The organism is Terriglobus aquaticus, from assembly GCF_025685415.1.
GTDB classification, from domain to species: Bacteria; Acidobacteriota; Terriglobia; order Terriglobales; family Acidobacteriaceae; genus Terriglobus; species Terriglobus aquaticus.
On record NZ_JAGSYB010000001.1, the window covers coordinates 1784822 to 1900164 of the forward strand.

The 115343-nt window shown below is 62.4% G+C and carries 99 protein-coding genes, 2 tRNA genes, 2 pseudogenes and 1 riboswitch (2 of these 104 running past the window's edge); of the genes and pseudogenes, 58 read left to right on the top strand and 45 right to left on the bottom strand.

The features are described 5' to 3' along the window. Nucleotides 1–1556, bottom strand: partial view of a sigma-54-dependent transcriptional regulator gene (locus OHL12_RS07360; RefSeq protein WP_263413176.1) — the 5' portion only. 127 nt of this gene lie to the left of the window's left edge; the window shows 1556 of its 1683 coding nt (coding positions 1–1556); the start codon lies at nucleotides 1554–1556; the stop codon falls past the left edge of the window. Between the two features lie 245 nt (nucleotides 1557–1801). Here OHL12_RS07360 and rph point away from each other — a divergent pair, with 245 nt between their 5' ends. From rph to OHL12_RS07385, 6 genes and pseudogenes are all read left to right on the top strand, one after another. Beyond that, nucleotides 1802–2545 carry a ribonuclease PH gene (gene rph / locus OHL12_RS07365; RefSeq protein WP_263413177.1) on the top strand — a complete coding sequence of 248 codons (744 nt, stop codon included), beginning with the start codon at nucleotides 1802–1804 and terminating at the stop codon, nucleotides 2543–2545. A gap of 109 nt (nucleotides 2546–2654) precedes the next feature. After that, complete coding sequence (locus OHL12_RS07370) at nucleotides 2655–2870, top strand: hypothetical protein (RefSeq protein WP_263413178.1); 216 nt, start codon at nucleotides 2655–2657, stop codon at nucleotides 2868–2870. Nucleotides 2871–2980: 110 nt separating this feature from the next. Beyond that, nucleotides 2981–3994, top strand: coding sequence for a tagatose 1,6-diphosphate aldolase (locus OHL12_RS07375; RefSeq protein ID WP_263413179.1), 1014 nt, complete (start codon nucleotides 2981–2983; stop codon nucleotides 3992–3994). A 132-nt stretch (nucleotides 3995–4126) separates the two neighbouring features. Next, nucleotides 4127–4375: pseudogene (locus OHL12_RS17390) on the top strand (FtsQ-type POTRA domain-containing protein); the annotation flags it as partial. Between the two features lie 578 nt (nucleotides 4376–4953). Continuing rightward, a pseudogene (locus OHL12_RS17395) lies at nucleotides 4954–5085 on the top strand (hypothetical protein); the annotation flags it as partial. Next, nucleotides 5086–5403 carry a hypothetical protein gene (locus tag OHL12_RS07385; RefSeq protein WP_263413181.1) on the top strand — a complete coding sequence of 106 codons (318 nt, stop codon included), beginning with the start codon at nucleotides 5086–5088 and terminating at the stop codon, nucleotides 5401–5403. A 4-nt stretch (nucleotides 5404–5407) separates the two neighbouring features. Here OHL12_RS07385 and OHL12_RS07390 read toward each other — a convergent pair whose 3' ends face one another. From OHL12_RS07390 to leuS, 5 genes are all read right to left on the bottom strand, one after another. Then, nucleotides 5408–7138 carry a coagulation factor 5/8 type domain-containing protein gene (locus tag OHL12_RS07390; protein WP_263413182.1) on the bottom strand — a complete coding sequence of 577 codons (1731 nt, stop codon included), beginning with the start codon at nucleotides 7136–7138 and terminating at the stop codon, nucleotides 5408–5410. A gap of 2 nt (nucleotides 7139–7140) precedes the next feature. Beyond that, nucleotides 7141–8727 (bottom strand): glutamine-hydrolyzing GMP synthase, encoded by a 1587-nt coding sequence (gene guaA, locus OHL12_RS07395; protein ID WP_263413183.1) that lies wholly within the window; start codon nucleotides 8725–8727, stop codon nucleotides 7141–7143. 104 nt (nucleotides 8728–8831) lie between these two features. Beyond that, nucleotides 8832–9002, bottom strand: coding sequence for a hypothetical protein (locus OHL12_RS07400; protein ID WP_263413184.1), 171 nt, complete (start codon nucleotides 9000–9002; stop codon nucleotides 8832–8834). Nucleotides 9003–9057: 55 nt separating this feature from the next. Next, nucleotides 9058–10008: a hypothetical protein gene (locus tag OHL12_RS07405; protein ID WP_263413185.1), complete on the bottom strand. Its 951-nt coding sequence runs from the start codon at nucleotides 10006–10008 to the stop codon at nucleotides 9058–9060. Between the two features lie 3 nt (nucleotides 10009–10011). Beyond that, nucleotides 10012–12531 carry a leucine--tRNA ligase gene (gene leuS, locus OHL12_RS07410; protein ID WP_263413186.1) on the bottom strand — a complete coding sequence of 840 codons (2520 nt, stop codon included), beginning with the start codon at nucleotides 12529–12531 and terminating at the stop codon, nucleotides 10012–10014. 69 nt (nucleotides 12532–12600) lie between these two features. After that, a riboswitch (Fluoride riboswitch) is annotated at nucleotides 12601–12663 on the top strand. 23 nt (nucleotides 12664–12686) lie between these two features. On the opposite strand from leuS, the gene OHL12_RS07415 reads away from it, so the two are divergent. Continuing rightward, complete coding sequence (locus OHL12_RS07415; protein ID WP_263413187.1) at nucleotides 12687–14006, top strand: chloride channel protein; 1320 nt, start codon at nucleotides 12687–12689, stop codon at nucleotides 14004–14006. Nucleotides 14007–14072: 66 nt separating this feature from the next. Here OHL12_RS07415 and cyaY read toward each other — a convergent pair whose 3' ends face one another. The 3 genes from cyaY to OHL12_RS07430 all read right to left on the bottom strand — a co-directional run bounded on the left by cyaY (nucleotide 14073) and on the right by OHL12_RS07430 (nucleotide 18047). After that, nucleotides 14073–14399 (bottom strand): iron donor protein CyaY, encoded by a 327-nt coding sequence (gene cyaY / locus OHL12_RS07420; RefSeq protein WP_263413188.1) that lies wholly within the window; start codon nucleotides 14397–14399, stop codon nucleotides 14073–14075. A gap of 42 nt (nucleotides 14400–14441) precedes the next feature. Continuing rightward, complete coding sequence (locus OHL12_RS07425) at nucleotides 14442–17270, bottom strand: TonB-dependent receptor (protein WP_263413189.1); 2829 nt, start codon at nucleotides 17268–17270, stop codon at nucleotides 14442–14444. A 234-nt stretch (nucleotides 17271–17504) separates the two neighbouring features. Further along, nucleotides 17505–18047, bottom strand: a complete 543-nt coding sequence (locus OHL12_RS07430) for a single-stranded DNA-binding protein (RefSeq protein ID WP_263413190.1) — start codon at nucleotides 18045–18047, stop codon at nucleotides 17505–17507. An 81-nt stretch (nucleotides 18048–18128) separates the two neighbouring features. Between OHL12_RS07430 and aroE the strand changes: the two genes are divergently transcribed. Together aroE and OHL12_RS07440 are read left to right on the top strand one after the other, a co-directional pair. After that, on the top strand, nucleotides 18129–19649 hold the full coding sequence (aroE, locus tag OHL12_RS07435; RefSeq protein WP_263413191.1) for a shikimate dehydrogenase: 1521 nt from the start codon (nucleotides 18129–18131) through the stop codon (nucleotides 19647–19649). A 127-nt stretch (nucleotides 19650–19776) separates the two neighbouring features. Beyond that, nucleotides 19777–20046, top strand: coding sequence for a hypothetical protein (locus OHL12_RS07440; protein ID WP_263413192.1), 270 nt, complete (start codon nucleotides 19777–19779; stop codon nucleotides 20044–20046). A gap of 54 nt (nucleotides 20047–20100) precedes the next feature. Here OHL12_RS07440 and glmM read toward each other — a convergent pair whose 3' ends face one another. The 3 genes from glmM to OHL12_RS07455 are packed head-to-tail and all read right to left on the bottom strand — an operon-like array spanning nucleotide 20101 to nucleotide 23843. After that, nucleotides 20101–21438 (bottom strand): phosphoglucosamine mutase, encoded by a 1338-nt coding sequence (glmM, locus tag OHL12_RS07445; RefSeq protein WP_263413193.1) that lies wholly within the window; start codon nucleotides 21436–21438, stop codon nucleotides 20101–20103. Further along, on the bottom strand, nucleotides 21435–23093 hold the full coding sequence (xseA, locus tag OHL12_RS07450; protein WP_263413194.1) for an exodeoxyribonuclease VII large subunit: 1659 nt from the start codon (nucleotides 23091–23093) through the stop codon (nucleotides 21435–21437). The genes glmM and xseA overlap by 4 nt, the downstream gene beginning before the upstream one ends. Before the next feature lie 42 nt (nucleotides 23094–23135). Continuing rightward, nucleotides 23136–23843, bottom strand: a complete 708-nt coding sequence (locus tag OHL12_RS07455) for a tetratricopeptide repeat protein (protein ID WP_263413195.1) — start codon at nucleotides 23841–23843, stop codon at nucleotides 23136–23138. Nucleotides 23844–23974: 131 nt separating this feature from the next. On the opposite strand from OHL12_RS07455, the gene OHL12_RS07460 reads away from it, so the two are divergent. The 3 genes from OHL12_RS07460 to OHL12_RS07470 all read left to right on the top strand — a co-directional run bounded on the left by OHL12_RS07460 (nucleotide 23975) and on the right by OHL12_RS07470 (nucleotide 27149). Then, the gene (locus OHL12_RS07460; RefSeq protein WP_263413196.1) at nucleotides 23975–24430 is read left to right on the top strand and encodes a hypothetical protein; all 456 of its coding nucleotides are present in this window, start codon (nucleotides 23975–23977) and stop codon (nucleotides 24428–24430) included. Nucleotides 24431–24565: 135 nt separating this feature from the next. Continuing rightward, complete coding sequence (locus OHL12_RS07465; protein ID WP_263413197.1) at nucleotides 24566–25735, top strand: lactonase family protein; 1170 nt, start codon at nucleotides 24566–24568, stop codon at nucleotides 25733–25735. Between the two features lie 61 nt (nucleotides 25736–25796). Further along, nucleotides 25797–27149, top strand: a complete 1353-nt coding sequence (locus OHL12_RS07470) for a twin-arginine translocation signal domain-containing protein (protein WP_263413198.1) — start codon at nucleotides 25797–25799, stop codon at nucleotides 27147–27149. A gap of 42 nt (nucleotides 27150–27191) precedes the next feature. Here OHL12_RS07470 and OHL12_RS07475 read toward each other — a convergent pair whose 3' ends face one another. Next, nucleotides 27192–28418, bottom strand: a complete 1227-nt coding sequence (locus OHL12_RS07475) for a dipeptidase (protein WP_263413199.1) — start codon at nucleotides 28416–28418, stop codon at nucleotides 27192–27194. Between the two features lie 218 nt (nucleotides 28419–28636). On the opposite strand from OHL12_RS07475, the gene OHL12_RS07480 reads away from it, so the two are divergent. Next, complete coding sequence (locus OHL12_RS07480; RefSeq protein WP_263413200.1) at nucleotides 28637–29413, top strand: hypothetical protein; 777 nt, start codon at nucleotides 28637–28639, stop codon at nucleotides 29411–29413. A 53-nt stretch (nucleotides 29414–29466) separates the two neighbouring features. On the opposite strand, the gene OHL12_RS07485 is transcribed toward OHL12_RS07480, so the two are convergent. Then, a complete protein-coding gene (locus OHL12_RS07485) occupies nucleotides 29467–30909 on the bottom strand; it encodes a VWA domain-containing protein (protein ID WP_263413201.1) in 1443 nt (480 codons plus the stop codon). A 231-nt stretch (nucleotides 30910–31140) separates the two neighbouring features. Between OHL12_RS07485 and OHL12_RS07490 the strand changes: the two genes are divergently transcribed. Continuing rightward, nucleotides 31141–31431 (top strand): hypothetical protein, encoded by a 291-nt coding sequence (locus OHL12_RS07490; protein ID WP_263413202.1) that lies wholly within the window; start codon nucleotides 31141–31143, stop codon nucleotides 31429–31431. A 186-nt stretch (nucleotides 31432–31617) separates the two neighbouring features. Here OHL12_RS07490 and OHL12_RS07495 read toward each other — a convergent pair whose 3' ends face one another. The 6 genes from OHL12_RS07495 to OHL12_RS07520 all read right to left on the bottom strand — a co-directional run bounded on the left by OHL12_RS07495 (nucleotide 31618) and on the right by OHL12_RS07520 (nucleotide 35682). Continuing rightward, the gene (locus OHL12_RS07495; protein WP_263413203.1) at nucleotides 31618–32157 is read right to left on the bottom strand and encodes an adenine phosphoribosyltransferase; all 540 of its coding nucleotides are present in this window, start codon (nucleotides 32155–32157) and stop codon (nucleotides 31618–31620) included. A 116-nt stretch (nucleotides 32158–32273) separates the two neighbouring features. After that, nucleotides 32274–32555 carry an acylphosphatase gene (locus OHL12_RS07500; RefSeq protein WP_263413204.1) on the bottom strand — a complete coding sequence of 94 codons (282 nt, stop codon included), beginning with the start codon at nucleotides 32553–32555 and terminating at the stop codon, nucleotides 32274–32276. Further along, the gene (locus OHL12_RS07505) at nucleotides 32552–33454 is read right to left on the bottom strand and encodes an alpha/beta fold hydrolase (protein WP_263413205.1); all 903 of its coding nucleotides are present in this window, start codon (nucleotides 33452–33454) and stop codon (nucleotides 32552–32554) included. The genes OHL12_RS07500 and OHL12_RS07505 overlap by 4 nt, the downstream gene beginning before the upstream one ends. A gap of 74 nt (nucleotides 33455–33528) precedes the next feature. Further along, the gene (gene efp, locus OHL12_RS07510) at nucleotides 33529–34089 is read right to left on the bottom strand and encodes an elongation factor P (RefSeq protein WP_263413206.1); all 561 of its coding nucleotides are present in this window, start codon (nucleotides 34087–34089) and stop codon (nucleotides 33529–33531) included. Between the two features lie 90 nt (nucleotides 34090–34179). Beyond that, nucleotides 34180–35082, bottom strand: coding sequence for a nuclease (locus OHL12_RS07515; RefSeq protein ID WP_263413207.1), 903 nt, complete (start codon nucleotides 35080–35082; stop codon nucleotides 34180–34182). Between the two features lie 6 nt (nucleotides 35083–35088). After that, nucleotides 35089–35682, bottom strand: coding sequence for an anthranilate synthase component II (locus tag OHL12_RS07520; protein ID WP_263413208.1), 594 nt, complete (start codon nucleotides 35680–35682; stop codon nucleotides 35089–35091). Nucleotides 35683–35806: 124 nt separating this feature from the next. On the opposite strand from OHL12_RS07520, the gene OHL12_RS07525 reads away from it, so the two are divergent. Further along, complete coding sequence (locus OHL12_RS07525) at nucleotides 35807–36337, top strand: hypothetical protein (RefSeq protein ID WP_263413209.1); 531 nt, start codon at nucleotides 35807–35809, stop codon at nucleotides 36335–36337. A 32-nt stretch (nucleotides 36338–36369) separates the two neighbouring features. On the opposite strand, the gene OHL12_RS07530 is transcribed toward OHL12_RS07525, so the two are convergent. From OHL12_RS07530 to OHL12_RS07545, 4 genes are read right to left on the bottom strand one after another with little or no spacing between them, the layout of a single operon-like run. Then, nucleotides 36370–37023 carry a flavin reductase family protein gene (locus OHL12_RS07530; RefSeq protein WP_263413210.1) on the bottom strand — a complete coding sequence of 218 codons (654 nt, stop codon included), beginning with the start codon at nucleotides 37021–37023 and terminating at the stop codon, nucleotides 36370–36372. Nucleotides 37024–37056: 33 nt separating this feature from the next. Further along, nucleotides 37057–38607: an anthranilate synthase component I gene (trpE, locus tag OHL12_RS07535; RefSeq protein WP_263413211.1), complete on the bottom strand. Its 1551-nt coding sequence runs from the start codon at nucleotides 38605–38607 to the stop codon at nucleotides 37057–37059. After that, nucleotides 38604–39851, bottom strand: a complete 1248-nt coding sequence (locus OHL12_RS07540; protein ID WP_263413212.1) for an ABC transporter permease — start codon at nucleotides 39849–39851, stop codon at nucleotides 38604–38606. The genes trpE and OHL12_RS07540 overlap by 4 nt, the downstream gene beginning before the upstream one ends. Before the next feature lie 41 nt (nucleotides 39852–39892). Then, nucleotides 39893–40801, bottom strand: coding sequence for an ABC transporter ATP-binding protein (locus OHL12_RS07545; protein WP_263413213.1), 909 nt, complete (start codon nucleotides 40799–40801; stop codon nucleotides 39893–39895). A gap of 124 nt (nucleotides 40802–40925) precedes the next feature. Here OHL12_RS07545 and recG point away from each other — a divergent pair, with 124 nt between their 5' ends. After that, nucleotides 40926–43220 carry an ATP-dependent DNA helicase RecG gene (recG, locus tag OHL12_RS07550; RefSeq protein WP_263413214.1) on the top strand — a complete coding sequence of 765 codons (2295 nt, stop codon included), beginning with the start codon at nucleotides 40926–40928 and terminating at the stop codon, nucleotides 43218–43220. A gap of 72 nt (nucleotides 43221–43292) precedes the next feature. Here recG and OHL12_RS07555 read toward each other — a convergent pair whose 3' ends face one another. Together OHL12_RS07555 and OHL12_RS07560 are read right to left on the bottom strand one after the other, a co-directional pair. Continuing rightward, on the bottom strand, nucleotides 43293–43745 hold the full coding sequence (locus OHL12_RS07555; RefSeq protein ID WP_263413215.1) for a response regulator: 453 nt from the start codon (nucleotides 43743–43745) through the stop codon (nucleotides 43293–43295). 353 nt (nucleotides 43746–44098) lie between these two features. Beyond that, nucleotides 44099–45031 carry a PhzF family phenazine biosynthesis protein gene (locus OHL12_RS07560; protein ID WP_263413216.1) on the bottom strand — a complete coding sequence of 311 codons (933 nt, stop codon included), beginning with the start codon at nucleotides 45029–45031 and terminating at the stop codon, nucleotides 44099–44101. A 244-nt stretch (nucleotides 45032–45275) separates the two neighbouring features. Here OHL12_RS07560 and OHL12_RS07565 point away from each other — a divergent pair, with 244 nt between their 5' ends. The 3 genes from OHL12_RS07565 to OHL12_RS07575 all read left to right on the top strand — a co-directional run bounded on the left by OHL12_RS07565 (nucleotide 45276) and on the right by OHL12_RS07575 (nucleotide 47640). Next, the gene (locus OHL12_RS07565; protein WP_263413217.1) at nucleotides 45276–45935 is read left to right on the top strand and encodes a peroxiredoxin; all 660 of its coding nucleotides are present in this window, start codon (nucleotides 45276–45278) and stop codon (nucleotides 45933–45935) included. Nucleotides 45936–45964: 29 nt separating this feature from the next. Continuing rightward, nucleotides 45965–46040: transfer RNA gene (locus OHL12_RS07570), tRNA-Cys, on the top strand. 127 nt (nucleotides 46041–46167) lie between these two features. Continuing rightward, nucleotides 46168–47640 carry a glycoside hydrolase family 55 protein gene (locus OHL12_RS07575; RefSeq protein WP_263413218.1) on the top strand — a complete coding sequence of 491 codons (1473 nt, stop codon included), beginning with the start codon at nucleotides 46168–46170 and terminating at the stop codon, nucleotides 47638–47640. Between the two features lie 6 nt (nucleotides 47641–47646). Here OHL12_RS07575 and OHL12_RS07580 read toward each other — a convergent pair whose 3' ends face one another. The 6 genes from OHL12_RS07580 to OHL12_RS07605 all read right to left on the bottom strand — a co-directional run bounded on the left by OHL12_RS07580 (nucleotide 47647) and on the right by OHL12_RS07605 (nucleotide 53432). Continuing rightward, a complete protein-coding gene (locus tag OHL12_RS07580) occupies nucleotides 47647–48015 on the bottom strand; it encodes a sulfite exporter TauE/SafE family protein (protein WP_263413219.1) in 369 nt (122 codons plus the stop codon). Further along, nucleotides 48012–50333: a penicillin-binding transpeptidase domain-containing protein gene (locus OHL12_RS07585; protein WP_263413220.1), complete on the bottom strand. Its 2322-nt coding sequence runs from the start codon at nucleotides 50331–50333 to the stop codon at nucleotides 48012–48014. The genes OHL12_RS07580 and OHL12_RS07585 overlap by 4 nt, the downstream gene beginning before the upstream one ends. A 138-nt stretch (nucleotides 50334–50471) precedes the next feature. After that, entirely contained in the window at nucleotides 50472–50984 is a 513-nt protein-coding gene (locus OHL12_RS07590; protein WP_263413221.1) for a cell division protein FtsL, read from the bottom strand. A gap of 199 nt (nucleotides 50985–51183) precedes the next feature. Then, the gene (gene rsmH, locus OHL12_RS07595) at nucleotides 51184–52134 is read right to left on the bottom strand and encodes a 16S rRNA (cytosine(1402)-N(4))-methyltransferase RsmH (RefSeq protein WP_263413222.1); all 951 of its coding nucleotides are present in this window, start codon (nucleotides 52132–52134) and stop codon (nucleotides 51184–51186) included. Nucleotides 52135–52176: 42 nt separating this feature from the next. Next, a complete protein-coding gene (locus OHL12_RS07600; protein ID WP_263413223.1) occupies nucleotides 52177–52617 on the bottom strand; it encodes a division/cell wall cluster transcriptional repressor MraZ in 441 nt (146 codons plus the stop codon). Between the two features lie 329 nt (nucleotides 52618–52946). Then, the gene (locus OHL12_RS07605) at nucleotides 52947–53432 is read right to left on the bottom strand and encodes a DUF2127 domain-containing protein (protein ID WP_263413224.1); all 486 of its coding nucleotides are present in this window, start codon (nucleotides 53430–53432) and stop codon (nucleotides 52947–52949) included. 530 nt (nucleotides 53433–53962) lie between these two features. On the opposite strand from OHL12_RS07605, the gene OHL12_RS07610 reads away from it, so the two are divergent. The 11 genes from OHL12_RS07610 (at nucleotide 53963) to OHL12_RS07660 (ending at nucleotide 69667) form a co-directional block, all read left to right on the top strand. Beyond that, nucleotides 53963–57457, top strand: a complete 3495-nt coding sequence (locus OHL12_RS07610; protein ID WP_263413225.1) for a TonB-dependent receptor — start codon at nucleotides 53963–53965, stop codon at nucleotides 57455–57457. A gap of 101 nt (nucleotides 57458–57558) precedes the next feature. Further along, the gene (locus OHL12_RS07615) at nucleotides 57559–61149 is read left to right on the top strand and encodes a glycoside hydrolase family 38 C-terminal domain-containing protein (RefSeq protein WP_263413226.1); all 3591 of its coding nucleotides are present in this window, start codon (nucleotides 57559–57561) and stop codon (nucleotides 61147–61149) included. 242 nt (nucleotides 61150–61391) lie between these two features. Beyond that, a complete protein-coding gene (locus OHL12_RS07620; protein WP_263413227.1) occupies nucleotides 61392–61922 on the top strand; it encodes a hypothetical protein in 531 nt (176 codons plus the stop codon). After that, complete coding sequence (locus OHL12_RS07625) at nucleotides 61919–62170, top strand: monovalent cation/H+ antiporter complex subunit F (RefSeq protein WP_263413228.1); 252 nt, start codon at nucleotides 61919–61921, stop codon at nucleotides 62168–62170. The genes OHL12_RS07620 and OHL12_RS07625 overlap by 4 nt, the downstream gene beginning before the upstream one ends. Then, on the top strand, nucleotides 62167–62523 hold the full coding sequence (locus OHL12_RS07630) for a cation:proton antiporter (protein ID WP_263413229.1): 357 nt from the start codon (nucleotides 62167–62169) through the stop codon (nucleotides 62521–62523). The genes OHL12_RS07625 and OHL12_RS07630 overlap by 4 nt, the downstream gene beginning before the upstream one ends. Beyond that, the gene (locus tag OHL12_RS07635; RefSeq protein ID WP_263413230.1) at nucleotides 62520–62795 is read left to right on the top strand and encodes a Na(+)/H(+) antiporter subunit B; all 276 of its coding nucleotides are present in this window, start codon (nucleotides 62520–62522) and stop codon (nucleotides 62793–62795) included. Before OHL12_RS07630 ends, OHL12_RS07635 begins: the two co-directional genes overlap by 4 nt. Next, the gene (mbhE, locus tag OHL12_RS07640; protein ID WP_263413231.1) at nucleotides 62788–63537 is read left to right on the top strand and encodes a hydrogen gas-evolving membrane-bound hydrogenase subunit E; all 750 of its coding nucleotides are present in this window, start codon (nucleotides 62788–62790) and stop codon (nucleotides 63535–63537) included. Before OHL12_RS07635 ends, mbhE begins: the two co-directional genes overlap by 8 nt. Before the next feature lie 2 nt (nucleotides 63538–63539). Next, nucleotides 63540–63896 carry a sodium:proton antiporter gene (locus OHL12_RS07645; protein WP_263413232.1) on the top strand — a complete coding sequence of 119 codons (357 nt, stop codon included), beginning with the start codon at nucleotides 63540–63542 and terminating at the stop codon, nucleotides 63894–63896. Continuing rightward, nucleotides 63893–65704 carry a complex I subunit 5 family protein gene (locus tag OHL12_RS07650; RefSeq protein ID WP_263413233.1) on the top strand — a complete coding sequence of 604 codons (1812 nt, stop codon included), beginning with the start codon at nucleotides 63893–63895 and terminating at the stop codon, nucleotides 65702–65704. Before OHL12_RS07645 ends, OHL12_RS07650 begins: the two co-directional genes overlap by 4 nt. Before the next feature lie 196 nt (nucleotides 65705–65900). Further along, nucleotides 65901–67232 carry a glycosyltransferase family 1 protein gene (locus OHL12_RS07655; RefSeq protein ID WP_263413234.1) on the top strand — a complete coding sequence of 444 codons (1332 nt, stop codon included), beginning with the start codon at nucleotides 65901–65903 and terminating at the stop codon, nucleotides 67230–67232. A gap of 1154 nt (nucleotides 67233–68386) precedes the next feature. Continuing rightward, nucleotides 68387–69667 carry a site-specific DNA-methyltransferase gene (locus OHL12_RS07660; protein WP_263413235.1) on the top strand — a complete coding sequence of 427 codons (1281 nt, stop codon included), beginning with the start codon at nucleotides 68387–68389 and terminating at the stop codon, nucleotides 69665–69667. A gap of 6 nt (nucleotides 69668–69673) precedes the next feature. On the opposite strand, the gene OHL12_RS07665 is transcribed toward OHL12_RS07660, so the two are convergent. The 4 genes from OHL12_RS07665 to OHL12_RS07680 are packed head-to-tail and all read right to left on the bottom strand — an operon-like array spanning nucleotide 69674 to nucleotide 73931. Next, nucleotides 69674–70735 (bottom strand): hypothetical protein, encoded by a 1062-nt coding sequence (locus tag OHL12_RS07665; RefSeq protein ID WP_263413236.1) that lies wholly within the window; start codon nucleotides 70733–70735, stop codon nucleotides 69674–69676. Then, a complete protein-coding gene (locus OHL12_RS07670; RefSeq protein WP_263413237.1) occupies nucleotides 70722–71384 on the bottom strand; it encodes a hypothetical protein in 663 nt (220 codons plus the stop codon). Before OHL12_RS07670 ends, OHL12_RS07665 begins: the two co-directional genes overlap by 14 nt. Beyond that, nucleotides 71377–73374, bottom strand: coding sequence for an AAA family ATPase (locus OHL12_RS07675; protein ID WP_263413238.1), 1998 nt, complete (start codon nucleotides 73372–73374; stop codon nucleotides 71377–71379). The genes OHL12_RS07670 and OHL12_RS07675 overlap by 8 nt, the downstream gene beginning before the upstream one ends. Continuing rightward, complete coding sequence (locus OHL12_RS07680) at nucleotides 73371–73931, bottom strand: hypothetical protein (protein WP_263413239.1); 561 nt, start codon at nucleotides 73929–73931, stop codon at nucleotides 73371–73373. Before OHL12_RS07680 ends, OHL12_RS07675 begins: the two co-directional genes overlap by 4 nt. Before the next feature lie 137 nt (nucleotides 73932–74068). Here OHL12_RS07680 and OHL12_RS07685 point away from each other — a divergent pair, with 137 nt between their 5' ends. The 11 genes from OHL12_RS07685 (at nucleotide 74069) to OHL12_RS07730 (ending at nucleotide 87096) form a co-directional block, all read left to right on the top strand. Further along, nucleotides 74069–74692 carry a hypothetical protein gene (locus tag OHL12_RS07685; RefSeq protein WP_263413240.1) on the top strand — a complete coding sequence of 208 codons (624 nt, stop codon included), beginning with the start codon at nucleotides 74069–74071 and terminating at the stop codon, nucleotides 74690–74692. Between the two features lie 1888 nt (nucleotides 74693–76580). Beyond that, entirely contained in the window at nucleotides 76581–76781 is a 201-nt protein-coding gene (locus OHL12_RS17400) for a helix-turn-helix domain-containing protein (protein ID WP_399261089.1), read from the top strand. Then, nucleotides 76774–77133, top strand: coding sequence for a hypothetical protein (locus tag OHL12_RS07690; protein WP_263413241.1), 360 nt, complete (start codon nucleotides 76774–76776; stop codon nucleotides 77131–77133). Before OHL12_RS17400 ends, OHL12_RS07690 begins: the two co-directional genes overlap by 8 nt. Then, a complete protein-coding gene (locus OHL12_RS07695; protein WP_263413242.1) occupies nucleotides 77134–79575 on the top strand; it encodes a coiled-coil domain-containing protein in 2442 nt (813 codons plus the stop codon). 110 nt (nucleotides 79576–79685) lie between these two features. Then, a complete protein-coding gene (locus tag OHL12_RS07700) occupies nucleotides 79686–81671 on the top strand; it encodes a LamG domain-containing protein (protein ID WP_263413243.1) in 1986 nt (661 codons plus the stop codon). Between the two features lie 124 nt (nucleotides 81672–81795). Beyond that, nucleotides 81796–82155: an alpha-amylase family protein gene (locus OHL12_RS07705; RefSeq protein WP_263413244.1), complete on the top strand. Its 360-nt coding sequence runs from the start codon at nucleotides 81796–81798 to the stop codon at nucleotides 82153–82155. Next, nucleotides 82152–82961, top strand: coding sequence for an alpha-galactosidase (locus tag OHL12_RS07710; RefSeq protein ID WP_263413245.1), 810 nt, complete (start codon nucleotides 82152–82154; stop codon nucleotides 82959–82961). Before OHL12_RS07705 ends, OHL12_RS07710 begins: the two co-directional genes overlap by 4 nt. Before the next feature lie 268 nt (nucleotides 82962–83229). Next, nucleotides 83230–83583, top strand: a complete 354-nt coding sequence (locus tag OHL12_RS07715; protein ID WP_263413246.1) for a hypothetical protein — start codon at nucleotides 83230–83232, stop codon at nucleotides 83581–83583. After that, nucleotides 83576–85357 (top strand): bifunctional DNA primase/polymerase, encoded by a 1782-nt coding sequence (locus OHL12_RS07720; protein WP_263413247.1) that lies wholly within the window; start codon nucleotides 83576–83578, stop codon nucleotides 85355–85357. The genes OHL12_RS07715 and OHL12_RS07720 overlap by 8 nt, the downstream gene beginning before the upstream one ends. Before the next feature lie 334 nt (nucleotides 85358–85691). Continuing rightward, nucleotides 85692–85949, top strand: a complete 258-nt coding sequence (locus tag OHL12_RS07725; RefSeq protein WP_263413248.1) for a helix-turn-helix domain-containing protein — start codon at nucleotides 85692–85694, stop codon at nucleotides 85947–85949. A 25-nt stretch (nucleotides 85950–85974) separates the two neighbouring features. Further along, nucleotides 85975–87096: a tyrosine-type recombinase/integrase gene (locus tag OHL12_RS07730; RefSeq protein WP_263413249.1), complete on the top strand. Its 1122-nt coding sequence runs from the start codon at nucleotides 85975–85977 to the stop codon at nucleotides 87094–87096. Nucleotides 87097–87116: 20 nt separating this feature from the next. Here OHL12_RS07730 and OHL12_RS07735 read toward each other — a convergent pair. Beyond that, nucleotides 87117–87191 (bottom strand) — tRNA-Val (locus OHL12_RS07735). 326 nt (nucleotides 87192–87517) lie between these two features. Between OHL12_RS07735 and OHL12_RS07740 the strand changes: the two genes are divergently transcribed. The 4 genes from OHL12_RS07740 to OHL12_RS07755 all read left to right on the top strand — a co-directional run bounded on the left by OHL12_RS07740 (nucleotide 87518) and on the right by OHL12_RS07755 (nucleotide 91361). Continuing rightward, on the top strand, nucleotides 87518–88168 hold the full coding sequence (locus OHL12_RS07740; RefSeq protein ID WP_263413250.1) for an RNA polymerase sigma factor: 651 nt from the start codon (nucleotides 87518–87520) through the stop codon (nucleotides 88166–88168). A gap of 64 nt (nucleotides 88169–88232) precedes the next feature. After that, the gene (locus OHL12_RS07745; protein WP_263413251.1) at nucleotides 88233–88667 is read left to right on the top strand and encodes a hypothetical protein; all 435 of its coding nucleotides are present in this window, start codon (nucleotides 88233–88235) and stop codon (nucleotides 88665–88667) included. A 66-nt stretch (nucleotides 88668–88733) separates the two neighbouring features. Continuing rightward, on the top strand, nucleotides 88734–89828 hold the full coding sequence (locus OHL12_RS07750) for a DUF3106 domain-containing protein (protein ID WP_263413252.1): 1095 nt from the start codon (nucleotides 88734–88736) through the stop codon (nucleotides 89826–89828). A gap of 258 nt (nucleotides 89829–90086) precedes the next feature. Further along, a complete protein-coding gene (locus OHL12_RS07755; RefSeq protein WP_263413253.1) occupies nucleotides 90087–91361 on the top strand; it encodes a TlpA disulfide reductase family protein in 1275 nt (424 codons plus the stop codon). Between the two features lie 82 nt (nucleotides 91362–91443). Here the strand turns inward: OHL12_RS07755 and OHL12_RS07760 are convergent, their stop codons facing one another. Further along, the gene (locus OHL12_RS07760; RefSeq protein ID WP_263413254.1) at nucleotides 91444–92358 is read right to left on the bottom strand and encodes a proline dehydrogenase family protein; all 915 of its coding nucleotides are present in this window, start codon (nucleotides 92356–92358) and stop codon (nucleotides 91444–91446) included. Between the two features lie 87 nt (nucleotides 92359–92445). Then, a complete protein-coding gene (locus OHL12_RS07765; RefSeq protein WP_263413255.1) occupies nucleotides 92446–93294 on the bottom strand; it encodes a dolichyl-phosphate beta-glucosyltransferase in 849 nt (282 codons plus the stop codon). Nucleotides 93295–93511: 217 nt separating this feature from the next. Between OHL12_RS07765 and sppA the strand changes: the two genes are divergently transcribed. After that, nucleotides 93512–94576, top strand: coding sequence for a signal peptide peptidase SppA (gene sppA, locus OHL12_RS07770; protein WP_263413256.1), 1065 nt, complete (start codon nucleotides 93512–93514; stop codon nucleotides 94574–94576). A gap of 133 nt (nucleotides 94577–94709) precedes the next feature. Next, entirely contained in the window at nucleotides 94710–95021 is a 312-nt protein-coding gene (locus OHL12_RS07775) for an HU family DNA-binding protein (RefSeq protein WP_263413257.1), read from the top strand. A gap of 16 nt (nucleotides 95022–95037) precedes the next feature. Here OHL12_RS07775 and OHL12_RS07780 read toward each other — a convergent pair whose 3' ends face one another. Then, on the bottom strand, nucleotides 95038–95460 hold the full coding sequence (locus OHL12_RS07780; RefSeq protein WP_263413258.1) for an acyl-CoA thioesterase: 423 nt from the start codon (nucleotides 95458–95460) through the stop codon (nucleotides 95038–95040). A gap of 27 nt (nucleotides 95461–95487) precedes the next feature. Continuing rightward, nucleotides 95488–95778, bottom strand: coding sequence for a hypothetical protein (locus tag OHL12_RS07785; protein WP_263413259.1), 291 nt, complete (start codon nucleotides 95776–95778; stop codon nucleotides 95488–95490). Between the two features lie 77 nt (nucleotides 95779–95855). Between OHL12_RS07785 and OHL12_RS07790 the strand changes: the two genes are divergently transcribed. From OHL12_RS07790 to rseP, 7 genes are all read left to right on the top strand, one after another. After that, nucleotides 95856–96482 (top strand): nicotinamidase, encoded by a 627-nt coding sequence (locus OHL12_RS07790; RefSeq protein WP_263413260.1) that lies wholly within the window; start codon nucleotides 95856–95858, stop codon nucleotides 96480–96482. Nucleotides 96483–96672: 190 nt separating this feature from the next. Further along, nucleotides 96673–97212, top strand: a complete 540-nt coding sequence (locus OHL12_RS07795) for a helix-turn-helix domain-containing protein (RefSeq protein ID WP_263413261.1) — start codon at nucleotides 96673–96675, stop codon at nucleotides 97210–97212. A 402-nt stretch (nucleotides 97213–97614) separates the two neighbouring features. Then, nucleotides 97615–98727: a YeiH family protein gene (locus OHL12_RS07800; RefSeq protein WP_263413262.1), complete on the top strand. Its 1113-nt coding sequence runs from the start codon at nucleotides 97615–97617 to the stop codon at nucleotides 98725–98727. Between the two features lie 183 nt (nucleotides 98728–98910). Beyond that, nucleotides 98911–99786: a polyprenyl diphosphate synthase gene (gene uppS, locus OHL12_RS07805; protein WP_263413263.1), complete on the top strand. Its 876-nt coding sequence runs from the start codon at nucleotides 98911–98913 to the stop codon at nucleotides 99784–99786. A 36-nt stretch (nucleotides 99787–99822) separates the two neighbouring features. Continuing rightward, nucleotides 99823–100677: a phosphatidate cytidylyltransferase gene (locus OHL12_RS07810; protein WP_263413264.1), complete on the top strand. Its 855-nt coding sequence runs from the start codon at nucleotides 99823–99825 to the stop codon at nucleotides 100675–100677. 10 nt (nucleotides 100678–100687) lie between these two features. After that, on the top strand, nucleotides 100688–101860 hold the full coding sequence (locus OHL12_RS07815) for a 1-deoxy-D-xylulose-5-phosphate reductoisomerase (protein ID WP_263413265.1): 1173 nt from the start codon (nucleotides 100688–100690) through the stop codon (nucleotides 101858–101860). Between the two features lie 44 nt (nucleotides 101861–101904). Beyond that, nucleotides 101905–103416 carry an RIP metalloprotease RseP gene (gene rseP / locus OHL12_RS07820; RefSeq protein WP_263413266.1) on the top strand — a complete coding sequence of 504 codons (1512 nt, stop codon included), beginning with the start codon at nucleotides 101905–101907 and terminating at the stop codon, nucleotides 103414–103416. A gap of 94 nt (nucleotides 103417–103510) precedes the next feature. Here rseP and OHL12_RS07825 read toward each other — a convergent pair whose 3' ends face one another. Beyond that, nucleotides 103511–104560, bottom strand: coding sequence for a VWA domain-containing protein (locus tag OHL12_RS07825; protein WP_263413267.1), 1050 nt, complete (start codon nucleotides 104558–104560; stop codon nucleotides 103511–103513). 173 nt (nucleotides 104561–104733) lie between these two features. On the opposite strand from OHL12_RS07825, the gene OHL12_RS07830 reads away from it, so the two are divergent. Beyond that, complete coding sequence (locus OHL12_RS07830; protein ID WP_263413268.1) at nucleotides 104734–105663, top strand: aldo/keto reductase; 930 nt, start codon at nucleotides 104734–104736, stop codon at nucleotides 105661–105663. Between the two features lie 78 nt (nucleotides 105664–105741). On the opposite strand, the gene OHL12_RS07835 is transcribed toward OHL12_RS07830, so the two are convergent. From OHL12_RS07835 to OHL12_RS07845, 3 genes are all read right to left on the bottom strand, one after another. Then, on the bottom strand, nucleotides 105742–107370 hold the full coding sequence (locus tag OHL12_RS07835) for a hypothetical protein (protein WP_263413269.1): 1629 nt from the start codon (nucleotides 107368–107370) through the stop codon (nucleotides 105742–105744). Nucleotides 107371–107603: 233 nt separating this feature from the next. Beyond that, complete coding sequence (locus OHL12_RS07840) at nucleotides 107604–108620, bottom strand: DHH family phosphoesterase (RefSeq protein WP_263413270.1); 1017 nt, start codon at nucleotides 108618–108620, stop codon at nucleotides 107604–107606. Then, a complete protein-coding gene (locus OHL12_RS07845) occupies nucleotides 108617–110227 on the bottom strand; it encodes a Na+/H+ antiporter (RefSeq protein WP_263413271.1) in 1611 nt (536 codons plus the stop codon). Before OHL12_RS07845 ends, OHL12_RS07840 begins: the two co-directional genes overlap by 4 nt. Before the next feature lie 122 nt (nucleotides 110228–110349). Here OHL12_RS07845 and OHL12_RS07850 point away from each other — a divergent pair, with 122 nt between their 5' ends. From OHL12_RS07850 to OHL12_RS07860, 3 genes are all read left to right on the top strand, one after another. Next, on the top strand, nucleotides 110350–111381 hold the full coding sequence (locus OHL12_RS07850) for a CPBP family intramembrane glutamic endopeptidase (protein WP_263413272.1): 1032 nt from the start codon (nucleotides 110350–110352) through the stop codon (nucleotides 111379–111381). A gap of 102 nt (nucleotides 111382–111483) precedes the next feature. Continuing rightward, the gene (locus tag OHL12_RS07855; RefSeq protein WP_263413273.1) at nucleotides 111484–114195 is read left to right on the top strand and encodes a penicillin acylase family protein; all 2712 of its coding nucleotides are present in this window, start codon (nucleotides 111484–111486) and stop codon (nucleotides 114193–114195) included. A 12-nt stretch (nucleotides 114196–114207) separates the two neighbouring features. Further along, on the top strand, nucleotides 114208–115343 hold the 5' portion of the coding sequence (locus OHL12_RS07860; protein WP_263413274.1) for a glycosyltransferase family protein. It continues 616 nt past the right edge of the window; 1136 of the gene's 1752 nt are visible here — the first part of the coding sequence; its start codon is at nucleotides 114208–114210; the stop codon falls past the right edge of the window.

Below are 115343 nucleotides of genomic sequence, written 5' to 3' on the forward strand. Positions count from 1 at the left end.
CGGCGCTCCATCTCCGCAATCGGTTCAATATTGATTTCCGCGGACACCGGCGTTGCCGCTGCCGTAACCACCGCTGCCGCACCTTCTTTTCGGCTGCGGCCATCAATGCGCACCGCCTCTTCGGCCGCCGCGACATCCTGGTGCAACTGCGTCGGCAGGTCCGCCAGGTGCAGCACTGGTCCGCTGGACACCGTGCACGCACGCTCAATTACCGCCTCCAGCTCCCGCACGTTCCCCGGCCACACATACTCCATCAGCACACGCATGGCGTCCGGTCCCAGGCTGAAGCTCAGCAGCCTTTCCCGGCTGTGCTTCTCCAGAAACACGGCGGCCAGCAGCGGCAGATCCTCGCGCCGCTGCCGCAGCGGAGGAACCCGCAGGTTCACCACATTCAAACGGAAATACAAGTCCTTGCGAAACGCTCCGCGCTCGACCAGCAGCGGCAGATCGCGGCTGCTCGAAGCCACGAGGCGCACGGTAAGTGGCCGCGACATCGCCGATCCCGGCGGCCGGACCGCGCGATCCTTCATCGCCCGCAGCAACTTCGATTGCAGATCCGGCGGCAACGCGTCGATCTCGTCCAGGAACAGCGTCCCGCCGCCCTCGACCGTCAGCAGCCCCACCCGCTCTTCCCGCAGGGCCGTGCCCTCGTTGCGCACATAGCCGAACAGCTCCGTTTCCAGCGTCGCCGCACTGCCGCTGCATAGCACCTGCAGGAACGGCGGGTCTGGATTCCTGGCTCCGGACTCGCCTGCTCGCTGGCGCGCACCCACCGCTGCGGCTTCGTGCAGAACCCGGGCAATCCGCTCCTTGCCCGAACCGCTTTCGCCCAGCACCATCACGGGATGGTCCGACACAGCCACGCGCAGGACCATGCTCATCAGCTTCTGCATCGCAGGGGACGCCGCCGCCACCTGCTGCATCGCCGGGCTGGTCCGCATCTGGTGCTGCATCCGCCGCAGCTCCACGTCAAAGCTGCGCTGCTCCGCCGCCAGGTGAAGCGTGGTCGTCAGTTCCTCCAGCGAAAACGGCTTAGTCAGAAAGTCGGAAGCTCCGTTGCGCAGCGCTTCCACCGCCGTCTGCACGGAGGCAAACGCTGTCGTCACCAGGATCGGCACTCGTGGGAATTTCTGCCGCAACTGCCGCAAGACGTCCAGCCGCGCCGCTTCGGGCGACAGGTCCAGCAACACCACATCGCATTCCAGCGCGTCCAGCATGCCCGCTACTTCCGCTGGCGAGGCGCCGCGCACCGTGAATCCCATCTGCCGGCCTACTTCCATCAGCGGCTCGCGCAGATGTTCGTCCGGCTCCACAACAAAAAGATGCAGGGGAAAGGTGCCCGCCGGCAGCGCGCTCACGCCGCCCATCTGCATGGCCCGCAGCAGTACCTCCGCGGTCGTCATACCGCTTAGCGGCACCACGTCGTCTGCGCCAGCCTGCTCGCGCGCTGATGCAGGGGCCTGCGCCGCTGCGGCTGAGCTCGCAGGCGCATTTGCCTCGCTTCGCGCGTGGCCAGGTTGGGGTGCTCTGCCGGGAACGCGTTGCCCTGTACTCAATGCTGCTCTCCTCCGCGTGTCATCGCGGGGTGTTTTTCAACACAGATGGAGAGAACAACAGCAGAAAACAGGTGCTCGCCCCTTACCGGTATCCGGCTGAGGTCTAAAGCTTCGGCTACAGCCGAAGCAGCGCACGCGCGATAAGTATCTTTGCACAAATCTTCGGGCTACGCACCCTGTCGCTGGCGGTTCTGCTTCGCCCGGTGAAACTCTAGGTAACCCCGGCCAAACTCTATACTCGGGGTGTGAACGTCCACCCCATCTTCCGTGCGGAGAACCGCGCCGCCGACCAGCTCCGCCCCATCCGTCTCACCCCGGACTTCGTCGCCACCGCCGAGGGTTCCGTGCTCGTCGAGTTCGGCCACACCCGCGTCCTCTGCAACGCCACCGTCGAGCAGACCGTGCCCGGCTGGCTGCGCAACAGCGGCAAAGGCTGGGTCACCGCCGAATACTCCATGCTGCCCCGTGCCACCCTCACCCGTACCCCGCGCGAATCCGAGCGGGGCAAGATCGGCGGCCGTACCCACGAGATCCAGCGCCTCATCGGTCGCTCCCTGCGGTCCGTGGTCGACCTGCGCGCCCTCGGCGAACGCTCCATCATCCTCGACTGTGACGTCCTGCAGGCCGACGGCGGAACCCGCACTGCCGCCATCACGGGCGCAGCCGCGGCGCTGTCCCTGGCGCTCAACAAACTTGTCGCTTCCGGCACGCTGCCCGCCTCGCCCATGCGCGAACTTGTTGCCGCGGTCTCGGTCGGCATCGTCGAGGGCCAGGTTCTCCTGGACCTCGACTACCAGGAAGACTCCCAGGCCGAGACCGACAGCAACGTCGTCATGACTGCCTCGGGCGGCCTGGTCGAAACCCAGGCCACAGCCGAGCGCACGCCCTACACCCGGGACCAGCTCACCGAGATGCTCGACGTCGCCTCCCAGGGCATTCAGCAGCTCATCGCCACCCAGGCCGCGCTGCTCGCTCCGTCAGCCTCCTGACGGAGCGCCTCCCGCCACTCTCCGCAGGAACACGCCTCCGCACGCCACCATCTTGTTGCGTCGTCGCCTGCCGGTACACCGCAGCACGGCGCGCACCATCCCACGTGTCATGGAAAACAACGCGTACGAAGCGAACCGCGATCCCAAGTCGCCCAACAAAGGCGTGAACACCCCCGTATTCCTCTTCTCCATCGGTGCGTTCCTCATTGCCTGCCTGCTGGCTGCCACCTGCTGGTTCTGGTACGCCGGCCATCGGGGCCTGTCTGCCACGCCGCACGAGGGCCCGACCGGTGTTGGCGGCATGACCGCAGGTTCGAAGAAGTAGCCTCTCTCGCGGCATCGGCTCCGCGCCGGCTCCCGGTCACGGGACGTTCAAGCGTCCACCTGCGCCTATCCGTTACCATCGAACAGTCAGTTCGGGAGGAAATGTAAGTCATGGCCACCAAGCCCACTGCCGGAAAACTCGCCGGTCTTCAAGCCGTCTCCGACGCCCGCGGCGTCATCGCCGCCGCCGCCATGGACCAGCGCGGTTCCCTGCAGAAGTCCATCGCCGCCGCGCGCGGCGGCACGGCTTCCGATAAAGATCTGGAGACCTTCAAGGTCCTGGTCACAGAGGTGCTCACCCGCTACGCGTCCGCAATCCTCATGGACCCGGAGTACGGCCTGCCCGCGACCAAGGTGCGCAACGACGCCGGCCTTCTGCTGGCCTATGAAAAGACCGGCTACGACGCCAACACGGCCGGCCGTCTGCCCGACCTGCTCGACCACTGGAGCGTTCGCCGCCTGAAGGAAGCCGGTGCCGACTGCATCAAGATCCTGCTCTACTACTCGCCGCTTGAGCAGACCGCAATCAATGACGTCAAGCACGCCTGGGTCGAGCGCATTGGCGATGAGTGCCTCGCTCACGACATCCCGTTCTTCCTCGAAACGGTCGGCTACGACGTCGATGGCGCCGGCGAAAAGACCCTCGAATACGCGAAGAAGAAGCCCGTCATCGTCTCCGGCTCCATGGCCGAGTTCGGCAAGACGCGCTACAACGTCGACGTCCTCAAGGTGGAAGTGCCGGTCGAAATGAGCTTCGTTGAAGGCACCGCCGCCTACAAGGGCGAGAAGGCCTACACCCGCGCCGAAGCCCTGGAGTACTTCCGCGATGCCGAGGGCATGAGCGACAAGCCTTTCATCTATCTCTCCGCCGGCGTCTCCAACCCCGTCTTCATCGAAACGCTCGAACTCGCCGCCGAGTCCGGCACCAAGTTCAACGGCGTCCTGTGCGGCCGCGCCACCTGGAAAGACGGCATCGACATCTACGCCAAGCAGGGAGAAACACCCTTCCGCGCCTGGCTCGAAACCAAGGGCGTCGAAAACATCCAGAACGTTAACAAAGCCCTCGAAGCCGCAACCCCCTGGTACACCAAGTTCGGCGCCACCAGCTACGACGAACTCCGCTAGCACACTCCAAGAACACAGCCGAGAAAGGCGGACTTCGGTCCGCCTTTCTGCGTTAGCGCTTACGAAAATCGACCGCGCAGGCCCGGACAAAAGCATCCGAAACAGCCCCGTTTCCGCTGCTACACTTCCGCCATGCGTTTCCCTGTTTTGCTTTCTGTCGCGGCGCTTGCCGCCTGCCTTCCCGTGTCTGCGCAACAGCACTTCACACTCAAGCGCATCGTCTTCCAGGGCAAAACACCCTACACCAACGAGCAGCTTCAGGCCGCATCCGGCCTCAAACCCGGTCAGACCATCACCACCGCCGACCTGACCGCAGCCGCACAACGTCTGATGGACACCGGCGCAATGCGCGACGTGGAGCCCTCTCTCGACGGAGCCGTCACCGGCATCACGGCGATCCTTAAAGTCACGCCGGTCGACGCGAAGGAGCTACTGCCCACCGCCGTCGACAACCTCATCTGGCTCGATCCCAAGCAGCTTTCATCCGAGTTACACCGCCGAGTCCCGTTGTACTCTCCGCAGTTGCCGCAGGCAGGCACACTCGGCACGCAGGTGCGCGACGCCCTGCAGGCCATGCTCGCCGAAAAGGGTGTCACGTACAAAGTTGAGCTGGTCGACACGCCCTCGACCGACACCGCGCCGGAGACGCTCCACTTCCGCATCAACAATCCAACTCTCGTGCTGAACAGCGTTCACCTGGAAGGCCTAATCACCGAAACTGCGCCCGCACTTCGGCAGAGTCTGCGCGGCGTCGTGGGCAAGCCCTATGACGAAGGTTCTGGCGAATCGCTCGATGATCGCCTGCTAACGCCTTTCCGGGACACAGGCTACCTGGATGCCACCATCAGCGGCCTTTCTCGCTCGGCAGAGGCCGAAAAGGCGGGTGTGGTGGGAGTCGTCATCTCCGGCACCGTGACTGCTCTTACCATGTTGGCACTCTCACCTACGCGGGCGCACCGCTGTACTCACCCCAGCAGTTCGCGGCGACTCAGAAGCTGCATGCCGGTGACGTCGCTTCGCAAGCGGCGCTGCAGGCTTCCTTTCAGCCCATCCTCGACACGTACCACGACCAGGGTTACGTCGACGTTCGCGTGGACACCGCTCCGCAACTCGATCGCACGGGCCACACCGTCAATTACGCCATCACCGTGATACCCGGCCAGCAGTACACCGTCGGAGCCGTCCACGCGGACGGCCTGACCGGTCAGGCCCAGACCGACTTCGACGGGAACTGGAAGCTCAAGCCAGGCAGCGTCTATAACGCGTCGTACCCGCGAACGTTCCTTCGCAACAACTCCGCTCTTCGATCGCTGCAGCCCTACACCGCCGTGTACGACACCAAGGCCGATCCAGCGACGCACACCATCGATCTCAACATCCACTTCCTGCGCAACAACAACCGGGGCTAACGCCTCACGGAAACTCAGGCACCTTCGGCGTCACGCGGTGCGGCGCTACCTGGGTCGGGCCGCCCTTGTCGTCGATCACGTTTTCAATGGCGCCCAAGTTATCCAGCGCGACCGTGATCATGTGGTGGAAGCGCACCTCCGGCGTTTTCGGCACCTCGATGGCGCGGTCCAGCACCACGTCCGGATGCCGAAACACGCTGTACACACCCAGCCCCCACGCCTCATGCTGCTTCACCGTGTCAGCCACCTTGTAGCTGGCCCATCCGCGCGCTCCGTTCGCATCCGTCCACGCAGCCTGTGTCGGCGGATCGTACGGGATCTCCGATTGGTAGAAGTACGTCCGTCCCGCCTCGCCGCTCCACAGCACTTGGTACTTCTCGTGGTGCTCAACGAACAGGCCGTACACCGTGACACGATCGCCCCGCACTACCAGGCCGTTGTCGCTTTCGTTCACGGTCCAGCCCACGCCGGCCTTGCCGTGGTCCGCACGCCAGATCCACGTGTGGTCCACAATCGTGTCGTCACTGTCGATCACCAGGTTGGCAGACACCTTGCCGACCGCGGCACCACCGACACGGAAGAACACATCATGCAGCACAATCGGACGCGCATCATGCCGCAGGTGCACCCCTGCAGTACCCACGTGCAGCAGCGACGGCGACTTCGCCTCGCCCGCGTCGAACAGCAGGCCTGCGACGGCCACACCATCCACATCGGCGACCGTCATCGCCTCGGTTCCCTTAACCGCGTGCAGCGTCGCAAAGCCCAACCCCAGCACCGTCGCATCTTTGCGCGTCACGCGAATCGGCTGATCCAGGTCATAGATACCCGGCGTCAGCAGCAGGTCTTTACCCTGTGACAACGCCGCATTGATCGTTGCTGCCGAATCTCGGTCCGCCCGCGCCACGTAGAACCGGCTCAGAGGCACCACCCGCCCGGGCGTCTCACCACCGTGCCAGCTCACACCACTGCTGTCGCGCCGCAATCCCGGCACACGCACCGCCAGCGTGCCGTCCTTCTCCTGCTCGAGAAACGGCTTCTCGCGTACCTCCGGCGTACGCCCCACCTTGGTGAATGGAGGCTGGGGCCACTCGCCTTCCGGCATCTGCGGCGTGCCCACGAACACCATGTTCCAGTTCGCACCCGTCCACTGCTTCCACTCGCTGTTGCGCGCAATCCACTGCTGTTGCGTGCCGGAGTTCACAGTCCCGTCGACGGTCGCATCGCTCATCCATCCGCCGCTCGCCCAGCCGTGACGCTGATTCAGCACCATGTCGCCTAGCACATGCATGCGACGGAACTCCACCGCCTGCGACACCGCCCACTGCATCGTCCCGCTCTCTGGCTTTACCGACAGCCCTTCCGCTCCTCTCCAGAAGGTAGTCGTTGCATTGTCATTCTTCAGAGCCGCGTCTACGCGTACATCACCATCAATGCGCACCGCATCCGGAGTCGCGCCCAGACCAAGCACCTCGGTATAGAACCCGATCGGCACTCTCAGGTGATACGTACCCGGCGCGAACAAGATCGCATACCGCCCGCTACCGAACTCACTGTGCTGCTGCTCGGTGTAGATCGCATCGATCTTCGCCTGGTCCGCCGCCATGTCATCCGTCGGCCGGAAGACGACGACATTGCTGCCCATCTCCGGAAGCGCCACAGGAGGCTTCTGCGCAACCGCTGTCGCAGCAACCGTAATCGACAACACCACTAAGCCAAAGCGCGAAGCCAACATCGTCACTCCCACTCAATCGTTCCCGGAGGCTTGCTCGTCACGTCGTACACCACGCGATTGATCCCGCGCACCTCGTTCACGATGCGGCTGCTGATCGTCCGCAACACCTCGTACGGCAACGGCACCCAGTCCGCCGTCATGCCATCGCCCGAGTGCACCGCTCGAATCGCACACGTGTAGGCATAGGTCCGCTGGTCACCCATCACGCCCACCGACTTCACCGGCAGCAGCACCGCAAAGCTCTGCCATATCTCGCGGTACAGCCCGGCCTTCTTGATCTCGTTCACGACGATCTCGTCTGCGTTCTGCAGAATCGAAACGCGCTCCGGCGTCACCTCGCCCACAATGCGCACCGCCAGCCCTGGCCCCGGAAACGGCTGCCGCTCCAGCACCTCCTGCGGCATACCCAGGTCCGCACCGAACCGCCGCACTTCGTCCTTGAACAGGTCGCGCAGCGGCTCAATCAGCTTCAGCTTCATGTTTTCAGGCAAGCCGCCCACGTTGTGGTGGCTCTTGATCGTCTGCGACGGCCCCTTCACGCTGCTCGACTCGATCACGTCCGGGTACAGCGTGCCCTGCACCAGCCACGCGACCTCCTTGCCGCCCACATCGTGCGCCACCTCGCCGGCCTTTTCCTGCCCGCGCAGAATCTTCGCCGCCTCGTCATCGAACACCGCGATGAACTCGCGGCCGATGATCTTGCGCTTCGTCTCCGGATCGGTAATGCCACCCAGCTGCGACAGGAACCGCTTCGACGCGTCCACCGCAACCACGTTCAAGCCGAGCTTCTCGCGCATGTTGCGCTGTACCTGCTCAAACTCATTCTTGCGCAAAACACCGTTGTTCACAAAAATGCACGTGAGCCGGTCGCCAATGGCGCGAGCCACCAAGACCGCCGCCACCGCCGAGTCCACGCCACCACTCAAACCGCAGATCGCATGCCCATCCGGCCCCACCTGCTCGCGAATGCGCGCCACGGTCGACTCGATGAACGCCTCGCTGGTCCAGTCCGCCTTCGCCCCGCAGATCTCAAACACAAAGTTCCGCAGCAGCTCCGTCCCCTGCTTCGAGTGCGCAACCTCGGGGTGCCACTGCACCGCATACATCCGCCGCGTCTCGTCCGCAATACTCGCCAGCGCGCTGTGCGACGTCGCCGCCACCACAAACCCCTCCGGCAGGTCGATCACGCTGTCGCCGTGAGACATCCACACCTGCAGCTCACGCGGCAGTCCGGCAAACAGCCGGTTCTCCACCGCTACCGTCGCAACCGCATCGCCGTACTCGCGCTTGTCCGCCGGCTCCACGCGCCCGCCCAGGTGGTGCGCCATGAACTGCATGCCGTAGCAGATGCCCAGCACCGGCAGCCCCAACCCCAGTACCGCCGGATCAGCCTTCGGCGCATCCGCGTCATACACCGAGCTCGGTCCGCCCGAAAGCACCACGCCGACCGGGTTCAGCGCCCGGATCTCCTCGAGTTGCGCCGTGCACGGCAGCACCACGCTGAACACGTTGAACTCACGAACGCGCCGCGCAATCAACTGCGTGTATTGCGCGCCAAAATCCAGAATTACGACCGTCGAACTACTCACGCCCCCAGTGTACCGGCAGGCAGAGCCAGCTTCGATCTCCAGACGCAGCAAAGCAGTGAGCCTGGGCCCACTGCCTTGCTTGATCCTGGCTTACTGAGCCAGCTCTAGTTCGGATCCTTCGTCCGGGTCCGCGTCACTGCCGTCAGAATGCCGGCACCGAGCATGATCACAGCCACGGCGGCAATCCACTGCGAGTGGATGTGTGCCAGGTTCATCGCGTACACCACGCCCGCGATCACGATAATGTAGCCAATCAGATAGATACCGAAGTTCATGGGACGCAAGGCTCCTGTGCGCAACGTTCGCGCACACCCGTCTAGGGGCGCGCGTCTACTCGGATGCAGCCTTTTGCCGGAACGTAACCTCGTGTCGCCGCAGCAGTTCGCTGAACGCGTGCAGCCGCGTCACATGGAAAAAATCCGAAGCCGCAAAGTACCAAAGGCCCACGAGTCCCGACCACATCAGCACATACTCTTCCGTCACGATAGTGGTAAACGGCAGTGGAAACGCCGAAAACGCCAGCGAAAGCACGATCAGCATGATCTTGACCACGCTCAGCACCAGGTTGATCTCCACCATGCCGCCGCGCGCACCCTGCGCCCGCGCCGCCCGGCTCAGGCTGGCGAACACTCCGGTGTTCTCCCGCATCGCCACAATCGGCGCAGCGGCAAACACCCAGCTCATCGCACCCGTCAGCACAAACAGCCCAAGCGTGATCACGATCGCGCCACCGGTGTAGAGCATCATTTGCGGCTCACCACCGCGCGCAATCGGGTCCGCAATGCTCACCCGCGCCATCCACTGCACCAGCAGCCACCAAACCCAGGCCACCACCAGCGAGAGCACCAGCCGCATCGCCTGCAGCCCGCACAGCACGAACCAGCGCCCACGCATCGCCGGGTCCAGGCGCCGCAGCACCAGCGTTCGCCCAGCCGACGACAGCAGCACCCAGACCAGCGCAAACACCGGCACAGCCCACAGAGCAGTACGCTCCAGCACCGGCACGATCATCTGCACAAACGCACCGATCGCCGCCGCCGCGCCCATCGGGTCCGTCAGCAACTGGTTGGCGGAGACGCGCTGCACCCCCGTCACCTGCCACGGCACCTGATCCAGCGCCTTTTGAAACGCCGTCCAGCACATCCACAGCAGCGGCGCCCCAAACAGCCAGCGCCAGCCGATCTCCATCAGCACCACCAGCGGATGCCGCCACGCCCACGTGACATTGGCGACGAAGCCCTGCGTTGCCCTCTGCGGCGATGCTGCGGTGTGCACGGCCATGCGCTACTTCACAACCAGGTTGACCAGCTTGCCCGGCACCACAATCGTCTTCACCACGGTCTTGTCCACCAGCCGCGCCGCAATGCGCTCATCGCTCATCGCCGCCGCCTTCACCGCGTCGTTGTCCGCGCCCGCCGGCACCTTCACCACATTCGCCAGCTTGCCGTTGATCTGCACCGGGATCTCGATCTCGTCCTCGCGCGCCAACTCCGCATCCGCCGCAGGCCACGGCTGCCGGAACACCACACCCTCATGCCCCAGCTCCGTCCACAACTCCTGCGCCAGGAACGGCGCAAACGGCGCCAGCAACAGCGTCAGCGACCGGAACAACTCGCGCTGCGTCGCCTCGCTCACCTCGCCCGAGTCCATCGCAGCCTCTGCCGCGATCAGTTCATTCACCAGCACCATCACGCTCGCGATGCAGGTGTTGAAGTGCCAGCGCCCGCTGAAGTCCAGCGTGATTTTCGCAATGGTCTGGTGCAAGGTGCGCAACAGCTTCTGCCCCGCAGGCGACAACGCCTCCGTCGCGCTCGATCCCTCGTGCGCCTTCAGCCCCGGCGCAAACTTCATCGTTACGCGGTACACGCGCGACAGGAACCGCGAGATGCCCGCGACACCCTCTTCCTGCCACTCCAGGTCGCGATCCGGCGGCGCCGCAAACAGCGCGTACATGCGCGTCGCATCCGCGCCGTACTTCGCAATCATGTCGTCGGGCGACACCACATTGCCCTTCGACTTCGACATCTTCGCGCCGTTCTTGATCACCATACCCTGCGTGAACAACCGCTTCGCCGGCTCGCTGTTCTCGATCAGGCCCAGGTCGCGCATCACCTTGGTCCAGAACCGCGAATAGATCAGGTGCAGGATCGCGTGCTCCACGCCGCCAATGTACTGGTCGATCTCAAACCAGTAGTTCGCCACCGCACTGTCGAACGGCGCCGCCGAGTTCTTCGGGTCCGTGTAGCGGTAGAAGTACCAGCTCGAATCTACGAACGTATCCATCGTGTCCGTCTCGCGCTTCGCGGCACCACCACACGCCGGGCATGTCGTGTTCAGAAATTCCGGCACGCTCGCCAGCGGCGATCCCTGTACGTTCTGCACGTCGATGTTGTCCGGCAACAGCACCGGCAACTGCTCCGCCGGCACCGGCTGCATGCCGCACTGGTCGCAATACACCACCGGGATCGGCGTACCCCAGTACCGCTGCCGGCTCACGCCCCAGTCCTTCAACCGGAACGTCACCGTAGCCTTGCCGAAGCCCTGCGCCTCGGCATGCTTGGCCATCTTCTCCAAGGCCTCCAGCACCGGCTCGCCCGTCCACTCGCCGCTGTCGACCAGCACCGCCTCGGCCTTGTCCGTGAACGGCAGGCTTAACTCCTCCGTGTCCAGGTTCGGAGCCACAACGCGCTTGATCGGCAAACCGTACTTCGTCGCAAACTCAAAGTCGCGCTCATCATGCCCCGGCACACTCATCACCGCGCCCGTGCCGTAGCCGCTCAACACGTAGTTCGCCACCCACACCGGAATCGGCTCACCCGTGAACGGGTTGATCACCTTGCGCCCAGTGTCTACGCCATGCTTCGGCAACTCGCCCAGAGCGTCGGTGTCCTTCGCCGTCTTCTGCTCGGCCAGCATCGCTTCCACTTCGGGCCGCAGCTTCTCATCGAAGCCACACCAATGCGTCACGATCGGATGATCCGGCGCCACCTGCAAGCTCGTCGCGCCAAAGATCGTATCGATGCGCGTGGTGAACACTGTAATCGTCATCGAGTCCGTACAGCCCTCGACGGCAAACGTCACCTCCGCGCCCTCGCTGCGGCCGATCCAGTTGCGCTGCATCGTGCGCACCTTCTCCGGCCATCCGTCCAGCGCATCCAGACCGTTCAGCAGCTCATCCGCGTACTTCGTAATGCGATAGAACCACTGCGTCAGGTCGCGCTGCTCGACCAGCGTGTCCTCGTGCCGCCAGCAGTAACCGCCCACCACCTGCTCATTCGCCAGCACGGTGTTGCACTTGGGGCACCAGTTCACCTTGCTCTTCTTGCGATACGCCAGGTCGCGCTTCAGCATCTCCAGGAAGAACCACTGGTTCCAACGGTAGTAGTCCGGCAGGCACGTGGTCACCTCGCGCTGCCAGTCATAGCTCAGCCCCATGCGCTGCATCTGCTTGCGCATCTCGGCAATGTTGCTCAGCGTCCAGTCACGCGGCGGCGTGTTGTTCTTGATGGCAGCGTTCTCCGCCGGCAGGCCAAAACTGTCCCACCCCATCGGGTGCAGCACGTTGAAGCCGTTCATCCACTGATAGCGCGCCAGCGCGTCGCCAATGCTGTAGTTCCGCACATGCCCCATGTGCAGCTTGCCGCTGGGGTACGGCAGCATCTCAAGAACGTAGTACTTCGGCTTGCCGCCGGTGTGCGGCTCCGCGGCATACAGCGCCGGGTCGGCATCCCACTGCGCCTGCAGGCGCGGCTCAATCTCGGCGGGGTTGTAACGAATCTCAACGTTCTGGGCGGCTTCAGGCATCACTTCTCATTGTAGAAGCTGGCAGGCAACTTACACCTCTGTCCCGCTGAACTGATAGCTTTTAAGCAGGCTTTCCATGGCGATGGGGTTCGCCAAAACCGCCCGGAACGGGCTGATGACTCCTGCGACATTCCTCAGAGGAGTCTCCTCCACACATGCTTCGCAACTATCTCGCGCCTGACTTCAAACGCAGCCTGCTCGCCCTGCCGCAGTACCTCGTGCGCTGGGTTCCCATTGCTGGCATCGCCGGTATTCTGGCTGGCGCGGCGTCGGCTCTGCTCATCTGGTCGCTGAACCAGGCCACGCGCATCCGCGAATCGCACCTGTGGCTCATCGCCCTGCTGCCGCTTGCCGGCCTCGTCGAGGGCCTGCTCTACCTCTACATCGGGCGGGACGTCTCCGGCGGCAACAACCTCATCTTCGAACAGATCCAGCAACCCACGCGTCGCCTGCAGTTCCGCATGACGCCGCTGATCCTGCTCACCACCTTCATGACGCATCTGTTCGGCGGGTCCGCGGGCCGGGAAGGCACCGCGCTCCAGACCGGCGCATCCCTCGCCGATCAGCTCACCCGGCCCTTTCGCCTGGACGAGCGTGGCCGCCGCATCCTGCTCATGGCCGGCCTCAGCGCCGGCTTCGGCTCCGTCTTCGGCGCGCCTCTCGCCGGTGCCGTCTTCGGCATGGAGGTGCTCGCCATCGGTTCGGTCAGCTACGACGCCATCCTCCCCTGCTTCGTCGCTTCACTGATCGGCAACATCACCACCTCCGCGCTTACGGAGCATGAGGCCGCCTTCCGCGTCGGCTATGTTCCATATCTGAACGTGCGCACGCTCGTGCTGGCCGCCATCGCAGGCGCAATCTTCGGCGCGGTCGGCCTCGCCTTTTCCTGGATCGCTCACCAGATCGAGCTTTTCTTCAAGAACCATGTGCGCTACGTGCCCATGCGGCCCTTCTTCGGCGGCGTCCTCGTGGCGCTCGCTGCGGCTGCCATCCACAGCACACGCTACCTTGGTCTGGGTGCCCGCCCCATCGTGGAGGCGTTCGCCCTCCGCGTCAGTCCGTGGGACTGGCTCGGCAAGCTTCTCTTCACCGCGCTCACCCTGGGTGCTGGTTTCAAGGGCGGCGAAGTGACACCGCTCTTCTTCGTCGGTGCCACGCTCGGCAACGCCCTGTCCCGCTTCATCGCTTTACCGATGCCGCTGCTGGCGGCCATGGGTTTCGTGGGAGTCTTCGCCGGAGCAGCCAACACGCCCATCGCCTCCACCCTGCTCGCCATGGAGCTCTTCGGCGCGGAAGCCGGCAGCTTCGCCGCGATCGCCTGCATCTTCTCGTACCTGTTTTCCGGCCACTCCGGCATCTACCGTACGCAGCGCGTCCAGGTCAACAAGTACGGCGTGATCACAGAAGTTCCGGCCAACACGATCACGCATCCAGAGGATGCGATCCACCCGCAGCACGACAACGTCCAGATCTGATCTCCAGGACCAGCCCCGTGCCGCTGCATTCACCGCCACGGATCTCGCGGCCTGGCGAACGCTCGCCTATGCCAGCGAGATCGGGTTCCCGGTATGCTCGCCGATCAGCCGCTCCGTCAGCGGCAGCAGCGCTTCACCCGTCTTCGGCAGCGCAAACGCCTCGCCATTCCAGTCCAGCTTGAAGCTCGTCGACAGCGCCGAAATCCAGATCTGCCGCACCGGCGTATTCGGCGTAAACACAAACTTCCCCTTGGGGTCGTCGAACACCACGTTCAGCACGCCGCCGTTCTCTTCCACCTCAAAGCCGCCGTCTTCCTCGGCCTCGATCAGGCTCTGCTTCAGCGTGTGCAACGCGCGGTCTGCCTCGCGCCGAAAAGTCGTCTCGTCCATCATGCGCCCAGTCTAAATGCCGCCCCGGCAGCGACCCCTCGCACGTCAGAACCGGAGCGACAGAAACGCATTCACCACCCGGTTCGCCGCGGTGGTCTGCGACTGCTCCGCATTCAGTGACAAGCTCCGGCCGAAGTAGGGCGAACTCAACTGCCCGATCGGCATCGACCGGTTCACATGGTTCAGCAGGTTCTGCACCTGCACCCCAAAGAAGCAATGGAAGAAGCGATCCGGCGGCGCAGGTTTGGCTCCCGGTGCCGTCGGCTCTGCCGCCAGCCTCGGCCCAAAGATAAACTCCCGCCCAAACTGCCCCTGTACCGAGACCAGCCCCGGCGCAACGCCATAGTCGATGGGGATCACCCTCTGTCCGGCCACCGGAGCCGTGTCGAAATTGCCGATCGCCGTCCGCACCACCGTCGGCCGGCTCAGGTCCGTCGCAAACGCCGGCCGGTCATTGAAGATGGAATCTCCATTGTTGTCCTGCCCGGTCGTCACGTTGAACCGCGTCGCCGAGTGCATCGACAGAAACGCCGTTCCGCTGAAATTCCACGGCAGGTTGTACGAACTTCCCACAAACAGCCGGTGCCGTGTCATGTACGGTGTGCGCCCGTAGTCAGCCGAGACGTCGTAGCTGTTTGAGACAAAGCTGCCCGGCCCAAATCCCGCCGCCTCGCGGAAGCGGAAGCTGTAGTTCACCCACACAAACCCGTGGCTTCCGAACGACCTTGTATAGCTTGGCGCCAGCGTTGTCGTGTCCGACGTTCCCAGCGACGCGAACTGGTACACGTTCTGCGACCCGCCCAGCGGGCGCACACCGTTCAGCGGTGCGTTGGCATTGCGCGACAGCAACTGGTGCGTGCCGTGCTCCCGCGTAAACGAGACCGAGGCCCGCCCGCCAAACAGCACCCGTTCCGCCGTAACCCCCTCACCCAGCACATACGGCGAGTGGAACCCCGGCGCAATCTGGTACACCGTCGACGGCCTCCCCTGCGCGGCGAAAGTCACCACCCCACTGCCGCCAGGAGCGGGCGGGCCTGGAAACGTATCCGGGTTCTGCAGAAAAACCGTCTGCTGCAGCACTCCGTTCTCGCGCGCCGCCGTCAGAATGTTTCCCGCCCCAAACCGGTCGTAAAAGAACCCCACGCCACCACGCAACCGCACCAGCGGCGTTCCCTTCCTGCCGACGACCGTCAGCGCAAACCCCAGGCGCGGCGCAGGGTCGTTGTGGTCCGGAATGCCGTACTGCGACTCGTAACGCAGCCCGCTCGTCAACGAGAAGTTCTGCGACACCTTCCACTCGTCTTCGAAATACACGCCCAGGTCGCCCGTCGAGATCACCGCCGAAGGCTGACCCGCGGTCACGTTGTACTGCGACGCACCTCCGCCCGCGGCCCGTATCTGTGCCGGCGTCTGCCCCTGTGCCAGGCCGCGTACCGTCGTCTGGTACGCCTCGATCGACGCAAACGTGTACTGCCCGTTGAACGCCGCGGTCGACGTATTACTGTCCCGCGTCAGCCGATATCGCACGCCGCCGCGCAGGTAATGCCGGCCGCGATCCGAACTCACGTACTCCTGCCATTCGTAGTTGTCCAGCACATCTCGCAAGCCCTGCGTTGCGCTGCCGCCCCCGGTGAACGCGCCCTGCACCACCAGCGCCGGGTCCGTGCTGTTCGGAGTCTGCTCCGTCCAGGTCCGCCGATACTGAAACCGGCTTTCCACCACCGTTCGCGTGCTTGCTACGGTCGTATTGCCTACCTGCAACGCAAATGTCTTGCTGTCGGCCGTGTATCCGGCGGAGGGCAGCACCAGTTCCCCCGCGCCCAGCCCGCCGTTCTCCTGGTGCGTTCCGGACCACTCCGCCCGGGCGGTCAGTGTGTTGCGCTCGCCAAACTGGTGATCGATCCGCAGATTCGCCGACCGCGTCAGCAACGGATCCGCCACCGTCTGCGAAAACGGGACGACGTTGAAGTTCGCGTCCAGCACCGAGGCATTCACCGCTGCATTGTTTTGCAGGTCGTTAACCGTCGTCCCCGCAAAGAAGGACGTGCCTTTGCCCATCGGCCCGTTCACGTTCGCGTCCAGAAAGGTGGACTGGTACGACGGCGCCGTGGGCAGAAACGGATTGCGCGCATTCATCGGGTCCGCGTTCCCGCTCAGGTACACGCTGCCCTGGAGCTTCTGCCCGCCCGGCCGCGTAAACACGTCCACCACCGAGTTGCCCCGCTGATCGAACTGCGCAGAATATGCATTCTGGTTCACCCGGATCTCGCGAATCGCAGACTTGGGTGGCAGCCGCCCGTTGCTGAACCCGTCTACCCGCAGCTCCGGAGCGGATCCATCGTCCGTCTGCACCAGTGCATTGATCTGTTGCTGCAACACCGTTGGATCGTTCGACAGTGCCGCCAGTTCGTTCGCCCGCAACACAATCGCCTGGCCGTCTGAGATCGAGCCATCACCCGTCTCGCCGCTCGCGACGTTGACCGTCTCCGCCTTGGCCGCAATCCGCAGCCGCACCACCACCGGCTCACGCTCTTCCGTTCCGATCTCGACCGCCTGCCGCGCGTCCTGAAACCCGGTCGCGCCAATCCGCAAGCTGTACGCCCCTGCGGGCAGCGTCAGCAGCAGCTCGCCGGCGCGATCCGTGCGCAGCGTCTTTACAACCACGTCGTCCTGGGTGCGCGACTGGAACACCTGCACCTGGGCATTCGGCACCTTCGCTCCAGACGGGTCCACCACCACCACCCGCAACGGCGCGGATCTGGCCGCCTGTCCGGCAACCGCCGCAGGCAGGCACGCCACGGCGCACACCACCGCCGCAGTCGCCAGGCCGCGGCTGCGTATGTTGTTTCCGAACCCTGCTTGTATAACGCGCACGGGGGCGCACCAACGCATCCGCACTAGAGTGAGCTTTCTAGTTCCAATTCAGAATCGCAGGTGTGCGGTGGCGAGCGCTCAGGCGCTTCTATCGACGCACACATCCCTGTGGAACACAGGCTTGAGGGAGAGACAGCAACGGGAACAGTACTGCAACCAAACTTCTTCAGCGATAAAAAGCAAAGCCGGCGCTAACTTCCGCAACCGGTTTCGCCCGCTGCAAACCGCCGGGGACTAGAACGGGATATCGTCGTCCGTGATCCCCTCATTCGCGTAGTCGTCCTGCGGAGCCGGTGTCCTCTGGTCGAAGCTGGCAGTGTTGTTGCCACCACCGCCGCCACGGCTGTATCCGCCCTGGCCGCCGCCGTACCCACCCGAACTCTGGTTACCGCCGTAGCTCTGGCCGCCACCGTAGCTCGATCCACCTTCACGGTCGCCGCCACGGCCACCCAGCAACGACAACTCGTTCACCAGGATTTCAGTCCGGTACTTCTTCTGGCCGCTTTCCTTGTCATCCCACGACCGCGTCTGAATCTTGCCCTCGATGAAGATCTGCGTTCCCTTCTTCACGTAGTCACGCACGATCTCGGCGGTGCGGTTGAAGCAAACCAGGTTGTGCCACTCCGTCTTATCGACCCAGTTGCCGCTCTGGTCCTTCTGCCGGTCGGCAGTCGCCAGCGTCAACTGCGCAATGACCATGCCGCCCTGCGTCGCACGCATTTCCGGGTCTTTGCCCACATTGCCCAGCAGGAAAACCTTGTTCACACCCTTTGCCATGCCCACCTCAACCGAATCAACAAAAGCCTAGCAGAATCCCGCGCGGCCTCGGTGTTTGTACGATACATCCAGCACCGAACCATGCCGCCTACCCTGCCCAGCCTTCCCCGCATCTGCGTCGCCCTCAGCGGCGACGGCATGGCCAGCCTCGCCGCCGAAACCGCCCGGTCCTTCCCGTTTCTCGAATTCCGCCTCGACACCGCCCCTGAACCCTTCGAAGCCGTCTTCGAAATGGGCGCGTTCCTCCGCAAGCACCCGGCCGTCCGCGTCATCGCCACCTGCCGCCGCTCCAGCAACGGCGGCCAGTTCGCCGGCACCGCCGCCGACGAAGTCGAGATGCTCCGCCAGGCCATCGCCGTTGGTGCCCACATCGTCGATCTTTCGCTCGAAACCGCCGAAGAGCTCGCCATCAACCCGCACGCCCTCGCTCCCCTGCGCCGCGGGCCCAACGCCCTCCTGCTCTCGTGGCACGACTTCCACGGCACCCCACCCCTCGCGCCCGTGCTCGACCGCATGCACCGCGTCGGGGCCGACCTCTACAAGATCGTTCCCACCGCAACGACTCTCCGCGACAGCTTCGCCCTGCTTGACCTCCTCGAAGCCCACAGCGCCGACCGCAACCTGGTTGCCATGAGCATGGGGGCGCCCGGCACCCTCACCCGCATCCTCGGTCCACGCTTCGGATCGCTCTTCACCTTCGCCTCACCCACGTCCGGAACGCCTACCGCCCCCGGCCAGATCGATGCCGCCACCCTCCGCGACCTCTACCGCCTCGAATCCATCACGCCGCAAACCGAGGTCTACGCCGTCTTCGGTAAACCCATCTCCGGTTCGCGCTCGCCCGTCATGCTCAACACCGCCTTCCGCACCGCGGGGCGCGAAGCCGTCTATCTCCCGCTCGAGACCGACAATCCTGACGAGCTCTTCCTGGCCTGGCGCCACCTCCACCTCGCCGGCGCCAGCGTCACCATGCCGCTCAAAGAAACCATCCTGCCGCAGCTCACCGAGCTCGACCCGCAGGCCCGTACCGCGGGCGCGGCCAACACCTTGCAGAGCCTCCCGGACGACTCCATTCGCGGCAGCAACACCGACATTCTCGGCATCCTCGCTCCGCTCGACCGTCACTTTGCGGAGCGCGGGTCCACACTCTCGGGCAAATCCGCTCTCGTCCTCGGTGCCGGCGGAGTCGCGCGCGCCGCTCTCCACGCCCTCAAACAACGAGGCTGCCAGACATTCCTGACCAATCGCACCCTCGCCCGCGCCGACGCTCTCGCGGCGGAGACGGGCGCGACCGCACTGCCGCCTGACACCCTTCCTGGCCGGCACTTCGATCTCGTGCTCAACGGCACACCTTACGGCATGCCCACGTCCACCATGGCCGCTCCCATCGACTTCTCGGTCACCCCGTGCGGCCTCTTCTTCGACCTCGTCTACAACCCCATCGAGACACCGCTGATCCGCTCCGCCCGCGAACACGGCATCGTCGTCATCCCCGGAGTCGAAATGTTCCTCGCCCAGGGCGCAGCCCAGTACCAGACGTGGACCGGCGAACCAGCGCCACTCGACGCCATGCAGGCCGCGGTGTACCGCTCCATCCTCTAAATCGAATGTTGATGCATTGACGCTCTGGAAATCCCACAATCGGGGAGCGAACACATCCACAACCTTAAGCATCCATTAAGACATGAGTGGGAACGAGCTTCTGGCGCGGGTACGCCGGGCTGTGCACATGGCAGACAGTCTTCACATCGCGGATCACGCCCTGGCCGAGGAGTTCCTCCGCGCTACCGAGCGGTGCCGCGAATCCATCCGCGAACTGCAAAGAGTTACCGAACAACTCAAGACGGCCAGCCCCGCTGCAGAAGCCGCGCGGCTTGAACTGCTCCAGCAGCTTTCAGACCTCGACTGCGGCGACAAGCTTCTGCACAGCATGATCGATGCTGGCGACGGCTTCCAAGCGGAGATCCACACCGAGATCCCGCCCGGGCAGCTTCAATGAGTCCAGACTCCAACTAGGTGGTGAATCGGAAGGCTCATCCGACCGGTTCCCTGCCTAAACCCCAAGCTCCGTCCGGATCGCCCCTGCAATCGCATCCGCATGCCGCCGCATGGCGGCCTCATCCTCCGCCTCGATCATCACGCGTGCCAGCGCCTCGGTGCCCGAGTAGCGAATCACCACTCGACCCGAATCCTCCAGCTCCTCTTCCGCAGCGCGAATCGTGGTCTGCACGGCTGGGATCGTCTCCAGCGGCTTTTTCTCCCGCACCTTCACGTTCACGATCACCTGCGGAAACGTCTTCAGGTCCGCGATCAACTCGTCCAGCGACTTGCCCGACCGGTGCACGATGTCCAGCACCAGCAGCGCCGTCAGCAGCCCGTCGCCCGTGGTGCTGCGGCCCTGGAACAGGATGTGACCGCTCTGCTCGCCACCCAGCGACGCGCCGGAGTTCCGCATCTCCTCCAGCACATACTTGTCACCCACGGGAGCGCGCAGCATGCGAATTCCGTCCCGCTTCAGCGCGGCCTCCAGCCCCATGTTTGACATGGTCGTCGCCACCACCACATCGCCCTTCAACAACCCGCGCTCTTTCAGGTCGCGCGCTGCCAGCAACAGCACCGCATCCCCGTTCACCACGCGCCCATGCCGGTCCGCGAACAGGGCGCGGTCCGCGTCTCCGTCGAACGTCACACCCAGGTCCGCACCCGCCTCGACCACCATGCGCGCGACGACTTCCGGGTGCAGCGCTCCGCAACCCTCGTTGATGTTGCGCCCGTCCGGCGAAGCGTTACGCACCTGCACTTCGCCCTTCAACCCTGCGAACAACTGCGGAGCCACGGCGCTCGCCGCTCCGTTCGCGCAATCCAGCACCACGCGCTTCCCGTCCAGCGACAGGCCCGTCACCGCTGCCAGCAGCGCCTGCGCATACTCGGCGCGGTCGCTCTCTTCCACCTCGGGCACCGGCTCATGCTCGTGGTCCGCATGGTCCTGCTCCATCTGCCGAAAGATCTCGTCCTCGATGGCCAGCTCCGTCGCATCCGGCAGCTTGTACCCGTCCGGCCCGAAGACCTTGATGCCGTTGTCCTGCCACGGATTGTGCGACGCCGAAATCACCACGCCCGCGCTGAAACCATGCGACACGGTCAGGAACGCTACCGCCGGCGTCGTGATCACGCCCGCGCTCTCCACCGTGGCTCCGCCCTGGCGCAGCCCCGCGGCCAGCGTTGCCGCGATCCATTCGCTCGACTCGCGCGTGTCCATGCCCAGCACCACCCGGGGCGCGTTGCCCGCGTGCTTCGCCAGCGCCACACCCACCGCGAACACTGTGCGCCGGTCCAGCGGAGCCACGCCCGCTACGCCGCGAATGCCATCCGTGCCAAACAGCTTCCTCATGCTCCGTCCTTACCCCGCTCTTCCCTGCTGCGAATCTCTTCCACCCGCGCCACCGCGCTGCCGCTTGCAAACCGCGTCACGATGCGCTCCCCTGCCGTCAACTGCTCCGCTGAACGCACTATGGCTCCGCCTTCGGTAAACGCCAGCGCATACCCTCGATCCAGCACCGCCAGTGGCGACAACGCGCCCAGCCGCGCCGACGCGCTTTCCAGCCGGTGCTTCGACCGCACCGTCAACCCTGCACCCAGCTTCTCAAGCCGGTCCACCCGCGACCGCAGCACCGTTCGCGCATGCTGCAACTGCGCGCGCACATCCTGCCGCTGCAGCCGCGCGTCCAGCCTACGCAACCGGTCTGCCGCCTGCCTCCGTACATCGATGGAGGCTCGCTCCAGCCGCTCACTCAGCATGTCCACCCGTTGCTGCCTTCGCTCGATCCCATCCTGCGTCCGCTGCAGCACACCCGCCGTGGCCAGGCGCGTAAACCTCTGCCGCGCGCTCATCTGCTGAAAGCGCACCGCACGATACAGCCGGCTTTCCAGCGCCTGCAGCCGCTCTTCCACCCGGTGCTGCGACTCCGTAATCATCTCCGCCGCGGCGCTCGGCGTAGCCGCGCGCAGGTCTGCCACAAAGTCCGCAATCGTGAAGTCCGTTTCGTGACCCACGGCGCTCACCACTGGCAGATGCGAAGCCGCGATCGTCCGCGCCAGCGCCTCTTCGTTGAATGCCGCAAGGTCCTCCGCCGACCCACCTCCGCGCGCCAGCACGATCAGGTCCACCACCTGCGAAGGTTGGCCTCCCTCCGCAACCCGGTTGAAATACCGGATCCCCGCTGCGATCTCCACCGCCGCACCCGTACCCTGCACCGCCGCCGGGTACACCAGGAGGTTCATGCATCCATGCCGCCGACGGCACACCGTCACAATGTCCCGGATCACGGCACCCTGCACCGACGTGACAACACCCACGCGCCGGGGAAACGCCGGCAGTGCGCGCTTGCGCTCCGCGTCAAACAAGCCCTCGTCGCGCAGCTTCGCCTTCAACTGCTCAAACTGCACCTGCAGTGCGCCCGCGCCACGCGGCTCCAGCATTTCGGCAATCAATTGCAGTTGTCCGCGGCCTTCGAACACGGAAAGCCGGCCACGCAGCAATACCGCCGCGCCATCGCCCGGCTGCCAGCGCAGCATCGCCGCCTGGCGGCGAAACAGCACCGCACCCACCTGCGCCGCGCCGTCTTTCAGCGTGAAGTAAACATGTCCCGATTGCGCTGGGCGGAAGTTGCAGATCTCACCCACGACCCACACCGTGCCGTGGTTCTCCAGCCGCCCACGCAGCGTCCCGACCAGCTCGCCCACGGTCCACGGCGCATCATCGCGCGTGCGCTCCGGTAAGACGCCCGCCCGCTCAGCAACCCGCACCACCTCGGGCGCAACTTCCACGCTCGCAGTCACCGGACCCGGTACCGGTGCAACGGACCGCGTCTCCGCCGCAGCGACTTCCACAATCGGCTCAACTACCGGAGGTGCCGGTGCTTCAAACAACAGGCCGAACTGACCTAGCGCATCGGCCGTCGGCTCCGCAGACCACTTCGCCTGCCGCGCGCGATTCCGCTGCACATGCAACTGCGCCAGGCTCGGTGCCACCGGTTCGCGTTCCATCAGCCCCTCAGCTGGCGTTCGTTCCTGTCCAGAAAGCCGGTTCTACCGCGCCGGAGCTCCACCCAGGTTCTGCGTCGCAATCTCCGCGGCAGCGCTCTTGGGATCCTTGTCCTTGATCTCCGCGTAGATCTTGCGAGCCTGGTCCTTCTTGCCCTCGCTGTTGTACAGGTCAGCCAACTGCAACTGTGCCAGCCCACCCGGCACCGCCGTGGTCGGCTTCTTCGCCAGCTCCTGGTAGATCTCGATCGCCTGCGCGTCGCGGTTCGACCCGTGATACAGCCCTGCCAAGGCCAGCTTCGACAGCGCGGCGATGTCACTGTTCCACGATCCCGCCGACTTCTTCAGCAGCTCCTCCGCCGTTGCGGTCTGACCCATCTGCTGCGCCGTCACGCCCTGCAGGTACAGCGCATTGCGTCCCGCCGGCGTCATGCCATAGCTGCTTGCAACTGCTGCAAATTCGCCGTTGGCTGCGCGCGCCCGCTCCTCGCTCGTGTTGAAGGTGCGCTCGCCCGCCGGTACCGGCTGGCCCGGCTGCACCACCGGCGTCTCATACGTCCGCATGGCATCGCTCAACTTCTGCTGGGCCACCGTCGACCGGTGGTTGTACAGCAGGACCACGGCCAATAGGAGGATGGCCACGCCAACAGCGCCCACGATCACCGCAATCAGGTTGCGGTTTTCTGAAACGTAGAGCGGTCCGCTCTTCAGCGGGTTGGTGGCAAGCGCGGAGTTCGTTCGGGAGGTGGTCATGTTCAAGAAAGGCGGCTCGTTTCAGATCGGAAGTTGGGTCGCGAAAGCTGCAAAGCGGCATCGCTGCATGCCATCCCGAAGTTTATCAGTCCTGCCCATGCTGCTACCCTAACGGCAAGGAGCCCGCCGCCATGTACGAGAACTTCCACACCACCGACCGCTGGACCGGCGAGGACCTCCATTGCGTCTGGAAGGGCACCTTTGTCGCCATCGCCACCCGCCACGCCGACGCCACCGACATCCGCTTCGCCGTCAACGGCCGCCCCATGTGGATCGCCATGCCCAACATCGCCTGGGTCGAGATGAAGCGCCGCACCGGCCACGTCATCACCGACTACGCCGCCGCCCAGGCCGCCGGCCGCTATCTCAAATCCATCATTGACACCGGCTACGACAACGGCCGCGAGTTCTACACCATGACCGTCGACGAGGTCATCGAGCACGTCAACGCCGTCGTCAACGAGGCCGGCTCCACCGGCGCCCTCCCGCTGCTCCCCGTCATCAACGACGACGTCCAGCCCGAAACCTACGCCGGCCACCTCCCCTCCGACAACGTCACCGAGCCCGTCGCCGCCCCCAACCCGTAGCCGCGATCCATCGAAACCGTGCCCCGCGTCCGGCTCTCGGGCGTGGGTTTTTCGTTTCCACCAAAACTAGCCACTTGCGGCCAACCACGCTTCCGTCGCCACGAACAGCGCACCCATCGCGTACCCTTATCCCCAATGAACCGCCGCGAGCTCATCGCCGCACTCTCAGCAGGGGTACTCATGTCGAACGTCGAATCCGCCGCCGCTACCGCACAGCAGTCCAGCAAACGCGCCCCGGGAACCGTCCGCCTCCTCATCGGCACCAGCAAGCGCGACTCCAAGGGCCTCTACACCGCCTACTTTTCCAACGGCACCCTGTCTGCACCAGCGCTCGCGGAGCCCGCCCGCAACCCCAGCTTCCTCGCGCTGCCCCGCCCGGACTACCCCGTCCTCTTCGCCGTCACGCAGCCCGAAGATCTGCCTTCGCACGCAAGCTCGTTCACACACCCGCCCATGAGCGACCGTCCCGACGGCGACCAGTTCCAGAAGATCAGCGATGCCCCGTCACACGGTAAAGGCGGCTGCCACGTCGGCGTCTCGCCCGACGGCCATTCCGTCTTCATCGCCAACTACGCCGGCGCCTCCGTCGCCTCGTTCCACGCCGACGACCGCGGCGCCCTCACGCTCGCCTCCCACATCGACTTCCCGCCCGACGGCCACGGTCCCAACCCCGACCGCCAGCAGCAGAGCTACATCCACTCCGCGCTCAGCTCACCCGACGGCAACTTCGTCCTCGTCAACGATCTCGGCCTCGACCGCATCCACATCTTCCGCCTCGACCACGCCACCGCAAAACTGACTCCGCACGGCGAGTGGCATGCGGAGCCTGGCTCTGGCCCGCGTCACCTCGCCCTGCATCCCAACGGCCACTGGATCTACTGCATCCACGAGCTCAACTCCACCGTCGTCCTCCTCCACTGGAACGCCGCGGAAGGCACGCTCACCACCGCCGGCCAGCCCATCTCCACGCTGCCCCCGGGCGTCGACGCCGCCGGCAAGCGCGCCTCCGAGCTCGCCTTCTCCCACGACCTCCGCTTCCTCTACGCCAGCAACCGCGTCCACGAGTCCTTCACCGTGTACAGCATCGACCCGCAGACTGGCGCGCTCAGCACTGTCCAGCATCTCGAAAACCCCGGCAAGGAATCACGCCACATCGCCCTCAGCCCCGACGGCAAGTTCTTCCTCAGCGCCAACCAGTTCTCCGACGAGATCAGCGTCTTCCCCATCGACACCGCCACCGGCAAGCTCGGCGACCGCACCTCCACCGTCCCCATCGCCGGCCCCAGTTGCCTGCTCTTCGCATAAGCGACAGAAGTTCCGGTCGCGATAGACAATGATCCTCAAACCAACGGGGTGACCTATCGCAATGACCAGCCGTTCCGGACGCACCGGCGCATCCGCCTGCTCCAACGTTCCGCACCCGGACCTCGCCCTTTCCCGGCGCGACATGGTCAAGCTCTCCGGCATGGCCGGAGTGGCGGCCCTCACCGGCAACGCCGGCGCCGCGCAGCAAAATACCCCGCAGCACCGCCCGCGCATTGCCTGCCTGGTCAGCTACTGGGGCGCACCCAACTCCCACGCGGACTGGATCATCGACAAGCTCATGGACGGCTACTGGTGGCACGGCGCCCACACCCCGTCACGCGTCGACGTCGTCTCCGTCTACATCCATCAGCTCGACACCAGCCCATTAGGCCAAAAGGTCTGCGCCGCAAAGAACATTCCCATCTACAAGACGGTCGCCGAAGCCGTCACCCTCGGCGGCAAGGATCTCGCCGTCGACGGTGTCGTCATCGTCGCCGAACACGGCAACTACCCCACCAACCTCAAAGGCCAGTGGATGCTGCCGCGCTGGTGGATCTACCAGCAGGTGATCCGCGTCTTCGAGCAGAGCAACCGCGCCGTCCCCGTCTTCAACGACAAGCATTTCTCCTGGGACTGGGACGAAGCCAAGTGGATGTTCGACAAGTCCCGCGAGCTCGGCTTCCCGCTCACCGGCGGCTCCTCCATCCCGGCCTACTTCCGCAAACCTGAGATTGAACTCACACCTGGCACGCCCATCCGCAACTCCATCGTGGTCGGCGACGCTGCCGACGAAGGCGCCCTCTTCCACTGCGTCGACGTCCTCCAGGCCTTCGTCGATCGCCGCAAAGGCGGCGAAACCGGCGTCCGCTCCGTGCAGTCCATTCGCGGCCCCGAAAGCTGGAACTGGGTGCAACACACTGCCTGGGCCAACAACCTGTTCGAAGCCGTCCGCAAGCAGTTCAACCTAGAGCCCGACCAGATCCAGAAAGTCCGCAACCCCAACGTCACCGTCGTCGAGTACAACGACGGCACCAACGGCGCTGTCATCACCGGCGCGGGCGTCGGCTGGACCTACGCCGCCGACATCGCGGGTCAGCCCTCCCCCACCCTCATCTCCATGCTCGGCTGGCCCGGCCCCTTATCGCAGTACCACGCCTCCAACGCCCATTCCCATTGGGCGATCGAGATGATGCTGACTAAGCAGGAACCCTTCAACGCCGAGCGCCTCCTGCTCGCCACCGGCATCACCGACTTCGCCATGGACTCCTGCTGGCAGAACGGCCGCTACTCCGCCGTGGGCCGCCGCGTCCCCACGCCATTCCTCAACATGACCTACCAATCGACCCACGGCCCGCTCTTCGAAACCGCCCCGCGCCCGCCCAACACGCCCTACCTTCGCGGCTTCCAGTCCTGATCCCGGCGCTCAGGTCCGCCCTCGACACAACTCAACACGAACCTAAGCCGTAGCCTGCCCAAACACCCGCCGCAGGTTCCCGCCCAGAAACTTGCGGATCCGCGCCTCGCTATACCCGCGTCGCAGCATCGCATCCGTCACCATCGGCAGATCACGCACATCGCGCATCCCGCGCGCCAGCGTCGGCCCGCCATCAAAATCGCTTCCCAGCGCCACGGCATCCTCGCCCACCAGCCGGATCGCGCGATCCACCACATCCACCCAGTCATCCATGTGCATCGCGACCTCGTCCGGCACCTCCGCGCCCAGCATGGGAAAGGTCGGCGCCACCAGTTCATCGATCTCGTAAATGCTCTTGCCCCGCGTCCGCTCCGGAATGCTCGTCGTATCCCAGAACGTCTTCTTGCGATGCGCGGTCAGCCACGCGTACTCGCGCGGATAGGCGAACTCGCTGCCAATCTGAAACCCGATCACGCCACCCCGATCCACCAGCTTCTTCAGCAGGTCGTCCGGCATGTTCCGCGGAATGTCGTTCACCTCGCGCAGCCCATGGTGCGTGGCCACCACCGGCCGCTCACTCGCGTCGATCACCTGCGCAATCGTGGTGTCCGCCGCGTGCGACACGTTGATCACCATGCCCAGCCGGTTCATCTCGCGCACCACGTCGCGCCCGCGCGACGTCAGGCCGCCCCCCTGCGCCGTCGAACAACACGCATCCGCATAATGCTGATTCCAGTTGTGCGCCGAAACCTGCGCCGACCGCAGACCCAGCGCGTGCATCGACCGCAGCACACCAGGGTCGCCGTCCAGGTCATAGCTGCCCTCAATGTCCAGCACCGCCGCGACCTTGCCCTCGCGCTCCAGTCGCGTCAGGTCCGCACCGTTCAGCGCCAGCCCAAGCTGCGCGTTCGCATCGTGAATCTGCCGCAGCGCATGATCCATGCGCCGCAGGGCCTGCTTCGTCTCGTACCGTCCCGGGTAGTACTCTTCGGGCACAAAGACCGACAGGAAGAACGCGTCGACCCCGCCTTCCCTGGCCCGCGGCAGATCCCACTGTCCAACCTCAACCCGGTCAGTGATGTTGCCGCCGTGGTAAAACTCCCGGTCCAGGGCGTGAACGTGCGCGTCGAACACATACGCATCACGGTGCAGTGCCGCCGCCCGGGCAGACACCGCACCCAGGCTGCTGGCGGGCAGCGCAGTTGCTGCAACCGCAAAGGCAGCACCCTTCAGGAATTCCCGGCGACTCGCAGCAACGGAACGCATCATTCTGGTTTCGCAGCAGCATACCGTCTCAGCGTCGCCTCCAACTCAGACGCAAGTCCTACCCGCGGCCAAGGCCCACCGCAACACGTTGACCGCACTCGTCTCGCCGACCCCGCTGCCTGCTCTTCGCCTGAACGCCATCCCGCTTTAGCCGCCAAAGCACCACCGGCTCCCGTATACTTCCGCCGTACCGGCCTCACACGGCCGACCGCCAACAACCTATGCGCAACGTTGCCATCGCTCTCCTCAGCGTCGCCCTCAGCGTTCCCCTCGCGGCTTGTCTCCACGGCCAGGCCGACGGCGGCTACACTCCGAGCGACGGTGGCGGAGGTGGAGTTCTTCAGAGCATCTACGTTCCAAATTTTCAGAACGCACCCTTCACCCTCACACTTCACACCGAGTGGAGCCAGACCTTGCGCAACGGCGGCACCTTCACCACGGTCAACACGCGGCCCATCTTTCGCGACCGCGCCGGCCGCATCTACCAGGAGCGCTGGACCCTGGTCCCCAAGGGCAGCGACATCCGTTCCCAGATGACCTTGATCCAACTGGATGATCCAGTGGCTCAGAAGTTCTACCAGTGTTTCGTCCGCGAAAAGGTCTGCCAGATCTCGACCTCCTACATGGGTCTCGCCCACTACGATCCGAACCGACTCCAGTCGGGCCCGCTGAAAGACAACAAGGGCACGTTTCTGCACGAAGATCTTGGCGCTGCCAGCGTCGTCGGTATGCTCGTCCACAACTACCGCGACACCACAACACTCAACACCGGTGTCCTTGGCAATGACGCTCCGATGGCGACCGTCCGCGAGTTCAGCTACAGTGCCGATCTCGGCTTCGACCTCGCTTCCAGCCTCGACTCGGCCCAGGTTGGCCACCAAATTTTTACCGTCACCGACCTGAACACCAACGACCCCGATCCCAAGTACTTCCAACCGCCGGAAGGCTACAAGCTGATCGATCGCCGCAAGCCCGCACCCACCGGCCAGGTTCGCTAGCAAAAGATAGGTAAGATTCGTCGCTCATTCGGCCGCTTTCTGCCGCATCTTCCTCAAGGCTTCGGTGCCGGAACCCGCTGCGCCATGGTCGCGTTGGTAAGCGCCGCCCGGTCAACGTCGACACATCCCAACCGGCCATCCTGTTGCGAGCTGATCACCAGGCGCACACGATCCACGTTCGCCGGAAGCTCCAGCGTCAACTTGAACGACGCCGTCGTTCCGGCAAGCACCAGCGGATCCTGGGAGCGTGTCATCATCGCAACATTGCGGAAATTGGACGACAACCGCTTGCCCTCCTTCGACAGGCCCAGCCCACCCACCGTGAACTCCGAGAGGCTCGTCTCTTGCTCATCGGGGCGCCACGGCAGGTCCTTTCCTTCCGCAAACAGGGTGAACTCCGCACTCTTCCCATCGGCGGATCGGTCGATGTGCGTCACCCGAAGCGGTAGCTTCTGAAATGGCAAAGTAGCGTTCGCCGCTTCCGCCATCTGAAACACCTGCATCGCCTGCGGTGTGTTCTGCTCCTGCACCTCCGGAGCGTAGTAGCCGCTCTTCGTCACCACGCGAAGGTTGGGGTTGCGCAGCGTCACGCGGATGTGCCGGAACTTGCCATCCACTACCGTCTCGCTCGGGCGATACGTCAGCCGGTATGACCCGCGTTCCAGGTCAAGAGCTTGGCGCATCGCAGTCACCAGGTCGTTCGTCGCTGTGTAAACGGATCCGCCTGTCTCCGCCGCCAGCGTTCGCAGGTTGAAGCCGCTGCCGTATGGATCGGCGGCACTCGCCGCCTGCGAATCGGACCCCAGATGAAAGCCCGAATACAAGACGAAGTCCGGAGGAAACAGGACATGCAACGTCATCCGGCTCTCCAGAAACGTGTTCGTCAGGTAGCGGATGTACTGTTGCGTTTGCGATCGCCTGGTCAGCGGCTGAGCATAGAAGTCGATCCCGTAGCCGGGGCCAAGCCACACCACGGCAGTCTTGGCAGGGTCGCCCAAGCCCTCCAGCGCAATCTGTTCCAACGCGCTCAGGGTTCTGTTCAGGCGCTCCGACTCCAGGTTCACCATCGTCGCATCAGTCCCTGGCAGGTGCGCCACGGCAGAGAGCAGGTCGGCACGCTTCCGCGTAGCGGGTTGCACGATCTTCAACACCGTGTCCGTCAGCACCATAAACTCGGTCGGATTCGCGAGCGTTTCAGGCAGCGAACGCAGGTAGTTCTGGAACGAGATCAGGTAGTAGGCCCTGTCGGCAGGCGCGGTGTTCAATTGGTCCAGCACAAACACATGGGTCGATGCTGACGCCTGAGACGGAGCCTCAAACGAGAGGATGCGTTGCGCTTGCCCATCCTCCGTAACGGCGAAGTCGTCGCGATCCAGTCTCACGTTAGCCGGACGGCCCTTCTTGTCGATCACCGCTACATCCAGCAGCACGATCTGCGTGCTCACATGCAACGTGGTCGTCGCAGGCTCGACCGCGCTCGCGCTTTGACCTCGCAAGTGTGACGCGGAAAGTGCCACAACAAGAACTGCCCAACCCAGAAGTCTGCAAACGACTGCACGCATAGTTGTTCTCGCGAGTGACGGCATACCTACTCAGGAATCGCGACCGACTATATCAGCATGGCTTCAGTACCTTCCAGAGTTTTATGCTGGCGACCAGTCGCCTCCTGTGCCAGCAGTCCCGGTCGCGGTGACTGGGTTCGGCATTCCGCTCATCTAACCGCACGCATGTTCCTGCACACCCTTCGTATCGAGCGCATCACGCCATCAGGAGAAGTTCACGCCGTTCCCATCGCGCAGCTCGACAACTTCAGCATGCGCAACTTCACCAATGACGCCATCTTCGACGACACACTTCCTGTCGCCGATGGCACCCTCGAAGCCGGCTCGCTCGTGCCGCTCGACCGCCTGCGCGACGCCATGGTGCTCTGGTTCCGGCGTAAGCAATACCTCCAGCCCGGCGACACGCTCCGCATCACGCCAACGACTTTCCACCGCGGCGAGACCTCAAAGTCTTGACACGCCTCGTAAACTAATACTGAAGCGGAAAAGCCGGCGCATGTGCGCCGGCTTTTCATTTCGATCCGTAAGTAACACCACCGCTGGAACTTACGCCTAAGTTCCAGCGGCAGAAGAACTTACCGTGGCATCCAGAACGCAAGTGTCACGGATTGAGGAACTTACGATTTCCAGCCAGGGAGGGGGCTACTCGTTGTAGTGCAGCAGGCTGTACACATCCACGTCGGGAAACTTGTCGCGCCCCTTCAGAAAGTCCAGCTCCACCGCAAACGCCACGCCAGCAATCTCGCCGCCCAACTGGCGCACCAGTTGCACGGTCGCCTGCATGGTTCCGCCCGTCGCCAGCAGATCGTCCACGATCACGACGCGTTGCCCAGGCTGGATCGCATCCAGATGGATCTCCAGCGAATCCGATCCGTACTCGAGGTCGTAAGTGACCTTCGCAACCGGCGCCGGCAGCTTCTTCGGCTTGCGAACCGGCACAAAACCAGCATTCAAGCGGTACGCCATCGCCGGCCCAAAGATGAATCCGCGCGCCTCGATGCCCAGCACCAGGTCCACATGCTTGTCGATGTAGTACGCCGCAAAGGCGTCGATCATCTGCGCGAATCCGGCCTTGTCCTTCAGCAGCGTCGTAATGTCGTAAAAGAGAATGCCCGGCTTCGGAAAATCAGGCACGGTGCGAATGAGCTGCTTCAGCGGCTCACAGTTGATCGGTGTCGACATACAAACATTGTATGTTTCTCGCCTGTTGAGATTGCCGCTTCAGGCGCAAGCTGAACCACTCTGTTGAACTTGCCGCAGCAGGTTTGATGATCTTGCCGCAGGACATCTCAGGCGATCTACATCGCGCCGTGGATGCGAAACTCACCCAACTCGGCGCCTTCCGCATCACTCAACTCGTGCACCTGCACGCGATCGACGCGGCTACCGCGCGAGCCTTTGCGCAGCGCAGCTTCCAGTTCCGAGAGCTGCTCCGGCTCGCCCATGGCAACCGCTTCCACGTGGCCGCTGTCCGTGTTGCGCACCCAACCACGAAGCCCGATCTCGGCGGCCTCGCGCTGCACGAACCACCTGAAACCAACGCCCTGTACGCGGCCCTCGATCTGATAGTGGCGAATCACGCGGAATGTTCCTGCAGATGTTCCAGAATCGCGGCCGCGGTCTCCTTCGGCTGTTCGCGCTGCGGGAAGTGCCCAGAGTGTTCCAACAAAATGCGACGGTAGCCATTCGTGAAGTACTGACCCGCGCCGTCCGTCGTCTCCGCGAGCGTGCAGTTGTCTTCCATGCCGTGGATCAGCAAGGTCGGCGTGCTCAGGTGCGCCGTTGCCTCGAATCTTGTCTGCAGTACCGCGTAGCGCGGATCCTTTTCCGCATGGCCCCAGCGTGAGCGATAGCTGTGCAGCACCGTGCCTTCAAAGTCCTTGCCAGTCCAACTGCGCGCAGCCTCCGCCAGGTCGGCTGCCGTGTACCAGCCGTGCGGGCTCCACGCATCCCACTGCGCCTTGCCAAAGGCAACAGGATCTTCGCGGAACTTCTTCGCGCCCGGCTCCGTGCACAACAGCCACTGATACCAGAACGCGCGCGCCTGCGGAAACGATGGCGCCTCCTGCGACGCCGGCTGAAACGGCACGGAAATCGTCACCATGCTCTTCAGCCGCTGCGGGAACAACGCCGACAGCGCGTGCGCGGTCCGCGCACCCCAATCATGGCCGATGAAATGAAAGCTGCGCATTCCCAGCGCATCCGCGAGGTCGATCATGTCCTGCGCAAACGCGACCGGCTGCCCGGTCCGGCGAGGCTTCTTGCCGAAGAAGCTGTCGCGATACTCGCTTGGACCGTAGCCCCGCAGATACGGAACGACCGTGCGATAACCCGCTTCATGCAGCACGGGCAACACCTTGTCCCAGGTCCGCGGCGAATCCGGCCAGCCATGCACCAGCAGCAACCGTTCGCCCTTTTTCGGTCCGCTCTCTTCATAGGCCAGCCGCAAGACCGGCGTCTTCACTTCATGAACGCGCATGCTTCGTTTGGATGCGCGGCAAACGGAAAACGGCACCGCCGAAGCGATGCCGTTTGGGCCAAAACTGCCGCAAACTATGCCCGCGACATGTATGCGCCTTCCGCGGTGTCGATGCGAATCTTCTCGCCCTCGTTGATGAAGGGAGGCACCTGCACGACCAGACCGGTTTCGGTCTTCGCCGGCTTGGTCACGCTGCTGGCAGTGGCGGACTTGATGCCCGGCTCGGTCTCGACGATGGTCATCTCGACTACGCCAGGAAGCTCGATGCCCACCGGCTTGCCGTCATAAAAGCTCACGTGAATGTTCAGATTGGGCAGAAGATAATCGACCGCATCGCCCAGCGTCTCGCGTTTCAGCGGCGTCTGCTCAAACGTCTCAGTGTCCATGAAGTAGTAATCGTCGCCGTCGTTGTACAGGAACTCCATCGCGACTTCATCGACGATGACGCGCTCAATCGCGTCGCCGGAGCGGAAGCGGTGCTCGAACATGGCGCCGGAGCGCAGGTTGCGCAGCTTGGCCTGGATAAAGGCGCGCAGATTGCCGGGCGTGCGGTGCTCCACCGAAAAAACGGCATGCAGCACGTCGTTGTGCTTGATGATCATGCCCGGACGCATTTGAGTGGCGGGAATCGCCATAGAAACAACTCCTTCAATTACTTCTGGATCGCTCTGGTATCGCTCTTCGATTGTATCGTGCGGCCTGTCGGGCCTGCGTCGCGGCAGAGGCTACTTGCCGCCGAAGAGACGGTGAAAGAACCGCGCAATCGCACTGAACGGATTGCGCGATGTTTGCGCAGCACTCGCCTGTGACGCTGCCGTTGCCGACGGCTGTGCAGGCCCGTTGTGGGCTGCATCTGCCGCCGTGGTCACGGGCACGGTGCCGTCCGGCAGCGGCGGACCGCTCGCCGTCCCGGTGGCTCCGTTGTAGTCCATGCCTGCGGACACCTGCGTGTGCTGCTGACCGGCTGGTGCGGCGGGAACGGTCGAAGGCACCAGACCCGCGCTGACCGCCTCAGGGAAATCATCGCCTTTGCCCGGCCGGGGGCAACCGCACTGAGTGGAAGGCCGGCTGACCACGGCACGAACGCTGCCCTTCTCGAAGATGATGTGCTGGCCCGGCTTGACCAGGTACCCGGCGCCGCTAAGCTGCTCGGTCACATGCAGGATCGGCGCGTTCTTGCCCAGGTTTTCAACGCAGGTGTCGCCCGCGCTGTTTACGCGCAGGTGCAAGTCCAGCGGCGCCGGATCGGAGCTTTCGATCCGCAGGTCTGGTGTGACCACGGCATCGCTTCGCAGCAGAGGTGCCGTGATCTCCGTGGCGCCATGCTGCAAGCCGAACAGCAGCGGTCGTTGCGCGTTGGGCTGACCATTGGCTGCCTGGGAAAAGCTGACGGCACTGCCGATGCACACACGCACCGCGCCGCCGCGGGTCAGGTCCACCTCGGCGGTTTCTCGGCCCGCGGTCACCGTTGCGTTGTTTTGGATGGTCGACTTCCCAGCCGACACTGAAACCATTCCCTGCACCTGCGCGCTCGAGGTGCGGACCGTCCCAATGCTTTGTGCCGCACTTTCCTGCGCAAGCGACACGATCGCAACCAATGCGAGAAGAGCGGTACAGACCGGGCGCATGTCTGGTTACAGCTCCAGGAAGTTCTTCAGAAGCTGTTTGCCATCGCGGGTCAGAACACTCTCCGGATGGAACTGCACGCCTTCGATCGGCAGTTCGCGGTGACGCAGGCCCATGATGACCTCGCCTTCCGGATCCTGGGTGCGGGCCGTTACTTCAAGTTCGTCGGGCAGCGTCTCAGGCTTGACCACCAGCGAGTGGTAGCGGGTGCAGACCATGCGGGGAGCGATGCCGGTGAAGATCGTCTTGCCGTCGTGGTCGATTTCGCTGGTCTTGCCGTGCATCAGGCGCGCGGCGCGCACGACGTCACCGCCGAATGCCGCACCGAGTGACTGGTGGCCCAGGCACACGCCGAGCACTGGCGTGCGGCGTTGGCGCTGACGCTCCGCGTCGGCGAAATGACGGATCAGATCGATCGAGATGCCGGCCTCGTGCGGTGTGCATGGCCCGGGCGAGATGACGATGCGCTCTGGCTGCATGGCTTCCACCTCTTCGGGCGTCACCTCGTCGTTGCGGCGCACCACGACCTCGGCCCCGAGCTCGCCCATGTACTGGACGAGGTTGTAGGTGAACGAATCGTAGTTGTCCAGCACGAAGACCATGTTCTTATCCTAGCTCCCCAGCGCAGCGCGGCAGATGCCTGCCCCGAACTAACCCAGCCGGACTTCGAGATTCCCCAACGGTGTGATTGAAGAGAATGTCGTCGAATGCCGATGCTATCTAAGTATGTTCGCCCTGCTCCGAATCAGCGCTGCCGTCCTGGCGATTGTGGTAGCGCGCCCTATGGTGGCGGCTCACATCGCCGAAACTGGCGCCGCTGAGGCCGGCGCAGCGGTGCTCGCCGAACCGGCCGGCGACGCTGATGCGGTCACAACTGTGAAATCCGCCTCGCCCGCACCGCTGGTTCGGGTGCTGGCGCTCTCGGCGGCTCGCCTGACCGCTGCAGGACAGGCTGCCAAGTCAGTGGCCGATCTTTCGGTGCGACACTTACCGAGTCCTTCCCTGATTGAGCAGTTGCCAGTGGTGGTGGCGGTGCGGCGCCGCGCGGGCGAACACTGGAACACCACAGATAGCAGCCGTCCCAGCGACTTCGCCCTGTGCTATCGATTTTCTCGAGTGATGGGCCTGCAAGTGGTCCCCGGCGACCTGACACCAAGCAAGCTGCCCACGCCCAAGATGCTGAGCGTGAAAAACCAGGGCAGCGGCATGGGCGTGCTGGTCGGGATGACGTTTCGGCTTGGCAGGATGAGCAAGTAGCGCGCCCAACGCGGCTTGGTACGCTTTCCTGCTTAGCGGTTCCAGCTTGGCCGCGGGACCTCGAACAGGTCCTGCGTGCGGCAGTACCCGCCCGCGGTCCCGCCGCCCATGCGGCCAATCAGGCGAAGCTGAGCGGGATCCAGGTGCAGCCGCTCTATATCTGAGAATGCCGATCGGCGTACGTGTGCATGCTGAATGCGAGCAAGGACGATGGTGTTTGACCCCGCGGGAACCTCCGCATGCACGACACACTCAAACGCCGCAGGAGAACCGGCGATGCGTGGTGGTTTGACGGAGATGCTGTCGGCAAGTGCGAGATCGGCGTAGGCCAACTCGTCCACGCCTCGCGGCGCGTCGATGGCGGTGATGCTCATCGCCTCCGCGAGTTCTTCCGGCACCAGGTTCACGACCAGCTCTCCTGTCGCGCGCAGGTTTGCGAGGCTGTCCTTTCCGTCGCGGTCAGACGCTGCAGAGAACGACACGGCCAGCAATGGCGGGTCGGTGGAGAGGATGTTGAAGAACGAGTAAGGTGCGGCGTTGCGGATGCCGTTTGCGTCCTGTGTGACAACCCACGCGATGGGCCGGGGCACGACGAGTGCGGCGAGCAGCTTGTAGCTGTCCGAAGGCTTCATCGTGTCCATCTGGAAGTGGAGGAACGGCTCAGTGGTTTGCGGTGTCTCGCTCATGCTCGCTCCTCGGGAGTGCGATCTTGGGTCGCGTTATCGGCTGGCCTGGGCACGCGCACGTTCAATGGCACGCACCACGGCTTTGCTCTTGTTGACGCACTCTTCGAACTCGGTCGCAGGCACGGAATCTGCGACGATGCCCGCGCCGGCCTGCACGGATGCTTCGTTGCCGTGCATGAAGAGGGTGCGAATCGCAATGCAGCTATCCAGATTCCCGGAGAAATCGGCGTAAAGAATAGAGCCGCCGTAGATACCGCGGCGCGCCGGCTCCAGTTCTTCGATGATCTCCATGGCGCGGATCTTTGGCGCACCCGACAGGGTGCCGGCCGGGAAGCAGGAACGGAACGCGTCGACAGCGGTCAGATCGGCGCGCAGACGGCTGCGGAGCGAGCTGACCAGGTGCATGATGTGCGAGTAGCGCTCGACCACCATCAGGTCTTTCACCTGCACGGTGCCAAAGTCGCTGACGCGACCCAGGTCGTTGCGTCCCAGGTCAACCAGCATCACGTGCTCTGCGGTTTCTTTGGCGTCGCGGCGCAGGTCTTCTTCCAGACGGGCATCGCTGGCCTCATCGTCTCCACGCGGACGACTGCCAGCGATCGGACGGTAGTCGAGGTGATGATCCTTGACGCGGACGAGCAGTTCCGGCGACGAGCCCACGATGTGAGCGGGCTCGGGTGCGCCGTTTGCACCGCCGCGCGCCAGCGGAAACCGCAGGTAGTACATGTAGGGCGAAGGATTGACGATGCGCAGCGCGCGATAGATCTCGAACGCGTCGACCTCGGGTCTGCAGTCAAAACGCTGGGAGAGAACGCACTGGAAGACGTCGCCGGCGGCAACGTATTCCTTCACGCGATCAACCGCCTTGAGGAAGTCCCTCTTCGGCGTGCGCGGCTTCAGTTCCAGGGCGCCGAGAGCTTTGCGCTTCGGCTTGCGGAGAGGCGCTGGCAGCGGTGCGGTGACCTGCTTCTCCATGCGGTCGAGACGCTTCAGCGCGTTGCGGTAGGCCTTCTCCGGATCCGGCTCACGGAGCAGGTCCGCGGTGACGATCAGGAAGATCTGTTTCTTCACGTGGTCGAAGGCCAGTACCTCGTCGAAGAACATGAGGCAGGCATCGGGCGCGTGCAGTTCGTCGGCGGCGGTGGACGGCAGGCGTTCGATTTGACGCACGACATCGTAGCTGAAGAATCCAACCGCGCCCGACGTGAACGGAGGCAGACCTGGCAGCTTGGCCGGTGTGTGTTCACTGAGCGCCTGCTGCAGCACCTGGAAGACGTCGCCTTCAAAGGTGCGGCTCTTCCTGCCTTGCGTGTCGGTCAGGGTGCGGCCATACGCCGTCAGTTTGCGGTACGGACGCACGCCGATGAAGGTATAGCGACCAACGCGCTCACCGCCCTCCACGGACTCAAGCAGGAACGCCTCGGGCTCGGCCGAAGCGACGCGCAGGAAGGCGGAGACGGGCGTTTCCAGGTCCGCATTGATGGTGCGGAAGACCGGGATCAAAGTATGACGCTTGCGCTTGAGCAGGAGGAATTGCTTCTGGTCCGGCGTTGCCTCTGCAGGGTTGGTCGACGTTGTGCTCATCCGCTGTACTTGACCCAACGGATGATCTCCGGCAGGTTCGGCTTCTTGCCGTACATGAGGATACCGACGCGGTAGATGCGGCTGGTGACCCACAGGATGGCATAGATCGTGATCGCCATGATCACAAGGGAGGCCGCGATCTCATACCAGGGCACCGGCGAGATCGAGACGCGCATGTACATGAGCAAGGGCGTGCAGAACGGGATGAGCGACAGCACACGAGACCAGGGATTGTTGGGCGAGCTCAGGATGAGCGGCAACGCGACCATGCAGCCGGCCAGCGGAAGTACAAGAAACATGTTGAGCTGCTGCAGTTCCTGCTCAGAGTTGGTCATGGCTCCCAGCGCAGCTGCCATGGCGGAGTAAAGCAGGTAGCCCATCAGGAAGTACACGATGAAGAAGATGACCTGAGCCGCGGAAAACGAGATGCCCGAAGAGCCGCCACCGACGTAGTGCGCGATGATGGCGGTGTGCGTGAGCAGCACCGCTGCAAGCATCCAGATTCCGACCTGCGTCAGGCCGACGGAGCCCACCCCGACAACCTTGCCAGCCATCATTTCCAGCGGTCGAACCGTGGCAAGCATGACTTCAAAGACACGCGATGTCTTTTCTTCGATGATGGACCTGGCCACGTTCATGCCGTACAGCATGATGACCATGTACATGAGGAAGAAGGTGACGTAAGCCGCGGCGAAATTTGCGCTGGTATTGTCCTGCTGCCCTGCCTCGGTGGACTCCAGTTCGGCCGGCTTCATCATGTCTTCGACCTGCTGCTGCGAGAGGCCCTGCTGCATCAGGCGCTCGCGCGTAAGCACCGTATCAATCGCATGCTGCACAGAGGAGCGCGTTGCCATGTCGGCCGAGGAACCTTGGCGATACTGCAGCACGGGGCGGCCACCCGCGTAGCGCGGCGGGCTGATCCAGAGGTATCCGTCGAGCTCTTTCTGCCGAAGCAGGTCGTTGAGGTTGGCGCGGGTCCGATCGCTTGGCGGCGAGATGACGTCGATGGTCATCTCTGAGTCTTTGCCGTGTTCCAGCTCGTTCTGCAGGTCGGTGGCGAGCCTGCTATCGGACGAAACAACGGCCAGGTGCGAATTGGACTTGCTGTGCTTGGCAATCAGGATGGAGCCGCCAATGCCTGCTGCCATGAGCACTGGGATCAGGATCGTCGCGATCATGAAGCCGCGGGTACGCACGCGCTCCAGATATTCGCGACGGGCGATCAGAAAGATGTTGCTAAACATGGTCGCTCTCCGCGTGGCACTCAGAAGTGGATCCGTCGGCGTTATGCATCGACGCGACCTCCTACTGCGCTGATGAAGATTTCTTCCAGCGTCGGTTCTTTGACTTCAAACTTCTGAATGCGGACTCCACTGCGCACGGCATCGAGCAGCAGAGGTTGTGCATCCGGCTGCTCGCCACGCAGCGTGACCTCCGCACGTCCCGTGTACTCCTTGACTTCGGCGACTTCGGGGTTGCGCAGGAAGCTGTTATCGCCCTCGTACACCACCTCAACGCGGTTCCGCGGATAGCGTGCCTTCACCTCGCGCATACCACCCTGCAGCACCACTCGACCGCGGTGGATCAGGGCGATGCCGTCGCACATGCGCTCCACCTGGTCCATGCGGTGCGTTGAAAAGAGGATGGCCTTGCCGGCGGAGCGCAATTCCATCATGGTGTCCTGCAGAAGCGCGCCGTTGACGGGATCGAGGCCGCTGAACGGTTCGTCAAGGATGATCAGGTCGGGTTCGTGCAGCAACGCAGCGATGAACTGAATCTTTTGCTGCATGCCTTTGCTCAACTCTTCAGTCTTCTTGGGCAGGGCTTCGGTTATTTGCAGACGGTCGGCCCAGATCTTCGCTCGGCGTTCGGCCTCCATGGTGTTCAAACCGTGCAACCGGCCCATGAAGATGAGTTGATCGAGCACGTTCATCTTCTTGTACAGACCGCGCTCTTCGGGCAGGTAGCCCACCCGCTTCAGGGCGTCGCGCGTGAACGGCCGGTCGAAGAGTTCAACCGTGCCGGAGTCCGGCATCGTGATGCCGATCATCATGCGGATGGACGACGTCTTGCCAGAGCCGTTGGGGCCCAGGAGACCGAACATGGTGCCGGGATCGATGCGCAGCGTCAGGCCCTCAACCGCGACCTTGTTCTCGTAGACTTTTCGAACCTGATTCAGTTGAACAGTAGGCATAGTGAGGGGAAAAAAGCCGCGAAAGTCGCCGGATTTCTGCTGCATCCGAGTTTAGCAGCCCGTTCGGGCGGGAGCCGGGCATAGCGTTCCGTGGCACGTGGCCCGCGCTGCTACCATCGCAGGGATGATCGCGCTCGGAACGCCCGTACAGCAGTTGAAGGGCGTCGGTCCGCGTAACGGCGAGGCCTTGGCGCGCCGCGGCGTGCATACCGTCGAGGACCTGCTGTATCACCTGCCGTTCCGCTACGAGGACCGCCTCCATCCCAAGCCGCTGAGCGAGCTAGTCGCTGGCGAGACGGCGAGCATCATCGCCGAGGTGCGCGGAAGCGCTCTGCTCTACACGCGCAGACAGCCGATCTTCGAACTCACGGTGGGGCACGGCCTGCAATCTCTGACCGCGTCGTGGTTCGGTGGAGTGTATCTAAAAGATCGATTCAAGCTGGGCGACATGGTTGCGCTGTACGGCCGAGCGGAACCGAGCCGGTCCCAGGGTGGCCGGTTCAAGATGATTCAGCCGCAGTTCGAAGTCTTGCCGGCCGCGTCGGGCGATAGCGATCCTCTGGAGCGGCTGCTGGAAGTGGGACGAATCGTACCGGTGTACGAATCGCTGGGCGGCACTACACAGAGCGGCGCACGGCTGACCTCGCGCTGGGCGCGGCGGCTGCTATGGCAGGTGCTGGAAGCGCTTGCGCAGGGGCCGCCCATTCCCGAGGTCTTGCCTTCGGCCATGCTGCAGCGGCTCGGCTTACCAGGCCGTTTGCAGGCGCTGCGCGAGACGCACTTTCCGCCGGAAGGAACGCCGATGCAGGAGCTGCAGGAGTTCCGCACAGCGGCGCAACAACGGCTCGTGTTTGAGGAGCTGTTCTACCTGGAGCTGGGCCTGGAGCTGAAGCGCAAGCGCTTGCGCGAACGAGATGGAACGGCCTTTCAGACGGGTGAGCTGGTGCGCGATGCCCTGAAGCAGGTCTTGCCGTTTCGGCCCACAGCGGCGCAGAAACGCGTTCTGCGCGAGATCGTGGACGACATGAGAAAGCCAACGCCGATGCGGAGGCTCCTGCAGGGTGACGTGGGCAGCGGAAAGACCATTGTGGCACTGCAGGCCGCACTGATCGCCATTGAGAATGGCTCGCAGGCCGTGCTGATGGCCCCGACGGAGATCCTCGCGACGCAGCATTACCTGTCTGCGAAGAAGCTGCTGGCGAAGGGCGCTCGGCGCTACCAGGTAACGCTGTTGACCGGAGCGCTGGACGACGCAAGCAAACGAAGCGCGCGTGCCCGCATCCTGCGCGGCGAGGCAGAACTCATCATCGGAACGCAAGCGCTGATCCAGGAAAAGGTCGACTTCGCCAACCTGGGACTGGTGATCGTGGACGAGCAGCATCGGTTCGGCGTGCGTCAGCGATTCACCCTGATGAAGAAGCCTGGCGGGAACGAGCCGGATGTGCTGGTCATGACAGCAACTCCCATTCCACGCACGCTGGCGATGACCATCTATGGCGACCTGGACGTGAGTGTGATCGATGAGTTGCCGCCCGGACGCACCCCGGTGGTCACGCGCCGCGTCGGACAGCAGAAGGCGTCGGAAGTTTGGGAGTTCGTACGGAAGCAAGTGCAACGCGGTCGACAGGCTTATGTGGTGTACCCGCTGGTGGAAGGTCCGAGTGAGGATCAGCCGCAGTTGGACTTCGCTGCCGAAGCGGCTCCCATCGATACAAAGTCTGCGGCGAAGAAGTCGGCCGCGAAGAAGGGTGCGCGGCGCGGCGCGGCAGCAAAGCAGGCGGCGCTGGCCGGCATGGATGCACGAGCGCCCCTGCGCTCTGCGGTGGAGATGTACGACGACTTACGGCATGGCGCGTTTGCAGATTTGCGCGTAGGCCTGCTGCATGGCCGAATGGCGGCCGATGAGAAGGAAGCCACGATGGGCCGCTTTCAACGCGGCGAGATCGACATTCTGATTGCAACCACGGTCATCGAGGTCGGTGTAGATGTGCCCAACGCGACCGTGATGGTCATTGAACACGCTGAGCGTTTCGGCTTGGCGCAGATGCACCAGTTACGCGGTCGCGTGGGTCGCGGCGCAGCGAAGAGCTATTGCGTTCTGATGACGGGCGAGCGGGTGAGCGAAGAGGCCGAGCAACGGTTGGATGCCATGGTGCGGAGCCAAAATGGGTTTGAGCTGGCGGAGTTGGATCTGCAACAGCGCGGCCCCGGAGAGTTCTTCGGAACGCGACAGGCTGGCATGCCCGACCTGCGCGTGGCCAGCCTGTTACGCGACCGGCGAATGCTGGAGATCGCCAAGGCCGAAGCCCAGGACCTGGCCGCTGGGCGCCTGCACGATATGACCGATGCCGAACGCGAAATGGTGCGGACCCAGTTGAAAGAACAATGGCAGCGCCGGTACGGCCTCGTAGAGGCCTGACCGAAACGCTGCCATGAATGCATGAAACGGGCGGATACGCGTCGCACTCGTTGCGCGGTGTACTCGATAGCGTTACGAAGCACGCTGCATGGCGCTGTCCATCGCCACCACCGGAGACCACGACGGAGCGGATATGACGGCCTTGCGTGGACCCCGCTTCCGCGCAACCAGGATGCGTACGCGTTCCAGCAGCTCCACGGGAGAGCATGCACCCTTGGGTAGAAATGCATCGGCCTCTGAGCCGCGTTCGAACTGCGACACGGTGCCGGAGATCATGAGCGTGGGAACACCGGGGCGCACCACGCGCGCGCGGCGCACCAGTTCGTTGCCGTCGACGTGCGGCATGATCAGGTCACACAGCAGCAGGTCTACCGTGCCCGTCTCCGGCGCCTCCAGCTGCTGCAGCGCCTCCTGTGCGCAACTTGCAGTCAGGACGCGATATCCGCGGGTTTCCAGCAGAAACTTGCGGACAGCCAACGTTTGTTCGTTGTCGTCGACACAGAGGATGACCTTACGTGGGCGCATGAGACCTTTCTTTCCGGCTGTGCCGTTGAGGCGCAGAGCGGCGTTTGACTTGCTCGCGCAAGTCAGGGTGCCGGGTGATTACTCACCCGAAGAAAAACGAGCATCGGCGTTTGCGCTATTGCGGCGCATTGGCCTGAGTTCGGGGGGAATGTCGGAGTTCGCTGCCCGTTACCGCGCAGCACGATCGCGCTGACGCGATCAACGTTCCTCACAGTACGGTCATGTACCTGCCGTGGCAACGGCGAAATTCAGGCGAAACCAGCCCGACGCGATAGGCCAAACTTTCCTACGTCCGCCGAAGCTCTCCCGATACAGGCACTTACCTTCTGCAAGGGATGTGGAAAGCCGCAGGATCACGGACGGAGAAAGCGTCCGGTTGCAACGGGGATGGTGCAGCCGCGAACGCGCACTCGGCACACTCGCCCGGTGTCAAGAGCCGCCTGGACGAGAATGCGGCTGGGGCGATGGACAAACCTGCCCTGCAGGATCGTGACCGCTGTTTCCGGCGGCGCGGCACCGTGCTCGACCAGGTAGCTGATGGCACAACCCGCCGCCGAACCGGTTGCCGGGTCTTCCCCGCCGTAGAGCGGAAGGCGCGCATGCCACGTGTGCTCATCGTGCTGTGCCAGGAAGTAGACGAACTTTGCAGATGTCGCGGACCGCAGAGTCTTCTCCCGCGCGGGGTCGGGTTCTAGCGCGGCCAGCGCTTCGAAAGAGGCGAGCGGAACGACGAGCACCGGCAGGCCCGTGCTGACGATCTGCGGTGGCAAGTGCGGGTGGAGCTCAAGCGTATCTAGCCCGAGGTCGCGATGGAGGTCACCGGGGCCGATGGTGTCCAGAAAGATGGGCTCGGGCTGCTCCATCTCTGCCGTGATGGCCGCTGCGGGATCGGATGAATGCGACTGAGGGAAGCGCACGAGCACTGGCCCCACGTTCAGGTGCAGGATGATCTTCTCCGCGTCGGCGAGCTCGGGCCGGATGGCGCGAAGCCAGCTTGCTGTGCCTAGCGTGGGATGCCCGGCGAACGGCAGCTCCTCCTGCGTGGTGAAGATGCGAACGCGAATGCCCTGCTGCTCTTCCACGGCGCGGTCGCGGGGGAAGACGAACGTGGTCTCCGACAGATTGGTCTCGCGTGCGATCGCCTGCATCTCCGCATCGGTGAGACCGGTCGCGTCGGGAAAGACGGCGAGCATGTTGCCCTGATAGGGCGCGTCGGCAAAGACGTCCACCTGCGCCCAGTCGAGCCAAGCCGCGGTGTCGTTCGCATCCGGGCGCGAGTTTGACATGAAAAGCCTCCCTCGCTATGGTTGCAGCAGATGAAGCATTTCACCACCGCCGACTTCGTGCTCTGCTGCCGCTGCTGTTGCCGCGGAACGGCACGGCCGTCGGTCTGATCGCTTCGACACAGGATTGCACCCGCCGGCCCGCTCAAGCATCAGCTTAGTGGGCTTTCGTTTTTGCGCCAGGCTCATCGAAGCCCCCGAACACAGATCGCCTGGCAAGTCGCACTTCACTTCGCGAGAGGAACTCATGTCACTGCGCATCAACGACACCGCGCCCGACTTCACCGCAGAAACCACCCAGGGTCCCATTCATTTTCATGAGTGGATTGGCGATGGCTGGGCCGTTCTGTTCAGCCACCCCAAAGACTTTACGCCGGTTTGCACCACGGAGCTGGGCGCGATGGCTGGGCTGGAAGCGGAGTTCGCCAAGCGCGGCGCCAAGGTGATTGGTCTGAGCGTTGATCCCGTTGACAGCCATGCCAAGTGGGCGAAGGACATCGAGGACGTAGGCGGGCATCCTGTGACCTACCCGATGATCGGTGACCCGGAGCTGAAGATCGCGAAGCTGTACGACATGCTGGCCGCAGATGCTGGAGAGACCAGCGAAGGCCGCACGCCCGCGCTGAATGCTCCGGTGCGCACGGTGTTTGTCATTGGCCCGGACAAGAAGATCAAACTGCACCTGGCGTATCCGATGACCACGGGTCGCAACTTCGACGAGATCCTGCGCGTACTCGACTCCATGCAGTTGACGGCGAAGCACAAGGTGGCCACGCCGGCGAACTGGAAGCAGGGCGACGATGTGATCATCACCGCCGCGGTTTCCAACGAGGAAGCGGACAAGAGCTTCCCCGGCTACAAGACGGTGAAGCCGTACCTGCGCACGGCGGCCCAGCCGCAGTCGTAAGCAGATTCGGGGCTCCGGCCCCGCATTGAGCACCGGTGGCGAAGTGGCTAACGCGCTGGTCTGCAAAACCAGTATTCGCCGGTTCAATCCCGGCCCGGTGCTCCAAACTTCAGCAGGCAGAAAGGCTCCTCCTCACGAGGAGCCTTTCTGCTGTGCGGCTGTGGAGACGACAGCTTCGCGCCAGGAGTCATCCTGTGCCGACGGTGCAAAGGTGATGTGCGTCTCATAGAACATGCTGCGCTCTCGTCTGCTGCTCCCGTTCATTTGCCTCCCGTGTGTTTGCACGCCGTTGCTTCGCAGCCAGGCTGCCCTGGGTTCCGCAGACCAGAGCCTCGGCATCGTCAATGTGCGTTCGGCAAGATTTGGTGCGCGGGCCGATGGCAAAGCCGATGACACCGCTGCGCTGAATACCGCACTCGCGGAAGCACGGCGCCTGCGTGCGCTAGTCTTCGTTCCCGCCGGTGACTACCGGTTGACTGCAACACTCGACGTCACCGGCCTAGAGATCGTTGGTGCAGGACGGGAGAACACGGTGCTGCACCTCGACGGGGCGGTGCAGCAGAATGCGGTGGTTAGCCGGGGCAATACGATGCTGCGCGACATCGGCATTCACGGTGGTTGGGACGGGCGTACCCGCGGCCTGAAAGGATCGGGCTTTGCCATGCTGTCGGACCCGAACGCGAAGCCGCCCTACTTCGGCTATGACACGCGGCTGGACAACGTCTCGATCCAGTACACGAAGGAGGATTGCATCTTCATTGAACAGGGCGGATACGAAAGCCTGCACAACGTGAAATGCAACGCTTCCGGGCAGAACAGCCTGGTGATGGAAAGCGACAAGAACCCCGGCATGGCGACAACGACGGTGAACGTGGATGGGATGTCCACCTTCAGCGATACCTATGGTTACGCAGTGTTCATTCACGATGGACAGACCATCAGCTTCAGCGGCCGAACCACCATGGAGAATACGGACGGCATTCGGCTGACCGGCGGGGATGGCCGCACCTTGAAGCTGTCTGGCATTCACCAGGAAAATACACGCACAGGCAAGTTCCTGACTGCGGCCGATTCCGGCGGCATCGGCCTGACTCTCACGGACAATTTCATGGCTGGCACGCCGGTGTTCCCGGAACCTTCGGGTGAGTTGACGCACTGGGGCAACGTGACTACCGACGCCAATGCACTTGGCGGTACCTACAGCACAGGCATGCCCACGGCAGTGCGGACGATGAACGCGCCCGATGGTGAACCTGTAGAGATTGTGCCGGGTGGGTGGCGGGTCGGCCCAGCTGGTCCGACCGTCATCGGCCTCCTGGATCATCCTGCGGGGGCGGCGTGGTCGGCGAGACTGACCGGGCACTGGATGGCGGGTGACGGCACGCCCAAGGTCGCGCACGAATTCCTGGTGAGCAACCTGCATCCGGTGGTGCAGGTGGGTGCCACATCGTTTCGGCTAAGTCTGAATGCGAGTGGCCGCCTCCAGGTCAACGTGACCCCACCTCCCGGAGACACGGGGCCGTTTGAGTTCCTCGGCACAGTGGAACTGATCGTGGATCGTCACCATGGAGCTAACCAGGACGTCGCGATCGAAACGCCGTCTGCCGCACGGCTGGGAACGGTCCGCGTGAACTCGTTGGCTGGCAAGGGAACGTCCGAAGTGTGCGTCAGCGAGGATGGAACGCTTTATCGCTGCAAGAAGTAAGCGGGCTCATTTCTGCAGCATCATGCGGGCTGCCATGATGAGCAGAACGACCGCGAACCCACGGCGCAGCAACGTCTGCGGCAGATGTTGGGCAAACCGTCCACCGACGAACGCGCCCATCGCGAGACCGATCGCCAGGGTCGCGCCGAGCCGCCAGTTCACATTCCCGGCGCGGGCATAGCTCCACAGCGGAGCGATCCAAAGCGGGATCAGCGCGATGAAGAGTGACGTTCCCTGCGCACGAAGCTGGGTCAAGCCAAAGACGTAGACCAGCGTGGGGATGATGAAGGCGCCACTGGTTCCAGTCAGGCCGACCAGGACGCCAACCAGCGCTCCCACAACAACGACCAGCCACGCTGCGGGAGCGGTCATCATCGTCCGAAGCGCACCACGACTTCCGTTCCCACAGGGACCATGGTTCCGGCAGCGGGCATCTGTTCGCGCGCCAGACCGCTGCCGACAGGCTGAACACGCAGGCCTGCTACGCCTGCCTTTTCAATCACGGTGCGCAGAGCGCTTCCATCAAACACCGGTACGGCAACCTTGCGACTCGCATCCACGACGACAGCGCCATCGGAGCGAACCGTGGTGGAAGGCTGCGGCTTCGGCATGGGACGGACGTTCGCTTCCTCCGGCATAAACGACGATCCGCCGTGCTCGCGGAATGCCTGCATGATCTTGTCCGGCAAGGCCGCAAAGATTGCGGCTGCCTTGCTGGACGAGGTTGGTGTACTTACAACCTGCGCGGTCTGAACGGGCTTCGCGGTTGCAGTCTGGTCTCCATGCAACGGATCGTCAGCGGGTAACGCGTTCGCTTCCGCAAAGAGTGCAGCCAGATCGCCGGTCTCTTCCGAGGGTGCGTCTTCCGCAAGTTCTGCCGCGGGATGCGCCGGCTCATCGCCCGGCTTCACCGGATGGAGCGGGCGGTCGTGGGGCACGCCAAGGTACTCCAGCACCTCTTGCGCGACCTGCTGGAATACCGGCGCACTCGTTTCCGCACCGTAGCGCGAGCCGACTGTGGGCGTGTCGATGACGACTGCGATCGAGATCGCAGGATTGTTCACGGGAGCGATCCCGGCAAAGCTGGCGACCAGCTTGGTATGGGAGTACGTGTGCGTAACGGGATCGACCTTGTTCGCGGTACCGGTCTTGCCGCCTGCGCTGTAGCCGTTCAGCGCGGCCTTCTTACCGGTTCCCTCCACGACGACGCCTTCCATGATGTCGCGCATCTTGGCGGCCGTCAGCTCACTGATGACGCGGTGTGCTCCGTCCGGCAGCTTCGCCGGCAACGACGTGGTGGGATGAAACGCCGCAGGCTGCAGCCGCGGATCACCCTTCACATAATCACTAGCGTTCAGCAGAACGTGCGGCGGCAGATAGGTCCCACCATTCGCAATGGTCGACACCATGGTGACGAGTTGGATCGGCGTAACGCCCACCTCCTGCCCGATGGAGATGGACAGGATGCTGGGCGCGTCCCACTTCTTCGGCGGACGCAAAAGACCACGGGTTTCGCTCGGAAGCTCAATACCGGAACGATCGCCGAAACCGAACGAACGGATGTAATCGTAGAAGCGCTGATTGCCAAGCTTCAGCGCCATTTTTGCCGCGCCAACGTCGCTGGAGTGCTCGAGAGCATACTTCACCGTGACGCGGCCGAAGTGGTCAGACTTATCATCGTGCAGGGTGCGACCGAACAGAGTGAAGGCACCGCCCTGGCAATCCACGATGTCGGTCGGCTGCACGCCCGCGCCATCAATCGCAGAGGCATAGGTAAGCAGCTTGAAGGTGCTGCCTGGCTCGTAGACGTCGCTCACTGCAAGGTTCTTCAGGATCGACGGATCCTGGTGCTTCAGATCGTTCGGGTTGTAGCGAGGGGCGATGGCGAGCGCGAGGATCTGGCCTGTGTGCGGATCCTGCACGACTACGGTGCCGTGTGCGGCCTTCATCTTCTCCATTTGCGCATCCAGCGCGCGCTCTGCAATGTGCTGGATGTTGGTGTCGATGGTGAGCACCAGATTCTCACCGGGCAGAGGCTCGCGCTCTTCGGATCCGAGAGCGTGGCGCTTGGCATCGACTGCGGTCAGCACATGGCCGGGTGCGCCGTGCAGTTCGTCCTCGAACTCGCGCTCCAGGCCGCCCAGGCCGGTGTCGTCCATCCCGACATATCCAAGCGTTTGCGACGCCAGGTCGCTATTCGGATAGAAACGCTTGTATTCCTTCTGTAGGTACACGCCCTTCAGGTTCAGTTCGCGAATGCGCTGCACCTGCTCGGGCGTCAGCTTGCGGGCGATCCAGGCAAAGTTGCGCGACGCATTCAGGCGGGCCAGGATGGAACCGCGAGCCGTGAAAGTGTCGGTCGGGTCCACGTGAACGATGCCGGAGATGATGTCGGCCACATTCTCGCGGTTGTCGCCCAGTTCGCTTGGAACCGCGTAGACCGATTCGGCGAGTACGGTCACCGCGAGCTCGCGGAGGTTGCGGTCATACAGCACGCCGCGGCGAGGCGCGACTTCAAATGTGCGCTGCTGCTGCTTGGCTGCGCGCTCTACCCAGTCGTGATGCTTGACCAGTTGGATCCAGACCAGACGGCCGCAGATGATCGCGATCCACGCCATGAAGAACACTGCGACCTGCGCAAAGCGTTTGCGACGGATGGGCGCGGTGAGTGGCTGGCGGGACTGCGTCTGCATGGGTGGAAGCTCCGGAACGCGGAAAGGTGCCACCAGCTTATGGTGGCCCGCCCGGTAAGAGAAAGCTCCGATTCGGAACTATGAGAGAAGCGCGAACCTTTACAGGTTCGCGCCTGGAACAAGGAGCAGTGCTGTAGGTTACCGGCTCAACTGCGCCGGCACCTTCGCCTCGGCGAGTACGCCCTCGCCACCCGTATAGGTGAGCTCTGGACGGATCACCTGGCCTGGCTGCGGCATGTCAAGACCAAGCTGCTTCGCGATGCGATCGATGCGGTCAGGGTCGGCGAGCTGCGCTTCAGTAAGACGCAACTGGCGGTTCTCCTCGCGCAGATGATCGACCTGAATCTTCTGCGCTTCGATGGAGTAGCCCAGCTCGATCGAAGAGAAGTGCTGCCACACATAGGTCATGGTCAGCAAGAACAGGATCGTCATGGCAATGGTGAAGGAGCGCACTTCCTTGCGGCGCTCCGGATCATCCGCCTTGACCAACCGGGTGTTATCCAGATGCTTGGTGAAGAAGATTTCCGGCGTGGGACCACGACGCGCGCGGCGCTGCGCGTCAAACACGGCGCGGTTGTGATCGCGGAATGACTCGGCGCGTTCGCGCTGCGCCCGGCTTGCTATGCCCGCTGCCGTCATTACCTGTTCCATCGTCCTTCTCCTTCGTTACACGCCGGAACCTCTGTTGATTCCTGCGCCAGAACACGAAATCTTTGGTGCACCAATCCTGCTGCAGGCGTCTCTGGTATTAGCACGCCTGTGTTACAGGCTCGATCTTTCTCAATCCGGTACTTCGAACTGGCTCGTCCGGTGCGGCAAGTTATCCTACAAATCCACCGATTATCCACAGCTATCTTCTTCCTCGACGGCTACCGCCCTCTGGCGGTATCTTTACTTCCTTGTGCGAGTCGATCCGGATCGCCGCTCGTAACTTCGCGCTTCGCGATCTTGGATTGCGCCGTTGCTCGCTTTCATCGGCAATCACCGGCTTGCGTGTTAGAACCTCCCAGATGCCGCTCTTTGCACCGTCGCGCAAGGCATCTTTGACCTGGCGATCCTCTAGGGAATGGAAGCTGATCAGCACCAGCCGACCGCCGCGTTTCAGCAGAGATGGCGCGCTATGCAGCAGCGACCGGATCTCTCCAAGCTCATCGTTCACGTAAATTCGGAGGGCCTGAAACGTAAGTGTCGCGGGGTGTAACTTGTCGCCTTTCATTGCTGGGGCAGCGGCCGACACCACCTTGGCTAACTCCGCCGTAGTATGTATCGGCCGTGCCCTGACAATGGCTCTGGCGATTCTCCGCGACCTCCTTTCCTCTCCGAATTCGTAAATCAGATCGGCGAGCTCTTCCTCGTCCATCTGATTTACCACTTGACCGGCAGTAACTCCGCTGCGCGTATCCATGCGCATATCCAAGGAAGCATCCTGCCGAAAACTAAATCCTCTGTGAGCTTCGTCCAGTTGCAGACTGCTGACGCCAAAGTCGGCTAACAGTCCATCGAGGCTACCGGGGGCGATCTCTTCCGCTGCGACCGAGAAGGCTCGTTCTACAAACCGCACCTGCGGCATCGCGGCACCCAGCTCCTCGCGCAGCGCATCGATTCGTTGTTTCGCGATCGCCATTGCTTGAGGGTCGCGATCGAACGCGATCAGCGTGCCCTCCGCTCCCAGTCGCCGCAACACGGCACTCGCGTGCCCGGCCAGCCCGAGCGTCGCGTCCACATAGACGCCGCCCGGCCTCACATCCAGAAGGTCCAACACCTGTTGAGGAAGAACCGGTACATGCTGCGGATCCGCCACTCTCCGCCTCCATGCAAGCCCCTGGGGGCAAACTTCCAATCGTTACAGTCCGAGGTCGGCCAACGCCGCCAGATCGGCTTCGTTCAGCGGTTCGGCTTCCAGCTTCGCCTTAAAGTCGTCGTGGTTCACGACTTCCAGATAGGTCTGCGCTCCAAGCACCACCACTTCAGCGGTGACCCGTGCGCTGTCTCGCAGCAGTTGGGGCAAGGTGAGCCGGCCCTGCGCGTCCAGCTCCGCCATCTGGCCGTAATAGTTCGTCACGTCCAGGAACTTCTTTTTCGAGGGGTTCATGCTGGGAATGCCCGCCAGCTTCTCCTCGACTTTTTCCCATTCACGCAGCGGGTAGATCTCGGCCCGCTTGCCGTCCTTGCTTGTTACGTAAAACTGCGGGCCGTATGCCTCATCCACACGACGCTTGAACTCCGCGGGCAGCTTTAGGCGGCCCTTCTCGTCCACGCGCGCTGGATGGTTCCCGCGAAACATCCGATTCCGACTCCCAGCGAGCGCCGGTTAGCGCATTCGCTTTCTCGTGGCCTGAGATGGAGGTTTTAGGGTCTGCCCTCTCCCTTTTGCTCCACTTCACTCCACCAACAGCCACATCATTACCCTTTTCACCGCACCAAGCAAGGACAAAGGGATTGGAAATGTGGACACAATAGCGCTTTATGTGGAAAACGCCACAAGTAGGGCCTAACGGCCGTAATACACAAGGGATTGTGTACACCTTTTAGGGAATGCCTCAGATGAAGGTGCCAATCCGTTCCGATTTGGTATCGGTTGTCTCTGCGGCTGCTGGAAGGCGGGGCAGGCGCCTACACAGCGCCACGCTGCCGCTTGCGGCGCAGCAACCAGACCAGGTATGCCACGATCATCAGGTTGACCAGGGGCACAGCGAGTCGCCACCACTGCGGGTGGCGCAACAACTCCCACAACTCCCAGGGAACGAACGCCGTACTCAACCAGAGAGTGAAGTACTCTGCCCACACCCGTTTCCGGATCAGCCCATAGCCCTCAACAAGGCACAGGAAGGCGTAGCCGACACTGAGCATGCTGAACTGCCGGATGCGGTGGTGCGTGACCAGATCTGCCTTGCCTAGCACGAGGGAGACGAAGCGGTTCTCTGTGTCCAGGTTGAGGATCGTGACCAGCCGATCCAAGGCCTGCCCCAGATCGTGATGGATGAAGTGCATGGCGCCAGCCGCAATGGCGACGAAAAAAACCGCCTTGCTGAGCTTGAAGATCGCAATGATCAGGAGGCCGCGATCATGCGGAGGCACCCTGGCGGAGAGATCACCCATGTTCGCGGCGTGTGCTGGCGACTCTGTGGCCACACATCGAGTGTTGTCGTGAGAGTGTGGCTTGTCAACGCGCGCGGCTGAGGGCTGCGCGCGTTGATACGAGCTCGTTGCTTGTCCGTGCGATTGGCCGATCACTCAGTCCGCCGCGCTGTTGCCCCGGCTGCATGAAGAGCGTTTCGCAATCAGCGTCTTGGTTGCTTCGCTGCTTGTTCCCGCACGAAGTTGTTGACTCGGTACTCAGACTTTCCCCGCGTCGGTGAATGCCCTTGGACGCTGAGCAATCGGTACGGACTCAACCCCTTCGACTTGCGGTCATAGAAGAGACCCATCCTCCTTTGGATTGGGCTCTGGGTAGGCCACTGACGGCCAGAAACCGATTGCCTGGCGAGAAATCGAATGCAGCCTCACGGTCTCCGAAACTTCACTTGACATGGTCGAAGGGCGACCGCTACAAGGGTTCCGTTCAAACATCTCTGGAATCGTTTTCAGGCCATTCACCCGGTTGCATGAAGTAGTTTTTCGGAGGCTCCATGTTTCGCACCAGAACCCTTGTAGCGGCTATCGCGGCTACTACCTTCACGCTCAGCCTTCCCTACGCTGCTGTCAGTCAATCGGACAGCTCTTCGCTTTCCGGAACTGTGTCGGACGCATCCGGCGCCGCACTGCCAAACGCCAGGATCACGGTCACGAACAACGCGACCAAAGCCGTAAATACCGTCACCAGTAATGAGAGTGGCGGCTACACCGTTCCGAACATCCCATCGGGTGACTACACGGTTCACGTGGAGGCATCGGGCTTCCAAAGTTACGACATTCAGAACGTGCACGTGGACCCAAGCATTGGCCGCAAAATCGACGCTTCGCTGAAGGTGGGCGAGACCTCCGCGGTGGTGGAGGTGCAGTCGGATGCGAACACGGTACAGACCGAGAGCGCAACTGTCGGTCAGCTTGTGACCCAGGAGCAGGTCAGGAGTATCCAGCTCAACGGCCGCAATCCGCTCTACCTCTCGCAGCTTGAACCGGGCGTGGTGCGCAACTCGCCGATGGCAGCCCTGTCGTTCGGTCTGGATAACGGCATCAACATCGGTGGTGCCCGCTCGCAGGAGAGCCTGATCACCTTGGACGGCGCACCCGCCGTCCGTACCCGCTCGAACGGCACAAGCGTAGGCGTGGCCGATGTGGACTCGACCGGGCAGGTCCAGATCCTGACAAATAGCTATCCGGCAGAGTACGGCCGCAGCGATGGCGGCCAGGTCCGCATCGTGCCGAGAAGCGGTACCAGCTCCTTCCACGGTTCCGCTTTTGAGTTCCTGCGCAACACCTTCTTCAATGCGAACACGTGGCAACGCAAGCTGCCGTCGAACTCACTCCGGGTGCGCTCGCGCCCACCGGGTTTCGTGTACAACCAGTTCGGCTACAACTTCAACGGCCCTGTAACCTTTCCAGGCTTCAACAAGAGCCGTACCCACCTGTTCTTCCTGTTCGGGCAGGAGTATCTGCGGTACAACCATGACGACACCGTCTTCCAGAAGGTGCCGACCACGCTGATGCGCCAGGGCAACTTCAGCGAACTGCTCGGACCCAACATCTTCTACAACGGCGTCCAGCAGATCTATAACCCAACTACCCGCCAACCCTATCAGGGCAACATCATCCCTGCGGGCGATCAGAGCGCCAACGGCCTCGGCCTGCTGAATGCGTTCCCTGCTCCGAACGCGGCGGGTGCCAACTACAACTGGTTCGAATCTGCTCCATACATCGAGCGTCAGCGCAAGGACACCTACGTCATCGACTACATCCCGGCGGACGCCCACCGGATTCGCTTCACGGTGCTGAACTACAACTACAACGACCTGGAACCGCACTACGGCAATTTCAACCGCAACCCGCGTATCTTCAACCGACCGAATCAGATTGGCGTCATCCACTACACCTGGAGCGCTTCACCGACCCTGGTCAATGAAGTGATCGTCTCCGGCGCGTCCGACCACGTCACCATCAATATCGACACGTCGAGTGGCCGATACAACCGGACGAACTACGGGATTAACTACCCGTACTTGTATTCCGCCTCAACAAAGACGCTGCCCAATAAGATCCCGACAGTACAGATCGCCAACTTCACATTGCTTGATGGTGGCCCTTACCCGTCACGTTCCGGCGGCATCGTCTACAACGCTGCCGACAACATAACGAAGGTGCTCGGCAATCACACGCTGAAGGCCGGCTTCAACTTCGAGTACTCGGGCGAAAATAACTTCGACCAGATCACGGTGTCGAACACGCCGGGTTCCACGAACAACCAGAACGGCAAGTTCGTCTTCAGCGATTCACGCGGTCTGGCCAACACGTCTTCTGTAGGAACCAGCGGCGTCGCTGTGGCCAACACAGCGCTCGGCCTCTTCGACACCTATGGTGAGATCGGCCAGCGTTCGTACACCCTTTACCGCAGCACGATGTACGAAGGCTTTGTGCAGGACACGTGGCGCGCGACGCCGAAGCTGGTGGTCGAAGCAGGTATTCGCTATAGCTGGTACAACCCGTACTACGCCAAGTGGGGCAACCAGTCGGTCTTTAGTCCTTCTAACTACAATCCGTCGATCGCCGCAATCGTGAATCCGAACACCGATGTGGTGACGACGCCGAACGGAGACCAGAGCCGTTACAACGGCGTGGTCATTCCGGGCAGCGGCTTTCCTTCCATCGCACAAGGGCATGTTGCCTCCGACATTCTCGCCAATGGTTACTCGTTCCTGTTCCGCGGATATGACAGGAACTATTCACCGACCATCAAGACGGATATCCAGCCGCGTCTCGGACTGACGTATCAGGTGCGTTCCGGCCTGGTTCTACGCGCGGGTGGCGGACGGTATACGCAGCGGCTTGGCATTACGGATAACGTCTTCACCGGTGGAAACGCGCCGTTCCAGCCTTCGTCTACGGTCAGCCTCGGTGGGGCGGACCAGCCGGGCGGTGTTGGCAGCAACCTGTTTCCCTTCAACTATTCCTCTCAGGCCTACAACTATCCCAGCCCGAACGCTTACAACTGGAACGCCACCGTGGAGCAGGAGTTCCAGAAGCTGGGCGTGCTGACGATGGCGTATGCCGGACGGCGCGGCGTTCACCTGGAAGAACTGCTGAACATCAACCAGTTGCAGCCGGGTACGCTGCAGGCAAATCCAACGATTCGTCAGCAGGATTACCTGCGGCCGTACAAGGGCTTTTCGAACATCAACCAATCCACCAACGGCGGCGCGTCCTTCTATAACTCGCTTCAGGTAAATCTGCGGCGCAGGTTGCAGAATGGCCTGCTCTTTGGCGTTGCGTATACGTGGTCGAAGAGCACCGACTTCGGCTCCAGCAATGGCACTATCCTGCCCAACACGTTTGACAAAAACATCTACTACGGACCCAGCGACTTCGACCGGCGCCATGTTTTCGTCGCAAACGTGGTCTACAACATCGACCAGTTCAGCCGATCCAGCAACGGGTTCGCTCGCGCGGTGCTGGGCCGCTGGCAGGTGTCTAGCACGCTGCAGGGGCAAACGGGAGCGCCTCTCAACGTCTCCACGTCAACAGACTTTGCGGGTGTCGGACCGGGGTCGGGGAACCAGTTGGTTCCTTTGATTCGCGGTATGCAGTCGTTCAAGTCGTTTGCTGGGCAGACAGGCACGTCTACCTGGTTCGACATTGGAGCCTACCCGACCCTGAACGGAAGCCGTTCAAACGCGGCGCTCACAAACCTGTATGCCGGGCGGTTTGCGCCACGCGGCAACCGCAACATCATCTACGGTCCTGGCTTCCAAAGCTACAACGCAGCGCTGAATAAGACCTTCCCCATTATCCCCGGCCACGAAAGCCAGACGCTTGTCTTCCGTGCTGAGGCATTCAACATCGCAAACCATCCCACCCCCGACAACCCGGACACCGGTTACACCTCCAGCACGTTTGGTCAAAGCAAGACCAAGGGCGGCACCTATGCCGCGGACCGGCAGTTCCAATTCAGCCTGCGTTACGCTTTCTAGGCGCAGCGCAGTTCGCTTAGGCGAAAGGGTTCCGCTCCGGCCGGGGTGGAACCCTTTTCGCACCTTCCTTGCCTCGATCAAATGATTCGGAGATCTGCACAATGCCCTTCCGCTTTTCTGCACGCAAACTCCAGCTAGGCACCCTTGCGCTGGCTGCGGTATCTACGTCCGCAACCAGCGTGGCGCAAACGTCCAAAGCGCCGGACATCACGAAGGTGCCAACGCTCTACGTGGTGCCGTATGCGCACTTGGACACGCAGTGGCGTTGGGAGTTTCCGCAGGTGATAAGCGAGTACCTGCTGAAGACCATGCGGGTGAATTTCGACTACATCGACAAGTACCCGCACTACGTCTTCAACTGGACGGGTTCGAACCGGTACCGGCTGATGAAGGAATACTTCCCGGACGACTACGCTCGCATGAAGGGCTACATCGCTGCCGGGCGTTGGTACCCTGCCGGTTCCTCGGTGGAAGAAGGCGATGTGAACTTGCCCTCCGCAGAAGGGCTCTTCCGCCAGGTGCTCTATGGCAACACTTACTTCCGACATGACTTCGGCAAGGCAAGCGACGAGTACATGATCCCCGATTGCTTCGGGTTTCCCGCCTCCCTGCCGACCATCCTGCACCATGCCGGAGTGAAGGGCTTCTCGACACAGAAGCTGAACGCGGAATGGCAGCCTGCTCCGAAGGTCGGTGGACCGGACTCGCCGGAGAAGACTCCTGAAGGGATCCCGTTCAATGTCGGCAAGTGGATTGGCCCCGATGGCTCGTTTGTGATCGCCGCTCTGAACCCCGGAACGTACGGCGGAAATACTTACACCGACATAAGCAGCGTGACGGAGCCTCGGCCCGCACCCCAGTTGCCGGCTGCAGAAGTCGCAAAGCTCACACCGCAGCAGTTGCGCATCTATAACCGGCTGAGCCAGCGCGAACGGCAGGAGCCAAACTGGGTGGAACGCATTGCGCTGGATGGCAAGGTCTCGGGCATCTACGCGGACTATCACTACGTGGGTACCGGCGACATCGGCGGCGCTACCCAGGAGTCAACCGTAAAGCTGTTGGAAGCGATCGTGACCAAGAGCACCACTGTGCTGCCTACACCGCCGCTGCCTGACTTCATGAAAGCGGCTCAGCCCGCACCCGGGCAGCCAGTGCGTGTGGGTCAGGGACCGGTCACCGTCATTGAGGCCACGGCGGATCAGCTCTTCCGCGACATCCCGCCGAGTGACACGGATCGCTTCCCGACCGTCCAGGGCGACTTGGAGTTGATCAACCACTCCGCTGGTTCGCTGACTTCGCAGGCGTATCACAAGCGGTGGGTGCTGATGAACGAGCGGCTCGCCGATGCGTCGGAGAAAGCCTCTGTCGCTGCCGCGTGGATGGGAGGTCTGCCCTATCCGCAGGAGCGGCTGACCAATGCCTGGACGCTTGCGCTGGGAGGTCACTTCCACGACACGGCAGCGGGCACCGCTACGCCGTTGGCGTATGAGTACGCCTGGAACGACGACGTGCTGACTGCCAACCAGTTCGCAGGCATCTTCACCAGCGCGACCCAGAGCGTTGCGGCGGCGCTGGACACTGCGGGCCAGGGCGTTCCCGTCGTGCTGTACAACAACCTGAACATCGATCGCGAAGACGTGGTCAGCATGGCGCTACCGGCATCGCTGGCTGGCGCGAAGAGCATCGCCGCCCGCGGTCCCAATGGCGAGCAGGTGCCCGCGCAGGTCAGCGGGAATCAAGTGCTGTTCGTGGCCCGGGTTCCCTCCGTTGGATACGCCGTGTACCACCTCATTCCGAACGGCAAAGAGAAAGCAAAGGGCGAGCTGAAGGTATCCGCCAATTCGCTGGAAAACGCGCGCTACCGTGTGCAGGTGAACGCAGACGGCGATGTGAGCAGCATCTTCGACAAGCAGCTCAACTTCGAACTGCTCTCTGCTCCGGTCCAACTGCAACTCACAACGGACACACCCAAGCAGTGGCCGGCGTGGAACATGGACTTCGACCAGGTCGAGGCCAAGCCCCGTACCGTGGTCGGCGGACCTGCGCAGATCCGCATCAAGGAAGACGGTCCGGTTCGCGTTACGCTTGAGATCTCCCGTGCGGGCGAAGGTGGAACGTATGTGCAGACCGTGAGCCTGGCTGCGGGGAGTGCCGGCAATCGACTGGAGTTCGCAAACAGCATTGACTGGCACGGCAAGGCGGAGAACCTGAAGGTTGCGTTTCCGCTGAAGAGCAGCAATCCAAATGCGACCTACAACGAAGATGTGGGCGTGGTCACTCGGCCCAACGCGATGGAGCGGCAGTTCGAGGTCGTCTCGCATAAGTGGATCGACCTGACGGATGCATCCGGCGGTTTCGGTGCCACGATCCTCACCGACGACAAGAACGCCTCAGACAAGCCGAACGACAACACGCTGCGATTGACGCTGCTGCGCACGCCGGGCATTGCGCCGCACGTGGGCTACAGCGATCAGGCGAACCAGGACTGGGGTCACCACGAGATCCGCTACGGCATCACCGGGCATCGTGGCGACTGGCGCGCGGGGCAAACGGATTGGGAAGGCTACCGCCTCAACGATCCGCTGCGCGCCTTCACAACCACGTCTCACACCGGACGTCTCGGCAAGCAGATCTCATTGCTGAAGGTGAACAATCCGCGCGTGCGCGTGTTTGCGTTGAAGAAGTCTGAGATCTCGGACGAGTTGGTAGTTCGCTTTGTCGAGATGGACGGCAAGCCGGCGAACGATGTCCGAGTGACTCTACCCGGCGCGATCACGGCAGCGCGCGAGATCAACGCGCAGGAGCTGCCGCTGGAGGGCGCACCGGCTGTAGCTCTGAATGGAGGTGCACTTACCACCTCGCTGAAGGGCTTCGAGCCGAAGACGTTTGCGTTCAAGCTGGGCGGAGCTCCAGTATCTGTTCCGGCGGTAGCATCGCAACCGGCAACGCTCACCTATGACACGGCGATTGCAACCAACGACGACACGCCCACTCCGGCTGGAGGGTTCGACGGTAAGGGCGATGCATACCCGGCGGAGATGCTGCCGGAGCGGCTCAGCTTCCACGGCGTGAACTTCACGCTGGCGCAGGCCGCAACCGGTACGCCCGACGCAGTCACCGCGCATGGGCAGACGATTGCGCTCCCGTCCGGCAGCTTCGATCGCGTGTATGTCCTGGCCGCGAGCAGCCGCGGCGACCAGGCAGCCAGCTTCAAAGTCGGGAACCTAGCAGCGAACGTAACAGTAGAAGACTGGGGCGGATTTCTGGGTCAGTGGGACACGCGCCTTTGGAAGCCAAAAGGCACGCCAGTGGACTGGGCAAGTTCTGCGCATCACCAGCCATGGCCGCCCAAGGATCTGCGCGCTGCCGAACGGTCTGAGCCTTCACCGGAGAACCCGGGAGACTACCTTGGCCTGCGGGAGGGCTTCGTGAAGCCGGCTGAGGTCGCGTGGTTTGCGTCGCACCACCACACCGCTACCGGTCTCAACCAGCCGTATGCCTACAGCTATCTGTTCGCGTACACGCTGGAACTGCCGCCGGGCGCGACAACGTTGACACTGCCGAACAATCCCGACATCCGCATCGTTGCTGTATCAGCGGCGAAGACCGGCCCGTCGGTGGTCCCCGCGACGCCCCTGTTCGACACTTTGAAGCACACGTCTGTGCCGACTACGTCGACAAACGCGCAGTAAGTCGGGCTCGTCTGCTCCATTGTGGGTAGGAAACTAACAAACAGTGAAGCTGCCGCGATGTCTGCGGCAGCTTCACTGTTTGTCTGCGTTGAGAGTCGGAAGTCATCCCCTAACACTTGAAAGTCCTGTCGTCTTCCGGCACGAGATCGCAAGCATCCTTTTTCGCTCAATTGCACGTCTCTGTTGCCATTGTGAATGCAGTCAAGTTCAGCCACGCGACGCGATCCGGGCGAGGGCCGCTCGTGTTTGCATCCGCGCTGGTCCTTGTCCTCGCGCTGTGGATGCTGTTTACCGGCTCAAAGCAGGCTCATGAATGGGTGGCTGGCGCCTTCAGCATCGCCTGCACTCTCAGTCTGCTGATAGTCGTGTACCGGGAACAGTCGCAGACCTTCGATCTTCGCTGGAGCGATGCCCTCGCCCTGTGGCGCACGCCGTGGTACGTGGTCAGCGGCATCGTCGAGATCACGGTGGTCCTGCTGAAAGATCTGGCCGGGCATCGTGCTGAATCGATCTTTCGCGTCTGCGGATTTCGCACCGCCAAAGAGGATCCCTTGCTGGTCACACGGCGGGCACTCGCGACTGCGTATACCAGCATTGCTCCCAACTTCATCGTTCTAGGAGTGGACCACCAGCAGAGCCGTATGCTGTTTCACCAGATTCAACGCAGTTCGGTGCCGCGCATGACGAAGCAACTGGGAGCCGAGGTGGGCACCCGTGAGGACAATCCCGGGGACGCCGCTGCCCAGCGTCAGCAGAAGGCGGAGCAGCAATGAACGTATGGCTGATTGCAGGTGCGGCGGTCAGCGCTGGGTTATTCCCATGCGCTGACATGTGCTTGCGCGGACCGGTAGAGCGCCGCCTGGTCGGCATGGAAATGGCCGCCTTTCTCGCCATCTTTGCCATGGTGTTGTTCACCATCGGCTTCGACCGGCCTTCCTTCATGGACCTACCATTGGCGCTCATGATCATGTCCTTTGGCGGAACCTTCGTCTTCGTGCGGTTTATAGGAAAGCACCTGTGACGGCTTCATACATTGCGCAAGCGGTGCTGCTGACCACCGTAGTAATCGCCTGCTGGCTCGGCGTTATCGGCATGTGGCGCATGCGCGACGCGACACAGGCGCTGCACTTCATCACGATCCCAGCAGTCGTGGGCAGCCTTGCCCTCACAGCAGCGGTATTTGTGGCCAAGGGCAATACCCTAGCCGGATGGAAGATGGGCCTGATCGCACTCATCATGGTCGCTTTGAACTCCGTGGGCATGCACGCCAGCGCACGCGCATTTCGCGCCCGCGAACTCGGCCATTGGGAACCGCGTGACGGCGATGACTTCGAGTGGGTGCGGGCTGGAGCGGAAGAGGAGCCTGGTCGATGACATGGTTTGGTGCAGCTCTGCTGCTGCTGGTCGCGATTACGGGCTGGGGCGTAGTGCGCACCCGCGACGTCACGGAACAGGTCGTTGCGCTGGGATTCTTTGGCATCGTCATGGCGCTGACCTTTTTCTACTTCCAGGCACCCGACGTGGCACTGTCGCAGATCGTTGTCGGCGCGGTCGCCTTGCCGCTTATGATCATGCTGGCCATCTCTCGGATGCGGTTCCGCAAACTGGCTCAACAATCTCCTGGCGAGGGCGACGCGCATGACTGATCGCACACGCGCCCGCTGGGTCTTTCTGCCTCTCGCCGGTTTTGCCGCGCTCTATGCCTACTCGGTGCATAACTTGCCCCCGTGGGGCGCGTACCGCGGACCCTATGGCGATACCATCGCGCGCTTGGCAGTGTACGAACGACATGCGACCGATGTGGTGAACGCGATCAACTATGATTACCGGGCATTTGACACGCTGGGCGAAGAGTTCATTCTGTTCACCGCTGTTCTTGGTGTCGCCATGCTTCTGCGGCGCGAAACTCAAACTGCTGTCAAACCGGCAGGACGGGTGGTAGATACGCCTCCGCTTAGTTCCGCCGCTCGGCTGACCACGCTACCGGCCCTGCTTGTGACGATTCTGTTTGGGATGTACATCGGGCTGCACGGACAGTTGACACCAGGCGGGGGATTCCAAGCCGGGGTCATCCTGGCCACGGCACCTGTGTTGCTCTATCTATGCGAAAACACAGCGGCATTCCGGCGCATTACGTCGCACGCCGCGGCGGAAGTCATTGAGGCGATCGGAGCAGGGGGATACGCCGTCATAGGCCTGGTGCCGCTGCTGATGGGCGCTCCACTGCTGACAAATGTTCTCCCTTTGGGCGTGACCGGCGACGTTTTCTCATCCGGCACGATCGCCCTCATCAGCGTCACGGTCGGGGTGGAAGTGACGTGTTCGTTCCTGATGGTGATCTACGCCTACCTGGAAGAGATCATCACGGGCGAGGTGCCGGAGAGTTGACGATGCCTCACATTCTTCATGCATGGCCTTTCCTGGTTGCCGGCTGGCTTTTCTGCTGCGGTCTGTGGGGCATCATCACCAGCCGCCACCTGGTACACGCGGTGGTATGTCTCGCGATCCTGCAGAGCTCTACTTACGTTCTGTTGCTAGGTATCGGATATCGCGTGGGCGGAGCAGCACCTGTGTTCTCCGACATCGATCCTCACACGCTGACGGTGGACCCGGTGGTCCAGGCATTGATGTTGACCGACGTGGTGGTCGAGGCCGTTGTGGTCGCGCTGCTGCTGGCGATGGTGATCAAAGCGCACGAACGGTCTGGTTCGGTTTCGCCTAGCGATTTACGCACGGTACGCGGATGAACTGGAGCCACACTCTTCCCGCTCTGCCTGTTGCGTTGCCCTTGGTTGGTGCGGCGTTGCTGGGTGCGCTCCGCAAGTGGCTGCCCAGACTGGCTACCGATGTCGTGAGCATCGCGTTTGCCGGGGGAACGCTGACCGCGTGCCTGCTTCTTTTAGCTTCAGCGCTGCACCATCCCATCGTTTACTGGCTGTGCAACTGGTACCCACGCGGATCAATGGTGCTGGGAATCGCCCTGGTAGCTGAGCCTATCGGCGTGAGCCTGGCCGCACTCGCCGCGTTTCTTACGCTTCTCGCTCTCGTGTTTTCGTGGCGAAGCATCGATTCCGGCGCCAACCACATGCAGCCGCTTCTGCTCATCTTCCTTGCGGCCATGTGCGGCTTCTCGCTGACCGCCGATCTGTTCAACCTCTTCGTCTTCTATGAACTGATGAGCACTGCCGCCTTCGCACTGTGCGGTTTGAAAACGGCGGAACCGGCACCGTTGCAGGGCTCGTTCAACTTCGCTGTCACAAACACCATCGCTGCGTTCATGGTGCTTACCGGGATCGCGCTGCTGTACAGCATCACGGGCGCGCTCAACATGGCGCAGATCGGTCTCGCTCTGGGAACCCGGCACGATCCCGTGGTGCTGTTTGCCTTCACACTGCTTACGTGCGGTTTCCTGACCAAAGCGGCCATAGTTCCCTTCCACCTTTGGCTGCCTGACGCGCACGCCGTGGCGCCGACGCCGGTGTGTGTTCTCTTCTCGGGCATCATGGTGGAGTTGGGCCTATACGCCGTGGCTCGGCTGCACATTGTGCTTTTCGCAGGTTCTCTGGCCTCCCACGAACGTGCAACGCAGATGCTGCTGGTGGGTGCGGCCGCGATCACGATTTTGGTGGGCGGGGTGATGTGCTACGGCGAGCATCATCTCAAACGCATGCTGGCGTTCTCCACGATCTCGCACGCTGGACTTATGCTGCTTGCGCTCGCTATGGGCGGACCGCTTGCACTCACCGCCTTCTTCACCTACCTGCTCGGCCACGCGCTGATCAAAGCCAGTTTGTTCTTCGGCAGCGGCATCCTGTTGCGAAAGGGTCGCGCAATCGGGGAACGAGAGCTGTTTGGGGCTGGCCGAAGCCTGCCCTTCGCGGCGCTGCTGTGGTTCGCCGGCGGGGCAGGCCTCGCTGCCGCTCCCGGCTTTCTTACCAGCCTAGGGGAGGCCGCGGCAACGGCTGCCGGAGAGGACCGCGCTGTTCCGGGCGTCACGCTGCTCTTTGCTCTTGGCGGTCTGCTCACCGCGGCCGCAGTGTTTCGCGTGGGCCTTCACGTCTTTCTGGGGTGGGGATCGGAACCACTGACTGACCAGGCCGCAGACGTTGGCGAACTGCCCGAAGATATCGACTCTCATGTCACCTGGTATCACCTGGCAGCACCCGCCCTTTGCGTTGTGGCTGCGATATTCCTGACCGTGTGGTCAGGCTGGCGCCCGACATTGGATGCAGCAGCAGGGCAGATGGCAGAACAACCGGCATATCTGCACACCGTCTACACGAGGGCTGCCGGCACTGCGCAGTTGATGCACAACCATCCCCATGTGGGCGAAGCAGCGGTGCATGGAGCGCTCACGCTCCTGTGCGCCCTTCTACTGGCATGCACCTCCGTTTTCCGGCTCCGACTGCCACGTGCTCTTCGAATCGGCGCTTTCGCCGAGAGTGGTGTTCCGCTGCTGCGTGAATGGCAGAGCGGACATCCCGGCGACTATGTCTTCTGGCTGATAAACGGAGTGGTCTTGTTCGGTGCGCTCGCCCTGCTGCTTCTCCGCTGACTCAAGCGGCGGTCGAAAACCGAGTCAAAGCGGCTGAGAAATCGCCAAAAACCGACACCAGCAGCCCCAGCGCAAGCTTCCTGCCGACACAAGTGGTTGTCGGGCGGGCAGTCTGCATCCAATGTTGTAACGAGTCCGTCACGAACTGCCATCTTCCGCACAAGCGGCGGACCCTCAACTCATCTGGCAGGCCTCATTGAATACTTATTCGAGCTCGACCGGCGACGAAGCGTACCTCCCGCCGGAGTTGGACATCTTGTGTTTCAGCCACCTTCGGTGGCGGTTCGTAACACAGCGGCCGCAACACCTGCTACGGCGGGCGGCGGTCACGCGCCGCGTCTTTTACTGGGAAGAGCCGATTCACCATGCCGCACAGGCTATGCCGCTGCAGTCGAACCTGATGCCTATGGAAGTCTCGGACGCAGGTTCTGACGGACTTCCGCGCTTCGCCCTTGAGATCATGCTGGAGGACAACGTCACCGTCCTGCGGCCGCACCTGCGCAACGATCTCACCGAGAAAGAGTCGGCAGAAGCTCAGGCTTGCCTGTTGCAGCGGTTCCTTCAGTTCTCAGCCATCTCCAGCTACATCACCTGGTATTACACCCCCATGGCAACGGCGTTCACTCACGCCCTGCGCCCTGCCGTGACGGTGTACGACTGCATGGACGAGCTGAGCCTCTTTCAAGGAGCTCCGCCTGCGCTTCGCCTGCGTGAAGAAGCCTTGTTGCGCACGGCCGACGTGGTATTCACGGGCGGCATCAGCCTGTACGAGGCCAAGCGCAAGCGGCACAGCAACGTTCACGCTTTCCCAAGTTCGATCGATCACGCTCACTTCGCCTCTGCGACAACCATCCAGGCGAAGGGTGAGGAGCCTGAGGATCAAGCTTCCATACCGCACCCGCGCGCGGGCTTCTATGGTGTGCTGGATGAGCGGCTCGACACGGAATTGCTGCGGAAAACGACCGCGTTGCTGCCGCACGTGCACTTCGTTCTGATCGGACCCGTGGTCAAGATCGATGCGAACGCATTGCCTGCCGCACCTAACCTGCACTACCTGGGCGGCAAGCGATACGAAGAGCTGCCGTCCTACCTGGCCGGGTGGGATGTCGCGCTGCTGCCGTTTGCCCGTAATGAGTCGACGCGATTCATCTCTCCGACGAAGACCCCGGAGTATCTCGCCGCCGGCAAGCCCGTCGTCTCCACATCGATCCGCGACGTCGTTCGCGAGTACGGCGATGCGGGACTGGTGAGCATCGCGGACACGCCAGAGGCGATGGCACAGGCGGTCTCGGCTGCGCTGCTGCCCCAGACTGCTGGCTGGAGGGAAGCGGTGCGGCGCAAGCTTGCACAAACCTCTTGGGACCGCACCTGGAACCAAATGGAAGCAGAAATCGCCGACACCTTGGCGCAGAAGCGTGCTGCTCGCAATGCGATTGGGCGTCGCCAATCCGCTCCCATCCGCGCTTTGATTCCAGGTGTCGCGGCGGCAGCGGCAAAGACTCTTTCGGAACGCACCGTGGAGTCGTGAGTGCCAATCGTGTGCCGGTCTACAGGACTCACGTCGACCGCGATGAACGGATAGGAATGCAATGGAAAGAGGTAGTCCGAGAGACTACCTCTTTCCATTGGAGTAGCCGCTCAGGGACACTCGCGTTGTAGCCCAGCAGCCTCTAAGTTTTTGATTTGATGGTGGGCACAGCAGGATTCGAACCTACGACTTCCACCGTGTGAAAACTCAACGCATTTGTAACTTGTTGATTTCAGGAGCACCGATGGCGCTCGAAAGCACCTGAAAGCACCCTAATTGCACCGTTGTGCACCGTCGGCTGCACCATGCAGTCAGGCCACCTCGGATGCTGGTCCCCTCCATCCTGCAAACCGTTCAGTGAACGATAGGGCTTCATACCGGGCAGACGCAAACTCGAACGTGCCGCCTATCGACTCCGAACCAATGAGAGACTGCCCTTCGAACCGCGCGATTTGTAGCCGCGCGGGAGAGGCTCCGGTGTGTTGGGCATCTATTTGCAGCTGTACATGCAGCTCCTGCCAAGCGCCCGAAGCAGTGTTTTGGCGGTAGCGCCATCGCTCGTGAACGGTCTCAAATGCCACCTTTTGCAACCATAGAACGCTGACCGCCTCATCTCGTTGATGTTGCCCCTAGAACATCTGTTGCGGGCTGTCACGTTTCCGACGATGGAAGCCAACTCGCTTGACACGTAATCAAACTTAAAGCATCTGTCCAGCTCCCGCCGCAATAAGCTGCCAAGAGGTGAAGCAGTGCCTTAACGCCTAGCAGACCGCCCGGCGGGAGCGAGGAAGGCCCGTTCCTGCGTGCCGTCAACAAGGTCGCCAACTTCGGGAAAGTCTCAGCATGTGAGTGGTCCGGGCCGCCGTTACGGAATCGGCCACGATCTACGGCACACCTACGCGAAGCTCTGCCGCAAGGCCGATGGTAACCGGGGCACTCGTCCATCCAAATCGCGGTGCGCCATCAGGGTCTGAGCGACAGATCGCTCTCGCAGTGAAACCCAGCTTCGGAGTGAACAGATCGGTGTACGCGACCCTGACCCAGGACCATGCGCATACTCAACCGCCGGAGTGCACATACATACGTGCAGATCGTGGCGAGGAATGTTGATATGCCACTATAATCCAACACGATCTCGCGAACGAAGAGGATAAATGGGTAGCGGTCAGAGCATCTTCGAGATTTGGACCGGTGCTCGTGATCTGCACTGTTACGGTACGAATGCATTTTCTGCGGAACTACCGTTCCAGAGTTGGCGACGGTTCAAAGAGGCTTTCGCTCCTGAACTGATCCATCGAGCCGTTGAGAGTAGCGCGATCCCTGTTCGCACGTGCCTGGATCCGTTTGGGGGTTCTGGCACGACCGCATTAGCTTCTCAGTTCTTGGGCGTGTACCCAATCACGATCGAGGTGAATCCGTTTTTGGCGGATCTGATTGAGGCTAAATTAACCAAATACGACACCACGGCTCTTGCACGAGACCTTGGCAGGATCCTCAGGCAGCGCCGAACTAACGACAGAAATTTGGCAGAATGGGCAAGTGGGCTTCCTGCCACATTCATTGAGCCGGGAGACGGAGATCGTTGGCTCTTTAGCCGCGCTGTCGGTACAGCCGTGCTGCAGCTCCTAGCCGGGTTGGACCGGATCGAGAACCCTTCACATAGGCGTTTGTTCCGGGTCGTCCTCGGCGGCATTCTTGTAGATGCCAGCAATGTCAGGATCAGCGGCAAAGGTCGTCGGTACCGAGCAAATTGGCGGCATTCGCAGCCTTCTGCTCAGGAGGTAGTCAGCTCCTTTGCTGAGAAGGCCCAACAAGCCATCGTTGAAGTCCACAGGTTCGATCATAGACCCGAGCAGCGTTACAAACTCATCCGCGGTGACTGCCGAAATCAAGGTTCCTCCATCAAAGAAGTAGATTTGGTCGTCTTCTCTCCTCCGTATCCGAATTCGTTTGACTATACAGACGTCTACAACGTCGAGCTATGGACCCTCGGCTATTTGCGTTCCTCTCAGGACAATCATCGTTTAAGGAAGTCAACCTTTTCTTCGCATGTTCAGATCAAACGAGACTTCGCATCCGCTCCAAAAGACTCGCGCTCTCTGAATCGGGTACTGAAATGCTTGGAACTCTCCAAAGACCAGTTGTGGAGTAGGCATATACCAGCGATGGTTGGCGGTTATTTCGCTGATTTAGCTGCCCTGCTTAACTCTCTCCAAAGCTCCTTGAGAGCGGGGGGCTCCATCTGGATGTGTGTTGGCGATAGTCAGTACAACGGCATCCGGATCCCGACCGCCGCAATTCTTGCGGAGCTCAGCCGTCCTCTAGGCTTTATCGTTACACTCTCTGAACCTGTTCGATCGATGCGCTCCTCCCCTCAGCAAGGGGGAAAAGAGGAGCTTCCCGAAACGCTGCTGGTGCTTCAGAAAAAGGCATAGTGCATCTCAGGCAGAGGCGCCTAGAGCCCTTCGCAACTCGGCAGAAGAACTATAGAGATACCACCGACGTAGGTTGACTCCCAGCGCCGCAGCCTTGCTTAGAATGTGCTTGAAACATGCTGCACCTGTATCGCTCTTCCGCATGTCGAAGCAGCATAAAGCCGACGTCAAAGCGTGTGCCTCATTCCTGTATGCCGAGGCTTGCTCTACACCCTTTGTAACCCAATCCACCATATCTTTAGGAGGGATAGCCTTCCCGCCAGCACTAAAGGATCTTAGGACCTTCAACTCGATGACCATGTGGTTAATGAGGCTTGAAGGCCCAACTCCTGTGTATTCCTCTATCAGTAGATCGACCCGACCGGTTACCTGAGTGCGCTCTTGTCGAACATTGCATAGCGGAAAGGCCCTGTTCAGACCCACCTTAATGTAAAACTGAACAGTCTGTTCAGCCAGCTTTACAGGGCGCCAGCGAGTAGCATCTTCCCACAGCTTCCCCACAGCGCTCTGTGCCTCGGGCGTGATCAATTCTTTCTGGTACAAAGCGTCTATGTGACGAAACACCTCGTCTACATTGACATTGCTAGTGAGAGGAGCGAGTTCCACGTGGTCTATGGCGTTAAGACCGTGCGGATAAAAGCGAAGCTCGCGACATCTAGGATCGAAGATCAACGCCGGCAGAGTGCCCAGCGCCAAGCCCTCCGAAACGAATCGAAATAGCTCATCATCGTCGTTCGTCTGATGTTCACGAGACCAACCCGAATTCACTGTTGGGTTTACTATCCAGACGCGACCACCGAGCTGATTCTGCCCGTTCCGAAGCATCGGAACGCGGGAGAAGTTCTCCAGAGATACTTCACCTGAGCGGGCCAATAGAAAAACAGAAAGGCCCTCCTCGGAGAAGCCGCGTAGATGTCTCAGTTGCACCAGTTTTGCCACGCCTCCTTTGAATCGTATCTCTGGCGGCATATCGGAATCCATTCCGATCGGCTGGAACGTTGCGGCTGAGTCTACAAGCTCACTCTCAGTCCAAGCGCCCAGAGATGTTTCATCTTTAACCAGCGGCATATAGCCTCCTGGTCATGTGAGATATGTAGGACTGGATCATTTCACCGGGTGAGGTCTGGCCGTCTCTTCTCAGAAGAGAACCCAGCTTATGCGCTGCATTCGCTGCGTAGTTGGTTTGCCTCCATTCGGCAAAATCGACCACGTTTCCGGTATCGGTGACGGCGTCGCCGTATGTCGCATCTTCCTCGCCCAGAAGTGGAATCTCAGCATTACTAACAGACGAAAGACTAAGTGCAAGCTCTTGGCAGAACTCGCAAATCTGTAGCTCCTCTGGAAAGCTTCTAACGACCTCAAGCACGGGGTCTGCGAGCTGGTGATTCAAGCTGTACAGACCCCGCAAACGCCACTGATGATCGGAATCAAGACGATAATCGAGATCACTGAACGTGAGTAGACCCTGCCCAATCAGGTCGTCGGCGTCTGCCTGAAGAGCAGGATAAAAGGGGCCATCCTCCTTTTTCAGAAGCTTGCCCTCAAGCACTGGAATCTCCCAAACAGGAGCGAGTACGTTTGAGAGATAAGCCATCATGTGTAGCGATGCCGCTGGTAGAGGAGCAATTAACGCTTGTTCCGCGGCATCAACAAGAACGAGTATGCGAATGCGCCTCTGAATCGCCTGTTGCAACGGATCCTGAGCTGGGCTACTCATCCAGAGCCGCCTCTAAAATCCGTTCGTAAACTTGGTGGTATTCAGCCATGTGTGAGCGAACAGCCGCAGTGGGAGTAGCGATCCTTAGCAGGTCGACCACGTGGTTAGAAGGCTCCCGGTCTGCTTTACTCAGGCGAATTAGGTCGGGTACCAGCGCGCCTTCCACTAGGTTGGACGTGATAACTAAGCGATTAGCTGATTTTCGCGTCGCGAAGCGAGCGAGAACCATAGCAGCTCTGTTGGAGAAGACAGCGTCAAGTGAGGATTCTGGAGCATCGATCAGCAAGGAAGAGGCTCCTTGATGTGCGCTCGACACCTCCATGAGAGCCATGCGAAAAGCAAGATCAATGAATTCGCGTTGACTTTCGGATACTTGATCCGGACTACTTCGTCTTGTAGCACCGACGAAGTCAGCACCCGTCATCTCGAGCCCAAAGGCTGGGAAGCTGACGGCCTCGCCTGTCTGACCAACGCGCGCTGAGTACGGCGCCCAAGTCAATTCACATTCTTCGATCAAAAAGCCTGAGGCATACTCGCCGAAGCTCGCCTTGATACTCTCTGAAAAATGATTGATCTTACGATTTTCGCCTTGCACAAACGAACTGAATTCCTCTTGTCGCTGAGTCAGTTCGTCCTTCATTTCGGCAACACGGCGCTTAAGCGCGGAGAGACCGTCTAGCTGCTCACGTCGATCGTGCTCGTCTGGCGGGAGTTGCTTGATTAGTTGGCTGATCCTAAGAGCACGCTGCTCATAGCTTGTAGCCAGATGAACGAGTTCTTTTGCCGCAGCTAAGTAATCCTCTTCAGCCTGAGCGACATTGTCTCGTGCCGCCGACTGTTGCTGCTGGAGGGCACTCAACTCAGAAGTAATGAGCTCCAAAGAACGACCAGCAAATTCAACACCCGGGAAGCTGTCGGGTTGCAAAGCTGTACCGCAAATTAGGCAATCGTGCTCGGCAGCACGAGTGGTGTAAGTGGTCACCGCTTCTTCAGGAGCAGCGTGACCACAAACCAGACAATGTCTGTCGGAGAGCAGTCGCGCTAATAGAAAAGCCGTAGTGTCACTCGATTTGGGAAAACTAGCGCGTATGACGGCTAACTTTGCTCTCTCATATTCTCGCTGATGGCTGTCCGCTTGCTGTTCCACTTTCAACAGTTCAAGACGGAGGCCTTGGCGAAAAGTGTCTAGCTCCGCCATACGCGCCTCCAAAGCATCGCGACGTTCCTCTTCTTGAAGCTGGAGCATTTCGAGGGTGACGAGCTCGGTACGTGTACTTGTCGCAGTCTCGACAGTCGCTGCTGCCCGACTTGCTACTTCTTCTTCTTTACTCACAGCGGCTCTTAGATTCCTCATGCGGCTGTCAAGCTCGAGAATCGTCCTCTCTTGCGACAGCCAAGATCCCGCAACACCGGGCGGTAGAAAGAGTAGTCTCAGAAGTTGTCGCTGGGCCGATGGATCCCAAATCAACGAACGGCGTTCTTCGAAATAGAAGACGATGTGCCGTAGCAGGAGGATGAGATCACCTAAGGAACCAAGGCCGAGGAGGTTAAGGAATCGTGCCTCATAGTGTTGCTCAGTAACAGGCTGCCGGGTATCGTCAATCTGGAAGTCCAGCAAAGACAAATCAGATAGTCTTCGTTGAATGACGACCTTATGAACACCTACTGAGAGCTTCAATGTGGCCGAGGCGCTTCGTGCTCCTTTGGCATCGCGATTCGCAAACAAAGCTCGTTTCGCTGGTGAAAGCGGAGTGTGACGCGTGTTGATGTTGCCGAGGCTTTCGGATCCGTCCAAACCGGGGATGTCGAAGGGGCCTGTCATCAGGCGATACAACATCTGCATCAATGTCGACTTCCCAAGCCCGTTGGCTCCTAAGAAGAGTGTCAGGCCGTGATCGAAAGCGACGTGTAGTCCCGGAGCATCGGGTGTGCCTGGGAAAAGTCCGAAATCATCAACATCAAGCGAGCTGAGAACCGGAAAGTTGATCACAAATAGAAAATATAGAGGTTTACGCCCCTTTCAGGAAGGCTGTTAGTAAAGGAGGTCCGTCGCAGAACGTTGTAGGCCTCCAGCTGTCTCTTCCCAGACCTGCCGCACACAAATTCGCCCTGATCGCGTACCTGCTCACGTATCGGAACGGTATGGCGCTCACGTAGCGATGCTGACGCAAACGAAAGGCAGCGATTCGGCAAGCAACCACCAGTCGCGATACGGCTGCTTCTGGCTGAGAGCCGAAGCCGCACCATGCCGTGCATAGGTTGACGGCTGGCGTTGATGATCTTGTAAAGCGGTTCCTGCGTCTTGTAACGACTCGTCCAGGGCAGCGGCGTCATTCCGTCCCGCTCCAGGAGGCCGACGTGGTCCGTGTCGGTCGCAAGGTCGAACGCGAACGTCATGATAACGACCCTGAGTTGTTCCTCCATGCAGCGAAGGCAGAGCCGGGCGCCCGTGCCGCCGTCTGTCCTGGGAGGCAGCATGTTGCGGCACTTGCAGCAGACCTTGCCGGTCTCGATCCGCCGAATCGCGCATGCTCTCGGGCCGCCCATGTGCGGTAGTATAGGCGAATAGAAAGCGAAGAGTTTCCACATGGGGGCGATGCTCAAACTGATGTCGCAGGAACGCTTCGATGAGCTTTGGGATACGTCACTCGCACCCGTATGCGAAAGCGGCCGCAAGCTCGCCCATGCCTTTTCTGGAGGCATGCGGCGACGACCTGGACGTTGTCCACAGGAATCGTCATAAAATGACGTTCTCAGAAAAAAACATGTCAAGAGTAATCAGGCATCAATGGCGTCCAGCGCCGCCGCCCAAATCCGGGTTCGCAAGCAAGATAAGCAGAGTGTTCGTCTTTCTTGGTGCATTTGTAACGCTGTATGGGCTTTACGGTGTCTGTGTCACGGGGCCGGGTATAAGTCCGAGCGATCCATTGGGCCCCGATGCCCTGACGACTCCATTCAAGATCACGAACAACAGCTTCGTTCGGATGCGAGATGTTCAGGTGTTTTGCGCCTTGGATGAGTTTGCGACGGACGCCGGAGTCTCATTCAAAGACGTCGGCGTTTCCGACACACGCATCAATGCAGAGGAACTTGATTACGAAGGTTCCGTGGACGTTGTATGCCCGAACGGTCTTGGACGGCTTCATCGGACCACGTTTGCCAACGTGAGGGTTTTCGGCCTATACCGGCCGGCAATTTTCCCGCGCTGGTTTCCGAATAGATGGCCCTTTCACCGGTATGTAGAGCAGAAGTTTAGGTTGGTTCTCAACAGCGATGGGAAAGCAAGATGGCTGTATGGGGCCAAGTAGCTGATGCCGAGCGGTCGCGCCGTTCCCAAGGCGCGTGCGAGTGAGCACCGAACTGTGCGATTCACTTCACCATTCTCTTCCCTTACTAGCTCGAACACTGCTCGCGGTATGCGGATGCAGCGATATTGCCGCTTGTGCAGGGTCTCGGGCCGCTTCAGGATGAGGACGCCCGGCTCGTTCTCAAAGAGCCGGGTCGCCGTTTGCCTGGAGAAGCCGAGCAGGGCAGCGGCTTCCTCGATAGTGAGCACCGCCTTATCCTCAAGATTCACCGCGCCTTTACCTGCATGCGTTCTCTCACCCGTTCATACACGGCCCGCGGAACTCTTATGGATCGGTACTGGCGCTTATGCAGCGCCTCGGGGCGCCGGTAAATGAGAACGCCCGGCTCGTTCTCGAAAAGAGCGATCACTGTTGAAGTGGACAAGCCTAGTAGGTCGACCAAGTCGGCGACCGTAAGCACCTGCTTTTGGTCTGGGTCTTTCGGTCGCGCTCTTGGCAAGCATCCACCAATTACGCGAAGCGGTCGAAGAGACCGTCTATCGTGCCGTCTTGTAGGCCGAGGAGTTCTAGAACAGTCCAGACGAGATTCGCAGATAAGTCGCGGAGGCGGTCTCGCCATGTATAGGGAGCGGCAAACGCGATGATGGCGCTCTGCTCTGCGGTTGATAGTGGCCGGTCAGTTGCAGGGGTGATTGACACCTGAGCACCTTTACGCGTGAAGTGGCGATGACGCTACCGTTCTTCAGGGCCGAGAACGTTCCCGGCGCGGTTTCGCGCATGACGAGAAGCATGAGTCTCCTTCCAAGTTGGGAGGGTTTGCGCCAGCCCTATACACTCGAAGGGCCAAGCGACGTCTAGAGCGTTCGTTTGGTAAGCGGCTCCCGAAGTCTCGAACACTTCGGGGCCGCACATGCAATAGCGACACAATGACACAGGCAGTCTACCGGCGTCAACGCCTTTGTTATGTACAACTTCTGAGTACAAATCATCCGTACAAATTGCGGTCTGAGTCTATGACGTTGCCGAGGCTCAAGTCTCTTCCTGGTAGAGAAACTGGCGGTTCCGAGAAGATATAGATAACCTGCCCTGAATGAGAGACTTGATTGCCTTTGTCCCATAAGTGAGGGAGCAAATAGGGCTTAATGCTTTGGTATTAGACAAACAGGCGCTAGCGAGGGGTTCACCTTCGGAACTTCGCGCGGGTTTCTTAGCCCAAGAATCGGCTTCGGACGAACCTCCGGGCCGCGAGGCGGCAGCAGAGACTCGGCGCGCTCCGAGAGTTCATAGGTAAGCCCGTAGGCTCAAAGAGTTAACCTTATTTGTCACATAAGTGAGGGAGCAAATAACACTTTTCTTGCTCTGGCATTCAACAGACGGGCGCATCAGGCCGTCCTTGCGGGGTATCTGACATGAACCAGAGATAAACCTTGCAACGACAGCAGCTTAGGTGCCTTTGTCCCATAAGTGAGGGGGTAAATAGCGATTTCACGACGATCTTCAAACGAAGAGGCGCTCTCTCGCTAGGGTCGTTCACTGCGGCATTCACCTGGACGTGGGATCACCTCCTCACCTCAGAGATGCATTGCAGTTCTCAAGTCTGCTTGTAGCCTAAGAACAGGTCGACACAGCGGCCACACAACCTGCCACAAGCGGAGACGCCAAACGACCAACCGGGTCGTGCGCTCGGATTCCGCAGAACCTAAGCACCGCAGCACCATACAGACCGCGCCACTAGGAACCCGAGCCGATCTTCGGCCGCGACGGACATTCGCCGTTCCAGCAAAACAAAGCGCGACTCGAACCCACCAAACAACCGAATAGCAAACTTCCCATTCGTGCGCGCAAAGATGGCCGTTTTCGTCCGTTCGCGTCTGCACTCAGGAGACCTATGCCCGATGTCTTTGTCGACGTCAGAGACGCGGCGCACCTTGCAGGTGTGTCCGCTCGGACTGTGACCCGTTGGCTTACGGAGAACAGGCTGCAACGGTACCGTTCCGGCTCGCTGACTCGCATCAACCGCTCCGAACTTCTCAGCTTCATCGAACCCCGGCTCGCACCCGCAAGACGCAGGAAGGATCGCCATGCCTAACCTCTCCCACGAGCAACGACTCGCAGAGATTGACCGCTTCGCTGAGGGTGCGCCGTTCGTGCTGTGCATCTCTCGCACCGAGGACTCAACCGGGTACGACATCCGGGACGTCTCAGATGGGCCGTCGCTGCCCGAAGCACGCGCGGAGCTTGAGGGCCGCGGGCGCGTGTTCCTCGGCGCTGTTGCGATCCGCGACGGCCAAGCCTTGAGCCGGCTCGCCGAACCCGTGCCCGAGCCGGTCGTGCGGATGCTGGCATCGTCCTGCTTGGCGCACTTGGCTGGGCGCCTCGACGCGGCTTTCCAGCGACTCGGCCTTGCCGTATCTCAGAGCAGCGCAGAAAGGGTGCAATAGATGGCGGCTCCAGTATGGGTCTTGTCTGTAGACCTTCAGACGAAAACGGCCGCGTTTACAACCGGCCTCAACGACGCCGCACAGAAAGCACGCGGCAGCTTCAAGGACATCGCGGGCGGCGCCAAGGACATGGGCGACGGCGTAGCGCAAAGCTCCGTCAATGTCCGTGCCGCTCTCGGGCTGTTCGACAACAGCATCCGCGGCAATCACGCCGCGGCGATGGCTGACATGATCCGCGAGTTTCAGAACACCAAACTCGTCATGATGGCGTTGCCGTTTGCCGCAACAGCCGGCGCGTTCATCGCCCTCGGCGGCGTCGCCGTCGAGCTGGTCGAGCACTTCAAGAAAGTGCGGGAAGAGCACGAAAAGCTCACCAGCGTGCAAACGGAGTTCGGAACAGCGGCTAACAACGCATACCGTTCGCTTGACGACAAGATGCTCCAGGCCGAGAAACGGGCCGACGAACTGAAGAACGACCATCTCGGCGCGCTCCGGGCGGAACTAAAGCTCATCGACTCGCAGAGCATGGCCGAGCTGATGCATCAATTCGAGGGCGTCGAGAAAATCGCCGACGAGGTGTTCTCGCACCTGCAAGGACATTGGTACACCATCGGCAAAGGCCCGGAAGGGGCCAAGCACGCGCTCGACGACTTCAGCGTCCACTACCGCAATCTGTTGTCGCAGGGCAAAAGCGAAGAAGCCTCGGGGTTGCTCTCGGGCACGTTGCAGCAAGCGCGTTCTGTGCTTGCACTTCAGCAGCAAGCCGCGAGTACCAGCAGCGGTTGGGGCAAGCAGACCGACGACTCGAAGTTCATGGAGCACCAAGCGGCGCTCAATAAGCTCAAGCAGTACGGCATCGGGTTCGACAAAGAAGACCTCGAAGCGCAGCAACAGCTCATCGACACTCTGCAAACGCAAACGACAATCCAGCAGAAGATATCGGCACTCAAGGGCCAGGAAGGATCGAACGCAACCCGCGAAACAGGCAACGAAGCGTCGGCCCGTGCGTCCGAGGCGGCCAAACAAGCCGCGGCGACTCGTCAAGCCATCGCGGAACAGCAGCTCGCGGGCGACCGTGCCCTCGCAAACGCGCAACTCGACCTCAGCAACGCGACCGTGCAACAGCGGCTCGCGTCCGACCTCGGGTTCGCACAGCGGGAACTCGACATCAAGCTCAAGGCGAACGCGGAGCAAGCCGCGGCGCTGGACAAGTCGGGCAAGGACTACACCAACCAACTCGCACACGTCCACGAGGAAGCCGAAGTCCTCGTCGCACAGCACACCGCGCAAGTCGCGGAGCTGACGAGCCGGGCCAGCGTCGAACAGAACCGCAAGGACATAGCCGACCTGGAGGCTGCCGAGCGTGCCAAGATTGCGGCTACGAGCCAAGGCTCTACGGCCCGACTCGCAGCCATCGATCAAGCGATGCAGACGGCCCGGCAACACGCCCTGCAAGAAACGGACTTCTATCGGTCGCTCGGTTCGGAGCGGGTCGAGGTCGGGCGGCAGATTGCCGAGCAGACGGCCAAGGTGCAAGCGGAACTCGGCAAGGAAGCCGCCGAGAACCAACAGAAGATGTCGGAACTCGCCCTCGACGCGGAGCTGGAGCGGCAAGCGGTCCTCAACAGCTCGCGCCGGCAGACTGAGGCTCAACAGATAAACCAACAGCTTCAGACGGCAAACGAGATGTACGCGCTGAAGCAGACGGCGCTCTCGCAGGAACTCTCGGCACTGGACAAGTCAGGCAAGGACTACGAGGTCAAGCTAAAGCAGATCCTCGACCGGCAAAAGCAGCTCCAGCAACAGCACGAGAACGAAGTCGACCAAGTCAGGAACCAAGCGGAGATACAGCGGAACCAAAGGATCATCGCGGCCGAGCAGTCAGCGGCGAACACCATCGCCAACACACTCACTGGTCTCGCAACCAAACATCTCACGTTCGCGCAAATTCTGGAATCAACAACGCAGCAAGCCGCAAGCTCTCTAATCCACTTGGCCATAGCGTCGCTAGATGCAAACGGAAGGACGAAGATTTCGGAGTCGGCCGCTGCTGCCCGAAGCGCGTTTCTCTCGACAATGAAGGCGTTCCCGGCACCTGTAAACCTCATTGCGGCACCGCTTGCGGGTGCGGCTGCATTCAGCAGCATGATGGCGTTCGCCTCCGGTACGGACTCAGTGCCGGGCCAAGGCAACGGCGACACCGTGCCGGCCATGCTGACGCCCGGAGAAGGCGTCGTCCCCAAAGGCGTGATGGAAGGCTTGCGGAACGTCGCCCGCAACGGCGGTTTCGACCAAGGCGGCGGGCACACGTACCACGTCCATGTGCGGCCGACTTACCACCTGCAAGCGTTGGACGGCGACGGCATCGAGACCACGCTCAACAAGCACACAGACGTCTTGCAGAAGCACTTCGAGACCGCGGTGCGGAGAATGAACCGCTAAACCCGCGACCGCCCACCATCCACCGTCCACGGCCACACTCACCAAACAACGCATGACGCGACCGCGGCTGTACGCCTCGAAACGTCACGCAAATCAACCACGAGGAAAACATGCAACGCATTTCACACGCACTCGGCGTGCTTGCGGCTCTATGCTTCGGAGTCGGCGCCTTCGCCCAATCCACAACGGTTACGGCGAGCAACCTCAAGATAGGCGGCTCGCCGATCACGGCCGGAACCGTCACCATCGTTCCGCAGGATGCCTACGGGCACGCAATCGCGTTCACGGGCGGCGACGGTTCGTTCAATGGCCCTCAGCCGTTCTCGGCGGCCATCACGAACGGCGCCATCGCTCCGGGGTTCACCGTGCCCGATCAATCGCTCTCGACGGCGACGACCCCGAACACGCCGTTGTGGTACGCCGTCACCATCACCAACACACTGACGCGGGCGTCGTTCTCGTACACGCTGCCGCCGAGCACCGTTGTGGGGTCGACGTTCGCGCTCGACACGTACAAGGCGACACAGTTCGCCGGGGCGCTCACGGGCACCACGAACGCGACGTCGCTCCCGTCGAGCCTTTGGTGCTCCACTGGAAGCCGCATCGTCCTCGGCAACGGCTCGACCATCACGGGTCTTTATGAGTGCTACTTCGGGCAGATGCGACAGGTTCCGATGGGCAGCGGCTCTGGTGTCACGCCGACGTTTCAGATTGGAACGGTGTCGACGGGCGCCGCGGCCGTCCAGGTGGTCGCCGGGGCAAACAACGTATACACGTTGAACTTCACTCTGCCGCAGGGTCTCCAGGGCGTCCAGGGCAATCCCGGTTCGACACCGAGCTTCAGCATCGGGACAGTCACGACCGGAGCGGCCGGTTCGCAGGCGTCCGTCACTGTCGACCCGTCGAGCACCCCGACGAACATCAAACTCGACTTCACCATCCCGCAGGGCGCGGCCGGCACGGGCGGCTCGGGCACGTCGATTGCTCTCAAGGTGAACGGGACCGCAAACATTTCGCAGTCGGTGTTGAACCTTATCCCCGGTACGAACGTCTCGCTGTCCGACAACGGCTCCGGCGGGATCACCGTATCGGTGCCGGCCGGTTCCTTCGACGCTGCCGGTGCTGCCGCAGCAGCTCTGGCAAACGCCGGGGTGAGCACCGACTCGACGAAGAACGGTGCTGTCAATCTGACATATACCGGAACCGCGCCTTTGACGCCCGGAGCGAACACGGTGCAGCAGCAACAGGCCGTCGCGGTAACCACTCCCTATACGTGGTCGATGCCCGGCACGCCGCCGCCCGACTCGACGCACAATGTTCTCGCGTTCACCTTGGCGAATGGTGTTTATGTCGGTTCGTGGGTTGCGGCTTCGGGCGGCTCGGGTGCCGTCGCAGGAACCATCCCTGGAGAGTGGTTCTTCAACGAGGGCACGGGAACCAGCTCGACGAATCAGGGAACCGGCCCGGTCATGTCCATCGCAAACGGTTCGTGGGTGTCTCAGGCCGGCTTGAGCGGGGGCGCTCTGGCATTCAACGGCTCGACCAACACTTCAACGCAGACCGTAGCGACGGCCGCGGGCAGTTCCTTCAGTCTTGCGCCTGGACAGGCGATGGGCGTTTGCGGGTTCTTCTCGGCCGCGTCGACGGGGCTGTACTCGCGCGTTATCGGGACCGAGTCGAGCACCGGCAGCAGCAGCGGTGTCTCGGGCTGGGAGTTCGGTCTCCAGAACGGCGCGTTCTTCTACGAGGTCGCCGGAACGGGCGGCTACAACGGCAACGACTCGGTCTCGACCACGGGCGGTTCCTACTCAGCGAACACGCTTGTCTTCGCTTGCGCGAACTACAACGGCTCGGGCACGGTCACGTTCTACGTCAACGGGACAGCGCAGACGACCTCGGTTGCGAAGAACAACTTGACCACTTCGCCGGCAAGCACCGGCGCTCTCACGGTCGGCAAGCTCCGCGGCGACACCACAACGGCCGCAGGCAACTCGGTTTTCAGCGGCAATATCGGGCCGCTGTTCATCGTCATCGGTCGCCAGTTCACAACCTCCGAAATCAGCACCATGAACGGGAACCCGTATGCCAAGATTTAGCGCGCTTCTTCTCTTAGCGTTCTGGTGCGTCGGCTGCGATGCACAGTCAACGGTGAGCGGTTCATCTTCGATCAGCGGGGCGGCGAAGATAGCCGCCTCGCCCTCGGCTGAGACCGCGCCCAGTATGGGTTGGAACTCATGGCTTGCGAAGGCCGAAGCCTACTACCCGAACGGGCCTTGGCAGGCGACGGAAACCTACATAAAGCAGCAGTCCGACGCGATGAAGGCGTTGCAGCCATACGGGTACAACCTCATGAGCGTGGATGGTGGATGGGCCAACCGCGACAGCAGCGGCAATATCCAAGGCATCCCGTCACAGTTCCCGAGCGGCATGTCTTCGCTTGGAAGCTATGTCCACGCCAACGGCCAGCGTTTCGGTTTGTACATCACGCCTCGACCGGATGCATCGGAGGCTACGCCGAGTCGAACGGCCATGAACTCGCTGATGCAGCGGCCCTCGCGGGTTGGGGCGTCGATTACATGAAGTTCGACCAATGCGACACCCGGAGCGCGTTCCCAACCGACGCTTCGTTGCACGCCGAGACGAATCTGTTCGTATCGTCGTTGCAGAAGCTCAAGCCCTCGGTCGCCGTGCTGGCGAACGACTACTACCCGGAAGACCCGTACAACGGCGGCATCAAGTCGATGCTTTGGTTTGCTCAGACGGGCGCCAGCGAACTCCGCATCGGCTACGACAATAACGGGACCGGCAATCAAAACGGATGGTGGTACTGGAAGGCGTTTGCCTACGATTGGACGCAGTTCTCGCCGTACCTTGGCCGTGGGCGCTATCCCGATCCCGACAACCTCATGTGTCAGCTTTACGAAGGTGGGCCGGGCCTGAATAGCCCAACCGCTCTCGTCGGCGACAACGAATGTCGAGCGCAGTTCAACTTTTACGCGATGGTGGCAGCGCCGCTCGTCATCGGGGCAGACTTGACCACGCTCACCCCGGCGACGGTGGCGACCCTCACGAACTCTGAAGTCATCGCCATAGACCAGGACGCGCTCGGTCTTACGGGCCGGCGCATCACCGCTGCGGACGTTCCTTGCGGCTCGACGACTTGCTCGGTGTGGCTTCGCAAGACCACGACCGGGTACGCAGTCGCGTTGTTCAACCCCGACCCCAACGCCGGGCACGCGGTTTCGGTGACGTGGACGCAGGCTGGACTATCCGGGACGTGGAACATGCGCGACGTTTGGGCACACGCCAACGTCGGCAGTTCCTCAACCGGCTACACGGTGAGTCTGCCCGCATGGGGTTCGGCCGTGCTCACCCTTACGCAGTAGCAATCGCCCGGTGTCTGCTTATGCGGCGCCGGGCTACGCTCCACGGCTACAACCTTCCGGGTAGACAAATTAGCACAGAACTAGCACAGAGATTTTGCCCGGCGCTCGCACTCGCGCGTTGCTGCTGATTCCTTTTCATGGAGTCGGTGGGAACGGAACCCACGCCCACCTTGCCTGCAACTTCAGTGGCGTTCGTTACTCCCTGCTATCTCTCTAGCTTCTGTTGCAAAGGCCGCCCACCTTCTAACCGGGGCAGAAAGGAACAACTATGTGGCTCAAATTGCAATGGGCACGCTTCTTCACACTCGCAGGATGGGACTGGAGGCTTTCCAGTCGTCGCGGCTTCGACTTCGCCGTGACGTTTCCGTGCGGACACAGCGAGTGCAGCGGCTCCCACATGATTCTCGTGCGTGTTGTCGACAAGACGGCCGAGGCACTCGCTAGAAAACACCGAGAAACGTTCGGCGAGACGGCTTATGACAGTCCCAATCCAGCGCTCTTCGGAGACGGGCCAGCTAACACCTTCTGGGTCATGATCCACGGCGCAGGCGGGGGAGATGAGTCCGTGCTCGCGTGGATCGATGGTGCTCAACGTATGTGGGAGCGTGCAGCGCATGAATAACCTGGAGCAACAAGCGCATTCCCATATCAAGCGTGGATGGTTCGTCCATCCGCTTCGGCCGGCCAGCAAGATCCCGGCGACCAATCACGGCAAAGACGACGCCACACTCGACCCTGAAAAGGTGAGCGAGTGGTGGCGCCGGAACCCGAACTTCAACGTCGGAGTCTCAACCGGCCCGAGCGGTCTTTGCGTCCTTGACGCTGACCACGGCCTCGCCAGCATGGAAGAGTTTGAGGCGTGGCGGGTTCGCAATCGCATCCCGGAGACTTACGCTGTGCGCTCTGGACGTCGGCCCGATTTCGGCGTGCAGATGTACTTCCGCGGCAGCGTCAAGGACGGCAAGTTCGAGCTTGACGGCGTCTCGGGTGACATCAAGAGCGCAGGCGGCTTGGTTCTCGCTGCCGGGAGTGTTCACCCGGACACCAGAGAGGTTTATCAGGCCATCTACGGCGATGTGCCGGTCGCGCCCATGCCCGAAGCCGTGCTGGAGCTTGCCCGTAAAAGCCGGGCGGCGGCGAGCGTTCAGGACGACGGGGAACCGATCACGCACGACCGCAACTCCAGGCTGACGAGCATTGCCGGCCGGCTTCGGAACGCGGGATTGACCGCGGCAGCATTGGAAGCGGCGCTATTGCAGACCAACCTAGACCGCTGCCCGGACCCGCTCGATGAGGAGGAAGTGAAGCGGATTGCGGCGAACGTCGCGCGTTATAAGCCCGCAGACGAACCCGTCGCGGTCACGATAGGCGGCAAGTCGTCAGACGCGCACGGACCGCAGGACGAGCCGTTTACGGGCGATTGGAGTGTGTTATTCCATACGCGCGAAGACACCGAGAACACGCCCGACCCGGTGTTCCTGATACGTGACTTTTTGCAAGACGAATCGGTCACGGGCATCATCGGGCCGGCACGTGCGCGCAAGTCGATTGTGACCCTCAACATCATTCACGCGCTGCTGACGGGCGAGCGATTGTTCGGCAAGTTCGAGGTCAAGAACAAGCCCGAGCGCGTCGTCTACCTCTGCCCTGAATCGGGGAAGAAGTCGCTCGGTCGACGCATCCGCAACATGGGGCTGCTGCCGTATGTGGGCGAGTCGTTGTTCTTCACATCCATGAACAGCGATCCGGTGGCGCTCAACGACCCTCGGCTGCTCGCGGCGATGAAAGGCGCCGTTGTATTCATCGACACTGCAATCCGGTTCTTCAAGGGAGACGAGAACAGCAGCGAGTACATGAAGGCGTTCGGCGAACAGTGCCACGGGTTGGTTCGACACGGCGTCAAGGCGGTTGTTCTGCTGCACCATACAGCCAAGGGAGCGGAGAACGTCACCTTGGAGAGCGGCCGCGGCTCGGGCGACTTCGGCGGATTCCTCACGTGCTGTTGGGGCACGACCCTCTCGGACTATGAGGATGCTTACAACGCTCAGTCGCTTATGTCTTGCGTGAAGCAGCGCGACTTCCAGGCGGACAGCTTCAAGCTGGCGCCCTCTGGTAATCAGGACGACTTCTTCCTCCAGTACGTCGAGGGCAGCGCCAACGCTCGTGTGCAGGTTGGCGCCAAAGAGAAGGCAGGTAAAGCGAAGGCGCTGGCGTTTGCCCGAGCCAACCCGGACGTGACGGCACAGGCAATGCAACGAGCGTTGGCAGAACAGGGAGTGGCTTACTCCGAGTCGGCTTGCAGAGGGATGCTTCGAGGTGTTCGCGCCCTGAAGATCACGGAGAGCAGCAGCAATGTGCTGCACCAGCAAATCCCGACCACTACACACGTGACCTAGGAGAGCTTCGCTCCTAGTCACTGTGGGTTCATTACAGCAGCAACATTCTCTCTCTATAGAGAGCTGCTGCTAAATTGCTGCTCGGTGTACCACCTTTGGGGTACGCCGGGCGGCAAAAACATCCACACCGACCTGCTTTGCGCGGTTCGGCTGGTCGAGGCCGGCCGCCTTACCGTAAGCGGTCAGGTTGGCCGCATACGACCGGGGGCGGTCAGAAAGTCGACGGGCGACCATGAAAAGCCCTCCGCCGCAGCCCCTCGTACATACTTAAAAATACTTCCCATCTTCGGTATTTCTTCGCCTTAACTTTTCTGTTTTCCATAGGAGAACTGCAATGAGTTCGCTTACCGCAATCACCGCGCCCAGCTTCCTCGACGCGCAACACGCCGCAGCCTTCCTCGGCGGCGTAAACGCCCGCACACTCACCCGTTGGGCGCGCGAAGGGTATGTCCCCGCCTACCCGCTCGGCGAAGGCAAGCGCCGCCTCTGGCGCTTTCTGCGGGCCGACCTAGAGCAATGGATGCTGTCTCGGCGTACACTGCCGCAAGCCATCGGTGCTCCGGTCAGAGAGGAATATGACCAGCAGCACTAAATACCAGCAAGGAAGCCTTGTGCGGGTGAAGAACAAAACAGCGCCGGATACGTGGTTCTTCCGCTATCGAGAAGACAGCGAAGGCCGGCGCTCATACCGCAATCTCAAAATAGGCACGGTGCGGGATCTGCCGCATCGCCGCGACGCCGAGAAAGCCGTTCTCACCCTGCGAGTCAACATCAACTCAGGCGTTCGCACACCGGAAACGGTGAACGACGCCATAGCCCACTACTCGAAGATCGAACTCGTACCAGAACGGAAGTCGCACGCAACGCTCGAGAATGTTCGGGGCATCCTTCGCCTGCACATCGCTCCGAAGTGGGGCGGCAAGCGGCTAACGGAGGTGCGAACTGTGTTGGTCGAGGAGTGGCTTCACTCCATGCCCTTGGCGCCGGGAACCCGGTCCAAGATCCGCAACGTCTTCTCTGCCCTGTTCAGCCATGCCATCCGGTATGAATGGACTGACAAGAACCCTATCCAGAAAGTCCGTGCTTCATCGGCCCGACTCGCCGACCCCGACGTGCTTTCACCTGATGAGTTCCGGGCCCTCTTGCCGCTCCTGGAAGCAAGGGAACGGGCTATGGTGATGCTCGCTGGCTCGACAGGACTCCGTCGGTCGGAGATGTTCGCGCTTCGCTGGTCCGACGTGTGCTTCGTCACAATGCAGGTACACGTGACCAAGGGCGTCGTTCGCAACCACTTCGGCGCGACCAAGACACCGGCAAGCCGTAAGCCTGTCCCGCTGCACGATTCCGTCGCTACTGCTCTTCTGGAGTGGAGGCGTGGGTCGATGTACCGGGATCAAGGTGACTTCCTGTTCCCTTCCGTTCGCTTGAACGGCACTCAGCCCTTGTTCCCGGATATGGTGCTGAAGAAGTTCATCCGTCCCGCTGCGAAGGCGGCGGGGCTGACGAAGCGCATCGGTTGGCACACGTTCCGGCACTCGCTGGCGACGAACCTACGGTCGCTCGGCGTGGATGTGAAGGTCGCACAGGAGCTACTTCGTCACGCGAACAGCCGGACGACCCTCGATCTATACACGCGGGCAGTGTCGGCCGACAAGCGAGAGGCGAACGCAAGAACGATGCATCTGCTAATGGGCGAAACGGGATTGCACCGTCGTGCACCGTCGGCCGTTGCAGCATAACTGCTAAGTTGTTGATTTGATGGTGGGCACAGCAGGATTCGAACCTACGACTTCCACCGTGTGAAGGTGGCACTCTACCGCTGAGTTATGCGCCCTTCTGCGCTCAGGAAAGAGCCAGATCGGGAGCAGACCTGCTCCCTCGACATCTCGAAGTATAGCATTCACCGGACTGACCGGCCAGCCATCTGCCCGCGTTCCGCCTCACCGTCCGGCGCCATTGCTGCTCCGGGTACCTGTCCACCGGACTCGCCCAGTGCACCTTTTCTGCGCGTTACCATCCAACGGCAGAGCAGCTATGGCGGAACCGACTCCACATCGTGCGGCAGAACCGTCCCCTGCACCGCCCGGGGTGCAGCCAGGCCCATCCTCATCGCAACCTTTGGGCGAAAACGGTGTCCACACCCAAGAGGCTGAGAACGACGTGGCGACGCTGGCAATCAATCCGGAACTGATGATGCACGCAGCCCCCTCCACACCCGCGGTTCAATCGGACCGCGTGTCTGACGGTGGCGATGCCGAACTGATGCTTCGACTCAAAGCAGGCGACCTGGACTGCTTCGAAATCCTGATGAACAAGTACCGGCGCGCCATGGTGCACTTCATGTTCCGCATGGTGCGCAACCAGGCCGTGGCGGAGGAGATGGCCCAGGAAGTTTTTCTGCGGGTCTATCGTGCGCGGGAAAGCTACCGCGCTGAAGCCAAGTTCTCCACATGGCTGTATCGCATCGCCACCAATCTGGCGGTGAACTATGCCCGCGACACCAAGAACGAGCGTCTGGCCGCTAAGCTGCAACTGGACGCGCCCGACGAAGAGACCGGCAGCACGCCGGACGTGGCGGATTCGACTCCCACAGTTGAGGCGGACCTGCTTCGCGCCGAGCGGATGCGGGCCATTAAGCAGCACGTGATGAACCTGCCAGAGCGCCAGCGCATGGCGGTACTCATGCACAAGTACCAGGAAATGGACTACAAGCAGATCGGCGCCGTGCTGAAGCTGAGTGAGTCCGCGACAAAGTCTCTGCTGTTTCGCGCATACCAAACTCTGCGCGAAAAGCTGAAAGAGTTCGTCTAGACAAACAGAGGATCAGCACCTGGGATCCTGACATGTTTCGATACATTGAGAGAAGGACACAACAATGGCGACCATACTGAGCTCGAACGAAAGGAATAAGCCCGTCTCTGACGAGCAGGCCATGCACGACGTAATGGCTCTGCTGGACGAGTGGCAGGCGCCCGAACCCTCCCCGTGGTTCGACGGCCGCATGATGGCTCGATTCCGCGAAGAGCAGCAGCGCGCTCCCGAGGGCTGGTTTGCCCGGCTGCGGTACCGCATGCAGTTCGGCAATCCAATCGGCTATCGGCCCGTGCTCGCCGGTGCCACAGCGCTGCTTCTGCTGGCGGGCGGCGGGAGTTATCTGGAGTTGTCGCACATGCACCAGGCGCCAGCCACCAGCACCAGCCGAACCCTGCAGGACCTGCAGGTGTTGGATAACAACGACCAGGCGATTCAGCAGATGGATCAGTTGCTGGACAGCGACGACAACAACTCAAACAGTGGCAGTGCGCTGTAGCGCGCGGCCGCATCAACCCGTAATACTGCAAGCTCCCGGCGTTCGCCGGTTTCTCAAACTGCCGTCATGAAGTGGACTTTGCCAACGCGCCCTGTTCGCCCCTGGCCTTCGGTGTTGCTCGCCGTCGCTGCGGCAGTATGCGTTTCCGGCATCCAGGGTCAGGGCAACCGCCCACCGGCGTACCAGCCTGCCCCTCCTCTCGGTGCAGTTAGTGCCCCACGGCCGCAGTACCCGGCACCACAGGCCTATAACGGGGGAAGACAGCAGCCCGGCGGCTACCCGCAGACACGCAACTATGCCGGCCCGCAGGGCTACTCGCAGCAACCCCGCAACTACGCCGGACCGCAGTATGCGGCGCCGCAGGGCTATGGCGCGCCCGGTAACCGTTATGGGCAGTACGGAGGCTCGCAGCAGCAGCCAAACCGCTATCAACAGCCTCCTGCGAGCTACGGGCAGCCAAACCGGTACCAACAAGCCTCCCCGAGCTACGGTCAGCCGAACCGGTATGCTCAGCCGTCTGGGGCGTATGGTCAGCCAAACGGGTATGCCCCGGGAGCGGGCAGAGGGTACACCTACGCCCAGGACGGCAGGTCCGCGAATCCCAATTCGCCAGCGCAGACCGTGCCCAACCGGAACGCCAACTACGGCGGCACGCAGCAGGACCCTGCTCGCGTCAACGCACAGCAGCGGTTCTGGCAGCAGAATGGCTCCACCCAGCCCGGAGCTCGAGGCGAGCACCTGCAGCAATGGATGGAGCACCACAACACACTGAATACGCAGGATCAGCAGCGTGCATTACAGCGTGAGCCGGGGTTCAATCAGCTTCCCCAGCAGACACAACAGCGCATGCTGGATCGTCTGCAGCGCCTGAACAGCCTCCCACCGCAGCAACGCGAACGCATTCTGCAGCGCAGCGAACAGATGGAGCAACTCTCGCCTGCCCAGCGCGGCCAGGTGCGTGGTGCCATGGGCCAGCTTGGTGCGCTTCCACAGGATCGGCGGCGCGCCGTGGCACGCTCCTTCCGCGAACTGCGGTCACTGCCGCCGGAGCAGCGCAGCCAGATCCTGAACTCGCCGGAGTACCGCCAGCAGTTCAACGAACAGGAGCGCAACACGCTCAATAACCTGCTGACCGTCAGTCCCATGCTGCCCCAACAGTAGTAAGGGCGAATTAGCATTCGCGGCCGGTTGCGCTGTTCAGCAGTGTCATGTTGCCAGCCCTCCACTTTGCGAACGCCAGTTTGACCTGCCATCCGGTTCGGGGTACCGTACCTGTGTGCCCCGCGCCCTCCAGCAAGCAATGAAGCCGGCTCCCCGCCGCCATTGTTGTTGTCGCTGATCTCTCTGCGCCCTCTGCGCTCGTTTGCGCCTGCACATACCCACTGACATCGCCGCGTCCGCTCCTCTGAAAGGATCGCCATGCCTTCTTCACTCGTTCGCCTCGGCAGCGCTCTCTTGCTCTTGCCTGCCCTGCTGTATGCTGCTCCGCAGCCCAAGACCGCTCGCCACTGGACCGGAACGGCGACGTACCGCGGCCAGTCCATCCCCGTCCAACTCAACCTGGCAGAGCCAGGCCCTGGCGGAAGCATCTCCGGGTCGTTGCAGAACGGCAACGAACAATCGCCTTCCAGCAACGGTCTGCTGCAGGACGGTCACCTGACCCTGCAGTTCGACTACTTCGCACGCAAGCTGCAAGGCACACTGACTCCCACCGGTTTCGAGGGGCAATACACCGGCGCACGCATGAAGGCGCCAATCCCCGTCGTTCTGCACCCAGACCAGGACGGCAAGCCTGCCACGCGCTTCGTTGCCGCCACGGCACCTGTCACCATCAACGGTGATTGGGAGATCGCCGTTCACTCCTCCAAGGGCGAATCCGCATGGACCTTGCACGTTCAACCGTTCGGCGGCAACGGGGAGGTTCAGGCGACAATCCAGCGCATCGACGGCGACACCGGCGGCCTCTACGGCGGGCTTGACCTTGGGAGCGGCGACTACCGCGTTTCGCGTTTCGCCGCGAATGGGCCGACGCTATACGCCTTGCATCCCGCAGCAGACGGCACACTTCAAGTGAAGAACCTGCTCAGCGAAGACGCACCCTGGACCGCTCGCCGGGTGGCAGACGCTCGCCGCGAGAATCTCGCCCCACCCACCCGCTCCACCGAGCAAACGTCCGTCGTGGACCCGAACGAGCCTCTGCACTTCTCCGGCGTGGATCTTTCCGGGCAGCCGGTCAGCAGCAACGACCCGCTATTCCGCGGCAAGGTCGTCATCGCCGCCGTCGGCGGCAGTTGGTGCCCGAACTGCCACGATGAGGCACCGTTGCTGGTCGACCTCTACAACCGCTTCCACAGCCGCGGTCTGGAGGTCGTGGACCTGTCGTTTGAAGAGGAAGACCAGTTGCACAATCCGGAGCGGCTGCGTGCGTTCGTCGCCCGCTACCGTGTCCCTTACACGGTTCTGCTGGTGGGCACACCAGACCAGTTGAACCAGAAGCTGCCGCAGGGCAAGAACCTGAACAGCTGGCCGACCAGCTTCTTCATCGGCCGCGACGGCTTGGTCAAGCAGGTGCATGCTGGCTTCAGCGGCCCCGCAACCGGAGCTGCGTATACCGAGCTTCGCGAGGAAACTATCGCGCTGATCGAACGTCTGCTGGCTCAGAGCGGGCCTCCGCAAGCTACTGGAACGGAGTAGCCCATACTCCATGGATGAGAACAGCACAGGGCCAGTCATCGACTGGCCCTGTGCGTTGTTGCTATCTACTCGGAGCCTGCGATCAGCTCTTGAAGAGGTTCTTCAGGATAAAGATCACGTTGGCAGGGCGTTCCGCCAGCCGCCGCATGAAGTACGGGTACCAGTCCGTCCCAAACGGCAGGTAGACCCGCACCCGATACCCGCGTTTCAGCAGACTTCGTTGCAGATCGCGGCGCACGCCGAACAGCATCTGGAACTCAAAGCGGTCGTGCGCGATGCCGTGCTGTGTCACAAACTGCTCCACGGCCGAGATCATCTTCTCGTCGTGCGTGGCCATGCCGCAGTACACGTCGGAACTCACCATGCGCTCAGCCAGCTTCACATAGTTCCGGTCCACATCCGCCTTCTCCGGAAATGCATGCTCTGGTCCTTCCTTGTAAGCGCCTTTGCACAGCCGGATCCGAATCCCCTGCCGCAGCAGACGCTCGGTGTCGTCGTTCGTCCGGTACAGGTACGCCTGCAACACCGTTCCGACAGCGCCAGGAAAGCGTCCGTGCAGGTGCTCGGTCAGCTTCAGCGTCACTTCGGTATAGGGTGTGCCCTCCATGTCGATGCGCACAAAGTTGTTCAGGCGGGCCGCATGTTCCACGATTTCGGCCGTCACTTGTTCCCCAAGTGCAGAGGAGACGTCGAGGCCGATTCCGGTCAGCTTCACAGAAACGTTGGCATTCAGCGACTTCGCCGCGATGCGATCCAGCAGCAGGTGGTAAATCTCCGCGGCAGCCCGCGCACCTGCCTCCGTCGCTACGCTCTCTCCCAGCGAGTCCAGCGAGACGCTGAACCCCTCCGCATTCAGCTCCTCGGTCACGCGAATCGCGTCATCGAGAGTGGTTCCGGCGACAAAACGCCCAGACACTTTACGGCCAGGTCCGGTCTGTTCGAGGAGCTTCCGAAGGGTGCGGTTGTGGGAAAGGGTGATCAGGAAGGAACGCATCATGCTCACAGCAGTGTAAGCGGGCCACCGCCGCTTTGCGGAAGCGTCAACCGCTTACCGGAATCCGTTCACCTGGATCACCGTGCGCGGCTAACTCGCCGTGGTCAGTTCGCCGTTGTCCCGCAGCGGAACGCCCGGCTTGACGGGCGCAGAAACACCCGAGGTCACCGGCGTTGTCATGCGGCTGGTATCCGCCAGCTCCGCAATCGCAGCGTCGTACCGGCCCATCAGGCTGTTGGACCGAATCGTGGCCATATCCTGCAGCATGCGGGAGCCGTCCTTCAGATAGCTGATCTTGGACCGCTCGTCGTGGCCCCAGGAAACCGGCACTTCCGCGATCTTGAAGCCGAGCTTGCGCGCGATGAACAGGATCTCCGGATCAAATCCCCAGCGCTCAACCCGCTGCAGGCGAAAGATCACCTGCGCTGCCGCCCGCCGGAATGCCTTAAACCCGCACTGCGTATCCGCATAGGGCAGACCCATGACCGCACGCGTCAGGCGATTGAAACATCGGCCGAAGAAGCGGCGGTACAGCGGCTGGTGCAGTGTCTGTCGGCTACGATCCAGCCAGCGGGATCCAATGGCAACGTCCGCTCCGGCCTCGATCGCCGCGAACAGCCGCTCTGCCTCTTCCATGGGCGCCGACAGATCCGCATCGGTGAACATGACGATCTCGCCCGTGGCCTGCAGCAGGCCGTTGCGTACGGAGTAACCCTTGCCGCGATTGCCCGGGTTCTGCACCAGGTGCAGCTCGGGCGAGGCCTGCATGTACCGGCGAACAATGGTGGCCGTCTCGTCGACGGAGCCGTCATCCACCACCAGGACTTCCGCGTCCCACCCGTGGTCCCGCACGCACTCGAGCACGCGTTCCAGCGTTCGCTCGATGCGTGTCGCCTCGTTATAGGCGGGAATCACGATACTCAGGTGTGGTGACGCCATCGTCGGCCCCGGTTGAATTGCGCTGGTGTCGCGCACTAATCCGCGATAATACCCCAATCATAAGACGACGGTAAACGTCGTTCCGACTCGCTCCGCACCGCGCTGAATTCTGCGCCGTTCCTGCAAAGCCCGTGGCGTTTCGCGCCAGCTTGCTCCCGCATCCATCGGGCGAAAGCTGTGCCGTTTCAGGCTTCTATCCGGTGCTACACTCAGGCCGATGCAGGACCCCGTGTACCCTAACCAGCCGCCCGTTACGCCGCCGCCACCGCTGTATGCGTACCCGCCGCCACCGCCAGAGCCTCGGCGCCGGCGCTCCGGCGCGTTCTGGGCCATGGTCATCGGCGGCTCCCTGCTCGCGGCGATCACAGTTCTGGGCCTGCTTACCTGGATCGCGGTCAAGGCAGTGGATAGCGATTCCTCCACCACCACCGCACTTACTTCCGGCAAACAGATCGGCGTCATCGAAGTGAGCGGCGTCCTGCTGAATGCCGAGCAGCTCGAGACGCAACTGCGCAAGTTCGGCGACGATGACGACGTCAAGGCCATCATCCTGCACATCAACTCGCCCGGCGGCGGCGCCGCCGTCTCGCAGGAGCTCTATAACGAAGTGCTCCGCGTGCGCAGCGAAAAGCACAAGAAGATTGTCGCCTCCATTGAGACGGTGGGCGCCAGCGGGGCGTACTACATCGCGTCCGCCTGCGACAAAATTTACGCCAACGACGCCTCGGTCGTGGGCTCCATCGGCGTGATCATGGAGTGGACGAACTATGGAGACCTCCTGCGCTGGGCCAAGCTGAAGCCCGTCGTGCTTCATGCCGGCGACCTGAAGGACGCGGGCGACCCCACCCGTGATCTGACCCCGCGCGAGCAGGAGTATTTCCAAGGCCTGATCAACAACATGTACGGCCAGTTCATCCATGACGTGGCACATGGCCGGAACGTTCCGGATGACCGCATCAAGCCGCTGGCTACCGGCCAGGTCTGGACCGGACAGCAGGCCAAAGGTCTTGGTCTGATCGATCAGGAAGGTGGCTTTCGCGTCGCCCTGGTCGACACGGCCCGCTCAGTCGGCATCACGGGCGAGCCCAGCATCAAGCGTCCGCCAAAGAAGAAGGTTGGGCTGCTTACAGCCCTGAACGGCACCGACACCGACGACCTGAGCCGGACGCCCGATGCCAGCCTGCTGCGCATCCTCTCTGCCGTGAGCGCGTCCGCGGCAGGAGCCCCGCTCAATGCGGACACGCTCAACCAGTCGCCCGGCTTTTACTTTCTGTGGAAGTAGGCGGCCAGCACAGCTGGCCGCCTGATCCGGCGTACCTCGTTCCCGATCAGGCTCGACCACGCCGTCTCACATCCATGGACTACAAGTTCGATACACTCACAGACACATTCCCCTGACCGACGGAGATGCTGCGGTGACCAAAGCGGACCTGGTAGACGAAGTAGCAGCGTTGGGCGATCTGACCCGCCGCGATGCGGACGTGATCGTGGAGACCATCTTCAGCGGCATGATCGAAGCCCTGCGCGCAGACGACAAGATTGAGATCCGCGGCTTCGGATCCTTCCGCTCGCGCCAGCGCAAACCGCGCACAGGGCGCAACCCGAAGACAGGCCAGCGGGTGGACGTGCCCGCTAAGCGCGTTCCGTACTTCAAGCCGTCCAAAGAACTGCGCGACCAGGTGAATGCCGCTGCAGCCCGGACCGCCGCGCCGCCTGCTGAAGGCTAAGCCTCACTCCCACCGGCTACGCCGCCGGTTTGGCTGGTTCCAGCACATCACGAAACGCGCGCTCATAGGGCTCTGGTAAGGACCGCCGCTTCATGTCTCGCCCAACGACCATATGCGTCGTCTCCCCCGTGGCCAGCAGCACGCCGTCCCCTACGCGCACCACTTCGTATCGCATCCGCAGGATCGAACCTCGAACCGCCTGGATGCCCGTACGGATTGTCAGCTCGTCATCGTAGCGGGCGGGCAGCTTGTAGCGGACCTGTGCCTCCACCACGCTGATCAGGCAGCCGAAGTCTTCCTCCAGCCGCCGGTATTCCAACCCAAGCGAGCGCATGAACTCCACGCGGCCCACCTCAAACCAAACTAGATAGTTCGCGTGATACACCACTCCCATCTGGTCCGTCTCCGCGTAACGCACCCGTACTGTGGTTTCCATCATGTGCGTCACCCGCGTCCCGAAAGCCAGCTACTCCTCCAGCGGCAGATCCTCTTCTTTCACGTGGACGCCCACCGCGTCCAGCATGTCTTTTTCCTTCCGCCGCTCCGACCAGTCCGCGGCCAGCACATAGGCGGCGTAGCCCAGCACCAGTAACGACAGCACGCCCAACGGCACCATCCACCATGGGTCCGGGTTCGTCATGGCACACGTTCCTGCATCCAGGTTCGCGCACGCGGCGATCCGTTGCGAGCGGTGCAACAGCACCGGCGTTCCCAGCAGGCTCGCAAACAACAAGAGCAGCAGAATGCGATTGCGCATACCTCACACAGATGCTGAAATGCGCCGGCCGCGTCGCATGGAAGCGCGGTGCATCTGAAACACACGGGAGAAGATGCTTGAAACCTGAACCGACAGACGTTCTTCTGGTCATCGATATGCAGCCCGACTTCCTGCCAGGTGGTCCGCTCGCCGTTGCGGAAGGCGACGAGATCGTTCCGCTGATCAACCGGTTGGGAGAGCGCTTTCCCGAGGTCGTTCTGACGCAGGATTGGCACCCGCCCATGCACATCTCCTTTGCCAGCACGCACGGCAAGCAGCCCTTCTCGGATACCGTGGAGGCTCCCTACGGCACGCAGTCACTATGGCCCGACCACACTCTGCAGGACACTCCCGGAGCCGCGGTCGCTCCGTCGCTGCGCCTGCCTCATGCCGGACTCATCGTTCGCAAGGGCTTTCGCCGGGACATCGACTCCTATTCAGCCTTCCTCGAAAACGATCACCAGACGCCCACCGGCCTCGGTGGGTACCTGCGCGAGCGCAACCTTTCGCGGCTGTTCCTGTGCGGCCTGGCTTGGGACTACTGCGTCGGATTTTCGGCCCTCGATGCCCGCTCGCTCGGATTTGAGGTCTTCGTCATCGAAGACGCCGTGCGCGGCATCGACCCCGAAAGCATGCGCATCATGACCGCTCGCTGGGACGAAGCTGGTGTCCAGCGCATCCACAGCGCAAGCATCCTCGGCTAGCGAAATCGAACGGCAGGCCGTTACTACTTTGGTTCTCTTCCCCGTTCTTTCTGGAAATCTAGGCTGTTGGCCGGCTTTGCCCCTTGACGAACCAGTTACCGGTTGCCATTCTAGGCACATCGCGGTCGTTCGTTATCGGACGTGCGCGATATGGGGCCCCGCTCTGGCACCCATCCGCTACACACAACCAATGGCAACCATGATGGCACCCGTAGAACAGCGTGAGGTCCTGCGCTGTGATCACTGCCAGCTCGTGCAGTTCCGCACCGCTTCCAACTCTTGCCGCAAATGCAAGAAGCCCTTGGACGTGGTGGACGTGAAGCCGGCCGCACCCGCGCTGACCCTGGTTCCCCCACCCGCTGCCGCCGCCGAGAGCGAAGGCCTGCAGGTTTCCAAGGCAGTTCGCGATCTGCGCCGCGTGCGCAACCTGAGCCAGCGCCAGCTTGCCACTCGCATGAACGTGCCCCGCACCTACATCAGCAAGATTGAGAACGGCAAGGCCACGCCGACCCTGGGCAGTCTTGAGCGCCTGGCCCGTGCCCTGCAGGTCGACATCAGCGCCCTGCTGCGCGATGCAAAGTCACGCCACTCCAATGAAGCTTCGCTTCTGATGAACGATCCTTTTTTGGCAGAGATTGCCGGTTTCTGCGCCAAGCTGGATCCCGTTCAGAAGTCCATCTTCCTCAACCACGTCCGCGAGCTCGCCTCGGGCCGCCGCCGCATCGCCTAGCACAAGCGCCCCTGTACGCAGGGCGCGGCACGCGATCACGGCTACACGATCGTTGGACCCGCAACCACGCCCCCTACCTCTCCCGGGGATCTGTGGTTGCGGGTTCGTCTGTTTGCTGGTAGAACCGATCCAACATGCGCCGCCATCGCCAGATCGGTTCCCCAGCGCGTCTCTGTTGTTGTCGCTCGCTCTGAGCGCCCCGCCCGCTCGCCGGGCAGCCTGACCTACCGTTTCGATTGGGTCAGTCGATTGCAATCTCCCTAACATCCTCAAAGGATTCGCATGCCGGTCGACGCTCGCCGTCTCTCCCCAGACACCTGGGCCGTTCTTATCGCCCTCGTGCTCGCCGCCCTCATCCATTTCCACGTCTTGAAGACGATCACCTGGTAGCGGAAGAAATCTATGTCTCAGGTCAACTCCATCGCTCTGGCAGAAGACGCGGTTCGCCTGCCCGAACTTTCGTCCCGCTTCAGTTTTCAAGGTCTGCTCGGCCTGTTGCCCGGCATCGGTCTGCTCGCCGTCATCGGCTACGCGGGCAAGTGGATTGAGCAATCGATCGCCCGCTACGGCAAGGCTCACCACTTGGTGCTGCCCAACATCGAATACGTGCTGTGGGCCATTCTGATCGGCTTCATCATCGGGAACACCGTCGGCCTGCCCTCCATCTTTCGGCGCGGCGTAGCTACCTACGAGTTCTGGTTGAAGATCGGCATCGTCCTTCTGGGTGCGCGCTTCATTCTAGGCGACATCGGCCGCCTCGGAGGCATTTCGCTCGCGCTGGTCTTCGTGGAGCTCATCCTCGCGCTCAGCTTCATGACGGCGCTGGGCCGAGGCTTCAAGCTTTCGCCCAAGCTCGTTACCCTGCTTGCGGTCGGCTCTTCCGTCTGCGGCGTCTCGGCCATCATCGCCACTCAGGGTGCGATCGACGCCGACGAGCAGGACACCTCCTTCGCCATCGCCGCGATCCTTGCGCTGGGCGCGCTGTCGCTCATCCTCTTCCCCATCGTGGGCCATGCGCTGCACATGAGCGATCATGCCTACGGTGTATGGACCGGGTTGGCCGTCGACAACACGGCCGAAGCCACCGCTGCCGGTGCGCTCTATTCCGACGCCGCCGGCAAGTTCGCCGTCCTGGCGAAGACCTGCCGCAACGCCATGATCGGCTTCGTCGTTCTGGGCTATGCGCTGTACTGGGCGTCGCAAGGCCAGACCGTTCGCGTGGGCAACAAGGCGGCTTTTCTCTGGCAGAAGTTCCCGAAGTTCGTCCTGGGCTTCCTGCTCATTTCGCTGCTGGCCACCGTCGGAGTCTTCAGCAAGCCCGAGCTCGCTTCCCTCGGCAACCTGTCACGCTGGGCTTTTCTGTTGACCTTTGCCGGGGTGGGACTCCGCACCAATCTGCGCGACCTGCTGCGGCAGGGCATCCGGCCATTTCTGGTCGGCGCTATCGGCGAGGTGGTGATCGCAACACTCACGCTCGGCCTGGTCTACGGCGCCGATCGGCTGTATCACCTCTAGGCAAACTGCGCGGTGCGTCATGCGATCCTCTGCATCCTGCTTACTTCCAACCACTTGCGAAATCCATACGGATAGCCGCGGCACGCACGGAAAGCCGCGGCTCCACTCGCCCCGGCACGCGGGAATCGCCGGTTTTGCTTCCCTTCCACTGACGTGCTACGGTCAATCGCGGAGACATCTGCTTTGCCGCTGACGCAACCGTTGCGCATTCACGAGCTTTCCCCCGCGGAGCTTGCGATGTACCGCACGCTGGATGTGGAGCGGATGCCCGAGCACGTCGCCATCATCATGGACGGCAACGGTCGCTGGGCAGGCAATCGCACCCTGAAGCGCTTCGTCGGCCACCAGCAGGGCGCGGAAAGCGTTCACTTTGTTGTGGAAGCAGCCAGTCGCATCAATCTCCCGTTTCTTACGCTGTACGCCTTTTCCATCGAAAACAACCTGCGACGCCCGCGAAGCGAAGTCGGCTTTCTGATGAAGCTGCTGCGCAACTACCTGGTTGGCAACGTGCGCCGCATGAACGACAACAATGTGCGCATGCGCTACATCGGCCGCATCCAGGATCTGCCGCCCGACGTGGTGGAAACCATGCGCTGGGCTGAGGCAGAGACGGCGCGGAACACCGGCACCACGCTCACGCTGGCGCTCAATTACGGTTCGCGCGCAGAGATGGTCGACGCCACTCGCGGCGTTCTGCAGGACCTGCTGGACGAGGCGCACCGCCGCAGATGTTCGGTGGACGACCTGCTCAGCGTCAGCGGTCTGGATAGCGTCGACGAAAGCACACTCGCGCGTCACCTGTACACGCACGATATGCCCGACCCGGACCTGCTCATCCGCACCTCCGGCGAGATGCGTATATCCAACTTCCTTCTCTGGCAGATCGCCTACTCTGAGATCTTCGTGACGGATCGGCTATGGCCCGATTTCCGCGGCGAGCATCTGCTGGAAGGCATCGCTGCGTTTCAGCAGCGGAACCGCCGGTTTGGTGGCCTGGACACCGAGTCCAGCGATGAAGACCTGCCCGATCCACTGATGCCGGAACTTGTTCGGAGCTAAGCAGACGGCAACATATCGCGTATCCTCACCCTTGGCATGAAGCGCATTCTTACCGCGACGGTTCTCATCGCGATCGTCCTGGGCGTGATCTTTTTCGGCAACGGCATCGCCATGTCGGTTCTGGCGTGCGTCATCGCGCTGCTAGCCGCCTACGAGTACGCCGAGTTGACCCGCAGCGGCGGGGCGGGCGTACCCGTGTGGTGGCTGCTGCCCGCCATCGTTCTGCTCTTCGCGCAAAGCCAGTTCCTCCCGCTGGAAGGCCCGCTGCCGCTGCTCAGCTTTCTTGGCCTCAGCCTGTTTACCTTCGCGGCTTTTCTCTACGCACGCTCGAATCAGTTGGATCGCGTGCTGCCGACCGCCGCGGAAGGCTTCTTCGGCCTCATCTACGTGGGCTACCCGCTCATGCTGCTGCCCATGTTTGCGGCAAAGGAGAACGGCAAGACCCTGCTGGTCTTCCTGATGCTCGTCGTCTGGACAGGCGACATCGCCGCGCTCTACATCGGCAAGGCCTTTGGCAAGCGCAAGCTGGCACCTGCGCTCAGCCCAAATAAGACCTGGGAAGGTGCGATCGCCTCAGCCCTCGGCAGCATGATTATCGCCGGCGTCCTCGCTGCCGTCTGCCAGGCGGTCGGCCAGCACGGCACAACGATCCTGCACATCAGCGAACCGCTGTGGCAGACGCTCTTGCTCGCTCTGCTGGTGAATATCGCAGCCCAGGTCGGCGACCTGGTCGAGTCTGCCGTGAAGCGCGGCGTCGGCGTCAAGGACTCCGGAACGCTGCTGCCCGGGCACGGCGGCGTGCTCGATCGCATCGACGCCCTGCTGGTCGCGGCACCCGTTCTCTGGTACCTGCTGCTGCTCAAGGACTCGGCCGGCCTCGGCGGCTTCTAGAATGTTCGTTGTGAAGAACATCGCAATCCTTGGATCGACCGGCTCCATTGGCACCTCGACCCTCGACATCTGCCAGCGTTACCCGGACCGCTACCACGTCATCGCCCTCGCGGCGGGCAAGAACGTCGCCACTGCGCTGGAACAGTGCCGCCAGTGGCGTCCCGCCGTTATCAGCATGGCGGACGAGCCGTCCGCCGATGCACTGACGCAGCAGCTCAAGTCTGAGGGCATCACCGGCATCGAAGTAGTTCATGGCACGGCCGGCACCGTCCGGGTCGCCACGCATCCGGATGTCACCTTCGTCGTCAGCGCGATCGTCGGAGTTGCCGGGCTCGAGGCCACGTATGCCGCCGTCGCCCTTGGCCGCGAGATCGGTCTGGCCAACAAGGAAGCCATGGTCGCTGCAGGCGAGCTCATCATCGCGAAAGCACGCGAGACCGGCGCAACGATCCTTCCCATCGACTCCGAACACAACGCCATCCATCAATGCATGCGCGGCGGCACACCGGCCGAAGTCAAGCAGATCTGGCTCACCGCCTCGGGCGGTCCATTCCGCAACACGCCTCTCGCCGACTTCGCCGGCATCACGCCGCAACAGGCGCTCAAGCACCCCACCTGGGTCATGGGCCAGCGCATCACCATTGATTCGGCCACCATGCTCAACAAGGGCCTCGAGATCATCGAGGCCTGCCGCCTCTTCAACCTGCCTGCCGACCGCGTCCGCGTCACCATTCATCCGCAGTCGACGATCCACTCACTGGTGGAGTACGTAGACGGCTCCATACTTGCCCAGCTTTCCGTCACAGATATGCGCCTGCCCATTCTCTACGCCATGGCATACCCGGAACGCGTGGCGTCTGATCTCACCTTCGACCTTGCTACGCTGTCTCACCTCGACTTCCAGCAGCCCGACCTTGCCCGCTTTCCCTGCCTGCGCCTGGCGTATGAGGCGGCGCGCGCCGGCGGCACGCATTGCATCGCGCTCAACGCCGCGGACGAAGTTGCGGTGGACGCCTTTCTGCGCGGGGAGCTGCCGTTCCTCGGCATCCCGGAAACCATCGAGCGCGTGCTTGCGGCCACACCCGTCCGCACGCCTGCCTCTATCGCCGAGGTACTCGCTGCCGATGAAGCAGCCAGGCACCTGGCGCGCGAGTTCCTGCCACAACCGGCGCACGCCGCCTGACCCGGTCCGGTCAGAGCAAAAACGGATCAAAAAGCGTCTAATATGTGGAGCACCTCTGCGGCCCCGCGCCGCTCACCACCACGGCGCACCCGCGCCCTGAGGCAAATTTGACCGGCTTTCTCGTCTTCCTGATCGTTCTCGGCTTCATGGTCCTCATTCACGAGGCCGGCCATTTCTTCGCCGCCAAATGGTGCGGTGTGCGTGTTGAGGCGTTCGCCATCGGCTTCGGCAAGCGCCTGTTCGGCATCGTTCACAAAGGCACCGACTACCGCGTGAACCTTCTCCCGCTGGGCGGCTATGTCAAAATGGCCGGCCAGGACGAAATGGCCACCATTGAGAAGACCTCCGTGCCCGCCATGGAGCCCTACGGTGCCGGCACCGAGCAGATCCTGGGTGGCGAGCACGAGCGCGAGATCGAAGCACGGACCGCAGCCGTCGCCGCGCACGAGGGCTCCGGCGTGGAGTTCACCGCAGTGCCCCGCTGGCGCCGCATGATCATCGCCCTTGCCGGGCCAGTCGCCAACTTTATCCTTGCCTTCGTCGTCCTGTTCGCTGTGAACGCCCTGCACCACGAAGACGCCGAATATCTGAACGGGCCGGCCGTGCTCGACTACGTTCCGGTCAACTCTGCCGCAGCGAAAGCGGGCCTGCAGACGGGCGACACGATCACAGCCATCGGCAACCACAGCACGCCGACCTGGCAGAACCTGATGGAGCAGACGGGTGCCGCGCTCCGCACCACCGTTCCGATCGCCTTCCTGCACAACGGTCAGCCCCGCACCGGGCAGATGTACCTGGAACCGGTCGAGGACGAGCACGGCCTAACCGACAAAATCGGCATCATCCCGCAGCAGCAGACTGGTCCCATCGTGGTACACCGCGTGCAGCCCGGCACGCCAGCCGAACAGGCGGGCCTGAAGGCCGGCGATCGGATGAACTCCGTGGACGGGCACGCCTTCCACTCGGTCGCTTCCCTGCTCAACTATCTGACCGATGGCAACGGAAAGCCGGTCACGCTGCAGGTGACGCGCGCCGGTCAGCCGCTTCAGCTTCAGGCCAAGCCAGAGATCGGTGCGGTCGCGGAAAATCGCAAGCAGTTCCGCCTCGGCTTTGAGCCCGAACCGCCTCCCTTCACCGTCACCCGCATGCCCCTGGGCGCCGCTGCCGCCGAGTCCTGGAAGGACAACGTCCACTTCTCGCTTCTGATCGGCCAGATCCTGCACGGGCTGTTCACCCGGCAGGTCTCGGTCAAGAACATGAGCGGCCCGGTCGGTATCGAGCAGCAGGTCGCCGAAGCTTCCAAGAACGGCATCTGGGAGCTTGCGTCCCTGACCGCCGCGATCAGCCTGAATCTCGGCATCTTCAACCTGCTTCCCATCCCCATCCTGGATGGCGGCCTCCTGCTGTTCCTGATCGTCGAAAGCATCGCCCGCCGCGACGTGAAGCCCGTGATCAAGGAACGCGTGTACCAGGCGGCGTTTGTCTGCATCATCGCGTTCTTTTGCTTCGTCATGTGGAACGACATCAGCCGCATCATCACGGCGCACCACAGCTAATCAACGCTGCTTCCTCGCCAAGGTCGAAACGCAAGTCAGGGGCCACATGGCCCCTGATTTCCTTTCAACTTCGATCGGCATGGCCGCTCGATCGCTACCGTGAGTTCTCTTCCGCAACCGCCTGTCGCGTGTAGTACTCATCCGGCATGCGCACCGTAACTCCCGGCCGGTTCACCTGTGCCTTCAGGCTATGGAAGCCGTTAGGTGCCTCTGCCGGAGCCGGCGTAAAGCTGACCGTGTACCGGCTATCCATCTCAGACAGCGCGTGATCCACCATGCGGTCGATGTCGTTCGAACCCTGCTGCACCTCGCCACCGTTGTGCGTGGCCAGCACCTGCAGGCTCAGATCGGCAATGTCCACATCGCCCGGCTTCTTCGCACTCTTCAGGAACGCCTGGTAGTAGTCGGAGCGGCCCACACTTTCGTTGGGTCCGAAGGGGTTCAGCATGTCCAAGGTGATGTCGGCCTGCAGCATGGAATCCTGCAGTTCGGCCACGCTCTGGTAAATGCCCCTCTGCTCTTTCGCGGTGAGTTGGATGCGCGGCCCAGAGAGTAGCGGCCAGCCCGGCGAGAGGAACAGAATCAGCTTATGTCCGGGAATCGTAGAGGCGTACTGCACTAACTGCCGCAGCGATCCGAGACAGATGTTCGTCCGGTCCTGGCCGCCGTACTGTGAGTCACGCCGAATCTCATGCAGGCCAATCGGGTACTTCTGCAGGGCCTGGTTGATGGCGTTGCCATCCTGCGAAAACCCGGGCTGAATGTCCATCTTGGTGTCCGTCATCACGGCGATGGTCAACGGCACCCTCAACTGCCCGTCGTTTCGGGTCAAGAACTTCTTCAATTCGCTCCGCTCGTAGGCCACCGTCGTCGCGCGGGCATTCACGTCATCAATCACCAGGATCACGTGCGTGGGAACATTGCCCGCGTGGGGCGGCAACAAGGACTGGACCGGCACCGGGGTGCCGTTGTCCAGCAGCGTCAGATCACCCTGTCGCAGAGCGTCAGCGCCGCTCCCGTTCACAAAGAGGTTGAGCCGCATTCCGCTGGCCGCCGTTCCTGACGTCGCCGTTCCTGGCGCCGCAGCCGGCCCTGCCTGCGACTGCGCCGGGACGCTCCCGCACCCAAGGGCGGCGATCGCCACTGCTGCTAGTAACTGTTTCCCGACACACATCTTCATCTCCGTTCTTATCCGCATGGATTAGATGAGGAGACCACCCGCGAGGGGGTATGTCGCTTTGCGTCGCACCGGCAAATCCGGTTCGTGCGGATGCGAAAACTCCAGAGAACAACCGTTTGCCGAAGTACAATATCCGTATGTCCTCGACGCCTTGCAGCCGTCCCGCCGCCATCAATCGCCGCTCCCTTCTGAAGTCTGGCACGGCGGCCGCAGCCGCCCTCGCTTTCGGCCGGCTGGGCCGCGCGGTCGCGACAGCCGCAGCCATTCCGCAGGTTCGCCTGAACAATGGCGTAAGCATGCCCATGCTGGGATTCGGCACGTACAGCCTGCGCGGCGACCTGTGTACCGAAAGCGTCGCCGACGCGATTGCCGCCGGCTACCGCCTGATCGACACGGCGAAGGTGTACCAGAACGAAGAAGCCGTTGGCGCTGCGATCAAGAAGAGCGGCATCGACCGCAAACTGTTGTTCGTCACCTCAAAAATCTGGGTCGACGACTCCGGATATGACAAGGCCAAGCTGGCCTTCCAGGAGACGCTGGACAAACTCCAGCTCGAATACCTGGACCTCTACCTCATCCACCGCCCGCGCGGTGATGTAAACGGCTCCTGGCGCGCCATGGAAGAACTGAACGCAGCGGGCAAGATCCGCGCGATCGGCCTCAGCAATTTCGACCCTGCCCAATACGCCAGCCTGATGGCTGCGGCCAAAACCAAGCCGGCCGTCAACCAGGTGGAAACGCACCCCATTTTGCAGGAAAAGGTCGAGCTGGCCACGCTTGAGCCCGCAACCGTCCGCATGGAAGCGTGGGCGCCGTTTGGCGAAGGTCGCGACGGCCTGTTCACCAACCCGACCCTGCAAACGATCGCCGGCAAGCACGGCAAGACCGTGGCCCAGACGATGCTGCGGTGGCACTACCAGCGCGGCGTGGTCGCCATCCCGCGCTCGTCCAACCCCGCTCACCGCCGGGAAAACCTCGCCATTTGGGACTTCCAACTCACCCCCGAAGACATGCGCACCATTGCCGCGCTCGACCAGAATCGCTCGCTCTTCCCGGAGTGGACCTAAACCGCGTCCCGCAAGGACCGCAGACTCCCGCAAAGCAGAGGAGCCCGGCCTAAGCCGGGCTCCTCTGCTTTACGCGGTTTAGAAGTTCCGCGCGTAGGTGTCGCGCGGCAGCCCTGCGCGTCGCGCCCGGTCCCGCAGCGCGAAGGCTTGTACCGAGTCGGACGGTCCGCCCAGCGCCACGAAATACGGAGCATGTCCAGTGGGCGAATACACCTGCGGCTGCATGCCCGTATAGCGGTCCTTCAACTGCATTGCCTTCGCCTCGGCCTGCTTCTCGTAGCGGTAGGTGTACGCGATCACGTACCACCCGGCACGCTCGCCGGAAGTAAACAGCGACGTTTGGACGGGCGCCGCATGCTGCCCTGCAGGCGCGTGCGCTGCCGGTCCAGCCGGCAAAGACGGCGCGCTCTGCGCTCCGGCAGGAGCCGCCGCCACAACAGGCTGTGTGGGCGACGCCGGCACCGGTGATGCATGATGCGAGCCGCCCACCGTGCTCCACAGCACGAAGCCCACTACGGCAACGATGGCACCCGAGGCCACCCAAACCTTGCGGCCGGCGACTTTTTTCTGAAGGCTTCCCAGTCCTTGCAGCAACCCACCGCGTTCTGCCATGCCCACGTTCTGCCTCGACCGATCCCGAACGCCGTTCAGCGGCAGGTTCAGCGAGGCCAAGCGCGAGGTGTCACCCGCTGCGGGGCGCGTGTCGGAGCCCCGGCTTCCACCGCCTCCATGATCCTGGCCCTCCATCGCTCTAACGGACCTGCCCCCAACCAGCGGCTCTCGACCCGCAAGCATGGCAGACACCGCAGCCGGCGAGTTTGCGCCGGACACGGTGACGCGCGGTGGGGCCGATGCGATTCGCCTGCCACTCGTGGCAGCAGCAGCGGGAGCCGCAGGCGCCGGCTCGCTCGTTCGTACTGCCGTGCCGCGGACGGGGGTCGCAGCAGTTGCAGCCACAACGGGTGTCGTTGCCGGGGCGGTCGGAACGGGCGGACGCGTCACCGTCTCGGCCGGCTTTACCGGTTTCAGCAACTCCATTTCTTCGACGATGCCGGCTGCGTCCACAGTGCCGTTCAGAGCGCGGCGCACAATGCGGTCGAACGGACTGGGCAACTGCATTGCCGCGCTTTCTTCCCATTGCGGCGTCAGACAGCGCCGCAGCAACAGTCCCAGGTCGTGTACGTCGCGCTGCCGCAAGGCTTCACGCGCTTCTTCGGTATCCGCTTCGAAGTCTCCGGTACATTCGCGCACACAGTCGCTGCGCAGCTTTACCGCCTCGCCGACGGCAAACACGTTGATGGCGTCCACGTGACCATGAATCAGGCTGGCGCGATGCAATGCGGCCAGCGCTCCCGCAACCGCCTCCGCGACCTCGCCTGCTTCTTCGGAGGTCAACACGCGCTCGCGCAGAACATCCGACAGGCTCGCGTCATTTGGCTCGAGAACGCAAAACGCCAGTGGAACTCCGTCGAACGTGGTCTGGCCCCACTTGCGGACCGCCTGCAGACCGGGATGCGAGACTGCCGCCGCCTTTTCCCATCGGCCGATCAGCTCGCCTTCGTCAAAGTGTGATTCCGTAAGCCGGAGCAGCGCCGGCTGCCCTTCCGCCACGGTCAGAAAAAAAGCACTCCGGCCCTCTGATCGGCTGAGCCGCCCAACCGGGTAACCCGCCAGTGTGTTGCCTTCGTATTCGGTCCAAAGATGCATGCGTGTCGATCCTGGGTGAAGTAAGTAGTGTCCACTGCACGCCAGAGACCAAAGGCAGGAGGCGAAATCCGCGCTGATCGCTTGTGTTCTCCGCATCCTGTTTCAGAGACCCGCAAGGCCTACCCGGCGAGTGCACCTGGAGTGCGAAGATATTCGGCATCCGCGGAGTAAACAGGTGAGGCCCGGAGGCGATTGCTTCCAGGCGGACCTCGTGCTGCGAGCCACGGGCAGGACTACCTCGCCAGCGTTCGCTCCGGTGTCTCGTTCCATTGCCCGAGCGCCTTCAGCTCGTCCGTCACCACGGCCGCGATCCGACGCGCTTCGGCCAGGTCGCCAGCAGGCAGGCTGATCGCCCCCACTCGCGGGTGCCCACCACCGCCGAACCGCTCGCAGATTTTGGAGATGTCCGCGAGTCGTTCCTTCGGCACGGTCGTCCATGGGCTGGTTCCGACCGAAATCTTCACGCGAAAGCTCGACTGCGAGATGCCGACGGCGTACACCGCTTCGGGCAGAAGGTAGTACGGGATGAACTTGGAGTACCCCTCGGTCGGCTGATCGGAGATGTCAAAAGTGATGACGCCCTGGTCTGCGTTCACCCGCGATCGCAGCAGCGTGATGTCGGCCTGCTGCTTTGCCAGGCGCGGCTGCAGAGCTTCCTGCACAAACACCTCTTGCAGTGTCGCGACCAGCGGTTGCGAGGTCAGCAAAGGGATCAGCCGTGGAATAAACGTCGGGTCGTTCGTCGACTCGATCACGGTCGCCAACCGCATTGCCGGTGCCGCCAGGCTCACCGCCGCCTCCGCAGACTCGAATCGCGCGCCGTCGATCACATCCGCCCAGTGCAGCAGATCTTCGAGCCCGCCGGTCGAGAAGCCGTACTTCTCGCGCGCCACATCCGCGATCAGGCCAGTGCAGGACACATACGCGGGATCGAAAAACTTCTGCGTGGATGCACCGGCGACTTTCTGCTCGTGCTCGAAGCTGCGGCGCAGTTCCTCTGTCATGAACGCGCTGACGTGATGATCGAACCACCACGTCAGCTTTGGCGAAGCCGAGTACTTGAAATCCACAATCGCGTTCTCATCGCCGGTGAAATCTGCATCGTTCAGCCCACCCCCGGCCTGGTGCTGCAGACCCTGATAGTCGTACTCGCTCGCGGTCCCGATGCACTCACGATGAAACCGCGTAAACAGCGACGCCGAACACGCCCCGTCGAAACAGTTGTTGTGAAACAACACTCGCAGCTTCATACCGCCTCCGTCTGGCCGCTCAACGACATGAGCCGCGACTGGTTCAGGTCCAGTTCCCGCTCCAACGTTCGATGCAACGGATCGCTGATGCGACCCTGGTCCCGCAGCTCCAGCAACGCCTTGCGTTCCACCGCGGTCGTCTCCTGCAGGATCTTCAGCAGTGGGCTCAAGTGGACGCCCTGCGTCACTTCCGGACCGCAGTCGCTAATCAAATCGAGCCGGTGCGAATACTGGTGCAACAGGTCTTCGTAGGTGTGATCGTTTTCGTGATCCTGCGCCCGCTCCTGTTTCAGGTGCTCGACCGCTGCGCGCATGATGATGCGCCGCGCCTCGCCCTCTTCGCAGTAGGCGGACATATCTTCGCGCAGGCGCAGCGCGCGCACCAGCCACGGCAGCGATATGCCTTGCAGCACGAGTGTCACCAGGATCACGGCAAAGGTGAGAAAGATGATCAGGTTGCGCTGCGGAAAGGGCTGCCCGTACTCGCGTGTGTAGGGCAGGCTATACGCCGCGGCCAGCGCGACCACGCCACGCATCCCGGTCCAGCCAATCACGAAGACCCCACGTGGGCTCGTGATGGTCGTCTCATGGTGCAGCACGCGGCGCATCCGGTTCGCAAACGCCGCCCCGGGATACACATAGATCAGGCGCAGCGCGATCAGCACCACGCTGAACACCGCACCATACAAGAACAACTTGCCGCGACCGTACCCGCCCAGGCCTTCCAGCACTGCCGGCAGTTGCAGACCCAGCAGAATGAACACCAGACCGTTCAGCAGGAACTCCAGAGCTTCCCACACGGAATACGCCTGCAGTCTCGTATTCGCGGAAAAGAATCGTGCCGACTGCCGGCTCAGCAGCAGCCCGCAGGTGACCACCGCAATCACGCCCGAAGCGTGGATCGCCTCGCCCGCCAGGTAGCACGTGTACGGGGTGATGATGGTGATGGCAATTTCAACAGGTCCGTCATCGATCCAGCGCTCCATCCAGGCCACGCCCATGCCCACAGCGGCGCCCACTCCCAGGCCGCCCGCCAACAGCCACAGCAGCCGCAGGACTCCGTCGTGCACGGTAGGCGTCGAGCCTTCCGTCAGCATCGCTACGCCGAACTCCAGCGCAAGCAGGCCCGTTGCGTCGTTCAACAGGCTTTCGCCTTCCAGGATGTCCACGATGCGCTGCGGCATGCCGACCTTCTTCGCAACAGAGCTAGCCGCCACCGCGTCGGTTGTGCTGACCACCGCACCCAGCAGAAAGCCCATGCGCCAGTCGAACTCGGGCAGGAAGTGGTGAGCCGTATATGCGACACCGATGGCGGTGAAAAATACCAGGCCAAAGGCGAGCGACACAATCGATGGCAGATTGAACTTGAACTCACGCCATGATGTGGACCACGCCGCGCTGAACAGCAACGGCGGCAGGAAGACAAGAAACACCACATCCGGCGGCAGAGGGATGCGCGGCAGGTGAGGCAGCAGTGACGCACCGAGCCCGACCAGCACCAGCACGATCGGGTACGACAGCGATAGCCGGCGCGCCACGCCACTGATCACCGCCACCGCAATCATGAGTCCCAACAACAGCAGCTCCAGCGTGTGAATCGGGGTCATGCTGCCAAACATAGCTTCAGGTTAGCCCACCCGGCCCGCCTTCCCGGTGCAAGGTGCAGGCGAAGACTCCGGCGGACGAGGGCTCCTCGACCGCAGCACCGCTCGCGTATCGTTAGGACGGGATGGCCCCCGACCAGCAAACAATCAGCGACGCGGGCCAGGACTCGCGTGACGACGCGCTTATCCCAAGCGCCAAGGGCAATGCGGGACCAAACCGCAGGCCGTTGCAGCCCATGCTAGGTGTGCTGCTGTTTATGTCGATGGTGGCGGGCGTCGCGGCAATACTGAACACCATCCTCAAGCACTACATCCCATCGCAACCCGCCTTCCGCGTCGTTCCTCTCGCGAACAGCTTTCTGCAGAGTGCCGCGCTCGGGATCGCCGTGGCCGCTGCAACTTCAACGCTCGCCTGGGCAGAGCGGCGCACCCTTGCCAGTTACGGCTTGATTTCCAAGCACCCTGTGCGCAATCTGCTGGGCGGCGCGCTGGCAGGCGTTGCCCTGCTTTCAGCGGTCGTGCTGTTACTGCACCAATTGGACCTGCTCGTCTTCCGCGGGCAGGTGCTCTTTGGGGCCGCGGCGGAATGGAAGCTGGCCGTGCGCTCCGCTGTCTTCTTCGGTGTAGCAGCCTTCGCAGAAGAGGGCCTGGTCCGCGGCTACCTGCAATACGCGCTCACGCGTGCATTCTCGAGGTTCTTCCGCCGCATCCTGAGCCCCGAAGGCAGTGCCCGTGCGCGTGTCGCGCCCGCGTTCTGGACGTCCACACTCCTGCTGTCCAGCCTCTTCGCCATCCTGCAGCAGGTCTACACGGCCCGCAGCCACCTGGTCCTCCTGAACTCGTTCCTCTTCGGCCTGCTGATGGCATTCAGCCTGTGGCGCACCGGTTCGCTCTGGTGGGCCCTGGGCTTCCACACGGCCTGGGACTGGGCGCAGAGCTTCCTGTGGGGTGTGCCCAACAGCGGCGTTCGCATGCCCGACCACCTGTTCCTGACCGAGGCCACCGGCTCTGCCCTGCGCAGCGGCGGATCCATCGGTCCGGAAGGCAGCGCCTATACGGCAGGCGCGCTCGCCGCCGGTGTAGCGATCCTGATGCTCTTGCACCGCAACCGCGTCTACCCTGACCTGTGGAACGGGCACGAGAGCGGCGACGCATAGCCACTTCCAACAAGAACTGTTCCTGACCGCCTTGACTCGCGTCGGAGCATCTCCGCAGCGTCTTTCCGGCGCCCGGATCCCGCCTCTATCCTCTAAACAGCAATGCCGACCGCAACAACCGCCCCCAAGCGCCTGACTCCCACGGCCTATCGACGCAACCGGCGTATGCGTCGCGGTATCGCCGTTGTCGTGACGCTGCTGGTCCTGGCGGCCGTTGCCACGATCGCCGCCCGACTGTGGCTGCGCCATGCCATCGCCGCAGGCGCACCGACACTGGACGGCACACTGCACGTCTCCGGTCTTTCAGCGCCGGTCCGTGTTCGACGCGACGCCTACGGCATTCCGCACATCCAGGCTGCCAACGAAGATGACCTTCTGGTGGCGCAAGGGTATGTGACCGCGCAGGATCGCCTGTGGCAGATGGATATGCTGCGGCGCCATGCCGCCGGTGAACTCGCGGAGATTCTTGGCTCCGACATGCTCGAGCACGACCGCACCCAGCGCTACCTGCAACTGCGCGCCGTCGCGGACCGCAGCGTCGACGAGCTCGATCCTGCCGAGCGTCACGCCCTCGAGCAGTACAGCCGCGGCGTCAACGCCGCCATCGCCGCCGCGGAGAACGGTTCAGGCGCGCTTCCCGCCGAGTTCCGCCTGCTGGGGTACACACCGCGCCCGTGGACGCCGCGCGATTCGCTGCTGGTCGGCTTCGCCATGGCACAGGACCTGAGCACCGGCTACCCCAACAAGCTGAACCGCGAAGCCGTGACGGCCGACCTGTCGCCGGAGATGGCGGCAGACCTCTACCCCACGACCACCTTCCGCGACCACCCGCCGGCGGAGGGTCACAAGGACTTATCCGCACCGCGCGAAATGATCGAAATCCCGCTGGACGATTCGCAGGTGAAACTCGAAGCACCGCAACAGTTCGAGGACCATCTTCGCGACCTGCAACATGCAAACGCGATCCTGGCGGCCAGCGTCTCCGGCCTGCGCTGCGATGGCTGCACCGCCGGCTCCAACAACTGGGTGGTCAGCGGTGCCCGCTCCGCCAGCGGCAAGCCCATGCTGGCCAACGACATGCACCTGAGCATCACGGTGCCCGGCATCTGGTACACGGCAACCCTGGACGCCCCAAACCTGAGCGTTGCCGGCGTGACCCTGCCCGGCGTCCCGTACGTGATCGTGGGTCACAATAGCCACGTCGCCTGGGGCTTTACCAACTCTTCTGCCGACGCGCAGGACTTGTACGTCGAGCAGCGTCACGGCGACACCTACACCGCCAGCGATGGCTCCTCACAGCCAATTGAGCACCGCACGGAGACCATCCTCGTCAAGCACGGCCTGAACACCACGCTGGACATTGCCTTCACCCGCCACGGTGGCGTCGCCACTCCCATCCTCACCCCGCTCTTCCCGCACGAGAAGCGCACGCTCGCCCTGCGATGGACGCTGTACGACCCCGGCTTTGCCAGCATGCCGTTCGACCGCGCCAACCGCGCCGGCACCGGCGCGGAGCTCGAAGAGGCCTTCCGCAACTTCGGCGGACCGTCGCAGAACCTGGTCTGGGGGGACGACAGCGGCCACATCGGCTACCACCTCATCGGCTTTGTTCCCCTGCGCAACGCACCAGCCGTCGGCAGCACGGTCACATTTGCGCAGTCTGGCGAACAGAGTCCCACGGTTCCGCCCTCCCTCGCGGACGACTCCACTCCCATCGGTGTGGACGGCAATCCCATCCTCCCCTCCGCCAGTGCTCCAGGCTCGCCCTCGCCCCAGGCGTCTACGGCTCCGCAGAGTCCCTCGTCGGCACAGACGGGCTCGACCGCATTTGTGCCCATCTCCGGGCATCACGCACTGGCTCCGGTGCCTGTTCCGGCCGGCCAGTACGAGTGGGCGCAGCGCATCCCCTACGATCAGCTTCCGCGGGTCACCGATCCCGCCTCCGGCATTCTGGCCACGGCGAACGCGCGGATCACCTCCGATTCTTACCCGTACCCCATCTCGCTCGACTGGGAAGCCCCATACCGCAATGAGCGCATCTGGCGCGCCCTGGGCGACCGCACCGGACTCACCCCAGCGGACATGACCGCCTTGCAGGACGACGTGTTCTCCGCATTCGACCGCACGCTAGCCGAGCGCGTCGCCTATGCCGTCGACCACGTCAAGTCGCCCTCCAAGCGGGCACGCGAGGCCGCCAACCTGCTTCGCTCGTGGGATGGCCGGGTGACGCTCGAGGCCGCGCAGCCCAACATCACGCAGGCGGTGCGGTCGGCACTCCTGACCATCCTGCTGGAGCCTCGCCTCGGCCGCGACGGCCTTCTGCTGTACACACCGCACGCACGCGCCTATGCCCTGGAAATGCTGATCGAGCATGCTCAGCCTCGCTGGCTGCCGGCCGGCTATGCGGATTGGAACGCGCTTCTAGCTGCTGCCCTGGAACGCGGCCTGAAGGACGCGCACGCTCCCGGGAAGCTCAGCACCTGGCGATGGTCGGGCATGAACCGCATTGCTCTTGGCCACCCCGTCTTCGCAAAGACTTGGTACCTGCGCTGGCTCTCGGGTGCCGGCAGCGTGGAAGCGCCGCTGCCCGGCAACGCGTACACCGTCCACGTCGCGTCCGGCATCCACGGTGCAAGCGAGCGATTCGTCGTCGATCTGGCCCAACCGGAGCAGGGCACCATGACATTGCCTCTGGGCGAGAGCGGCAACTTCCGCTCGCCGTACTTCGCCAATCAGTTCCCGGCCTGGTCCACCGGCAAACCCCTGCCCATGACCGGCGCCGCCGCAACGCACCAGCTCACCTTGGCACCCTAGCTCGCCGCGTCCATGTCCTCCGTCTCCCAGCCGACGTTGACCAGCCCGAACGCAAGACGCATCTTGCCGTACGCCGCGATTCTCGCGGCAGCCCTGCTTGCCATTCTGCCGCTTCTGCTCCATGGCCCGAGCTGTGGTCACGACCTCCCCTTCCACCTGCTCAACTGGATGGACGCGGCGCACCAATGGCGCGCTGGCGTTCTGCGACCGTGGTGGTGCGCCGCCGCCGCGTGGAACGCCGGCGAGGCTCGCTTCCTCTTCTACCCGCCGCTGTCATGGACGCTGGGCGGTCTGCTTACTGCAGCCTTCGGCGCCGCTCGCGCCCCGCTGGCGTACACCTTCGTCGCCCTGGCCCTCTGCGGCGTCACCATGCGGCGCTTCCTGTCCGAGTTCGTCAGCGCCCCGCTCGCCCTGGTGGGTGGATGCCTGTACCTTGCTCACCCGTATCTGCTCTTCACCGCGACCGAGCGCACCGCCTACGCAGAACTGCTCGCGTCCGCCTGGCTGCCGTGGATGCTGCGCGAGCTGTTCCGGGAACGCATCTCCGCCGCAAGGCTCGCTTTGCCGGTGGCGTTGCTGTGGCTGACCAACACGCCGTCTTCCGTTCTGGCCACCTACACGCTCGCGGTAGTCCTCGGGGTCCGCGCCGCGGTTGCACTCCGCCGTGGGCAGCCCCTGCTCAGACCTCTGCTACTACCTGCCGTAGCCGGCTACCTGTGGGGCGTCGCGCTTTCCGCGATCTTTCTCTTGCCTGCGCTGGTGCAGCACAGTGCCGTCGAGGTGGGACAGGCCTTCAGCAGCGGCATGCGCCCGGAGGACGGCACCCTATTCACACACACGGGCGAGCCGCTCCACGACCAGGTAGTTCACCAGGCCTCGATTCTTGCCGTGCTTCTGGTGGGCGCCGCTGCCTTGGCGGGGCTGCTCTGGCTCGCCCAGCGTGGCCGGACGGAGCGCCTTCACGGCATGCGCGACCTGACGCTGCAGCGATCCGCTGGCAAGGGAATCGTGCAGCCTGCATTTCTGCTGCTCACGGTCCTCGTCACCTTCCTGCTCACGCCGGCAAGCCTCCTGCTGTGGCACCACCTGCCGGAATTGCACTTCCTCCAGTTCCCGTGGCGCATTCTCATGCTGCAGGGCGTCCTGAC

What these genes read in the sequence shown, in the direction of transcription:
- OHL12_RS07370 (WP_263413178.1), top strand. Translation starts at nt 2,655, where the DNA reads ATGGAAAACAACGCGTACGAAGCGAACCGCGATCCCAAGTCGCCCAAC.
- OHL12_RS07375 (WP_263413179.1), top strand. Translation starts at nt 2,981, where the DNA reads ATGGCCACCAAGCCCACTGCCGGAAAACTCGCCGGTCTTCAAGCCGTC.
- OHL12_RS07390 (WP_263413182.1), bottom strand. Translation starts at nt 7,138, where the DNA reads ATGTTGGCTTCGCGCTTTGGCTTAGTGGTGTTGTCGATTACGGTTGCT.
- OHL12_RS07400 (WP_263413184.1), bottom strand. Translation starts at nt 9,002, where the DNA reads ATGAACTTCGGTATCTATCTGATTGGCTACATTATCGTGATCGCGGGC.
- OHL12_RS07405 (WP_263413185.1), bottom strand. Translation starts at nt 10,008, where the DNA reads ATGGCCGTGCACACCGCAGCATCGCCGCAGAGGGCAACGCAGGGCTTC.
- leuS (WP_263413186.1), bottom strand. Translation starts at nt 12,531, where the DNA reads ATGCCTGAAGCCGCCCAGAACGTTGAGATTCGTTACAACCCCGCCGAG.
- OHL12_RS07415 (WP_263413187.1), top strand. Translation starts at nt 12,687, where the DNA reads ATGCTTCGCAACTATCTCGCGCCTGACTTCAAACGCAGCCTGCTCGCC.
- cyaY (WP_263413188.1), bottom strand. Translation starts at nt 14,399, where the DNA reads ATGATGGACGAGACGACTTTTCGGCGCGAGGCAGACCGCGCGTTGCAC.
- OHL12_RS07430 (WP_263413190.1), bottom strand. Translation starts at nt 18,047, where the DNA reads ATGGCAAAGGGTGTGAACAAGGTTTTCCTGCTGGGCAATGTGGGCAAA.
- aroE (WP_263413191.1), top strand. Translation starts at nt 18,129, where the DNA reads ATGCCGCCTACCCTGCCCAGCCTTCCCCGCATCTGCGTCGCCCTCAGC.
- OHL12_RS07440 (WP_263413192.1), top strand. Translation starts at nt 19,777, where the DNA reads ATGGCAGACAGTCTTCACATCGCGGATCACGCCCTGGCCGAGGAGTTC.
- glmM (WP_263413193.1), bottom strand. Translation starts at nt 21,438, where the DNA reads ATGAGGAAGCTGTTTGGCACGGATGGCATTCGCGGCGTAGCGGGCGTG.
- xseA (WP_263413194.1), bottom strand. Translation starts at nt 23,093, where the DNA reads ATGGAACGCGAACCGGTGGCACCGAGCCTGGCGCAGTTGCATGTGCAG.
- OHL12_RS07455 (WP_263413195.1), bottom strand. Translation starts at nt 23,843, where the DNA reads ATGACCACCTCCCGAACGAACTCCGCGCTTGCCACCAACCCGCTGAAG.
- OHL12_RS07460 (WP_263413196.1), top strand. Translation starts at nt 23,975, where the DNA reads ATGTACGAGAACTTCCACACCACCGACCGCTGGACCGGCGAGGACCTC.
- OHL12_RS07465 (WP_263413197.1), top strand. Translation starts at nt 24,566, where the DNA reads ATGAACCGCCGCGAGCTCATCGCCGCACTCTCAGCAGGGGTACTCATG.
- OHL12_RS07470 (WP_263413198.1), top strand. Translation starts at nt 25,797, where the DNA reads ATGACCAGCCGTTCCGGACGCACCGGCGCATCCGCCTGCTCCAACGTT.
- OHL12_RS07475 (WP_263413199.1), bottom strand. Translation starts at nt 28,418, where the DNA reads ATGATGCGTTCCGTTGCTGCGAGTCGCCGGGAATTCCTGAAGGGTGCT.
- OHL12_RS07480 (WP_263413200.1), top strand. Translation starts at nt 28,637, where the DNA reads ATGCGCAACGTTGCCATCGCTCTCCTCAGCGTCGCCCTCAGCGTTCCC.
- OHL12_RS07490 (WP_263413202.1), top strand. Translation starts at nt 31,141, where the DNA reads ATGTTCCTGCACACCCTTCGTATCGAGCGCATCACGCCATCAGGAGAA.
- OHL12_RS07495 (WP_263413203.1), bottom strand. Translation starts at nt 32,157, where the DNA reads ATGTCGACACCGATCAACTGTGAGCCGCTGAAGCAGCTCATTCGCACC.
- OHL12_RS07505 (WP_263413205.1), bottom strand. Translation starts at nt 33,454, where the DNA reads ATGCGCGTTCATGAAGTGAAGACGCCGGTCTTGCGGCTGGCCTATGAA.
- efp (WP_263413206.1), bottom strand. Translation starts at nt 34,089, where the DNA reads ATGGCGATTCCCGCCACTCAAATGCGTCCGGGCATGATCATCAAGCAC.
- OHL12_RS07515 (WP_263413207.1), bottom strand. Translation starts at nt 35,082, where the DNA reads ATGCGCCCGGTCTGTACCGCTCTTCTCGCATTGGTTGCGATCGTGTCG.
- OHL12_RS07520 (WP_263413208.1), bottom strand. Translation starts at nt 35,682, where the DNA reads ATGGTCTTCGTGCTGGACAACTACGATTCGTTCACCTACAACCTCGTC.
- OHL12_RS07525 (WP_263413209.1), top strand. Translation starts at nt 35,807, where the DNA reads ATGTTCGCCCTGCTCCGAATCAGCGCTGCCGTCCTGGCGATTGTGGTA.
- OHL12_RS07530 (WP_263413210.1), bottom strand. Translation starts at nt 37,023, where the DNA reads ATGAGCGAGACACCGCAAACCACTGAGCCGTTCCTCCACTTCCAGATG.
- trpE (WP_263413211.1), bottom strand. Translation starts at nt 38,607, where the DNA reads ATGAGCACAACGTCGACCAACCCTGCAGAGGCAACGCCGGACCAGAAG.
- OHL12_RS07540 (WP_263413212.1), bottom strand. Translation starts at nt 39,851, where the DNA reads ATGTTTAGCAACATCTTTCTGATCGCCCGTCGCGAATATCTGGAGCGC.
- OHL12_RS07545 (WP_263413213.1), bottom strand. Translation starts at nt 40,801, where the DNA reads ATGCCTACTGTTCAACTGAATCAGGTTCGAAAAGTCTACGAGAACAAG.
- recG (WP_263413214.1), top strand. Translation starts at nt 40,926, where the DNA reads ATGATCGCGCTCGGAACGCCCGTACAGCAGTTGAAGGGCGTCGGTCCG.
- OHL12_RS07555 (WP_263413215.1), bottom strand. Translation starts at nt 43,745, where the DNA reads ATGCGCCCACGTAAGGTCATCCTCTGTGTCGACGACAACGAACAAACG.
- OHL12_RS07560 (WP_263413216.1), bottom strand. Translation starts at nt 45,031, where the DNA reads ATGTCAAACTCGCGCCCGGATGCGAACGACACCGCGGCTTGGCTCGAC.
- OHL12_RS07565 (WP_263413217.1), top strand. Translation starts at nt 45,276, where the DNA reads ATGTCACTGCGCATCAACGACACCGCGCCCGACTTCACCGCAGAAACC.
- OHL12_RS07575 (WP_263413218.1), top strand. Translation starts at nt 46,168, where the DNA reads ATGCTGCGCTCTCGTCTGCTGCTCCCGTTCATTTGCCTCCCGTGTGTT.
- OHL12_RS07580 (WP_263413219.1), bottom strand. Translation starts at nt 48,015, where the DNA reads ATGATGACCGCTCCCGCAGCGTGGCTGGTCGTTGTTGTGGGAGCGCTG.
- OHL12_RS07585 (WP_263413220.1), bottom strand. Translation starts at nt 50,333, where the DNA reads ATGCAGACGCAGTCCCGCCAGCCACTCACCGCGCCCATCCGTCGCAAA.
- OHL12_RS07590 (WP_263413221.1), bottom strand. Translation starts at nt 50,984, where the DNA reads ATGGAACAGGTAATGACGGCAGCGGGCATAGCAAGCCGGGCGCAGCGC.
- OHL12_RS07600 (WP_263413223.1), bottom strand. Translation starts at nt 52,617, where the DNA reads ATGTTTCGCGGGAACCATCCAGCGCGCGTGGACGAGAAGGGCCGCCTA.
- OHL12_RS07605 (WP_263413224.1), bottom strand. Translation starts at nt 53,432, where the DNA reads ATGGGTGATCTCTCCGCCAGGGTGCCTCCGCATGATCGCGGCCTCCTG.
- OHL12_RS07610 (WP_263413225.1), top strand. Translation starts at nt 53,963, where the DNA reads ATGTTTCGCACCAGAACCCTTGTAGCGGCTATCGCGGCTACTACCTTC.
- OHL12_RS07615 (WP_263413226.1), top strand. Translation starts at nt 57,559, where the DNA reads ATGCCCTTCCGCTTTTCTGCACGCAAACTCCAGCTAGGCACCCTTGCG.
- OHL12_RS07625 (WP_263413228.1), top strand. Translation starts at nt 61,919, where the DNA reads ATGAACGTATGGCTGATTGCAGGTGCGGCGGTCAGCGCTGGGTTATTC.
- OHL12_RS07635 (WP_263413230.1), top strand. Translation starts at nt 62,520, where the DNA reads ATGACATGGTTTGGTGCAGCTCTGCTGCTGCTGGTCGCGATTACGGGC.
- mbhE (WP_263413231.1), top strand. Translation starts at nt 62,788, where the DNA reads ATGACTGATCGCACACGCGCCCGCTGGGTCTTTCTGCCTCTCGCCGGT.
- OHL12_RS07645 (WP_263413232.1), top strand. Translation starts at nt 63,540, where the DNA reads ATGCCTCACATTCTTCATGCATGGCCTTTCCTGGTTGCCGGCTGGCTT.
- OHL12_RS07650 (WP_263413233.1), top strand. Translation starts at nt 63,893, where the DNA reads ATGAACTGGAGCCACACTCTTCCCGCTCTGCCTGTTGCGTTGCCCTTG.
- OHL12_RS07660 (WP_263413235.1), top strand. Translation starts at nt 68,387, where the DNA reads ATGGGTAGCGGTCAGAGCATCTTCGAGATTTGGACCGGTGCTCGTGAT.
- OHL12_RS07665 (WP_263413236.1), bottom strand. Translation starts at nt 70,735, where the DNA reads ATGCCGCTGGTTAAAGATGAAACATCTCTGGGCGCTTGGACTGAGAGT.
- OHL12_RS07670 (WP_263413237.1), bottom strand. Translation starts at nt 71,384, where the DNA reads ATGAGTAGCCCAGCTCAGGATCCGTTGCAACAGGCGATTCAGAGGCGC.
- OHL12_RS07680 (WP_263413239.1), bottom strand. Translation starts at nt 73,931, where the DNA reads ATGGGCGGCCCGAGAGCATGCGCGATTCGGCGGATCGAGACCGGCAAG.
- OHL12_RS07685 (WP_263413240.1), top strand. Translation starts at nt 74,069, where the DNA reads ATGCCTTTTCTGGAGGCATGCGGCGACGACCTGGACGTTGTCCACAGG.
- OHL12_RS17400 (WP_399261089.1), top strand. Translation starts at nt 76,581, where the DNA reads ATGCCCGATGTCTTTGTCGACGTCAGAGACGCGGCGCACCTTGCAGGT.
- OHL12_RS07690 (WP_263413241.1), top strand. Translation starts at nt 76,774, where the DNA reads ATGCCTAACCTCTCCCACGAGCAACGACTCGCAGAGATTGACCGCTTC.
- OHL12_RS07695 (WP_263413242.1), top strand. Translation starts at nt 77,134, where the DNA reads ATGGCGGCTCCAGTATGGGTCTTGTCTGTAGACCTTCAGACGAAAACG.
- OHL12_RS07700 (WP_263413243.1), top strand. Translation starts at nt 79,686, where the DNA reads ATGCAACGCATTTCACACGCACTCGGCGTGCTTGCGGCTCTATGCTTC.
- OHL12_RS07705 (WP_263413244.1), top strand. Translation starts at nt 81,796, where the DNA reads ATGGGTTGGAACTCATGGCTTGCGAAGGCCGAAGCCTACTACCCGAAC.
- OHL12_RS07710 (WP_263413245.1), top strand. Translation starts at nt 82,152, where the DNA reads ATGAAGTTCGACCAATGCGACACCCGGAGCGCGTTCCCAACCGACGCT.
- OHL12_RS07715 (WP_263413246.1), top strand. Translation starts at nt 83,230, where the DNA reads ATGTGGCTCAAATTGCAATGGGCACGCTTCTTCACACTCGCAGGATGG.
- OHL12_RS07720 (WP_263413247.1), top strand. Translation starts at nt 83,576, where the DNA reads ATGAATAACCTGGAGCAACAAGCGCATTCCCATATCAAGCGTGGATGG.
- OHL12_RS07725 (WP_263413248.1), top strand. Translation starts at nt 85,692, where the DNA reads ATGAGTTCGCTTACCGCAATCACCGCGCCCAGCTTCCTCGACGCGCAA.
- OHL12_RS07745 (WP_263413251.1), top strand. Translation starts at nt 88,233, where the DNA reads ATGGCGACCATACTGAGCTCGAACGAAAGGAATAAGCCCGTCTCTGAC.
- OHL12_RS07750 (WP_263413252.1), top strand. Translation starts at nt 88,734, where the DNA reads ATGAAGTGGACTTTGCCAACGCGCCCTGTTCGCCCCTGGCCTTCGGTG.
- OHL12_RS07755 (WP_263413253.1), top strand. Translation starts at nt 90,087, where the DNA reads ATGCCTTCTTCACTCGTTCGCCTCGGCAGCGCTCTCTTGCTCTTGCCT.
- OHL12_RS07760 (WP_263413254.1), bottom strand. Translation starts at nt 92,358, where the DNA reads ATGATGCGTTCCTTCCTGATCACCCTTTCCCACAACCGCACCCTTCGG.
- OHL12_RS07765 (WP_263413255.1), bottom strand. Translation starts at nt 93,294, where the DNA reads ATGGCGTCACCACACCTGAGTATCGTGATTCCCGCCTATAACGAGGCG.
- sppA (WP_263413256.1), top strand. Translation starts at nt 93,512, where the DNA reads ATGCAGGACCCCGTGTACCCTAACCAGCCGCCCGTTACGCCGCCGCCA.
- OHL12_RS07780 (WP_263413258.1), bottom strand. Translation starts at nt 95,460, where the DNA reads ATGATGGAAACCACAGTACGGGTGCGTTACGCGGAGACGGACCAGATG.
- OHL12_RS07785 (WP_263413259.1), bottom strand. Translation starts at nt 95,778, where the DNA reads ATGCGCAATCGCATTCTGCTGCTCTTGTTGTTTGCGAGCCTGCTGGGA.
- OHL12_RS07795 (WP_263413261.1), top strand. Translation starts at nt 96,673, where the DNA reads ATGGCAACCATGATGGCACCCGTAGAACAGCGTGAGGTCCTGCGCTGT.
- OHL12_RS07800 (WP_263413262.1), top strand. Translation starts at nt 97,615, where the DNA reads ATGTCTCAGGTCAACTCCATCGCTCTGGCAGAAGACGCGGTTCGCCTG.
- OHL12_RS07810 (WP_263413264.1), top strand. Translation starts at nt 99,823, where the DNA reads ATGAAGCGCATTCTTACCGCGACGGTTCTCATCGCGATCGTCCTGGGC.
- OHL12_RS07830 (WP_263413268.1), top strand. Translation starts at nt 104,734, where the DNA reads ATGTCCTCGACGCCTTGCAGCCGTCCCGCCGCCATCAATCGCCGCTCC.
- OHL12_RS07835 (WP_263413269.1), bottom strand. Translation starts at nt 107,370, where the DNA reads ATGCATCTTTGGACCGAATACGAAGGCAACACACTGGCGGGTTACCCG.
- OHL12_RS07840 (WP_263413270.1), bottom strand. Translation starts at nt 108,620, where the DNA reads ATGAAGCTGCGAGTGTTGTTTCACAACAACTGTTTCGACGGGGCGTGT.
- OHL12_RS07845 (WP_263413271.1), bottom strand. Translation starts at nt 110,227, where the DNA reads ATGACCCCGATTCACACGCTGGAGCTGCTGTTGTTGGGACTCATGATT.
- OHL12_RS07850 (WP_263413272.1), top strand. Translation starts at nt 110,350, where the DNA reads ATGGCCCCCGACCAGCAAACAATCAGCGACGCGGGCCAGGACTCGCGT.
- OHL12_RS07855 (WP_263413273.1), top strand. Translation starts at nt 111,484, where the DNA reads ATGCCGACCGCAACAACCGCCCCCAAGCGCCTGACTCCCACGGCCTAT.